Source organism: Streptomyces sp. NPDC107538 (genome assembly GCF_055657445.1).
Genome location: NZ_JBVKAY010000011.1, coordinates 142,143 through 257,485 on the forward strand (window position 1 = coordinate 142,143; position 115,343 = coordinate 257,485).

Annotated in this window: 84 protein-coding genes and 4 pseudogenes (1 of these 88 only partly in view); 34 read left to right on the forward strand and 54 right to left on the reverse strand. The window is 71.8% G+C overall.

Annotation, left to right across the window (positions count from 1 at the left end; translation table 11 throughout):
- Positions 1-915 carry the 3' portion of a phthiocerol/phthiodiolone dimycocerosyl transferase family protein gene (locus ACZ7MG_RS32085; RefSeq protein WP_471381499.1) on the forward strand. It extends 393 nt beyond the left edge of the window, so only the last 915 of its 1,308 coding nucleotides appear in the window; its start codon lies beyond the left edge, outside the window; the stop codon is at positions 913-915.
- 63 nt (positions 916-978) lie between these two features.
- Here the strand turns inward: ACZ7MG_RS32085 and asnB are convergent, their stop codons facing one another.
- The 7 genes and pseudogenes from asnB to ACZ7MG_RS32120 form a co-directional block, all read right to left on the reverse strand.
- Positions 979-2,802 (reverse strand): asparagine synthase (glutamine-hydrolyzing), encoded by a 1,824-nt coding sequence (gene asnB / locus ACZ7MG_RS32090; RefSeq protein WP_471381502.1) that lies wholly within the window; start codon positions 2,800-2,802, stop codon positions 979-981.
- Between the two features lie 57 nt (positions 2,803-2,859).
- Complete coding sequence (locus ACZ7MG_RS32095; RefSeq protein WP_471381505.1) at positions 2,860-3,369, reverse strand: SRPBCC family protein; 510 nt, start codon at positions 3,367-3,369, stop codon at positions 2,860-2,862.
- A 91-nt stretch (positions 3,370-3,460) separates the two neighbouring features.
- Positions 3,461-11,311, reverse strand: a pseudogene (locus ACZ7MG_RS32100) (type I polyketide synthase); the annotation flags it as partial.
- 3 nt (positions 11,312-11,314) lie between these two features.
- Entirely contained in the window at positions 11,315-17,521 is a 6,207-nt protein-coding gene (locus ACZ7MG_RS32105) for a type I polyketide synthase (RefSeq protein ID WP_471381507.1), read from the reverse strand.
- Between the two features lie 74 nt (positions 17,522-17,595).
- A pseudogene (locus ACZ7MG_RS32110) lies at positions 17,596-24,222 on the reverse strand (type I polyketide synthase); the annotation flags it as partial.
- Between the two features lie 114 nt (positions 24,223-24,336).
- Positions 24,337-30,018: a type I polyketide synthase gene (locus tag ACZ7MG_RS32115; protein WP_471381509.1), complete on the reverse strand. Its 5,682-nt coding sequence runs from the start codon at positions 30,016-30,018 to the stop codon at positions 24,337-24,339.
- Positions 30,019-30,168: 150 nt separating this feature from the next.
- The gene (locus ACZ7MG_RS32120; RefSeq protein WP_471381511.1) at positions 30,169-32,832 is read right to left on the reverse strand and encodes an acyltransferase domain-containing protein; all 2,664 of its coding nucleotides are present in this window, start codon (positions 32,830-32,832) and stop codon (positions 30,169-30,171) included.
- Between the two features lie 299 nt (positions 32,833-33,131).
- On the opposite strand from ACZ7MG_RS32120, the gene ACZ7MG_RS32125 reads away from it, so the two are divergent.
- The 3 genes from ACZ7MG_RS32125 (at position 33,132) to ACZ7MG_RS32135 (ending at position 36,569) form a co-directional block, all read left to right on the forward strand.
- Positions 33,132-34,142: an endonuclease/exonuclease/phosphatase family protein gene (locus ACZ7MG_RS32125; RefSeq protein WP_471381512.1), complete on the forward strand. Its 1,011-nt coding sequence runs from the start codon at positions 33,132-33,134 to the stop codon at positions 34,140-34,142.
- A 157-nt stretch (positions 34,143-34,299) separates the two neighbouring features.
- Positions 34,300-34,692 (forward strand): hypothetical protein, encoded by a 393-nt coding sequence (locus ACZ7MG_RS32130; RefSeq protein ID WP_471381513.1) that lies wholly within the window; start codon positions 34,300-34,302, stop codon positions 34,690-34,692.
- Complete coding sequence (locus ACZ7MG_RS32135) at positions 34,689-36,569, forward strand: caspase family protein (RefSeq protein WP_471381515.1); 1,881 nt, start codon at positions 34,689-34,691, stop codon at positions 36,567-36,569. Before ACZ7MG_RS32130 ends, ACZ7MG_RS32135 begins: the two co-directional genes overlap by 4 nt.
- Positions 36,570-36,613: 44 nt before the next feature.
- On the opposite strand, the gene ACZ7MG_RS32140 is transcribed toward ACZ7MG_RS32135, so the two are convergent.
- The 4 genes from ACZ7MG_RS32140 to ACZ7MG_RS32155 all read right to left on the reverse strand — a co-directional run bounded on the left by ACZ7MG_RS32140 (position 36,614) and on the right by ACZ7MG_RS32155 (position 41,074).
- Positions 36,614-37,447, reverse strand: a complete 834-nt coding sequence (locus tag ACZ7MG_RS32140) for a PIG-L family deacetylase (protein WP_471381517.1) — start codon at positions 37,445-37,447, stop codon at positions 36,614-36,616.
- A 297-nt stretch (positions 37,448-37,744) separates the two neighbouring features.
- Positions 37,745-38,962, reverse strand: a complete 1,218-nt coding sequence (locus tag ACZ7MG_RS32145; RefSeq protein ID WP_471381520.1) for an NAD(P)/FAD-dependent oxidoreductase — start codon at positions 38,960-38,962, stop codon at positions 37,745-37,747.
- 118 nt (positions 38,963-39,080) lie between these two features.
- Positions 39,081-40,022, reverse strand: coding sequence for an RNA polymerase sigma-70 factor (locus ACZ7MG_RS32150; RefSeq protein ID WP_471381522.1), 942 nt, complete (start codon positions 40,020-40,022; stop codon positions 39,081-39,083).
- A 104-nt stretch (positions 40,023-40,126) separates the two neighbouring features.
- A complete protein-coding gene (locus ACZ7MG_RS32155; RefSeq protein ID WP_471381524.1) occupies positions 40,127-41,074 on the reverse strand; it encodes a DMT family transporter in 948 nt (315 codons plus the stop codon).
- A gap of 30 nt (positions 41,075-41,104) precedes the next feature.
- On the opposite strand from ACZ7MG_RS32155, the gene pdxR reads away from it, so the two are divergent.
- Together pdxR and ACZ7MG_RS32165 are read left to right on the forward strand one after the other, a co-directional pair.
- Complete coding sequence (gene pdxR, locus ACZ7MG_RS32160) at positions 41,105-42,598, forward strand: MocR-like pyridoxine biosynthesis transcription factor PdxR (RefSeq protein WP_471381526.1); 1,494 nt, start codon at positions 41,105-41,107, stop codon at positions 42,596-42,598.
- 227 nt (positions 42,599-42,825) lie between these two features.
- Entirely contained in the window at positions 42,826-43,287 is a 462-nt protein-coding gene (locus ACZ7MG_RS32165) for a hypothetical protein (protein ID WP_471381529.1), read from the forward strand.
- A 1-nt stretch (position 43,288) separates the two neighbouring features.
- On the opposite strand, the gene ACZ7MG_RS32170 is transcribed toward ACZ7MG_RS32165, so the two are convergent.
- Positions 43,289-44,827, reverse strand: a complete 1,539-nt coding sequence (locus tag ACZ7MG_RS32170; protein WP_471381532.1) for an RICIN domain-containing protein — start codon at positions 44,825-44,827, stop codon at positions 43,289-43,291.
- A 299-nt stretch (positions 44,828-45,126) separates the two neighbouring features.
- The gene (locus ACZ7MG_RS32175) at positions 45,127-45,849 is read right to left on the reverse strand and encodes a FadR/GntR family transcriptional regulator (protein ID WP_471381535.1); all 723 of its coding nucleotides are present in this window, start codon (positions 45,847-45,849) and stop codon (positions 45,127-45,129) included.
- Between the two features lie 162 nt (positions 45,850-46,011).
- On the opposite strand from ACZ7MG_RS32175, the gene ACZ7MG_RS32180 reads away from it, so the two are divergent.
- Positions 46,012-46,689 carry an alpha/beta fold hydrolase gene (locus ACZ7MG_RS32180; protein WP_471381538.1) on the forward strand — a complete coding sequence of 226 codons (678 nt, stop codon included), beginning with the start codon at positions 46,012-46,014 and terminating at the stop codon, positions 46,687-46,689.
- A gap of 22 nt (positions 46,690-46,711) precedes the next feature.
- Here the strand turns inward: ACZ7MG_RS32180 and ACZ7MG_RS32185 are convergent, their stop codons facing one another.
- The 12 genes from ACZ7MG_RS32185 to pqqA form a co-directional block, all read right to left on the reverse strand.
- Positions 46,712-48,823, reverse strand: coding sequence for a PQQ-dependent sugar dehydrogenase (locus ACZ7MG_RS32185; RefSeq protein WP_471381541.1), 2,112 nt, complete (start codon positions 48,821-48,823; stop codon positions 46,712-46,714).
- Positions 48,824-48,854: 31 nt separating this feature from the next.
- On the reverse strand, positions 48,855-49,835 hold the full coding sequence (locus ACZ7MG_RS32190; protein WP_471381543.1) for a LamG-like jellyroll fold domain-containing protein: 981 nt from the start codon (positions 49,833-49,835) through the stop codon (positions 48,855-48,857).
- Between the two features lie 35 nt (positions 49,836-49,870).
- On the reverse strand, positions 49,871-50,653 hold the full coding sequence (locus ACZ7MG_RS32195; RefSeq protein ID WP_471381545.1) for an ABC transporter ATP-binding protein: 783 nt from the start codon (positions 50,651-50,653) through the stop codon (positions 49,871-49,873).
- Positions 50,643-51,410, reverse strand: coding sequence for an ABC transporter ATP-binding protein (locus ACZ7MG_RS32200; protein WP_471381548.1), 768 nt, complete (start codon positions 51,408-51,410; stop codon positions 50,643-50,645). Before ACZ7MG_RS32200 ends, ACZ7MG_RS32195 begins: the two co-directional genes overlap by 11 nt.
- Positions 51,391-52,428, reverse strand: coding sequence for a branched-chain amino acid ABC transporter permease (locus ACZ7MG_RS32205; protein ID WP_471381550.1), 1,038 nt, complete (start codon positions 52,426-52,428; stop codon positions 51,391-51,393). The genes ACZ7MG_RS32200 and ACZ7MG_RS32205 overlap by 20 nt, the downstream gene beginning before the upstream one ends.
- Before the next feature lie 64 nt (positions 52,429-52,492).
- Positions 52,493-53,380: a branched-chain amino acid ABC transporter permease gene (locus tag ACZ7MG_RS32210; protein ID WP_471381551.1), complete on the reverse strand. Its 888-nt coding sequence runs from the start codon at positions 53,378-53,380 to the stop codon at positions 52,493-52,495.
- A 10-nt stretch (positions 53,381-53,390) separates the two neighbouring features.
- On the reverse strand, positions 53,391-54,629 hold the full coding sequence (locus ACZ7MG_RS32215) for an amino acid ABC transporter substrate-binding protein (RefSeq protein WP_471381553.1): 1,239 nt from the start codon (positions 54,627-54,629) through the stop codon (positions 53,391-53,393).
- Positions 54,626-55,780, reverse strand: coding sequence for a pyrroloquinoline quinone biosynthesis protein PqqE (gene pqqE / locus ACZ7MG_RS32220; RefSeq protein WP_471381554.1), 1,155 nt, complete (start codon positions 55,778-55,780; stop codon positions 54,626-54,628). The genes ACZ7MG_RS32215 and pqqE overlap by 4 nt, the downstream gene beginning before the upstream one ends.
- The gene (gene pqqD / locus ACZ7MG_RS32225; protein WP_471381556.1) at positions 55,777-55,998 is read right to left on the reverse strand and encodes a pyrroloquinoline quinone biosynthesis peptide chaperone PqqD; all 222 of its coding nucleotides are present in this window, start codon (positions 55,996-55,998) and stop codon (positions 55,777-55,779) included. Before pqqD ends, pqqE begins: the two co-directional genes overlap by 4 nt.
- A gap of 98 nt (positions 55,999-56,096) precedes the next feature.
- On the reverse strand, positions 56,097-56,822 hold the full coding sequence (gene pqqC, locus ACZ7MG_RS32230; protein ID WP_471381559.1) for a pyrroloquinoline-quinone synthase PqqC: 726 nt from the start codon (positions 56,820-56,822) through the stop codon (positions 56,097-56,099).
- Entirely contained in the window at positions 56,819-57,727 is a 909-nt protein-coding gene (pqqB, locus tag ACZ7MG_RS32235) for a pyrroloquinoline quinone biosynthesis protein PqqB (RefSeq protein WP_471381561.1), read from the reverse strand. Before pqqB ends, pqqC begins: the two co-directional genes overlap by 4 nt.
- Positions 57,728-57,736: 9 nt before the next feature.
- A complete protein-coding gene (gene pqqA / locus ACZ7MG_RS32240; protein WP_471381563.1) occupies positions 57,737-57,850 on the reverse strand; it encodes a pyrroloquinoline quinone precursor peptide PqqA in 114 nt (37 codons plus the stop codon).
- A gap of 293 nt (positions 57,851-58,143) precedes the next feature.
- Here pqqA and ACZ7MG_RS32245 point away from each other — a divergent pair, with 293 nt between their 5' ends.
- Positions 58,144-59,199, forward strand: coding sequence for a PQQ-dependent sugar dehydrogenase (locus ACZ7MG_RS32245; RefSeq protein WP_471381564.1), 1,056 nt, complete (start codon positions 58,144-58,146; stop codon positions 59,197-59,199).
- A gap of 42 nt (positions 59,200-59,241) precedes the next feature.
- On the opposite strand, the gene ACZ7MG_RS32250 is transcribed toward ACZ7MG_RS32245, so the two are convergent.
- Entirely contained in the window at positions 59,242-59,934 is a 693-nt protein-coding gene (locus ACZ7MG_RS32250; RefSeq protein WP_471381567.1) for a TetR/AcrR family transcriptional regulator, read from the reverse strand.
- 53 nt (positions 59,935-59,987) lie between these two features.
- Here ACZ7MG_RS32250 and ACZ7MG_RS32255 point away from each other — a divergent pair, with 53 nt between their 5' ends.
- Positions 59,988-61,118, forward strand: a complete 1,131-nt coding sequence (locus ACZ7MG_RS32255) for an FAD-dependent oxidoreductase (RefSeq protein WP_471381570.1) — start codon at positions 59,988-59,990, stop codon at positions 61,116-61,118.
- 118 nt (positions 61,119-61,236) lie between these two features.
- Here ACZ7MG_RS32255 and ACZ7MG_RS32260 read toward each other — a convergent pair whose 3' ends face one another.
- Positions 61,237-64,890: a LamG-like jellyroll fold domain-containing protein gene (locus tag ACZ7MG_RS32260; RefSeq protein ID WP_471381572.1), complete on the reverse strand. Its 3,654-nt coding sequence runs from the start codon at positions 64,888-64,890 to the stop codon at positions 61,237-61,239.
- 438 nt (positions 64,891-65,328) lie between these two features.
- Between ACZ7MG_RS32260 and ACZ7MG_RS32265 the strand changes: the two genes are divergently transcribed.
- The 5 genes from ACZ7MG_RS32265 (at position 65,329) to ACZ7MG_RS32285 (ending at position 71,397) form a co-directional block, all read left to right on the forward strand.
- Positions 65,329-66,387: a LacI family DNA-binding transcriptional regulator gene (locus tag ACZ7MG_RS32265; RefSeq protein ID WP_471381573.1), complete on the forward strand. Its 1,059-nt coding sequence runs from the start codon at positions 65,329-65,331 to the stop codon at positions 66,385-66,387.
- A 183-nt stretch (positions 66,388-66,570) separates the two neighbouring features.
- Positions 66,571-67,812 carry a sugar ABC transporter substrate-binding protein gene (locus ACZ7MG_RS32270; RefSeq protein ID WP_471381574.1) on the forward strand — a complete coding sequence of 414 codons (1,242 nt, stop codon included), beginning with the start codon at positions 66,571-66,573 and terminating at the stop codon, positions 67,810-67,812.
- A 21-nt stretch (positions 67,813-67,833) separates the two neighbouring features.
- The gene (locus tag ACZ7MG_RS32275; RefSeq protein ID WP_471381576.1) at positions 67,834-68,742 is read left to right on the forward strand and encodes a carbohydrate ABC transporter permease; all 909 of its coding nucleotides are present in this window, start codon (positions 67,834-67,836) and stop codon (positions 68,740-68,742) included.
- Complete coding sequence (locus ACZ7MG_RS32280) at positions 68,739-69,563, forward strand: carbohydrate ABC transporter permease (protein WP_471381578.1); 825 nt, start codon at positions 68,739-68,741, stop codon at positions 69,561-69,563. The genes ACZ7MG_RS32275 and ACZ7MG_RS32280 overlap by 4 nt, the downstream gene beginning before the upstream one ends.
- An 85-nt stretch (positions 69,564-69,648) precedes the next feature.
- A complete protein-coding gene (locus tag ACZ7MG_RS32285; protein WP_471381579.1) occupies positions 69,649-71,397 on the forward strand; it encodes an amylo-alpha-1,6-glucosidase in 1,749 nt (582 codons plus the stop codon).
- Positions 71,398-71,445: 48 nt separating this feature from the next.
- Here the strand turns inward: ACZ7MG_RS32285 and ACZ7MG_RS32290 are convergent, their stop codons facing one another.
- The 4 genes from ACZ7MG_RS32290 to ACZ7MG_RS32305 all read right to left on the reverse strand — a co-directional run bounded on the left by ACZ7MG_RS32290 (position 71,446) and on the right by ACZ7MG_RS32305 (position 75,695).
- Positions 71,446-71,811 (reverse strand): hypothetical protein, encoded by a 366-nt coding sequence (locus ACZ7MG_RS32290; protein ID WP_471381582.1) that lies wholly within the window; start codon positions 71,809-71,811, stop codon positions 71,446-71,448.
- 132 nt (positions 71,812-71,943) lie between these two features.
- The gene (locus ACZ7MG_RS32295) at positions 71,944-72,828 is read right to left on the reverse strand and encodes a geranyl diphosphate 2-C-methyltransferase (protein WP_471381584.1); all 885 of its coding nucleotides are present in this window, start codon (positions 72,826-72,828) and stop codon (positions 71,944-71,946) included.
- A gap of 15 nt (positions 72,829-72,843) precedes the next feature.
- A complete protein-coding gene (locus tag ACZ7MG_RS32300; RefSeq protein WP_471381586.1) occupies positions 72,844-74,169 on the reverse strand; it encodes a family 2 encapsulin nanocompartment cargo protein terpene cyclase in 1,326 nt (441 codons plus the stop codon).
- A 110-nt stretch (positions 74,170-74,279) separates the two neighbouring features.
- A complete protein-coding gene (locus ACZ7MG_RS32305; protein WP_471381588.1) occupies positions 74,280-75,695 on the reverse strand; it encodes a family 2B encapsulin nanocompartment shell protein in 1,416 nt (471 codons plus the stop codon).
- A gap of 277 nt (positions 75,696-75,972) precedes the next feature.
- Here ACZ7MG_RS32305 and ACZ7MG_RS32310 point away from each other — a divergent pair, with 277 nt between their 5' ends.
- Entirely contained in the window at positions 75,973-76,551 is a 579-nt protein-coding gene (locus tag ACZ7MG_RS32310; RefSeq protein WP_471381590.1) for a dienelactone hydrolase family protein, read from the forward strand.
- A 146-nt stretch (positions 76,552-76,697) separates the two neighbouring features.
- Here the strand turns inward: ACZ7MG_RS32310 and ACZ7MG_RS32315 are convergent.
- Positions 76,698-77,077 (reverse strand): annotated as a pseudogene (locus ACZ7MG_RS32315) (cupin domain-containing protein); the annotation flags it as partial.
- Positions 77,078-77,197: 120 nt separating this feature from the next.
- Between ACZ7MG_RS32315 and ACZ7MG_RS32320 the strand changes: the two are divergent.
- From ACZ7MG_RS32320 to ACZ7MG_RS32335, 4 genes are all read left to right on the forward strand, one after another.
- Entirely contained in the window at positions 77,198-78,190 is a 993-nt protein-coding gene (locus ACZ7MG_RS32320; RefSeq protein ID WP_471381593.1) for an immunity 49 family protein, read from the forward strand.
- A 123-nt stretch (positions 78,191-78,313) separates the two neighbouring features.
- A complete protein-coding gene (locus ACZ7MG_RS32325; RefSeq protein ID WP_471381596.1) occupies positions 78,314-78,706 on the forward strand; it encodes a hypothetical protein in 393 nt (130 codons plus the stop codon).
- Positions 78,707-78,841: 135 nt separating this feature from the next.
- The gene (locus ACZ7MG_RS32330; protein WP_471381761.1) at positions 78,842-79,468 is read left to right on the forward strand and encodes a hypothetical protein; all 627 of its coding nucleotides are present in this window, start codon (positions 78,842-78,844) and stop codon (positions 79,466-79,468) included.
- Positions 79,469-79,744: 276 nt separating this feature from the next.
- A complete protein-coding gene (locus tag ACZ7MG_RS32335) occupies positions 79,745-80,389 on the forward strand; it encodes a dihydrofolate reductase family protein (protein WP_471381599.1) in 645 nt (214 codons plus the stop codon).
- Between the two features lie 61 nt (positions 80,390-80,450).
- Here the strand turns inward: ACZ7MG_RS32335 and ACZ7MG_RS32340 are convergent, their stop codons facing one another.
- From ACZ7MG_RS32340 to ACZ7MG_RS32350, 3 genes are all read right to left on the reverse strand, one after another.
- Positions 80,451-80,834 carry a fic family toxin-antitoxin system, toxin component gene (locus tag ACZ7MG_RS32340; protein WP_471381602.1) on the reverse strand — a complete coding sequence of 128 codons (384 nt, stop codon included), beginning with the start codon at positions 80,832-80,834 and terminating at the stop codon, positions 80,451-80,453.
- Positions 80,831-81,127 carry a type II toxin -antitoxin system TacA 1-like antitoxin gene (locus ACZ7MG_RS32345; protein WP_471381604.1) on the reverse strand — a complete coding sequence of 99 codons (297 nt, stop codon included), beginning with the start codon at positions 81,125-81,127 and terminating at the stop codon, positions 80,831-80,833. Before ACZ7MG_RS32345 ends, ACZ7MG_RS32340 begins: the two co-directional genes overlap by 4 nt.
- A gap of 148 nt (positions 81,128-81,275) precedes the next feature.
- The gene (locus ACZ7MG_RS32350; RefSeq protein ID WP_471381605.1) at positions 81,276-82,145 is read right to left on the reverse strand and encodes an AraC family transcriptional regulator; all 870 of its coding nucleotides are present in this window, start codon (positions 82,143-82,145) and stop codon (positions 81,276-81,278) included.
- Between the two features lie 261 nt (positions 82,146-82,406).
- On the opposite strand from ACZ7MG_RS32350, the gene ACZ7MG_RS32355 reads away from it, so the two are divergent.
- The 7 genes from ACZ7MG_RS32355 (at position 82,407) to pntB (ending at position 89,518) form a co-directional block, all read left to right on the forward strand.
- Positions 82,407-84,095 (forward strand): bifunctional 3-(3-hydroxy-phenyl)propionate/3-hydroxycinnamic acid hydroxylase, encoded by a 1,689-nt coding sequence (locus ACZ7MG_RS32355; RefSeq protein WP_471381608.1) that lies wholly within the window; start codon positions 82,407-82,409, stop codon positions 84,093-84,095.
- 82 nt (positions 84,096-84,177) lie between these two features.
- The gene (locus tag ACZ7MG_RS32360) at positions 84,178-84,360 is read left to right on the forward strand and encodes a luciferase domain-containing protein (protein ID WP_471381763.1); all 183 of its coding nucleotides are present in this window, start codon (positions 84,178-84,180) and stop codon (positions 84,358-84,360) included.
- 36 nt (positions 84,361-84,396) lie between these two features.
- Complete coding sequence (locus ACZ7MG_RS32365; RefSeq protein WP_471381611.1) at positions 84,397-84,753, forward strand: hypothetical protein; 357 nt, start codon at positions 84,397-84,399, stop codon at positions 84,751-84,753.
- A 225-nt stretch (positions 84,754-84,978) separates the two neighbouring features.
- Positions 84,979-85,488 carry an allene oxide cyclase barrel-like domain-containing protein gene (locus ACZ7MG_RS32370; RefSeq protein ID WP_471381614.1) on the forward strand — a complete coding sequence of 170 codons (510 nt, stop codon included), beginning with the start codon at positions 84,979-84,981 and terminating at the stop codon, positions 85,486-85,488.
- A 181-nt stretch (positions 85,489-85,669) separates the two neighbouring features.
- Positions 85,670-86,338 (forward strand): hypothetical protein, encoded by a 669-nt coding sequence (locus tag ACZ7MG_RS32375; protein ID WP_471381616.1) that lies wholly within the window; start codon positions 85,670-85,672, stop codon positions 86,336-86,338.
- 183 nt (positions 86,339-86,521) lie between these two features.
- Positions 86,522-88,081: a Re/Si-specific NAD(P)(+) transhydrogenase subunit alpha gene (locus ACZ7MG_RS32380; RefSeq protein WP_471381617.1), complete on the forward strand. Its 1,560-nt coding sequence runs from the start codon at positions 86,522-86,524 to the stop codon at positions 88,079-88,081.
- A 6-nt stretch (positions 88,082-88,087) separates the two neighbouring features.
- On the forward strand, positions 88,088-89,518 hold the full coding sequence (gene pntB / locus ACZ7MG_RS32385) for a Re/Si-specific NAD(P)(+) transhydrogenase subunit beta (RefSeq protein ID WP_471381618.1): 1,431 nt from the start codon (positions 88,088-88,090) through the stop codon (positions 89,516-89,518).
- Between the two features lie 77 nt (positions 89,519-89,595).
- Here pntB and ACZ7MG_RS32390 read toward each other — a convergent pair whose 3' ends face one another.
- The gene (locus tag ACZ7MG_RS32390) at positions 89,596-90,384 is read right to left on the reverse strand and encodes a hypothetical protein (protein WP_471381621.1); all 789 of its coding nucleotides are present in this window, start codon (positions 90,382-90,384) and stop codon (positions 89,596-89,598) included.
- A gap of 345 nt (positions 90,385-90,729) precedes the next feature.
- Between ACZ7MG_RS32390 and ACZ7MG_RS32395 the strand changes: the two genes are divergently transcribed.
- Together ACZ7MG_RS32395 and ACZ7MG_RS32400 are read left to right on the forward strand one after the other, a co-directional pair.
- Complete coding sequence (locus tag ACZ7MG_RS32395) at positions 90,730-91,122, forward strand: VOC family protein (protein WP_471381624.1); 393 nt, start codon at positions 90,730-90,732, stop codon at positions 91,120-91,122.
- Between the two features lie 153 nt (positions 91,123-91,275).
- Complete coding sequence (locus ACZ7MG_RS32400; protein WP_471381626.1) at positions 91,276-91,716, forward strand: VOC family protein; 441 nt, start codon at positions 91,276-91,278, stop codon at positions 91,714-91,716.
- Between the two features lie 304 nt (positions 91,717-92,020).
- Here the strand turns inward: ACZ7MG_RS32400 and ACZ7MG_RS32405 are convergent, their stop codons facing one another.
- From ACZ7MG_RS32405 to ACZ7MG_RS32445, 9 genes are all read right to left on the reverse strand, one after another.
- The gene (locus ACZ7MG_RS32405) at positions 92,021-93,457 is read right to left on the reverse strand and encodes an FG-GAP and VCBS repeat-containing protein (RefSeq protein ID WP_471381629.1); all 1,437 of its coding nucleotides are present in this window, start codon (positions 93,455-93,457) and stop codon (positions 92,021-92,023) included.
- A gap of 104 nt (positions 93,458-93,561) precedes the next feature.
- Positions 93,562-94,455, reverse strand: a complete 894-nt coding sequence (locus tag ACZ7MG_RS32410) for a hypothetical protein (RefSeq protein WP_471381632.1) — start codon at positions 94,453-94,455, stop codon at positions 93,562-93,564.
- Positions 94,456-94,923: 468 nt separating this feature from the next.
- Positions 94,924-95,625 carry a DUF4142 domain-containing protein gene (locus tag ACZ7MG_RS32415; RefSeq protein WP_471381634.1) on the reverse strand — a complete coding sequence of 234 codons (702 nt, stop codon included), beginning with the start codon at positions 95,623-95,625 and terminating at the stop codon, positions 94,924-94,926.
- A 296-nt stretch (positions 95,626-95,921) separates the two neighbouring features.
- On the reverse strand, positions 95,922-96,773 hold the full coding sequence (locus tag ACZ7MG_RS32420) for a MerR family transcriptional regulator (RefSeq protein WP_471381636.1): 852 nt from the start codon (positions 96,771-96,773) through the stop codon (positions 95,922-95,924).
- Between the two features lie 182 nt (positions 96,774-96,955).
- Positions 96,956-97,852 (reverse strand): ABC transporter permease, encoded by an 897-nt coding sequence (locus tag ACZ7MG_RS32425; RefSeq protein ID WP_471381638.1) that lies wholly within the window; start codon positions 97,850-97,852, stop codon positions 96,956-96,958.
- A gap of 28 nt (positions 97,853-97,880) precedes the next feature.
- Positions 97,881-98,849 (reverse strand): ABC transporter ATP-binding protein, encoded by a 969-nt coding sequence (locus ACZ7MG_RS32430; RefSeq protein ID WP_471381641.1) that lies wholly within the window; start codon positions 98,847-98,849, stop codon positions 97,881-97,883.
- The gene (locus ACZ7MG_RS32435) at positions 98,846-99,202 is read right to left on the reverse strand and encodes a transcriptional regulator (protein WP_471381643.1); all 357 of its coding nucleotides are present in this window, start codon (positions 99,200-99,202) and stop codon (positions 98,846-98,848) included. Before ACZ7MG_RS32435 ends, ACZ7MG_RS32430 begins: the two co-directional genes overlap by 4 nt.
- Positions 99,199-99,711: a hypothetical protein gene (locus ACZ7MG_RS32440; RefSeq protein ID WP_471381646.1), complete on the reverse strand. Its 513-nt coding sequence runs from the start codon at positions 99,709-99,711 to the stop codon at positions 99,199-99,201. The genes ACZ7MG_RS32435 and ACZ7MG_RS32440 overlap by 4 nt, the downstream gene beginning before the upstream one ends.
- Before the next feature lie 137 nt (positions 99,712-99,848).
- Entirely contained in the window at positions 99,849-100,304 is a 456-nt protein-coding gene (locus ACZ7MG_RS32445) for a PEP-utilizing enzyme (protein ID WP_471381647.1), read from the reverse strand.
- A 103-nt stretch (positions 100,305-100,407) separates the two neighbouring features.
- Between ACZ7MG_RS32445 and ACZ7MG_RS32450 the strand changes: the two genes are divergently transcribed.
- The gene (locus ACZ7MG_RS32450) at positions 100,408-100,686 is read left to right on the forward strand and encodes a hypothetical protein (protein ID WP_471381650.1); all 279 of its coding nucleotides are present in this window, start codon (positions 100,408-100,410) and stop codon (positions 100,684-100,686) included.
- A gap of 456 nt (positions 100,687-101,142) precedes the next feature.
- On the opposite strand, the gene ACZ7MG_RS32455 is transcribed toward ACZ7MG_RS32450, so the two are convergent.
- A complete protein-coding gene (locus ACZ7MG_RS32455) occupies positions 101,143-101,985 on the reverse strand; it encodes a dienelactone hydrolase family protein (protein WP_471381652.1) in 843 nt (280 codons plus the stop codon).
- A 159-nt stretch (positions 101,986-102,144) separates the two neighbouring features.
- Between ACZ7MG_RS32455 and ACZ7MG_RS32460 the strand changes: the two genes are divergently transcribed.
- A complete protein-coding gene (locus ACZ7MG_RS32460; RefSeq protein ID WP_471381654.1) occupies positions 102,145-103,155 on the forward strand; it encodes a GlxA family transcriptional regulator in 1,011 nt (336 codons plus the stop codon).
- A gap of 145 nt (positions 103,156-103,300) precedes the next feature.
- Here ACZ7MG_RS32460 and ACZ7MG_RS32465 read toward each other — a convergent pair whose 3' ends face one another.
- Positions 103,301-104,068 (reverse strand): SDR family NAD(P)-dependent oxidoreductase, encoded by a 768-nt coding sequence (locus ACZ7MG_RS32465; protein WP_471381656.1) that lies wholly within the window; start codon positions 104,066-104,068, stop codon positions 103,301-103,303.
- A gap of 103 nt (positions 104,069-104,171) precedes the next feature.
- Positions 104,172-105,194: a zinc-dependent alcohol dehydrogenase family protein gene (locus tag ACZ7MG_RS32470; RefSeq protein ID WP_471381658.1), complete on the reverse strand. Its 1,023-nt coding sequence runs from the start codon at positions 105,192-105,194 to the stop codon at positions 104,172-104,174.
- 124 nt (positions 105,195-105,318) lie between these two features.
- On the opposite strand from ACZ7MG_RS32470, the gene ACZ7MG_RS32475 reads away from it, so the two are divergent.
- Together ACZ7MG_RS32475 and ACZ7MG_RS32480 are read left to right on the forward strand one after the other, a co-directional pair.
- Complete coding sequence (locus ACZ7MG_RS32475; RefSeq protein ID WP_471381661.1) at positions 105,319-106,215, forward strand: helix-turn-helix transcriptional regulator; 897 nt, start codon at positions 105,319-105,321, stop codon at positions 106,213-106,215.
- A 617-nt stretch (positions 106,216-106,832) separates the two neighbouring features.
- Complete coding sequence (locus ACZ7MG_RS32480; protein ID WP_471381663.1) at positions 106,833-107,603, forward strand: carbonic anhydrase; 771 nt, start codon at positions 106,833-106,835, stop codon at positions 107,601-107,603.
- Between the two features lie 261 nt (positions 107,604-107,864).
- Here ACZ7MG_RS32480 and ACZ7MG_RS32485 read toward each other — a convergent pair whose 3' ends face one another.
- The 5 genes and pseudogenes from ACZ7MG_RS32485 to ACZ7MG_RS32505 form a co-directional block, all read right to left on the reverse strand.
- On the reverse strand, positions 107,865-108,896 hold the full coding sequence (locus tag ACZ7MG_RS32485) for an aminotransferase class I/II-fold pyridoxal phosphate-dependent enzyme (protein ID WP_471381665.1): 1,032 nt from the start codon (positions 108,894-108,896) through the stop codon (positions 107,865-107,867).
- Positions 108,893-110,281: a radical SAM protein gene (locus tag ACZ7MG_RS32490; protein WP_471381667.1), complete on the reverse strand. Its 1,389-nt coding sequence runs from the start codon at positions 110,279-110,281 to the stop codon at positions 108,893-108,895. Before ACZ7MG_RS32490 ends, ACZ7MG_RS32485 begins: the two co-directional genes overlap by 4 nt.
- Before the next feature lie 83 nt (positions 110,282-110,364).
- Positions 110,365-110,871 carry a MarR family winged helix-turn-helix transcriptional regulator gene (locus tag ACZ7MG_RS32495; protein WP_471381669.1) on the reverse strand — a complete coding sequence of 169 codons (507 nt, stop codon included), beginning with the start codon at positions 110,869-110,871 and terminating at the stop codon, positions 110,365-110,367.
- 29 nt (positions 110,872-110,900) lie between these two features.
- Positions 110,901-111,272 carry a hypothetical protein gene (locus ACZ7MG_RS32500; protein WP_471381672.1) on the reverse strand — a complete coding sequence of 124 codons (372 nt, stop codon included), beginning with the start codon at positions 111,270-111,272 and terminating at the stop codon, positions 110,901-110,903.
- Positions 111,272-112,101: pseudogene (locus ACZ7MG_RS32505) on the reverse strand (ABC transporter ATP-binding protein). Before ACZ7MG_RS32505 ends, ACZ7MG_RS32500 begins: the two are co-directional and overlap by 1 nt.
- Positions 112,102-112,307: 206 nt before the next feature.
- Here ACZ7MG_RS32505 and ACZ7MG_RS32510 point away from each other — a divergent pair.
- Positions 112,308-113,321, forward strand: coding sequence for a hypothetical protein (locus ACZ7MG_RS32510; protein ID WP_471381673.1), 1,014 nt, complete (start codon positions 112,308-112,310; stop codon positions 113,319-113,321).
- Here the strand turns inward: ACZ7MG_RS32510 and ACZ7MG_RS32515 are convergent.
- On the reverse strand, positions 113,274-113,798 hold the full coding sequence (locus tag ACZ7MG_RS32515; RefSeq protein WP_471381675.1) for a P-loop nucleotide/nucleoside kinase family protein: 525 nt from the start codon (positions 113,796-113,798) through the stop codon (positions 113,274-113,276). The two genes, ACZ7MG_RS32510 and ACZ7MG_RS32515, sit on opposite strands and share 48 nt — an antisense overlap.
- Before the next feature lie 162 nt (positions 113,799-113,960).
- Here ACZ7MG_RS32515 and ACZ7MG_RS32520 point away from each other — a divergent pair, with 162 nt between their 5' ends.
- A complete protein-coding gene (locus tag ACZ7MG_RS32520) occupies positions 113,961-114,890 on the forward strand; it encodes a MerR family transcriptional regulator (protein ID WP_471381677.1) in 930 nt (309 codons plus the stop codon).
- Positions 114,891-115,343 lie beyond the last annotated feature (453 nt).

Here is a 115,343-nt window from a genome sequence, read left to right on the forward strand (position 1 = left end):
TACCGGGAGCGCGTCGGCGGAACCCCGGCCCCGCTCCCGCCCGTGGCCGGGTTTCCCGAGCCCCTGAGCACCCTGCTGCCCCCCTCGGACGCGGCGGACACGGCGAAGCACCTGGAACAGCGGCTGGAGCAGATCGGCCGCCACCCCGCCGAACTCGTCCCGTACGACGTGCCGCCGGCGCAGGCCGCACTCGACGGGCCCGACCACAGCGCGCCCGAGGAACCCCACCGCATCGAAGTCCGGCGGCTGCTGCTCGACACGGAACGGACCGCCCGGCTGCGTGAACGGGCCCGCGCGGAAGGCGTGTCCGTGCACAGCCTGATCAGCGCCGCCGTGCTGCTCGCGGCCCGCGGGCGCCTCGACGGCACCGACCCGCGTCCGCTGGGCTGCCTGTCACCGGTCGATCTGCGCTCGCGGCTGTCACCGCCGGTGCCCGCCACCGTCATCGTCGCCGCGGTCACCATGCACCTCCAGGTCCTGCCCGTCGGCGAGGAGACCGACGTACTGGAGCTGGCGCGCGAAGTCGGCGACGGCCTACGGGACTTCCTCGACCGGGGCGCCCACTTCCAGGAGATGCGGATCATGCCGTCGACCCGGCAGCATCCGACGCTCCACCTCGGCACGGTCATCGTCACCAACATGGGACCCGTGCCCGGCCCCCGTCTCCCGGAGGGCACGCGCGTCACCGACGTACGGCTCGCGCCCGCCCGTGAGAACTACTTCCCGCAGGCCGGCCGCAGCCCGGTCATGGCCTGCGTCGCGACGTTCGACGGCCGCCTCGCCATCGAGTTCCCGCACCACACCGCCTGCTTCAGCCGGCCGTTCATGCGCGAGCTGGCCGACGAGGTCCACACGACTCTGCTGGCGCTCGCCAAGTCCGACGAGGAGCCGCACCCCGGCGGCATCGCCGTCTGACCCCGCACGACCCGAGGACCGCCGCCGGGGTTTCGGCCCCGACGGCGGTCCTCTGTCGGCCGGTCAGGACAGCTTGACGGTCGGGCGGTAGAGGTCGAACCAGACGGCCAGGTCGAGGACCCGCTCGATGGCGTCACGCCCGTCCCGCGTCATGGTCTCCGGCTTCCCGCGTACGGCCCCGGTGAGGGTCGCCCGGTCGAAGAACTCCACCGCGCGGTGGTCGTCCGCCAGGAGCTGACCGGCCTGGCGCTGCACCTGCGCGAGATAGCTCAGCTCCTGGGTCAGCGGATAGCTCGCCTTGACCCGGTCCGCCACCGAGGCCGGCAGCGTGTCGCGCACGGCCGCCCGCAGCAGGCTCTTCTCCCGGCCGTCGAACGCCTTCATCGACCACGGCGTGTTGAAGACGTACTGCACCAACCGGTGGTCGCAGATCGGCACCCGCACCTCCAGCCCGACCGCCATGCTGATCCGGTCCTTGCGGTCCAGCAGCGTGCCGAGCCAGTTGGTCACATGGACATAGCAGAACTCCCGCATACGGCGCTCGTGCGCGTCCTCACCGGGCAGGGACGGCACGCGCGCGACCGTGTCGGACCAGCGCTGCGCCCAGAAGCCGGGCAGGTCCAGGGTGTCGTGCGTCAGCTCCCGGTCGTACGTCCTGGCGGGCTGCGCCGCCGTCAGCCACGGGAACATCGCCGTCTGCTGTACGGCGGGGACATGGAACCACGGGTAGCCGCCGAACGTCTCGTCGGCGGACTCACCGGACAGGGCCACCGTCGAGTGCTCGCGGATCGCCTTGAACAGCAGATACAGCGAGTTGTCGCCCTCGCCGAAGCCGAACGGAAGATCCTGGGCCGCGATCACGGCCCGGCGTACGTCGGGGTCGGCCAGCTTCTCGTGGTCCAGCCGGATGTCGCTGTGCAGCGTGCCGACGTGGTCCACGACCTCGCGGGCGAAGGGGGCGTCCGGCGAGGTGCGGAACTCGTCCCCGCGGAAGTCGTCCGCGTCCTCGAAGTCGACCGTGAACGTCCGTGCCCGCCTGCCCTGTTCGCCCAGCTTCCGGGCGGCCAGGGACGTCAGGGCGCTGGAGTCCAGACCGCCGGACAGCAGCAGACACAGCGGCACGTCCGCGACGAGCTGCCGGGCGACGCTGTCCTCCAGCAGTTCACGGACCCGGCGTACGGTCGTCTCCGTGTCGTCGCGGTGCTCGTCCACCTCCAGCCGCCAGTAGACCCGCTCGCGCACCCCGCCCCGGTCGACGATCAGCATGGTGCCCGGCTTGACCTCCCGTATCCCGCGCCACGGGGTCCGGCCCGGTTCCTTGACGTAGCCCATCATTTCCCGGAAGCCGTCCGCGTCCACCACGGCCTCCACGGCGGGGTGGGCGAGGACGGCCTTGGCCTCCGAGCCGAACAGGACGCCGTCCTCGGTCTCGTATACGTGCAGCGGCTTGATGCCCAGCTGGTCGCGCAGCAGGATCAGCCGGTCCTTCCGGCCGTCCCAGATGCCCAGCGCGAACATGCCGAGCAGCCGGTCGGCGACCTCCTCGCCCCACTCCAGATAGCCGCGTAGGACGACCTCGGTGTCACTGGCGGTGCGGAACGCGTGGCCGCGGCGCCGCAGTTCGTCGCGCAGCTCCCGGAAGTTGTACGCCTCACCGCTGTACGTCAGCACCACCGGACCCTCCGGGGTGTCCACCGTCATGGGCTGGACACCGCCCTCCAGGTCGATGACCGACAGCCGGCGGTGCCCCAGCGCGGCGTGCGACGACACCCAGGTGCCCCCGGCGTCCGGGCCCCGGCAGGCCATGGTGGCGGTCATCGCGTCCAGGGTGGGGCGTTCCTTCTCCAGGTCACGCTGGAAGGCGATCCAGCCGACGATCCCACACATGTGCGTCCTCTCCTGCTGATGCTTCGGTCGGTGTCCGTGCGGTGGTGCGCGCGGGGGTCAGCGGCCGGCGGCCACGGCCGCCATGTGGGCGGGCAGGCCGTCGATGTGCGAGCGGGCGGTCGGCTCCAGGACGAGCCGCTTCAGCACGGGCTTCAGGTACGACCACGGGCGGTTCAGCTCACCGGCCCACTGCCAGGTGAGCCGGGAGCCGTCGGGGGTGGCCTCGACGACGTAGTCCTCCACGAGGTGCCGGAACAGGGTGCGGGTGCTCGCGACCACGGTGAACGTCTTGCGGTGTCCCTCGTCCCAGCGGTAGAAGCGCTCCCGCAGGACGAACCCGCCGAGCGTCTCGACCTCCCGGGTCGTGCCGACCCCGAACGGCCGGGGAGAGGTCCAGGTCAGCCGCTTCACGCCCTTCGTCCAGTGCGCCGGACCGCTGTCGTCGGTCAGCGCCGCCCAGGTCTCCTCGGCCGGGTAGGGGATGTCGACGGAACGCGTCATGTAGAGGGACGCGGTGGACAGAAGCGCGTCGTCGGCCGCTTCGACCGGGTACCAGCGGGTGGGCATCGGGGGTGTCCTTCCGGAGTCTGCGAGGGGAGAGAGTGAAGGGGAGCGGGAGGGGTCAGTGGGGTAAGGGCGCGAGGTGGGTGTGGACCGCGTCGAGCGTGGTCGCGGCGTGGGCGGTGAGCATCGTGAAGTGGTCGCCGGGCACGTCCACCTCGACGGGCGCGGGGCTGCCGGACCACCGCGCCCGCCAGCCGGACGCGGGGAACCCGGGCTCCGGCAGCGGCTCCGTCGCGCGGATCTGGAGGGCCGGCACGTCGATGTCGGCCGGGTGCCAGTCCGCGAAGACCCGGGCGATCCCGCCCATCGCGGTCAGCACGGTGTCGTCCAGGAGGGCGGCGGCGCCCTCGGCGGTAGCCCCGGCGGAGGCGGAGGCGTCGACCATCCCGCGGCCGATGTACTGCCCGATGTGCGGCAGTACGGGACTGCCGGGCGTGTAGCTGTCCAGGAGGACCAGGGTGACGGGAGGCCGGCCCCGGCGCACCAGCTCGGCGGCCACGGCGTGGGCGAGCCACCCTCCGGCGGAGTGGCCGAGGAGCGCGAAGGGCCCGCCGTCCACGCACTGTTCGACGTCGTCGGCGTGCAGCCGGAGCAGCGCGTCGAGGTCGGCGGGCAGCGGTTCGCCGGCGATGAAACCGGGCGCGGGCAGCACCCACACGTCCCGCCGACCGCGCGCGCCCGCGGCGAGCCGGGCGTACTGGTGGGCACCGGACCTGCCCGCGAACGAGGGGAAGCACACCAGCGCGGGTCCGTCGCCGCCGCGCGTCAGCCGCACCGGCGCGGGCCGCCGTACCCGCCCGGCCTCGACGTCCGCCGCGTCGAACGTCTCCCGGAAGCGGGCGGTGTCCTGGAGGAAGGCGGTGAACTCGGCGAAGCGGCCGTCCTTCGCGGCCCGCGCGGCCAGCGAGGAGAGGACGCCCGCGCCGGCCGGCTCCGGGCCGGACGCGCCCGTCGTGGGGGTGGGGGACTCCCCGGGTTCCTCGTCCCCCGGCGCGGGGAGCAGCGCGGCGGTGACCAGCAGGGTGTGCAGATGGGCGGCGAACCCGTCGAGCGTGGGGTGTTCGAAGAGGGCCGTGGACGGGAGCCGGGCTCCGGTGGCCGTCTGGAGCTGGGCGCGGATCTCCGCGGCCATCACGGACTCGATGCCCAGCTCGGGAAGGCTGAACGCCGCCTCGACGTCGGCGGTGTCGGTGTGCCCGAGAGCCGTGGCGACCTGCCGGGCGACCAGGGCGCGCAGGACGTCCGTGCGGGCTTCGGCCGTGAGCGGGGCCAGGCGCTCGTGGAGCCGGGCCGCCGCGTCGTCGGCCGGCCGCTCCTCGCCCGCGCCGCCCGTCGTGGAACCCGCCGCCGGGAGTGTGCCGTCCGGCCAGAACCGGCGGCTCTGGAACGCGTACGTGGGAAGGTCGACATGGACGGCGGCCGGGAGGTCCAGGACGGCGGACCAGTCGACCCGCACCCCGCGGACGTGCAGCCGGGCCAGCGCCTCGAACGCGCTCTGCCGCTCCGGGTGGTCGCGCCGCAGCAGCGGCACAGCGTCGACGGGCGGGCCGGGGCGCTCGGCCGCCGCGTCCCGGACCAGCGCCGTCAACACCCCGCCCGCGCCCGGCTCGACCACGGTCGTGACCCCGGTGTCCAGCAGCGCGCCCACGACCTCGCGGGCACCGGTCTCCTCCCGCACCCGGCCCACCCAGTACGCGGCCGTACCCACCTCCCCGGCCGCGCCACCCGACGACAACGCGATACGCGGCGGCCGGAAGCCCAGCGTGTCCACCACCCGCCCGAACTCCTCCAACGGGTCGCCGGTCCGCGCCGGGTGCGCCGCTTTCGTTGGGGGGTCGTCCTGGCCGGGGGTCGCTTGTGCGGACCGGGCGCGCTTGCCGGGGGTCGTGTGCGGGGGCTGGTCGTCTGTGTCGGGGGTCGTGTGCGGGGGCTGGTCGTCCGCGCCGGGGGTCGTGTGCGGGGACCGGTCGTCCGCGCCGGGGGCTGTGTGCGAGGGCTGACCGTCTGCGCCGGAGGTTGTGTGCGAGGGCTGATCGTCTGCGCCGGGGGTCGTCTGCGAGGGCTGGCTGTCCTCGGCGGAGGGCGCCCGCGACGGTCGGTGGGCCTCGTCGGAGGGGGGCCGCGACGAACGGTGGGCCTCGTCGGAGGGGGGCCGCGACGACCGGTCGGCCTCGCCGGAGGCGGCCCGCCGTAGCCGGGCGCGTGCCGCGACCAGGCGGCAGGCGTCCTCGGCCGACAGCACGCCCGCCGCGTACGCGGCCGTCAGCTCGCCGACCGCGTGGCCGCCCAGGATGTCCGGGACCACGTCCCAGGACTGGAGCAGCCAGAACGACGCGGCACCCACGGCGAACAGCGCGGCCTGGGCGTACGCCGCCTCGTCCAGCAGGGCCGCCGCCGGGGTACCGGCCTCGGCGAACAGGACCTCGCGGAGCCCGGGGCGCGGCGCGCCGCTCTCCGAGGACAGCTCGCGGTCCGAGGCCTGGGTCGGCTCAGGCGGGGCCACGTCGCTCGTCGCGGCCGGCCCGTGGCCCGGCGCCTCGCGTGGCTCGGGCCGGGCCGCGTCGCCCTCGGGGCCGAGTTCGCGGTCCAGCAGGGCGCACAGCTCGTCCAACGCCCGGGCGAAGACCGGGTACCGCTCGTACAACTCCCGTCCCATGCCCGGGAACTGGCTGCCCTCGCCGGGGAACAGGAAACCGAGGCGGCCGGTGGCGGGTGTACCGCGCACCAGACCAGGGACCGACCCGCCCGACGCCAGGGCCGCGAGGCCCGCGTCGAGAGCGGAACCGTCGGCGCCGACGACCACCGCGCGGTGCGGCAGGGCGGCACGGGAGAGGGCCAGCGTCCCGGCCACGGCGGTCAGATCCGTCCCGGGCCGCGCGGACAGATGCGCCCGCAGCCGCTCCGCCTGCGCCCGCAGCGCCGCCGCACTGTGCGCCGACAACAGCCACGGCAACGGCCCCGGCACGGCCGCTGGCCCTGCCACGGCCGCTGGCCCTGCCACGGCAGCTGGCCCCGGCACCGACGCTGGCCCCGGCACGGACGCTGGCCCCGGCACGGACGCTGGCCCCGGCACGGACGCCGGCCCCGGCACGGCCGCCGTCGCGAGGGCCCCGGCCACGGGGGGCGCCGCGTCCTCCTCGGCCTGCGGACTCCGAGCCATGGAGCTCGCCATGTCCCCCTGGGCCCGTGGACTTGCGTTCGCAGCCCCTGACGCGTCCCCCTCGGCCCGCGGCCCATCAGCCACGGGCATGGTGACGTCGCCCTCGGTTCGCGGCCCATCGGCCACGGACACCGTGACGTCGCCCTCGGCCTGCGGCTCCTCAGCCACGGCCACCGCGAAGTCCCCCTCGGTCCGCGCCCCCTCGGCCCGCAGCTCCTCACGCCCCGCCCCCGTCACGCCCCCCTCCGCCTCCGCAAGGCATCCCTCCCGCGGCGGCTGTTCCAGGATCACGTGGGCGTTCGTGCCGCTGATGCCGAACGCCGAGACGCCAGCGCGTCGTGGGCGACCGGTGTCCGGCCACGGGACCGCCTCGGACAGCGGTTCCACGGCACCGGCGGACCAGTCCACGTGGGGGGTCGGCTCGCTCAGGTGCAGGGTGCGCGGGAGTGTGCCCCGCTCCATCGCCTTCACCATCTTGATCACACCGGCCACACCGGCGGCGGCCGCCGTGTGCCCGATGTTGGACTTCACCGACCCCACCCACAGGGGTCGTTCGGCGGGCCGGTCCTGCCCGTACGTCTCCAGCAGGGCCTGCGCCTCGATCGGGTCGCCCAGCGTCGTGCCGGTGCCGTGCGCCTCCACGGCGTCCACGTCGGCGGGGGAGAGCCCGGCGTTGGCCAGGGCCTGGCGGATGACCCGCTGCTGGGAGGGGCCGTTGGGCGCGGACATCCCGTTGCTGGCGCCGTCCTGGTTGGTGGCGGTACCGCGTACGACGGCCAGGACACGGTGCCCCTTGCGCCGGGCGTCCGACAGCCGCTCCAGCAGCACCAGCCCGATGCCCTCACCCCAGCTCGTACCGTCGGCGTCGGCCGAGAACGGCTTGCACCGGCCGTCCGCCGACAGCCCGCGCGTCCGGCTGAAGCCGATGAACGCCTCCGGCGTCGCCAGCACGGTCGCACCGCCCGCCAGCGCCATCTCGCACTCGCCCGCCCGCAGCGACTGCGCCGCCAGATGCAGCGCCACCAGCGACGACGAGCACGCCGTGTCCACCGTCACCGCCGGGCCCTCCAGCCCGAAGGTGTACGAGATCCTGCCGGACAGCACGCTGGCCGCGCCGCCCGTCATCAGGAAGGCCTCGACGCCCTGCCGCGCGGACGTCTGGGCCACCAGCGTCGGATAGTCCTGCCCGCTGATGCCCGCGAAGACGCCGGTACGGCTGCCGCGCAGGGTGGTCGGGTCGATACCGGCGTGCTCGAACAGCTCCCAGGACGTCTCCAGCAGCAGTCGCTGCTGCGGGTCCATGGCGAGGGCCTCGCGCGGACTGATGCCGAAGAACGCGGCGTCGAAGCGGTCGACGCCGTCGATGAACCCGGCCTCACGGGTGTACGTGTGCCCGACGCGCTCCGGGTCGGGATCGTAGACCGCCTCCACGTCCCAGCCGCGGTCCTCGGGGAAGAACGAGATCGCGTCGGTGCCGTCCGCGACCAGCCGCCACAGATCCTCCGGCCCCCGTACGCCTCCGGGGAAGCGGCAGGCCATCGCGACGATCGCGATCGGGTCACCGTCCACGCCGTCCACGCCGTTCATGGCGTTCATGCCGCTCACGGACGCGTCGGCCCGTACGACCGGTGCCCGTTCCCGGCCGCCGGAGAGCCGGTCCAGCAGATGCCCGGCGAGGGCCCGGGGTGTCGGGTAGTCGAAGACGACGGACGCGGGCAGCCGGGTGCCGGTCGCGGCGCGCAGCCGGTTGCGCAGCTCCACCGCGGTCATCGAGGCGTAGCCGAGGTCGTCGAAGGTGCGGTCGGGCGCGACGGGGGCCTGGTGGCCGAGCACGGCCGTGGCCTCCTCCACCACCACGTCCAGCAGCAGGTGCCCCCGGTCGGCCTCGCTCAGCCCGGCCAGCCGACGGGCCAGGTCCGTTCCCTCGGCGCCGCCCCCCGCTTCCTGACCGGCGCCCGCGGACGCGAACGCGGGGACGGCGCCCAGGTGCGCGGGGACGGTGTCCGCGGGCCCGGCGTCCACCCAGTAGCGCCTGCGCTGGAACGGATAGGCGGGAAGGTCCAGAACCCGGCCGGGCGGTGTCGTGAACCCGCTCCAGTCGACGGGCAGTCCATGGGCGTGGGCCTGCGCGGCGGAGGTGAGGACACGGGGCCAGCCGCCCTCGTCACGGCGGAGGGTGCCGGTGACGAAGACATCGCGCTCCGCCTCCTCCGCGTTGGCCTCCAGGGCGAGCGTGAGCACCGGGTGGGGGCTGCACTCGACGAACGCCGTGTGGCCCTCGGCGAACGCGGTGCGGACCGCGTCGATCAGCCGGACGGGCCGGCGGAGGTTGGCGTACCAGTAGGCGGCGTCGAGGCCGGCCGTGTCGAGGAGTTCACCGGTGACCGTCGAGTAGAACGGCACGGCGCTCGCACGCGGGGTGACGCCCGACAGGGCCCGTACGAGGTCGTCCTCGACCGGTTCGACGTACGGGGAGTGCGACGCGTAGTCGGCGTCGACGCGGCGGGCGCGGATCTCCTTCTCCTCGCAGAGGGCCACGAGTTCGTCGAGGTCCCGCGGTTCCCCGGCGACGACCGTGGCCGCGGGACCGTTGAGGACGGCGACGGACATCCGCCCCTGCCAGGGCGCGATCAGCTTCTCGGCCCGCTCCGCCGACGCCGCCAGGGAGACCAGCCCGCCCTGCCCGGACACGGCCAGCAGGACCTGGCTGCGCAGCGCGACGATCCTGGCCGCGTCCTGAAGGGTGAGCGCTCCGGCGACGACGGCGGCGGCGATCTCGCCCTGGGAGTGGCCGATGACGGCGGCGGGTTCGATGCCGAGGGAGCGCCACAGGGCGGCGAGGGAGACCATCACCGAGAACAGCGCGGGCTGTACGACGTCGGAGCGGGAGATCCGCTCCCCGCCGCACAGCAACTCGGTCAGCGACCAGTCGACGTACGGGGCGAGGGCGGCCTCGCAGTCGGCGATGGAGCGGGCGAACACCTCCGAGGTCTCCAGGAGTTCGGTGGCCATGCCGATCCACTGGGAGCCCTGGCCGGGGAAGACGAACACCGGGCGCTCGTACGTGCCCTGCCCGGTGACGACCCCGGGAGCGGCGGCACCGGTGGCCAACGCCTCCAGTCCTGCCCGGAGTTCGACCCGGTCGGTGCCGAGGACCACCGCGCGGTGGTCGAGGGCGGCCCGCTGGGTGAGGAGGGCGTGCGCGACCTCGCGTACGTCCGGCAGCTCGTCGAGACGCGCGGCCAGACCCTCGGCCCGGCCGCGCAGCGCGGCGGTGTCGCGCGCGGAGAGGACGAGCGGGACGACCGGCGTGACGGGGGTCCTGCTGGGCGGCTCCGGGGTGTCGTCCGTCGTCTGTTGGGGGGCTTCGGCGGGCGCCTGCTCCAGCACCACATGCGCGTTGGTGCCGCTGACGCCGAAGGAGGAGACGGCGGCGCGGCGGGGCCGGTCCGTCGCGGGCCACTCCCGCCGCTCGGTCAGCAGTTCCACCTTGCCCGCCGACCAGTCCACGTGCGGGGTCGGCGCGTCGACGTGGAGGGTCGCGGGCAGCACGCCATGCCGCAGGGCCATGACCATCTTGATGACACCGCCCACTCCGGCGGCGGCCTGCGTATGCCCGACGTTCGACTTGAACGAGCCCAGCCACAGCGGCTGTTCACGGTCCTGGCCGTATGTCGCGAGCAGCGCCTGCGCCTCGATCGGGTCGCCGAGCGTGGTGCCGGTGCCGTGCGCCTCGACGACGTCCACGTCGGCCGGGGCGAGGCGCGCGTCGGCGAGGGCCTGCCGGATGACGCGCTGCTGGGAAGGCCCGCTGGGCGCGGTCAGGCCGTTGGAGGCGCCGTCCTGGTTGACGGCGGAGCCACAGACGACGGCCAGCACCCGGTGCCCGTTGCGCCGCGCGTCCGACAGCCGCTCCAGGACGAGGACACCGGCGCCCTCGCTGAAGCCCGTACCGTCGGCGGCGGCGGCGAAGGCCTTGCAGCGGCCGTCCGGTGCCACGCCACGTTGGCGGGCCGTCGCGGTGAACATGCCGGGCCCGGCCATCACGGTCGCGCCACCGGCCAGGGCAAGTTTGGTCTCGCCGCGCCGCAGCGACCGAACGGCCACGTGCAGGGCGGCCAGCGACGCCGAGCACGCCGTGTCGACGGTCAACGCCGGGCCCTCGAAACCGAAGAAGTACGACAGCCGCCCCGACAGGACGCTCGCCGCGAGACCGCCGATCAGATAGCCCTCCAGCTCGGGGGCGCGCCGCACGAGCGCCGCGTAGTCCTGCTGGCCCGTGCCCATGAACACACCCGTACGGCTGCCCCGCAGCGTCGTCGGGTCGATACCGGCGTGCTCGAACGCCTCCCACGCGGTCTCCAGCAGCAGCCGCTGCTGCGGATCCATGGCGAGGGCCTCGCGGGGGGCGATGTCGAAGAAGGCCGCGTCGAAGTGGCCGGCCTCGTCGAGGAACCCGCCCTCCCGGTTGTACGTCGTCCCCGGCACATCCGGGTCCGGGTCGTACAGCGCGTCCAGGTCCCAGCCCCGGTCGGCCGGGAACGGGGTCATCGCGTCCCGGCCCTCCAGGACCAACTCCCACAGCCCGTCCGCCGATTCGACCCCGCCCGGGTAGCGGCAGGACATGCCGACGACGGCGATCGGCTCGCCCTCGACGGACTCCAGCTCCGTCAGCCGCGTGCGGGTCTGCCGGAGGTCGGCCGTCACCTTCTTCAGGAAGTAGCGGAGCTTGTCCTCGGTGGTCTCGCCGTTCGCCACGGTGGCGCCGTCCTCTCTGTTCCGCACGGGTCAGGAGATCCCGAGTTCGTTGGTGATGAAGTCGAAGACCTCGTCGTCGTCGGCCGAGTCGAGGTGCAACGCCCCCGCGTCCGCCGGTGGTTCGGCGGGCGCCGCCGGACGCACGTCCCAGTCGGCGACGACCGCGCTCAGCCGCGCCGCTATCCGGGCACGGTCCGGGTGATCGGCGGCGACGGCGGCCAGGGAACGCTCCAGCCGGTCGAGTTCGGCCAGCAGCGGCTCGGCCGAGGGGATGTCGTCCCGCGGCAGCGCGCCGTCCACGTACCGGGCGAGCGCCTGTGCCGTCGGATGGTCGAAGACGACGGTCGCGGGCAGCCGGAGGCCGGTGACGGCGCCCAGGCGGTTGCGCAGCTCCACGGCTGTGAGCGAGTCGAAGCCCAGGTCGTTGAAGGCGCGGCCCGGTGCGACGGCCGAGCTGTCGGTGTGCCCGAGCACCTCGGCGACCGTACGGCGCACCACATCGAGGAGGATCCGCCGCCGCTCCTCCGCGTCGACCCCGACGAGCCGCCGCAGTTCCCCGGAGGCGTCCTGTCGTACCGGCACCTCGGCCCCGGGTGTCGGCGTGGCGGGCGGGCGCACCAGCCCGCGCAGCAGCGCGGGAACGGAGCCACCCGCGCCGTGCGACGCGGCTGTGTCGAGGTGCACCGGGAGCAGGGTGCGGTGCTGCCACTCCCGATGTGCCGTCAGGGCCGTGTCGAGCAGGGCGAGTCCGTCCTCGGCGGACAGCGGGAGGACACCGGAGCGCCGCATACGCCGCACCGCCGTCTCGTCCAGCCGCGCTGCCATGCCCGCGTCCCACGCGCCCCAGGCCAGCGAGAGCGCGGGCAGCCCCAGGGAGGCGCGATGGTGCGCGAGGGCGTCGAGGAAGGCGTTGGCCGCCGCGTAGGAACTCTGGCCCGCCGCGCCGAGCGTGGCCGTGGCCGAGGAGAACAGGACGAAGGCGGCCAGGTCCCTGTCCCGGGTCAGCTCGTGCAGATGCCAGGCCGCGTCGAGCTTCGGGCGCAGTACGGCGTCCACGGTCTCGGGGGTGGCCGCGTCGAGCACACCGTCGTCGACGACACCGGCCGCGTGGATCACGGCCGTGAGCGGGTGCGTGGCGGGAATCCGGTCCAGTACGGACGACAGCGCGTCGCGGTCGGCCGCGTCGCACGCCTCCACGGTCACCTCCGCGCCCAGCGCACCCAGCGCGTCGGCCAGCTCCCGGGCCCCGGCGGCCCGCGGCCCGCCCCGGCTCACCAGAACCAGCCTGCGCACGCCGTGCTCGGTCACGAGACGCCGGGCCACGAGGCCGCCGAGGGCACCCGTGCCGCCGGTGACGAGGACCGTGCCTTCGGAGTCGAGTCCCGGTGCGGGTGCGGGTGCGGGACCGGTCGAGGTCGGTGCAGGGGTGCGCGTGAGTCGGGGCGCGAGCAACATGCCCTTCCGCAGGGCGAGTTGTGGTTCGCCCTGGTCGAGCGCCGCGCGCCACGGGCCGACGTCCCGTGCCGTCGTGCCGTCCACGTCCAACAGGACGAACCGGTCGGGGTGTTCGGCCTGAGCGGCCCGGGTGAGCCCCCACACCAGGGACTGCCGCAGCCCTCGTACGGCGTCGTCGGCGCCGACGGCGACCGCGTCCCGCGTGACCACGAACAGCCGTGTCCCGGCGAGTCGTTGGTCCGCCGCCCAGGCCACGAGCCCGGCCCGCACCGCACGCTCGACGGCCCGGGCGGCGGACGGGACGTCCGCGTCGGCGGGCACCGATGCCGCGCAGTCCCACACCACCGCGCCGGGCACCGGCCGGCCCGCCGCCACGGCCGCCCCCAGCGCCGCCACATCGGCGAACGCCTCGTCGGCCAGTCCGTCCGGCAGCGCGCCGCCGCCCACGGCGACGACGTCCCGCACCGACCGGGTGGTGGAGGAAGAGGAGGAGGACGGCGACTGCCACGCGACCTGGAACAGACGGTCCGTGTGCGGCTGCCGTGAAGCGGCCCGCAGCTGCCCTGCCGAAACCGGCCGCGTCCGCAGCGCCTCCACCGACGCCACCGGCGCCCCGTCCGTGTCGGTCACGAGCACCGCGAGCGCGTTGTCCCCGACCGGCGAGAGCCGCACCCGCAACGCGGCGGCGCGGGTGCGGTGCAGCCGTACGCCCTGCCAGGCGAACGGCAGCCGTACCTGTTCGCCGGTGGCGCCGACCAGGGCCGGGTGCAGGGCCGCGTCCAGCAGCGCGGGATGTACGCCGTACCGGGCAGCCTCCGCCCGGAAGGGTTCCGGCAACTCCACCTCGCCGAACAGCTCCCGGTCCGAACGCCACATGGCACGCAGCCCCCGGAAGGACGGCCCGTAGGTGAAGCCGTCGAGGGCGACGGCGTCGTAGAAGCCGGTGAGGTCCACCGGCTCGGCGCCGGGGGGCGGCCACGTGTCCGTGGGGCCGGCGTCGGTAACAGCCCCGGTGTCGGCAACAGCCCCGGCGTCGGCGGGAGTTCCGGTGTCGGCAGGAGCCCCGGTGCCGGCGGGAGTTCCGGCGTCGGCAACAGCCCCGGCGTCGACAAGAGCACTGGCATCGGCAGTAGCCCCGGTGTCGGCAGTAGCCCTGGTGTCGGCAGGAGTCCCGGCGTTGGCAACAGCCCCGGCGTCGGCAGGAGTCCCGGCGTCGACAGGAGCCCCGGCGTTGGCAAGAGTCCCGGCGTCGACAAGAGTCCCGGCGTCGGCAGAAGCCTCGGTATGGGCCCGAGCCCCGGTATAGGCGGGAGCCCCGGTATCGGCGGGAGCCTCGGCACCGGCGTCCGACAGCACCCCTTCCGCGTGCCGTGTCCAGGGCGGTGCGACGGCCTCGCTCCCAGCGGGCGCGGCGGCCGCGGGCGCGGTGGCCGGCCGGGAGGTCACGGTGAACCGCCGCCGTCCGTCGCCGTCGTCCGGTCCGACGGTGAGCCGGAGGTGCACGGCCTCGTCCTCGCCGAGGATCAGCGGGCTCTCCTGGACCAGTTCCTCCACCGTGCCGCAGCCCGCCGACCGGCCCGCGTGCAGGGCGAGTTCGAGGTACGCGGTGCCCGGGACCACGGTCGAGCCCAGCACCACGTGGTCGGCGAGCCAGCCCTGGGCCCGGGACGACAGCCGGCCGGTGAGGACCAGCCCGCCGCCGTCCGCCGGGGTGAGCAGGGCACCCAGCAACGGGTGCCCGGCCGGGTCCAGCCCCAGATCCCCCGGCTCGACCGGCGCCGCAGAGCCGGAGGGCAGCCAGTAACGCTCGCCCTGGAAGGCGTACGTCGGCAACTCCAACGGCAGCCGCCGCCCGGCACCCGCACCCGTACGGGCACCGGCACCGGCACCGGCACCGGTGGCGTCGAGGAGCGCCCGCCAGTCCACGGGGACACCCCGGACGTGCGCCTCGGCCACGGCGGTGAGGACCGTGCGGGCCTCGGCGCGGTTGCGGCGCAGCAGCGGCAGGGCGAGGACGGCGGAGCGCTCCTCCTCGGGCAGTACGGCGGCGGCGCCCTCGCGGGTCATCGCGGAGAGCACCCCGTCCGGCCCCAGCTCCAGGAAGGTGCGCACCCCCGACTCCAGCAACGTGCGCACACCGTCGTGGAAACGCACCGCCTGACGGACATGTCGCACCCAGTGGTCGGGGGAGCGGATCTCCGCCGCGGTCACCGGGCGGCCGGTGACATTGGAGACGACGGGAATCTGCGGGTCGTTCGGGTTCAGTGACGCCATGGCCGCGCGGAAGGCGTCGAGCATGCCGTCCATACGCGGTGAGTGGAAGGCGTGGCTGACGGCCAGTTCCCTCGTCCGCCGTCCCCGGGCGCGCAGCGCCCCGGCCACCGCGCGCACCACGTCCTCGTCGCCCGACACGACCACGGCGGCCAGGCCGTTGACGGCGGCGACACCGGCCAGGTCGGTGTGGCCCGCGAGTAGTTCGGCGACCTCGTCCTCGGTGGCCTGCACGGCCGCCATCAGCCCGCCGGCCGGGAGTTCCTCCATGAGCCGGCCGCGTGCCGCCACGGCGGTGACCGCGTCCTCCAGCGAGAAGACACCCGCGACATGCGCGGCGGCCAGCTCGCCGACGGAGTGGCCGAGGAGATGACCGGGACGCAGCCCCCAGGACTCGACCAGCCGGTACAGGCTCACCTCGACGGCGAACAGCGCGGCCTGCGTCCACCGCGTACGGTCCAGCAGCGCCGCCCGTTCGGACCCCGCGTCGGCGAAGAGCACCTCGCGCAGCCGCAGGTCTGCCCGCTCGGCGAACAGCGCGCAGATCCGGTCCAGGGACTCGGCGAACACCGGCTGGACGGCGTACAACTCCCGCCCCATGGCGGCCCGTTGCGCACCCTGGCCGGTGAACAGGAACGCCGGATCGGTGCCCCGCGCCGCCGTGCCGGTGACGACCCGGCCGGGCTCGGCCGGACCGGCGCCGCGCAGCGCGTCCAGGCCCGCGAGCAGCTCCTCCCGGCCGGTTCCGATGATCACGGCCCGGTGGGCGAGGCTCGCCCGCTCGACGGCCAGGGGCAGCGCGAGCGCGGCCGGATCGAGGTCCGGGTGGGCGAGGACCGCGTCCCGCAGCCGCTCGGCCTGGGCACCCAGGGCCCGCGGATCGGCGGCGGACAACTGCCAGGGGACGAGCGCCGGGACGTCCACCCGGCTCTCCTCACCACCGGCCGCGCCCCGCCCGCCACCCTCAACGGCGGCGCACTCCCCGCCGTTCTCCTCGCTGCCGCTGCCGCTGCCGCTGCCGCTGCCGCTGCCGCTGCCTTCCCTGTCGGCCTCCTCGCCGACCTCCTCCGCCCCGTATTCCTCGGCCTGTTCCAGAACCACGTGCGCGTTGGTCCCGCTGATGCCGAAGGACGACACCGCCGCGCGGCGCGGCCGGCCGGCCGCGGGCCACTCCCGCCGCTCGGTCAGCAGCCGTACCGTGCCGCTCGACCAGTCGACGTGCGGGGTCGGCTCGTCCACGTGCAGGGTCGCGGGCAGGACGCCGTGCCGCATCGCCAGGACCGTCTTGATGACCCCGGCGACACCGGCCGCGTGCGAGGTGTGCCCGATGTTGGACTTCGCCGAGCCCAGCCACAGCGGCTCCGCCCGGTCCCGGCCGTACGTGGCGAGCAGTGCCTGCGCCTCGATCGGGTCGCCCAGCTGCGTGCCGGTGCCGTGCGCCTCCACCGCGTCCACGTCGGCGGGGGAGAGGCGCGCGTCGGCGAGGGCCGCCCGGATCACCCGCTGCTGGGCGGGGCCGCTGGGCGCGGTCAGGCCGTTGGAGGCACCGTCCTGGTTGACGGCACTGCCCCGCAGCACGGCCAGCACCCGGTGGCCGTGGCGGCGCGCGTCCGACAGCCGCTCCACCATCAGCACCCCGACACCCTCACCCCAGTTGGTGCCGTCCGCGGCGGCGGCGAACGCCTTGACCCGTCCGTCGGACGCGAGCCCGCGCTGCCTGCTGAACTCCACGAACAGGAAGGGGGAGGCCATCACCGACGCCCCGCCGACCAGCGCCAGTTCGCACTCGCCGTCCCGCAGCGACCGCGCCGCCAGATGCAGCGCCACCAGCGACGCCGAGCACGCCGTGTCGACGGTGATCGCCGGACCCTCCAGCCCGAGCGTGTACGCCAGCCGGCCGGAGGCGACGCTGGTCGTGGTGCCGGTCAGCACATAGCCCTCGGTGCCCTCGGACGCGGCCCCCGCCCCGGTGCCGTAGCCGAGCTGTGCCGCGCCGACGAACACGCCCGTACGGCTGCCGCGCAGCGACGTCGGGTCGATACCGGCCCGCTCGACGGTCTCCCACGAGGTCTCCAGGAGCAGCCGCTGCTGCGGGTCCATGGCGAGGGCCTCGCGCGGGCTGATCCCGAAGAAACCGGCGTCGAACCGGCCCGCGTCCCGCAGGAACCCGCCGCCGCGCCCGTAGGTGCGGCCCGGCCGGTCCGGGTCCGGGTCGTACAGCGACTCGACGTCCCAGCCCCGGTCCGACGGGAACGGGGTGATCGCGTCCCGGCCCTCGACGAGCAACTGCCAGAACTCCTCGGGCGAGCAGACTCCGCCCGGGAACCGGCAGCCCATCCCGACGACGGCGATCGGCTCCTGACGGGCCTCCACCAACTCCCGGTTCCGCTCCTGGAGGCGCTTGTTCTCCTTCACGGAGTGGCGCAGCGCCTCCGTCAGCCGCTCGGTCCGCGTGCCCGGCGTGCCCGGCGTACCCGGCGTACCCGGCGTGTCGTGTGTGTCCCGCGTCACGGGGATTCCCTCTCCGCTCATGGTCGTTCCCGCCCTGCCCGGACGAGGCCGGTCCCGCCCCGGCCCGTGCGCGGTCACTGCTCGCCGGCGCCGAGCGCCAGTTCGATGAGATCGTCCGCGTCCAGGCCGTCGATGTCGTCCGGAGCGCGTGATGGGCCCCCGGACGCCTCCTCGGCCGTCCCGGCCAGCTCCCACAGGGCCGCCAGCAGCCCGGACTCCCGCAACCGGGCGAGCGGGATCGTGGCGAGCAGCCGGCGTATGTCGTCGTCGGTGGCGCCCGGGATGCCATCGGCGTCCAGGTCGTCCGTGGCGTGGGCTCGCTCCAGCGGCCCCGGGTCGAGGCCCAGTTCGCGCAGCAGGTGTTCGGCGAGAGCCGTCGCCGTCGGATGGTCGAAGACCAGCGTCGCCGGGAGCCGCAGTCCGGTGGCCGTGGCCAGGCGGTTGCGCAGTTCCACCGCCGTGAGGGAGTCGAAGCCCAGCTCCTTGAACGCCTGGTCGAGGCCGATCACCGTGCTCGTCGCGTGTCCCAGGACCAGCGCCGCCTGATCGCGTACGAGGTCCAGCAGCCTCCGGCCGCGCTCCGTGCCCGGCAGTGCGGCCAGCCGGTCCCGCAGACCCGTCTCACCCGGCGCACCCGGCACCGCACCGGCCGGGCCGCCCGTGGCCGCCACCGCCCTGCGCGCCGGGGCGCCGACCAACGTCCGCAGCAGGGGGTGGACGTCGCCCGACGCGCGGACCGCGCCGATGTCCAGCCGCATCGCCACCACCGGCGCCCGAGGGGAACCGAGCGCCGCGTCGAACAGGTCGAGCCCCTCGGCGTCGGACAGCGCGCCCACGCCGACCCGGCGCAGCCGCGCCAGATCGGTGGCGTCCAGATGGCCGGTCATGCCGCTCGCCCGCCCCCACAGGCCCCACGCCACCGAGACTCCGGGCAGCCCCTGGGCGCGCCGCCGCTCCGCGAGGGCGTCGAGGAAGACGTTGGCCGCCGCGTAGTTGGCCTGGCCCCGGGTGCCGAGCGTGCCCGACGCCGAGGAGAACAGGACGAACGCGGCGAGATCCATGTCCCGGGTCAGCTCGTGCAGATGCCAGGCCGCGTCCACCTTGGGCCGCAGCACCGCGTCGACCCGCTCGGGCGTCAGCCTGCCCACCCGCGCGTCGTCGAGGACACCGGCCGCGTGCACCACCCCGGTCAGCGGATGCTCGGGGGGCACCTCGGCCAGCACGGCCGCGAGCGCCTCGCGATCGGCACTGTCACAGGCGACGACGGTCACCTCCGCGCCCGCCGCGACCAGTTCGGCCCGCAGGGCGTCGGCGCCCTCGGCCGCGAGACCACGACGGCCGAGCAGCAGCAGACGCCGTACGCCGTGCTCGGTGACCAGCCTGTGCGCCACCAGCCCGCCCAGCGCGCCCGTACCACCGGTGATCAGCACCGTCCCGTCCGGGTCGAACGCGGCCGGCGGCATGGTGAGCACCAGCTTGCCGATGTGCCGGGCCCGGCTCATGAAGCGGAACGCGTCCTCGGCGCGCCGGACGTCCCAGGACGCCGTCGGGAGCGGCCGCAGCACCCCGCTGTGGAACAGCGGCATCAGCGCGGCCAGCATCCGGCCGACGTGCTCGGTGTCGGCCGAGACCAGGTCGTACCAGAGGTACGAGACGCCCGGATGGTCGGCCGCGACCCGCTCGGCGTCACGGATGTCGGTCTTGCCCATCTCCAGCAACCGGCCGCCGTCGGGGGTGAGAAGCCGCAGTGAGGCGTCCACGAACTCGCCCGCGAGCGAGTTCAGGACGACGTCGACTCCGCGTCCGCCGGCCGCCGTCCGGATCCGCTCCTCGAAGTCCGGGGTCCGGGAGGACGCGATCCGGTCCTCGGGCACGCCGAGCCCGCGCAGCGTCTCCCACTTGGCGGGGCTCGCCGTCGCGAACACCTCGGCGCCCACCTGCCGGGCCAGTTGCAGCGCGGCCAGCCCCACACCGCCGGTGGCCGCGTGGATCAGCACCGACTCACCGGCCCGCAGGCCCGCCAGCTCGACCAGACCGAGATACGCCGTCAGGAACGCGACCGGCACCGACGCGCCCTCCGCGTACGTCCAGTGCTCCGGCAGCGGCACGAGCAGCCGGTGGTCGACGACCACGACCGGGCCGAAGGAGCCCCGGACCATGCCCATCACCCGGTCCCCGGGAGAGAGGTCCGTGACGTCCGGCGCCACCTCCAGGACCACGCCCGCGGCCTCGCCGCCCATGACGGTCTGGTCGACCACACCGAGGCCCAGCAGCACATCGCGGAAGTTGACACCGGACGCCCGCACCGAGACCCGCACCTGACCCGGGGCCAGCGGCGCCGACGCCTCCGGGTACGGCAGCAGCGCGAGGTTCTCCAACGTGCCCTTGCCCGCCGTGTCCAGCCGCCACGGCGAGCCGTCCACCGGCGGCCGGAGCGTCCGCCCGGCCGACGCCCGCACCAGCCGAGGCGCCGACAACCGCCCCTCGCGCAGGGCGAGTTGCGGCTCGCCGGAGGTGAGGGCCCGGCCCAGCACGGCACGCGAGGACTCCCGCCCGTCCACGTCCACCAGCACGAACCGGCCGGGGTACTCGGACTGCGCCGAGCGCAGCAGACCCCACAGGGGGGCGTGCACCAGATCCCGGGCGCTCTCGCCGTCACCGGCCGCGACCGCGCGCCGGGTGACCACGGCCAGCGTTCCGTCCGCGAACCGCTCGTCCGCCAGCCACCGCTGCACGATGCCGAGCACACGGTGCACCTCGGCACGCGCGGCCCCCGGCGTGTCCGACTCGGGCCGATCTTCCCCCGCGCAGGACAGGACGAGCGTCGCCGCCGGGGCGAGCGTCGCCAGGGAGTCCAGGTCGGCGCATGTCTCGAAGCCCAGATCCAGGCCCAGGCCGTCCGCGCCGAGGACGACCGTCCGGCCGGCCTCCGGCAGGTCCCGCGCGGTGTCCGGGAGAGGGACGTCGGCCCAGTCCACCGTCAGCAGCCGGTCCCGCTCCGGACCGCGGGCGGCAACGAGCTGTTCCTCGGCCACCGACCGGGTCGCCAACGACTCCACCTCGGCGACCGGGGCTCCGTCCTGGTCCGCGACGGCCAGCGCGAACCCGTCCTCGCCCCGGGCCGTGAGGCGGACGCGCAGGGTCGTGGCACCGGTCGCGTACAGCGTGACGCCTGTCCACGAGAACGGCAGCCGGACCGTGTCGACGCCCTCGGCGAGACTGGCGTGCAACGCCGCGTCCAGCAGCGCCGGGTGGATCCCGTAGCCCCCGGCGGCCTTGTGCTGCTCCTGCGGCAGCACGGCCTCGGCGAACAACTCGTCGTCACGCCGCCACAGGGCGCGCAGCCCCTGGAAAACCGGCCCGTATCCGAGCCCGCTCTCCGCGAGGCGCGGATACAGCCCGGCCAGCTCCACCGGCCGCGCCCCGGCCGGAGGCCACTGCGCCAGATCCCAGTCGGGCAGGCCGGTGCCGGGACCGGTGCGGGGACCGGTGCCGGGGGCGACGAAACCGGTCGCGTGACACGTCCAGGGCACATCACCTGCCGCCGCCGCCACCGCCGTCTCCTCCTCCGGCCGCCGTAGGGGGACGGCATCTGGGTGGACGGCTCCCGAGCCGATGGCTTGTGAGTGGACGGCTCCCGAGCCGATGGCCTGTGAGTGGACGGCTTGTGAGTGGACGGCCACCGACCGTCGGCCGCCGTCGTCGGCCGCTCCCACTGAGACCTGAAGCCGCAGGGCTTCACCGTCCTCGGGCAGGATCAGCGGTGCCTGGAGCGTCAGTTCCTCCAGCACCGCGCATCCGACCTGGTCGGCGGCGCGTACGGCGAGGTCCAGCAGCGCCGTTCCCGGCATCAGCGCCGTGCCCCACACGGTGTGGTCGGCGAGCCACGGCTGTGCCTTCGCCGACAGCCTGCCGGTCAGCACCACCTCGTCGTCGGCGCGTGTGAGCGTGGCGCCGAGCAGAGGGTGGCCGGCGGGGTCGAGCCCGGCGGCACGGACGTCGGCGGTGGCGGTGGCGCTCGGCGGGGCGTCCAGCCAGTACCGCTTGCGCTGGAAGGGGTAGGTCGGCAGATCGGGGTCGCGGTCACCGGTGCCCAGGACTCCGGCCCAGTCGACGGGCAGACCGTGGGTGTGGGCGTGGGCGGCGGAGGTGAGGAAGCGCGCCCAGCCGCCCTCGTCGCGGCGCAAGGAGCCGACGGTGAAGGCGGCGGCGTCGGCGTCCTCCAGTACCTCGTCGATCGCGTGGGTGAGGACGGGGTGCGGGCCGCACTCGACGAACGCGGTGTGGCCCGCGGCGACCGCCGTCCGGAGCGCGTCGGTGAGCCGCACGGTCCGCCGGAGATTGGTGTACCAGTACCCGGCGTCGAGCCCGGCCGTGTCGACGGGTTCACCGGTGACCGTCGAATAGAAGGGGACCGTGCCGGTACGGGGGGTGACGCCCGTCAGGAGCCGGGTGAGGTCGTCCTCGATGGCCTCCACGTGCGGGGTGTGGGAGGCGTAGTCGACGTCGATCCGACGGGCGCGGATCCCCTTCTCCTCGCAGTGGGCCAGGAGTGCGTCGAGCGCCGAGGCGTCACCGGCGACGACGGTGGCACGGGGGCTGTTGCGGGCGGCCACGCTGATCCGCTCCCGCCAACGGGCGATCAGACCGGTGGCCTCGTCGTGGGGGAGCGGCAGCGAGACCATGCCCCCCTGTCCGGCGAGCTTGAGGATGGCCCGGCTGCGCAGCGCGGCGACCTTGGCACCGTCCTGAAGGGTGAGCGCTCCGGCGACGACGGCGGCGGCGATCTCGCCCTGGGAGTGGCCGATGACGGCGGCGGGTTCGATGCCGAGGGAGCGCCACAGCGCGGCGAGCGAGACCATCACCGAGAACAACGCGGGCTGTACGACGTCGACCCTGCTCAACGGCTCACCGCTGCCCAGGACTTCGGTGAGCGACCAGTCGACGTGCGGGGCGAGTGCGGCCTCGCAGTCGGCGATGGAGCGGGCGAACACCTCGGAGGTCGAGAGGAGTTCGGTGGCCATGCCGATCCACTGCGAGCCCTGGCCGGGGAAGACGAACACCGGGCGCTCGTACCTGCCCTGTCCGATGACGACACCGGGCGCCTCGGACCCGGCCGCCAGCGCCCGCAGACCGGTGAGGAGTTCGTCCCGGTCCCGGCCGAGGACCACGGCCCGGTGGCCGAACGCGGTACGCCCGGACAGCAGGGCGCGGGCGGTGTCACGTATGTCCCCCTCGCCATCGGCGACATGGGTGGCCAGGCGCGCGGCCTGAGCGTGCAGCGCGGCGGTGTCACGGGCGGAGAACACCAGAGGCACCAGCGGTGTGAGCGGCTCGGCGGGCTCGTCCGTCGCCTGTGGGGCTTCGGCGGGCGCCTGTTCCAGCACCACATGCGCGTTGGTGCCGCTGACGCCGAAGGAGGAGACGGCGGCGCGGCGGGGCCGGTCCGTCGCCGGCCAGTCCCGTTGCTCGGTGAGCAGTTCCACCTTGCCCGCCGACCAGTCCACGTGCGGGGTCGGCGCGTCGACGTGGAGGGTCGCGGGCAGCACGCCATGCCGCATGGCCATGACCATCTTGATGACACCGCCCACTCCGGCGGCGGCCTGCGTATGCCCGACGTTCGACTTGAACGAGCCCAGCCACAGCGGCTGTTCACGGTCCCGGCCGTACGTCGCGAGCAGCGCCTGCGCCTCGATCGGGTCGCCCAGCTTCGTCCCCGTCCCGTGCGCCTCCACCACGTCCACCAGGTCGGGGGAGAGGCGGGCCTCGGCCAGCGCGGCGCGGATGACCCGCTGCTGCGAGGGGCCGTTCGGCGCGGACAGGCTGCTCGTCGCGCCGTCCTGGTTGACGGCGGAGCCGCGGACGACGGCGAGGACCCGGTGCCCGTTCCGTCGCGCGTCCGACAGCCGCTCCACGAGCAGCATGCTGGCGCCCTCGCTCCACGTCGTGCCGTCGGCGGAGGCGGCGAAGGACTTGATGCGCCCGTCGGGTGCCAGCCCGCCCAGCCGGTCGAAGCCCGTGAAGGTGCCCGGCGTGGCCATCACGGTCACCCCGCCCGCCAGCGCCATGGTGCACTCCCCGCGCCGTACCGCCTGCACGGCCAGATGCAGGGCGACCAGCGACGACGAGCACGCGGTGTCGACGGTGGCGGCCGGGCCCTCCAGCCCCAGCGTGTAGGAGATCCGGCCGGAGGCGACGCTGCCCCAGGTGCCGCTGCCCAGGAAACCCGCGGCGTCCTCGTCCCCCTCGTCCAGGCGGGTGGCGTAGTCGTGGTACATCAGCCCCGTGTAGACGCCGACGCGGGTGCCGCGCAGCGTCGTCGGGTCGATACCGGCGCGCTCCAACGCCTCCCACGACACCTCCAGCAGCAGCCGTTGCTGCGGGTCCATGGACACGGCCTCGCGCGGATTGACGCCGAAGAACGCCGGGTCGAAGTCGCCCACCGCGTCCAGGAACCCGCCCTTCCAGGCGGGGGAGGCGTCGGACCGTGCGTCGCCGGCGCCGTGGAACTCCTCGGTGGACCAGCCCCGATCGGCCGGCACCGCGCCGATGGCGTCCTGGCCCTCCGCGACCAGCCGCCACAGCGACTCGGGTGAGTCGACGCCGCCGGGGAACCGGCACGCCATCCCCACGATCGCGACGGGCTCGTGTCCCGCCCCCTCCAGCTCGGCCACCCGACGCCGTGCCTCGCCCAGTTCGGCGGTGGCCCAGCGCAGATGCTCACGGAACTTGTCCACCTGTGACTGCGACGCCCCCTGCGGCGAGGGCGATTGCTGCGACGGTGACGTCGATGACTGCGACACGTGAGCCCGCTCCTAAAGACGCTGGTGGTTCGACGGCACTCCGCTGTCGGCGGAGCGCATCTGCTGGAGAACCTCGAAGAGTTCGTCGTCGGACGCCGAGGCGAGGTCCGTCGGCGCGAGGTCCGTCGAGGCGAGGTCCGCCGATGGTGCTCCCCAGTGGCCCGTGCCGACGCGGTCGTCCGCTCCCGGGCCACCGGGCCAGCGGGACACCAGGCCCCGCAACCGATGGGCGACCACCCCCCTGGCCTCGGCGTCGGCGTGCTCGGCGAACGAGGCGAGGAACGCCTCCAGCCGGTCCACCTCGGCCAGCGCCGACCCGGCGGAGGCGGAGGCCGCGTCGTCCGCGTCGTCCGTCGTGTCGGTCAGCTCGGCGTACAGGTGGTCGGCGAGCGCGGCGGCGGTCGGGTGGTCGAAGATCAGGGTGCTCGGCAGATCGACGCCGGTGGCCTCGTGCAGCTTCTCCTGGAGGTCCAGGCTCGCCAGCGAGTCGACGCCCAGATCGACGAAGCCCCGGTCCGGCTCGATGTCCTCGGCCGTCCCCTCGCCCAGCGCCCGCGCCGCGTGTGCACGGACCAGATCGAGCAGCGCCCGCCTGCGCTCCGCCTCGGACATCGCCCGCACCCGCTCCGCGAAGGAGGAGGCCGCCGGGACCCGGCCGTTCATATCGGTGGCGGCATTGGTGCCGGGGGTGGTGGCGGGTGTGTCCGGCTGCGGCACGGTCCCGGAAGCCGCGTCGGAGCCGTCCACCAGCGAGCGCAGCAGCGGCAGGAGCCGGCCGGAGGCGTGCCGCTGTTCCACCTGGGCCATGTCGAGCCGCAGCGCGACGAGCACCGGCTCCTCGACCGCCCCCGCCGTCAGCCGGGCGGTGTCGAAGAGAGCGAGCGCGTCCCGCGTGGCCAGGGCACGCACACCGTCCCGCCCGATACGAGCCCAGTCCGCCTCCGTCAACTCCCCGGTCAGCGCGCTGCGTTCGGCCCACGGGCCCCAGGCCAGCGACAGGCCGGGCAGCCCCTGGGCGCGCCGGTGGCGGGCGAGGGCGTCGAGGAACACATTGGCCGCCGCGTAGTTCGCCTGCCCGGCGGCGCCGAACGTGCCGGACACCGACGAGAACGTCACGAACTCGGCGAGGTCCAGCCCCCGCGTCAGCTCGTGCAACTGCCAGGCGGCGTCCACCTTCGGCCGCAGCACGGTGCCGAGCCGGTCGTCGGTGAGCGAGGCGAGGACCCCGTCGTCGGTCACACCGGCGACATGTACGACGGCGGTCAGCGGATGCTCCTTCGGTACGCCGTCCAGCACCGCCGCCAGGGCGCCCGCGTCCGCCGCGTCCCAGGCCACCACCGTCACCTCGGCCCCCGCCGCGGTCAGCTCCGCCGCCAACTCGGCCGCCCCCGGCGCCGCTTCACCCCGCCGCCCGGTCAGCACCAGACGCCGGGCCCCCCGGCCCACCAGATGCCGGGCCACCAGCCCGCCCAGGGTGCCGGTCCCTCCGGTGATCAGCACGGTGCCGTCGGGGTCCGGCGTACGGGCCGGCGTCTGTGCGTACGGTGCCGACGCTGCCTCCGCCAGGCGCGGCACCCACAGCCTCCCGTGCCGTACGGCGATCTCCGGCTCCTCCCGGAGGGCGCCCAGCGCCTGCGCGAAGACCTCCGGCTCCGGCGTCTCGCCGTCGGCGAGGGACAGCAGCCCGAACCGGCGCGGGTGCTCGGTGCGTGCGCTGCGGACCAGACCGCGTACGGCGTCGTCGACGAGCCCGGCCTCACCGTCCCGCTCCCGCACCACCGCCACCAGCCGACTCGTGGCCGGTACCGGCAGGGTGAGCCAGGACTGCAGCGCGGCCAGGACACCGGAGGTCGCCGTGTGCACGGCCCCCGGGACATCCGCGAGGTCACCGTCCCCGGTGAGCGGCATCAGGACCACATCCGGCGCGGGCGCCCCGGCCGCGAGCGCCGCACCCAGGTCGACGAGCCCGGCGTACGGGGCATCTACGGCCACCGGCAGTGCGTGTGGCAGCGCGTCCGGCCCCCCGAGCGCGACGACCACCCCGGCGCCGCCCGGCAGGCCCGCCCCGGCGTACGGCACCCACCGGGTGCGCAGCAGCGTGCCGGCACCAGCACCGGCACTCGTATGCGAACCCGCATCCGTGCCCGCGCCCGCGCCCGCGCCAACGCCCGCGTTGACGGCCACACCGGCGGCGCCGTCCCGTCCCCCACCCAGTGCCCTGAGGTGCAGCGCCGCCACCGCCACCACCGGCGCGCCGACCGTGTCGACGACCTCCACGGACACCGAAGTACCGCTGTCGGCACCGGTGTTGGCGGTGGCGGCCGCGCCGTCCACGCCATGAGCCGCCCCGCCCGCCGGCGCGAGCCGTACCCGCAGCACACCCGGACCGGCGACGCCCGGCGCCGTCACCCCCTGCCAGGCGTAGGGCACCAACCGCTGCTCCACCGCCCCGGGAACCGCCGCGTACCAGGCCTGGAGCGCGGCGTCGAGCAGCGCCGGGTGCACTCCGTAGCGCCCGGCGTCCTGCCGTGTCCCCTCCGGCAGGGCGACCTCGGCGAACACCTCGTCGCCGCGCCGCCACACCGCCCGCAGTCCCCGGAACGCGGGCCCGTACACGATGCCGTGGGCCGCCGCCCGCCCGTGGAAGCCGTCGATGTCGACGCGTGTGGCGTCCACGCCGTCGGCGTGCGCGGGCGGCCAGGTGACCAGGTCGGGCCGGGGTGCCGCCGTGTCCGCGTCGGTCGTGTCGAGGGTTCCCGTGGCGTGGCGCGTCCACGGCCCGTCAGGGCCGGGCCGGGAGGACAGGGTGAGGCGTCGGCGTCCCGTGGCGTCGGCGTCGGTCAGCCGGAGCCGGATCGCCCGGCTCGCGCGCGGTTCGGCGGACAGTTCGAGCGGGCTGTGCAGGGTCAGCTCCGTCACCCGGTCGCAGCCGGTGAACTCGCCTGCCCACCGGGCCAGTTCGAGCATCGCCGTGCCCGGCAGCAGCACCATGCCCGCCACGGCGTGGTCGGCCAGCCACGGCTGAGTGGCCGTCGACAGACTGCCGGTGAACAACAGACCGCCGTCCCCGTCCTCCGGGAGTTCCACGGTCGCCCCGAGCAGCGGATGGTCCGCGGGCGCGAGACCGGCCGCGGCGGCGTCGAGGGTACGGGGGCTGTCGTCCAACCAGTGTCGGCGCCGCTGGAAGGCGTACGTCGGCAGATCGGCCGGCGGGCGGCCCGCCAGCAGCAGATCGGGGAAGGCCGCGCTCCAGGCCACGGCCGTGTCACCCACATGCAGCCGGGCCAGCGTGGGCAGCAGGTCGTCCGCCCCGCTCGCCCCACCCACCGGAGAAACCACGACCCGAGCCGCGCGCTCCTCCCGAGCCGCGCGCCCAACCCGGGCCGTGTGGCCCTCCCGGGCCGTGTGGCCCTCCCGGGCCGGGTGCCCCTCCCCGGCTGCGTGGCCCTCCAAAGCCATCTGACCCTCCAGCGCAGCCGTGATCCGAGGCGCGACCGCCGACGCCGCGCCGACCTCCACGAACAGCGCGGCCCCCCGCGCCCGCAACGTACGGACGGCTTCGTCGAGCGGGGTCGAGGACGTCCCCAGCAGCGGGATCCGGCCCTCCTCGGGCTCCACCCCGATGCCGTGCGCGACCGCCTGCGCGCCCTCCTTGAGCGACAGCGCGCCGGACACACAGGCCGCCGCGATCTCACCCACCCCCTCACCGACCACTGCCGAGGGCCGTACGCCGTGCTCCTCCCACACCCCGGCGAGCGCCACCAGCACCGCCCACCGCACGGTCGGTTCGGAGCCCGGGAAGGCACCGCCGCGCAGCGCGTGGTCGCCGACCTTGGCCAGCGCCCGCTGGCAGTGGGCCAGCCGCCGGGAGAACGCCGGCGAGGTCAGCACGAGCCGGGCCGCCCAGTCGATGTCCCGCGCCAGGCCGTGGTCGGAGAGCACCAGCACGGCACGGCTGTCGGCGGTGACCCGGCCGTGGAACAGGCCGGGCGCCGGGCGGCCATCCGCCAGGGCCGTCAGCCCCGCGAGCAGTTCCGTCCGGTCGGAACCGAGGACCACCGCCCGGTGCTCGAACACCGACCGGCCGCGGGCCAGCGCAGCCCCCACTTCCGCCCGCGTCAGCTCCGGACGCTCCGTCACATGGGCCGCCAGCCGCCCGGCCTGCGCCCGCAGCGCGTCGCCGCTCCGCCCGGACAGCACCCACGGCACCCCGGTGGGCCACGTCCGCGTCTGGTCCGCCTCCGCGGGCGGCCCGGATTCGGCGCCCGGCTCGGGCTGTTCCGGCTGCTCCAGGATGAGATGCGCGTTGGTGCCGCTGACGCCGAACGACGAGACGCCCGCCCGGCGCGGCCGTTCCGCGTCCGGCCAGTCCCGGGCCTCGGTCAACAGCTCGACCGCGCCCGCCGACCAGTCCACGTGCGGGCTCGGCGCGTCCACATGCAGGGTGCGCGGCAGCACCCCGTGCTCCATCGCCTTCACCATCTTGATCACACCGGCCACCCCGGCGGCGGCCTGGGGGTGCCCGATGTTGGACTTGAGCGAGCCGAGCCACAGCGGCCGTTCGGCGGGGCGGTCCTGGCCGTAGGCGGCGATCAGCGCCTGCGCCTCGATGGGGTCACCGAGCCTCGTACCGGTGCCGTGCGCCTCCACCGCGTCCACGTCGGCGGGCGCCAACCCCGCCCGCTCCAGGGCCTGTTGGATCACCCGGCGCTGCGCGGGCCCGCTCGGTGCGGTCAACCCGCTGCTCGCACCGTCCTGGTTGACCGCGGACCCCCGGATGACGGCGAGGATCCGCCGACCGCTCCGGCGCGCGTCCGACAGCCGCTCCAGCAGCAGCATCCCGACGCCCTCGCCGAGCGACGTGCCGTCCGCGGCGGCGGCGAACGGCTTGCATCGCGCGTCCGCCGCCAGCCCGCGCTGCCGGCTGAACTGCAGCAGCCACAGCGGCGACCCGATCACCGTCACCCCGCCCGCCAGCGCCAGATCGCACTCGCCCGCCCGCATCGCCTGCGCGGCCTGGTGCAGGGCCACCAGCGACGAGGAACAGGCCGTGTCGACGCTGATCGCCGGTCCTTCGAGACCGAGCGTGTACGCGATCCGGCCGGACGCCACACTGCCGGTGCTGCCGTTGCCGAGGTAACCCTCGAACTCGTTGGGGGAGTTGCGCAGTCGGCCCGCGTAGTCCTGGGAGATGACCCCCGCGAAGACACCGGTACGGCTGCCCCGCAGCGACACCGGGTCGATCCCCGCCCGCTCGACGGCCTCCCAGGAGGTTTCCAACAGCAGCCGCTGCTGCGGGTCGGTCGCCAGCGCCTCCCGGGTGCCCATCCCGAAGAACGCCGGATCGAAGGCCCCCGGGTCGTCGAGGAAGCCCCCCTCCCGGACGTAGACCGTGCCCTGCCGCCCCGGATCAGGGTCGTACAGGCCCGCGTCCCAGCCCCGGTCGGTGGGCAGCGGCGCGATCACGTCCCGGCCCTCCGCCACCACACGCCACAGATCCTCGGGGGACTCGACCCCGCCCGGGAAGCGACAGGCCATCCCGACGATCGCGATCGGCTCGCGGGCCGACTCCTCGACGTCCCGAAGCCGCTGCCGGGTGTGGCGCAGGTCGAGGGTGAGCCGCTTCAACGTGTCGATGACCTTGCCGTCGCCGGTCGCGGCACCGGCCGTCCCGTTCTTCGCACCGCTCGTCATGGGGCGTGGCCTTTCGTGTGCGTGGGGGGGGATTCCGCTCGTTCCGCTACGTCACATCCGTCATGTGCGCCGCGTAAGTCGTGTACGTCGTGAAGTTCGTGTACGTCGTGAAGTTCGTGTACTTCATGCACTTCATGCACTTCGTGTACGTCATGACCCGCGCAGTTCGTTGTCGGCGAGGTCGAGCAACTCCTCCAGGGACACGTCCCCGAACTCGTCCCCGAACTCGTCCTCCTCGCCCGGCGCCAGCCGCTCCAGCAGCTCCCGCAGCCGTGCCGCCACACGCTCCCGCCCGGGAACGCTCCCCGAGCCGTCGTCACCGTCGTGCAGCAGACCGGAGGCGAGCAATTCGCCCTCCAGGGCGTCGAGTCGGTCGAGCACCGCCGATTCCGCGCGGCGCCCGGACCCCCGTTCTCCCCGGGCGGCCAGCAGCTCTCCGACGAGCCGCGCGACGGACGCGGGGGTCGGATGATCGAAGATCAGCGTCGTGGGCAGCCGCAGCCGGGTCGCTTCGACCAGCCGGTTGCGCAGCTCGACGGCCTGCAACGAGTCGAAGCCCGACTGCAGGAAGCCGCCCTCCAGGTCGACCGCGTCCGGGTCGCCGTGCCGCAGCACCGCGGCCACGTGGTGTCGTACGAACTCCTCGACCGCGTACGCCCGTTCGCTCGCCGTGAGTCCGGTGAGGGACAACCCGCCGGGGCCGGGGGCGGTGGGATGCGCGCCCTGGGCCGGTGCGCCCTCGGCCGCTCCCGCCGCCGAGTCCTCTCCTCCCCGGCCCGTTCCCTCGACGCCGAACGGGTACGTCGGCAGGGCGACACGCCGACCGCCACGGCCCCGGAAGAAGGCGGCCCAGTCCACGTCGATCCCGCGCACATGCAGCCGTGCCATTGCCGTCAGCCACTCCGTGACCCCGTCCTGCCCCCGGCGCAGGGTGCCGACGGCCCCGGACGCGGCTGCCCCGGTACCCGCACCGACGTCCTCCAACGTCTCCTGCACCCCACCGAGCAGCACGGGATGCGGGCTGACCTCGAGAAACGTGTCGTGCCCGGCCGCCCACAGGCCACGTACGGCCGTCTCGAACCGGACCTCGGAGGCGAGATTGCGGAGCCAGTACGCGCTGTCCAGACCCGTCGTCTCGAACTCGCCGCCGGTGACGGAGGAGTGGAAGGGCACGGTGGCGGGCGTCGGCGCGATCGCGGCCGTCCCCGAGAGGAACGCGGCGGAGTCGACGGTCACGCCCGGCGTGTGCGCGGCGAGACCGAGGTTCAGCCCCTTGGCCGGTACGCCCTTGGCCGTGAGCGTCTCGACGACCTTGTGCACGGCGGCGCGCTCCCCGCCGAACAGCACGGAGCGCGGACCGTTGCCCCCGGCGAAGTGGACCCGGCCGCGCAGCCGTTCGGCGTCGAGCAGCGGACGGAGTTCGTCGGGCGACAGGGCGGCCGCGGCCAGTTCGCCCTCCCCGGCGGCCTCCGCCTGCATCCGACTCCACAGGACGACCACCCGCGCGGCTTCGTCCAGCGTGAGCGCACCCGCGACATGGGCGGCGGCGATCTCCCCGAGGCTGGCGCCGACGACGGCCGCGGGTTCCACCCCGCAGGACCTCCACAGCGCGGACAACGACACACTCACCGCGAACAGGACCGGCAGGACGACATCCACGTCCTCCAACGTCGGCGCGCCCGGCGCACCGCGCAGGACCTCGTCGAGCGACCACGCGACGAGAGGATCGACAGCCCGCGCGCACTCTGCCATCCGGGACCGGAACACCTCGGAGGCGTCCAGCAGATCGAGCGCCATGCCCCGCCACTGGGAGCCCAGCCCGGGGAACACGTACACCGCGCGGCCACTGCCCTCGGCCCGCGCGCCGGGTTCCGTACGGAACAGCAGTGGGACGGACCCGCCCTCGGTGACGGCCCGCAACCCGCGTACCACGTCCGCCCGTTCGGCGGCGAGGAGCACGACCCGCCGCCCGAGTCCGGTCGTCCGGGTCGTCGCGAGCGACCGTCCCAGATCGGCCGGCGACAGCTCGGGATCGGCTTCGAACCGGGCGAGCAGATCCCGGGCCAGCGCCGCCACGGCGGCATCGCTCAGCCCGGACACCACGATCGGCACAAGTGACGTGCGCGCGGGCGTCTGTTCACCGCCGGTCGCGCGCGGACCGCCGGACCCGAACGCCTCCACCGGCGCGAGCACACACTCACCGGCCCGTACGGCGGTGGACTCCCTCCGCAGAACCACGACCGTCGCCGTACCTGTACCTGTACCTGTACCCGAACCCGTGCCCGAACCCGCCACGGCCACCTCGCACGCACCCTGGCGCAGTTGCTCGGCGGCCGTTTCGATCGCCGCCCCCACCGGCAGTTCCGCCCCGAGGGTCACCCGGGGCCCGCGCCCCCAGCCGAGATCGCCCCCCACAAGCCCCGCCAGTCCCTCCGACCCCCCGCCGGCGTCTTGCTCCTCGGTCTCCGCCGCCACGAGAAACACACCCACATCGGCGTCGCGCAGCGCACCGGGCACGATCCCGGCGTCCTCCAGCGCGGCCCACACCAACTGCAACGCCCCGAGCCGCTCCCGGGAGGCCCCACGCACGGAGTCCCCGAAGAACGCCGCGACCCCGTCGGCCGCCCACGGCACCCGCCTCCCGACCGGCCCGCCCCCGCCCGCCCGGCACACGACCTCAGGCGCCCCCTCGACAGCCGCCAGCCCGACGATCACGATCGACGCGTCCCGGGCGCCGACACCAGAGCCGACACGGGTGTTGACGTCGCGTTCGCTGTCGTCGTCGGGATGGGGCCGAGGCAGTCTGCTGATCACGCCGTAGTCCGCCTTCTCGTCACGGTGCCGTCGCGCGTGGATCGGCGGTTCCCGTCCGCGCCGCCGTCACCGGCTCCCGAACGCCCCGCCACCTCTCGCTTGATCGACGACACCTTTACGGCGCCCGCTTGACCAGACCTAGAGACCGGCTCGAAACCACCGCACCCGCCACCGCACCCGCCACCGCGCCGCCCCCAACCTCCCCCAACCTCCCCATGCCCACCCCCACAGGGCGAACGGGTGAATCGCCCTATTTCATGGGATATTGGTGTGTATTACAGCGAGCCCTGGAGGTACTCGTGACATCGATTCGGATAGCCACGTTCAACCTGGAGAACTTCGACGAGCGCGCCGCGGACGCCGACCCGGACAGGTTCCCGTCGCTGGCCGAACGCATCGCGTTGATGAAACCGCAGATCACGCGGTTGCGGGCGGACATCGCCTGCTTCCAGGAAGTGCACGGTCAGGAACGCCCCGGACAGCCGCGTGACCTGATCGCGCTGAAGGAACTCCTCGCCGGGACCAACCTCGACGGCGCGTCCCTGACCAGCACCAAGCCCGAGAGCGACGCGGTCTTCGACGTACGCAACCTGGTCATCGCCACCCAACTGCCGGTCCTCAAGCACCAACAGCTGAAGAACGACCTGGTCAACAAGCCGCGCTATCAGCGGCTCACCGCCATTCCCCCCGACACCGCCCCGGTCGCGATCGGTATCGAACGGCCCATCCTGCACGCGCAGATCGACATCGACCACGGTGCCCCCGGCCGTCTGCTGCACGTCATCAACGTGCATCTCAAGTCCAAGATCCCCAGCGACATCCCCGGACAGGTGCTCGATCCCGTGAAGGGCATCTGGAACAGCGCCGACAGCTGGGCCGAGGGCAGCTTCCTGTCGTCCATGAAGCGCATGAGCCAGGCCCTGGAAGTCAGGCGCCTCATCGACCAGATCCTCGACGACGATCCGGACGCCCGCGTCGTCGTCGCCGGCGACTTCAACGCCGAACCCGGAGAAGTCCCGGTCCTGGCCATCTGCGGCAACGTGGAGGACACCAACAACGGCGACCTCGCCACCCGGGTCCTGGTCCCCATCGAGCACACCATCCCCGCCGAGGCCCGCTACACCCTCTTCCACCACGGCCGCGGCCAGATGATCGACCACATGCTCGTCACCCGCAACCTCCTCGCCCACTACCGGGGTTCGGAGATCCACAACGAGATCCTGCACGACGACTCCATCGCCTTCGCCACCGACGTCAAGTACCCCGAGTCCGACCACGCCCCCGTCGTCGCCTCCTTCGCGTTCGACTGACCCCGGATGTCCCGACACGGTTGAACCGTGAAGTGCATGCCCCCGCAGTCGACTTGCCGCCCCGAACGGGGCGGCGGAAAATGTAGATGATGACGTGGAGCCCACCGACCGTCCGACTCCGCGCCGCCCCGAGAAGCGCGAGCAAAGGGGCTGACCGGTGGAGAACACCCTGCACATCCTCCTCACCGAAGAGGATTCGGAAGCCGAGCACGTCGCGGACCTGACCCGCTATCTCCGCGATGAACTGCTCGAACTGGACGTGGACGACGTCACGACGCTGACCGGCGGAGAGGCGCCCCCCGGAGCCCGGGCCGTCGACGTGACCCAGATCGGCGCCCTGCTGGTGACCCTCGGCAGCTCGGCGAACGCGCTCGGTCAGGTGGTGACCGTGATCCGGTCCTGGCTGGGCCGCAGGCACGACACCCGTTCGTCCCTGCGCCTGCAGATGGGCGACGACGTCCTGGAGGTGTCCGAGGCGACCGACGAACGGATCACCGAGGCGTTCGAGTTCTTCGTCCAGCGCCATTCCCCGGCTGGAGCCGAGTCATGACGGACTCCCGGCATGCGCTGATCATCGCCAACGACCGGTACACGGACCAGGGTCTCAAGAAACTCAGAGCACCCGCCCAGGACGCCGCTGCCCTCGAACGGGTGCTGCACGACCCGCAGATCGGCGACTTCGAGGTCGAGGTCGTCCACAACGCGCCGGCCGACCTCATGCGCAGACGTATCCAGCGCTTCTTCACCGAGCGCGGCCGTGCCGACACACTCCTGCTGCACTTCTCCTGCCACGGCCTCAAGAGCGAGTCCGGCGAACTGTACTTCGCCGCGAGCGACACCGAGCCCCCACTCCTGGCGGCCACCGCCGTCGCGTCCCAGTTCGTGCGCGGTTGCATGTCCGACACCCGCGCGGGCCGCACCGTCCTGTTCCTCGACTGCTGCTACGGCGGCGCCTTCTCCCGGGGCTCCTCCTCCGTGCGCGCTTCCGGAGACGTCCACGTCCTGGAGTCGTTCGCGAAGGACGAGCCGGTCAGCGGACGGGGCTGGGCCGTCATCACCGCCTCCGACTCCATGGAGTACGCCTTCGAGGGCAACGAGCTCTCCGAGAACTCCGCTCCACGGCCTTCGGTGTTCACGCACGCGGTGGTCGAGGGCCTGGAGACCGGTGACGCCGACCTCGACGCGGACGGGAAGGTCTCGCTCGACGACCTCTACGAGTACGTCTACAGACAGGTACGGGACCAGAACCCCCATCAAACCCCCAAGAAAGCGGCGGAGTTGCAGGGGGAACTGCACCTGGCCCACAGCCGCCGAGGCCGCATCAAGATCGCCGCACTGCCTTCGCCGCCCTCCCTGCAAGCCGCCCTGAACAGCGAGGACTTCCTGACCCGGCAGGGCGCCGTGATGGAGCTGTCCAGACGGCTGCGGAACGAGGAACTGCCCATGGCGGAAGGGGCGCGTCAGCGCCTGGAGGAGGTCGCCCGCAACGACATCCAGCAGATCGCCGACCTGGCGTCCCATGCCTTGCGCGAGATCCGGCTGTCCCCGTCCCCGGCCCATCTGGACTTCGGCCTGGTGCCGAGGGGCTCCCCGCCCCGGAAGCGGTCCGTGACCCTGCACGGTCCACCCCTGGCCCGTCACTGCGTGGCCCAGCCCAAGCACGGCTGGCTGCGGGTCGACCCGACGCGGCGCGGGCTGGAGGTCCACGTCGACACGGCCGCGGAAGGGCAGCTGTCCGGCGACATCGTGCTGAAGGGCGTGGCCGACGAGTCGGTGATCCACGTCGAGGCGGTGGTGGGCCCGGCCCAGGAACACGACACCGACCCGCAATCCCCACCCGGAAGCCCGGACGCCCCCACCGGGCCGACGCACCGCCCGAACAGCGAAAGGGACACCGTGATCGTCGGGGCCCAGCGCATCCCACCCCCTCCGCCTACGCCGCCCCGGACCACTGCAGATCGGACGCCCCCGCCCCGGACGCCCCCGCCCCGCACGACCCCACCCCGGACCACCGAACCCCGTACGCGCACGGATCCGTCGTCCCCCGGCCGCCGCGCCCCCGTCCTCGCCGGTGCCGCCGTCGCCCTCGCCGTCGCGGCGGTGGTCACGCTCGTCCTGGCCATCGAGAGGGGAGTGACGGCCGTCACCCAGCGAGGCAAGGCCGGGCAGAGCGGCCAGATCGAGAAGCACATCCACGACCTCGGAGTGCTCACCCCGCTCACCGTGAGCCTGATCACCGGCGTGTTGGCGCTCCTCACCGTCGCCCTCGCCCGGCGTGAGCTGGGAGCACGGCGCGAGCGCTACACGACGCGGGCGGCGAGCGGGACCAGCACCCTGACCTCGATCGCGAAAGGTCTCGCTCTCCCCGCGCTGTTCCTCGCCGTCGTCATCGACATCGTCTACCTGGTGGGCAGCGGTCATTGGTGAGGCGACCGTACGACGAGCCACGGGTACCGGGACGCCCGCCCGGGTCAGCGCAGTCCGGCGAAGAGATCGTTCTCGGGTACGGCCGCGCCGGTGGTGTCCCGGACGCGGACGAAGGTCTCCACGCCCATCAACTCGCCGAACCTCTCCTTGCCCATCCCGAGGAAGAAGATGTTCTCGCCCTGACTGGCGTGCGCGGCCAGCGCGTCGAACTTCTGACCGCTGAACGCGGTGGTGTCCACCCACGTGGTGATCTCGTCGTCGGGAAGGCCGATCTCGGCCATCGCGGCGGCCTCGGCGGGATCCGGCTCCGGCATCTCCGGCTGCAACTCGCGCATGATCTCGCCGAACCGCCGCATCATCGAGCGGGGCATCGTGGTCCAGTAGACCTTCGGTGTCAGCGTGGTCATCTCCAGCGCCGCCATCGTGATGCGATGGGCCTGGATGTGGTCGGGGTGGCCGTAGAAGCCGTTCTCGTCGTAGGTGACGACCACATCGGGCCGGTACTGCCGCATGAGTTCCGCGAGTCGGGCCGCGCCTTCCTCCACGGGTGTCTGCCAGAAAGATCCGGGGGCGTCGTTGCCGGCCCAGCCGATCATCCCGGAGTCGGCGTAGTCCAGCGTCTCCAGATCACTGATCTTCAGGACGTCACGGCTCGCCTCGAGTTCCTGGCGGCGGATCAGGGCGACCGCCGCCGGATCGTGCCCGGGTTCGCCCGGCTTGACACCGCCCGGTCCGTCACCGCAACCGCCGTCGGTACATGTCACGAGCACCGTGCGGATGCCTTCCGCCGCGTACCGTGCGAGGACCCCTCCGGTCCCGGTCGCCTCGTCGTCGGGGTGAGCGTGCACAGCCATGAGCGTCAGCGGCCGGTCAGCCATGAAAAAGTCCTCCTGCGGGAATACGCCTACGTCTTGCTCCGGGCGCGCGGCACCGGTGTCTCGGTCGATGCAACCACGCCGGCCGGACCGGCTGTTCCCGGAGCGGCCACACGGCTTTACGGAAGGCGGTATCCGGAGCGCCGGATCCGATCCACGACAGCCGGGCCGTGATCCCCAAGGAGTACGTCGAGTACGTCGAGTACGTCCACCAGCAGCCGCGGCGCCGAATGCCCTCCCGCGGCATCCGGCACCGCCCAGCCCGCCCAGCCCGCCCGGCGCGCCGCCCCGCATGGCGTCTCAAGCCGCGGCCTCGACCGCCGACTCCGCCTGCCCCGCCTGGTCCGTCCGTCCCGCCGGCTGGGCCGTGCGGCGGCGCCGGACCGGCATGCCCACGGTCGGGTGGGCGACGGCCCAGGCCGCGCCCTTGCAGATGATCTCCTTGTAGAAGGCGGCGAAGCGGCCGGTGAGGGCCTTGGGGACGGCCCGGTCGTCCGCGGTGACGAACTGGATCAGCCCCTCCTTGCGGCCGAGCGAGATGCACTGCTGGGCGTAGCGGATCGGAACGTCAGGGAGCTTCGCGTCGGTCAGCCGGGCCGCGATGGTGTCGGCGGCCTGCCATGCCGTGAAGACACCGGAGGCGCACGACATCCGCAGCGGCTTGTCGCCGGGGCCCATCGCGAAGGCCGTGTCACCGATGGCGTACACCTCGGGGTGCGAGACCGAGCGCATGGTCGCGTCGACCACGATCTGGCCGGTGCCGGAGACCTCCAGCGTGCTGGCCTCGGCGATGGGGTGGACGGCGAAGCCGGTGGCCCACACGGTGACCGCGGCCGGAACGGGCGCGGTGTCGGTCAGGACGCGGTCGGCCTCGACGGCGCTGACGGAGGTGTGCTCGTGCACGGTGACGCCGAGCCCGGCGAAGACCTTCCGCAGATGGTCCCGGCCCTTGTCGGAGAGCCAGTCGCCGAAGCCGCCGCGGGCCACGAGGGCGACGTCCAGGTCCGGGCGGGCCTCGGCGATCTCGGTCGCGGCCTCCAGGCCTGTGAGCCCGCCGCCGACGACCACCACGGGCTGTCCCGCCTCCAGCCGGGCCAGCCGCTCGCGCAGCCGGAGCGCTCCGGGGCGGCTGGAGATCTCGTCGGCGTGCTCGGCGGTGCCGGGGACGCCCTGGGGGTTCCAGCCGCTGCCGAGGGCGTAGACGAGGGTGTCGTACTCCAGTTCCTGCTCCCCGGCGCCGTGCTTGTCGACGACGGTGACGGTCCTGCGGTCGGCGTCGATGCCCGCGACCTCGGCGAGCTTCACCTCGACGCCGGTGCCCGCGAACATCTCGTCGAAGGGGCGGGGCTTGAGGTCCTGCCCGACCGCGAGCTGGTGCATCCGGACGCGCTCGACGAAGTCGGGCTCGGCGTTGACGAGGGTGATGGCGACATCGGCGCGGTGCAGCCGCTTGGCGAGGCGCCCGGCGGCGGTGGTCCCGGTGTAGCCGGCTCCGAGGACGATGATGCGGTGCTTCATTTCCTGCTCCTGTCTGCGCGGGTCGGACGCTTGCCGTTGTTCGGTGACGCCCCTTGAACCGGGCAGCCCGCGCTTTCCTGACAGGTAGGGAATGTGAAGCAGGTCACATTCCCTCTTGCTAGACGTGGAGCAGGGGCTCCCCGTGCTCGGTGGCCGCCCACACCTCGGTCGCGCGCTCCAGCTTGTCGGGGTTGACCTGGCTGCGGAACGCGACGATGCCGTCCGCGCCGATCTCCAGACAGACGACCCCGATGACCCGGCCGTCGACGACCGCCAGGATCGCGGGGCCGCCGTTGGCCGTCGAGACATGGATCTCGGACGTGCCGCCGACCAGGGCCCGCTTCGCCGGCGTCGGCTTGAACAGACCCCGCATGAACTTCGCGACCGCGAGAGCGCCCTCGAACGCCTTGGCGCGGGCCGGGACCTTCCCGCCGCCGTCGCCGACCGCGATGGCGTCCGAGGTGAGCAGTGCCACCAGCGGTTCGGTCTTCCCGCTGGTGGCCGCCGCGAGGAACTCCTCGACGATCCGCCGGGCCGCCGCCTCGTCGATCTCCGTACGGGCCTTGCCCGCCGCCACGTGCTTCTTCGCGCGGTGGAAGATCTGCTGCCCGGCGGCCTCGCTGATGTCGAGGATCTCGGCGATCTCCCGGTGCGGGTAGTCGAAGGCCTCCCTCAGCACGTACACCGCCCGCTCATTGGGCGTCAGACGCTCCAGCAGGGTGAGCACCGCGTACGAGACGGATTCGCGCTGTTCGGCGGTGTCGGCCGGGCCGAGCATCGGGTCGCCGGCGAGCAGCGGCTCGGGCAGCCACTGGCCCACATAGGTCTCCCGGCGGGCGCGGGCCGAGGTGAGCTGGTTGAGGCACAGGTTGGTGAGGACCTTCGTCAGCCAGGCCTCGGGCACCTCGATGCGGTCGACATCGGTGGCCTGCCAGCGCAGGAACGTCTCCTGCACGGCGTCCTCCGCGTCACTCGCCGAGCCCAGCAGGCGGTAGGCGATCGCCTCCAGCCGGGGCCTCGTCGCCTCGAACCGGTCCACATCGTGCATCGTCAGCGGCATGGTCCGAATCCTAGTGCGACACCGGCACCCGCCGCCCGACGTCGGCGAGGCGAAGGGCGCCCCCGGCCAGGGCTGTTGGGCCCCCGGCCGAGCCGGCTACACGGCTATCGGGAGCGCGTCGGGGCGGGCGGGGGATCCACCGGGGCCGTGCCGTCGAGGTCCGGGACCTCCTCGGTCGGCGAGACGCGTGGCCGCAGGCCGACGACCAGGCCGACGATCACCACGGCGATGCCCAGCCACACCGACGGCCCCGGCACACCGGTGCCCGACAGGGCGCCGGCGACCGCCGCCGAGAGCGGCGCGATACCGGTGAGCAGCCCGGCCCGCCCGGCCCCGACGGAGCGCACCGTCGAGTACCACAGGACGAAGGCGACCGCCGTCACCATCAGCGCCAGATGACCGACCGCAGCCCACTGCGTTCCCGTCAACTCCCGTACGGCGGACGGCCCTTCCCGTACGGCGCCGAGGACGGCCAGCATCACGGCGCCCAGCCACACCGCGTGCAGGGACACCCCCCACGGGCTGTGCCGCCGCAGCACCGGCACCGCGAGCAGTGTGAACGCGGCCTCGCAGGCCAGGGCGAGCGCCGCCCAGGCCACCCCGACGGCATCGGTACGGCCCGTCCCCTGCACCAGCACCGCGCCCGCCATCACGACCGGCGCCGCCAGCAGGACCTGCCGACTGGGCGTGCGCCGCTCCAGCACGGGCCCCACCACCCCGAGCACCAGCGGGACGCACGCCACCGCCACGGCGATGACCGCGGGCTCCGCGTGTGCCACGCCCCGCACCACGGCCACGTTGAACAGCACCAGACCGGTGAGCGCGAGCCCGCCCAGCCACAGCCACTCCCGGCCGCGCGGCCACACCGGCCGATGACCGGCGAGCCGGGCGACGACCACGAGGATCACGGTCGCGACCGCGTACCGGACGGCCTGTGTGGTGAACAGCGGGGCGTCGACGAGGGCGTGCGAGACGGTGACGCTGCTGCCGACCAGAACCATGCCGACCATGCCGGGCACGAGCGGCGCGAACGGAGGGGAGGGGGTGTCCATGGCGTCCACCCTGCCCGCACAATGGACGCCATGGGCAGGTCCACAGCACCCCGCTCCGAGGGGTCCAAAACAGCGTCCGCGACGGGTTCGGACTTCCTCCAGCTGGACATCGGCCAGGCACCGCCCGGCGGACGCACCACCTGGCTCACCGACCGGCTGCGGTCCGCCATCACGGACGGCCGGCTGCCCGTCGGCACCCGGCTGCCCGCCAGCCGCGTACTGGCCGACGAGCTGCGCGTCACCCGGGGCGTGGTCACCGAGGCGTACCGGCGGCTCGCGGAGTCCGGTCAGATCGCCGGTCGCGGCCGACGCGGCACCGTGGTCGTGGCGGTGCCCGCCGGACCCCGTGATCCCACCCGCGACTCGGCGGAGCCCGGGCCCGCGCTCTTCGGCTCGGCCGACCGCGACGGCATCATCGACACCCTGCGCGCCCTGCCCTGCCGCATCGACCTCTCCCCGGGCGTCCCCGACCTCGCCGCCTTCCCCCGCACCGCGTGGCTGCGTGCCGAACGCGCCGTCCTCTCGGGGGTCACGCCGGCCGACTTCGGCTACGGCGATCCCCGGGGCGCCCCCGCATTGCGCCGGGCCGTGGTCGGCTGGCTGGCCCGCAACCGCGGCATTCGCGCGGACGCGGACGAGGTGGTGATCGTCGCCGGGGTGGCGCAGGCCCTCGGCCTGCTCGGGCAGCTCCTGCGGGCGGAGGGGACCCGCCGGATCGCCGTCGAGGACCCCGGATCCCTCGGCGCACGCCAGCAGTTGGAGTACGGCGGCCTCACGACCGTTCCCGTCCCGGTGGACGGCGACGGGCTCGACGTGGGCGCCCTGCGTGCCTCCGGCGCCCGAGCGGTGCTGATGACCCCCGCCCACCAGTTCCCCACCGGTGTGGTCCTCGGCGGGGAACGCCGACGCGAGCTGCTGGGCTGGGCGGCCGAGGGCGGGGTGGTCATCGAGGACGACTACGACGCCGAGCACCGCTACGACCGGCCGCCGGTCCCGGCCCTGCGCTCCCTGCTGCCCGAGGGCGTCTGCCACACCGGCAGCGTCTCCAAACTGCTCGCGCCCGCGCTGCGGGTGGGCTGGCTCCTCGCCCCCGCGCACCGGCACGACGCCCTCGTGACCGCGAAGCGGTACGCCGACCTCGGCAACGGCGTCCTCACCCAGCTCACCCTCGCCCGCCTGATGGACTCCGGCGAACTCGAACGCCATCTGCGCCACGTCCGGCTGCGCCACCGTCGGAGGCGGGACGTGATGCTGCGGGCCATCGAGACCCATCTGCCGGGTGCCCGGGTGCACGGGGCGGCCGCGGGCCTGCACCTGATGATCAGCTTCGGAGACGGGCCGGGCGCCTTCCACGACACCGACCTCGCCGCCGCCGCACTCGCCCGCGGCGTCAAGGCACACCCCCTGTCCTGGCACCGGATGACCCCCGGCCCGCCCGGCCTCGTCCTCGGCTACGCGGCAGGCCCCGCCCACGAGATCGACGAGGGCATCGCCCTGCTCGGCGACGCCCTGCGCGGAGTGTGACGGCACGGGAGGAGACCACCCTCTTCCGCGCGGGTCGCCGCCGCGTCCCAACGCCGTCCCAGGGGCCCGTCGTTCGCGCAGGTCGACCGGGGCGGAACGGTCCCACTGTCCCGGTGGGGCGGCAGCGGTTGTCGCCGGGCCCCGGCGTTCTGGAATCTGTGGACGGCGCCCACGTCATCGACCGACGTGAGCCCCACCCGTCCATGTCACTCACCGAAGGAACCCATGTGAAGAACTCCCGTATGGGCCGCGCGGCCGCGGCCTCGGCCGTGCTGATCGGCAGCGGCGCCCTGGTGTTCGTCCCCGCGTCGGCGGCCTCGGCCACCGAGGACGACTGTGACGGCATCGCCGTCGTCGGCGTCTTCCGCGCCGTCGAGTCCGGAGCGTCGTTCGACTTCCGCGGCCGCCGCGTCGAGTTGCAGAACGAGTCGGCGCTCGACCGCTACAGCCGCGCGGAGATCAAGTCCGGCCGCAAGGCCGGCGACCGGCTGTGGGTCGACCGCAGCTTCCGCTCGTTCCCCGACTTCAAGGGCGTCGTCACCGACCAGCAGGCGAAGAGGGACGGCTGGAAGATGTGCGGCCCCTACACCGGCAGCCGCACCCAGTCCGTCTACAACGCCAACTACGCCGCGCGCGCCTGCGGGGAGTTCGACGGCATCACCAAGTGCGGCAAGTGGTGGGTGGACTGACCTACCCCGCCGCGACCGACTCGACCACCCATCGCTGTTCCGCGTCCCCGTTCCGGGGAGCCGGCACCAGGATGGTGCCGGCCTCGGGCGAGGCGGGGGCGATCACGAGGTTCCTCTCGTCGCGTGTGCGGAGTTCCCCTTCGGGGCTCAGCTCGAAGCGGAGACCGAACGAGACGTCGCCCGAGGAGTCGCAGGACTCCAGATCCAGCACCTCGTCGTCCCCGCCCGCGTCCAGGCACAGTTCGGGTGCGGCGAGATTGCTCAGCAGCCCGTTCTCCAGGTAGGTCCACCGCTGCGTACTGGCGGCCGAGCAGGCGGACAGAGTGATCTCCGCGCCACGCTCGGGCGGCGTCCCAGGGACGTCCATGCACAGGTCCGCGCCCGCATTGCGCAGTCGGCCGCTCTCCGGAGGGACAGGGAGGGCGGCCGCGGCCGTGGGGGCGGAGGGTGACGGCGTGGGCGTGGGCAGCCGCGTCGCCGGACCCGGTGCGGCGTCGTCGGACGACGTACCGGCCACGATGAGCGCCGCCGTGACAGCGGCCGAACCGACGGCTATCACGGCGACTCCGGCGACGAGAACCTTCGTGCCCTTCCGGGCGCCACCGGACCTGCGCTTCTTTCTTCCCGGTCCCTGTGGCGCCCGCGAGGCCTCCGAGCGGCCGGCGTCGACTCCCTTGGCGGCCGTGGTGTCACCGGACGCCGTCCGCGCGGGACGTGCCCGGCACGCGGCCAGGTAGGGGTGCGCGCTCTCGCCGAGGAGCGTTTCCGCCAGCAGTACGCCCGGTTCCGTGGCGCAGAGCCTGAGCTGTTCGGCGGTGTCCTGGCAGTAGGAGCACTGCTCCAGATGCAGTTGCACCTCGGGCAGCGTGGAACCGGCACCGCGTGAGGGCGCGTCGAGGAGACGGCTGTAGTCCCGGCACTCCCTCCCGGCCGAATTCTCGACATGTGTGCGCAGCAGCGCCGACCGCAACTGCTCCCGCGCCCGGTCCGACTCGGAGGGCGGCATGGTGCCTTCGATCCCGAGCAGGGCCGCGGGGACGGCCGCCGATTCGGCTTCCACCTCCAGATGCCACAGCACGTACTGCGTGGTCCGCGGAAGCCGCAGGAAGGCGATGTGGGTCAGGTGCCGGTTCTCGGCGACCGACGGTGCCGGTGGCCTGTCTCCCTGGGCGGTCCCGGCCCGGTCGTACGACACCCTCGAAGCGGTGCCGGTCTGTGCGCGCGCACGGGCGGTGTCCCGTACGGCGACGAGCAGTCGGGGGCGCAGCGCGTCGGTGGACCCGGCTCTCTGGAGGTCCTGCACCACATGGCGGAACGCCGCGGAAGCGAGCACTCGCGCGAGGGCCGGTGAACCGTGGGCGCAGATCTCCGCGTAGTCGGCGACCGCTGACCCGTGTCGCGCGATCAACGCCGCGACCGGGGTGGTGCCCTCGACGGCCCGGGACATTCTCAGCGCGGCGACGAGGGCGTCGTCCGATATCCCGGGAGCGGTCTCGGGGTCGGGTGCCGGGCTGGCGGGAAGCGAGTGGGCGAAAGACACAGGGGCTTTCCTTCTCCCAGGGCGCGCTGGGCAGCCTCATCCCGGGCCGATGCGGGAACAGCGGCAGCGCGGACCTGGCTGTGGCCGTGCGGAGAGAGGTGTCGAGGTGGTGACCGCCTGGGTGATGCCGCGCGACCGCCTTGTGGGGGGAGCGGGCAACGCCACGACCCGTGCGAGCCGATGGGCCGGTTACGGATTGTTCTGAGCTGAACCACCCTGTCATACAGGCCAGATGTCCAACAAGGGGCGTCGGCACGCTCTCACAGGAAGTCGGAGCGGCTCCGTTCCGCTCTCTCGTGTCACTCCTGTGTCGGTGTCGTACCGGGTGGTGCGTCCGCCGCCCGGAGATGGTCCTTCAGCCACTGTTCCGTGGTGCTCACATGCAGGAGCGCGGCGGCCTGGCTGAGGGAGGCGTCGCGGGTGGACAGGGCGGCGAAGATCGCCTCGTGCTCGGCGAGGGTCCGGGCCGCGGCCTGGGCGTCCACCAGGCCGCGCCAGACACGGGCGCGCAGCGTGCGGCCGGAGATGGCCTCCAGCAGGGTGAGCAGCGTTTCGTTGCCCGTGGCCGTGACGACGGCCCGGTGGAAGGCGGCGTCGTGGGCGTTGAGCAGTTCCACGTCGTCGCGGGCCTCGCGCATGGCGTCCAGGTGCTGCTTCACCTCGGCGAGCTGCTCGTCGGAGATCCGGGTGGCGGCGAGCCCGGTGGCGAGCGGTTCCAGGAGCCTGCGTACCTCCATGAGGTCCCGCAGGGCGCCCGCGTCCCCCTGCAGCAGTTCCACCGCTCCGCCGAGTCCCTCGAAGAGCAGGCTCGGCTGCAGGCTGGTCACATAGGTGCCGTCGCCGCGCCTGATGTCCAGGACCCGGGCGACCGAGAGGGCCTTGACCGCTTCGCGGGCGAGGTTGCGCGAGAGCCCCAACTGGGCGGCCAGGTCCGGCTCCGGCGGGAGTTTCGCCCCGGGGGGCAGGGCGCCCGTGCGGATCAGCTCACGGATCTGCTCAATGGCCTTGTCCGTCAAGGACAACGCGCACTCCTTCCGTCACCGTTCGCCGCGGGCGCGTCCGACCTCATCGCCCCCGGCCGTGAAGATCGTCCCAGAGGCCCTCAGCGACGTGCAACGGCTCGGACGACCGGACCGCGCGCCAAGGCCGTCCTCACCGGTTTCCGCCTGGCCTACGATGACGCGGTGAAATTCGTGATGGTGCCGGGCGGTTGGCAGGGCGGATGGGTCTTCGACGCGGTCGCCGCCGACCTCCACCGGGACGGGCACCATGTGGAAGCGGTGACCCTGGCAGGGCTGGAGTCGGACGGCCCCGCCGATGTGGACCGCCCGCCGAACCTCGACACCCATATCGACCAGGTGGCCGAGATCGTCGACCGGAGCGACGGAACGGCCCTCGCGCTGTGCGGGCACAGCTACGGCGGGATGGTGATCGCCGGTGTCGCGGACCGGCTCGGCGACCGCCTCGATCAGCTCGTCTTCATCGACGCCTATGTCCCGGACGACGGGGATTCGTGCTGGTCGTCGACGAGCGAGAGCTTCCGCGAGCTGTTCATGGCGGGCGCCCGCGACGACGGGCGATGGGTCGCGGTCCCCGAGGGGCTCGACCCCCGCGCGCGACCGCATCCCCTGCCGAGCCTCGTGCAGTCCATCAGGCTGAGGGGCGACCTCGGCAGCGCCCCCGCCCGGACGTTCATCAGCGGGGGCGCCTGGGCGGGCAGCCCGTTCCTGACCCTGACCGAACGGTTGCGCGACGACCCGGGCTGGCGGGTCCACGAGATTCCCGTGGGCCACAACATCGCCCGCCGCGACCCGCATGCCCTCGCGGCCGTTCTCGGCGCACTGCCGCACGAAGCCACCTGAACTCACGACGCGACCAGCACTGTCACGGAGACGAAACCCTCACCCCCCGAACCCGTCCCGTGTTGTCGAACGACCCGAAGCCCACCCGGCCGGTGGCGAGCGTGGTGTCGACGGCGGTCATCAGCGGCCGCTTCGAACCGTCGACGTAGACCGCGATCTCGCCCGTGCTCGCGCAGCGCACCACCCGCACCTGGTGCCAGGCGGTGTCGGTGACGGCCGGCGGGGCGCCCGTCGTGCCGTTCCACTGGTCGTCCACGCGCCGGCGGTCGGCGTCGTCGACGACGAAGATCCCGTTGTGCGGGTAGATCGTGTTGTCCTGGGACAGATGGACGTAGGAGAACCTCGTGTCCGACTGGTGGTCGAAGACGAGGATCACGTCCCGGTTGGGCGTGTCGACGGGCGTGTCGATGTGGACCTCCGCGTCGATCCGTACGTCGCGGTACGCCGCCGGGCCCGCCGTCAGGACGGCGTACTCGGAGGGGCGGCGCGGGCCGGGACGCTGGACGCCGGCCTCCGCGAGGACGGCCTCCCGACCCGGGAAGCGCCACTTTGACGCGGTGACGGGGGCCCAGTTCCGGCCGTCCATGACGTGGGTGAGGCGGGACCCGGTGGTGTCGCAGGAGGCGAACGCGCGGGTGCCGGTGACCTTCCAGATCCTGCCGTTGGCCTTGGAGAGCAGATACAGCTCACCGGCGGCGTCCTGGCCGAAGTGCAGGTCCACCCGGGCGCTCTGGGCCAGGTCCCGCATCGTGACGCGCTTGCCGCTCGCGTCGTACAGCATCAGGTCGTACAACCGCGCCAGTTTGCCGCTGCCGCGCCGCATGTCCTTGGTGTCGGCGAAGAGCAGCCGTCCGTCGACGATGTCCCCGAAGACGTACTTGCCGCGCAGGGCGGGCAGGTCGTCGCCCCGGTAGACGAAGCCGCCCACGACGGCGCGGCCGACGTCGGAGGTGCAGTTCCAGTCGGCGGGCGGGTCGTGGTCGTAGGCGACGACCGGGTAGGTGTAGCCGTACTTCGCGTCGTCCTCGGGGAGCGGGAGGATCTGGTCGCACGGGTCGGTGGCCGTCTTGTCGAAGACGAACGGACCCTCGCGTTCGCTCCAGCCGAAGTTGTCGCCCGCGCGCACCTCGTAGACCGACTCGACGGCGTGCTGGCCGATGTTCCCGACGTACATACGGTGGCTGCCCGCGGGGTCCCAGCTGAAGCGGTGCGGGTCGCGCAGGCCGTACGCGTAGATCTCGCCCAGGGCGCCCGGGGTCGCGGTGAACGGGTTGCCGGCCGGGATGCCGTACTTGCCGTTGGCGCTGTTCGTGCCGCGCGGGTCGATGCGCAGGATCTTGCCGTGCGGGAGGGCGAGGCTCTGCGGCTCGGAGCTCCTGGCACCCTGGCCGCCGTCGCCCACGGCCAGGTAGAGCAGCCCGCGATCGCGGTCGTGGCGACCGGCCGTGGGGTTGAAGTCGATCTGCTGGATGCCGTGGACCGGGCTCGCGAAGCCGATGCGCAGGATCTCCCGGCGGGAGCCGGAGAAGGTGTCGGCCGAGGGGTCCGTGGCCGTCCACTCGGTGACGACGCCCTGGTAGACGGTGGCCGCCTGCTGCCGGTAGTCGGGTACGGCGGTGGTCGCGGAGGCCAGTTCGGTGTGCACGGTGTAGAAGCGGCCGTTGCGCTGGAAGCCGGGGTCGAAGGTGACGAAGCCGAAGCCCTGGCCGAGGCCCCGGCTGGCGAAGAACGCGGGGGAGAAGGTGGCGGCGATGTCCAGGTAGAGCCGGGGGGCGCCGCCGTCCCGTACGAGGTAGAGCTTGCCGTTGAGGTCCGGGACGGCCTTCCGGCCCGAGCGGTCGGGGAGTTCGCTGAGGTGGTTGATGCGGGCGTGCCGCATGAGCCGGGGATCGGTGACCGGGCCGGGCGGCGCCTCGGTCTTGGGGAAGGCGGCGTACTCCTCGACGGTCAGCCCGATGCCGGAGGCGGCGGGCCGCTCCGGGATGGGGTCGGTGAGGGGGCCGGCAGCCGCCGCGCGCGCCGTGCCGGGGAGGGCGACGAGGGCCGACAGCAGCAGGGCGAGGACGACCAGGGGGACCAGGGGGAGGGGGGTCGGTGTGTGGGCTCGGCGTCTGAGGGCCGGAGATGCGGCCATATCAAGGTCACTCCTTTGTGAACGTACGTCGTCAGTGGTCGGCCACCAGGCGGTACTGGGCCCGGATCCGGTCGCCGCCCACCGCGCTGTCCAGGAACATCAGGCTGTCCATGCGGCAGTCGCAGGGATTGCGTTCGGCGGTGTTCTGCGGGAAGCTGCCGCCGATCTTGATGCCCCGGGGGTCGGTGGACGAGGCACGGTGCGGGCCCGGCCCCGAGAGGTCCCAGGGGTCGCCGGGAACGGTGTAGAAGCCGTCCAGCCGCTGCCCGTCGCGGTACAGCGCCGTCGCTCCGGTGCCGAAGTCGAAGGTGGCGGCGAGGAAGACCCACTCGCCGACTGGCAGCAGGGTGCGCCAGTCCTCGGAGGCGGCGAAGGTCTGCGAGGCCGCCCCGTCGACGCGCCGGCCGAGGGCCACGAGCCGCAGTTCGCCGTTCACCTCGATGATCTCCAGCAGGCCCCGCACCGCGTGGCCGTCGGAGTCCCCCGACAGCACTCCGGCCAGGCCCACGGCGCCGTAACGGTCGTCCGGGGCGGCCGTGTTGGTGTTGAGGGCCGGGTTCGGGCCGGTCATCTTGAACCAGCCCATCACGGTCATCCCCTCGACCGCGTTGAACGCCCGGAGCGTCGGCACACCGGACGGCCCGTACACCCCCGCCTTCCAGTCGTCGGCGCCCTTCGCGTCCGGGGTGACCTGCCGCACCTGGAGCGAGGCCCGGCTGCCCCGGTGCGCTCCGTCGTACGTCCGCATCCGGGCCCCGCCGCCGACGAGGTCGATGTCGGTACGGGAGAAACCCAGGCCACGTTCGCGCGCCGGGTTCCCGGGGACCGGGTGCTCGAAGTCGTAGTACGCGGCCAGGTGGGGGCGCAGGGAGGGATGCACGAGGCCTGTTCCCGTCCCCGTCCCCGTCCCCGTCCCCGTCCCCGTCCCCGCTCCGGAGGGTGCCGCCGCTGTGGTGGCGAGGGCGGTCAGCAGCGCGGCGACACCCGCGAGCCTGTTCCGTCTGCTGCGCATGAACGGTCTCCTTGGAGTCATGGGAGTCATGGGAGTCATCGGCGCGCGGGCCGACCGCCCAGATACAGTTCGCCGAGCTGCGGGTCGGCGAGCAACTCCCGTGCCGGGCCGGCGATATGGACCCGGCCGAGATCGAGGACACAGCCGGTGTCGGCGGCTTCCAGGGCCCGCCGCGCGTTCTGTTCGACCAGCAGGACGGCGGTCCCCGCGTCCCGCATCCGGACGATCTGCTCGAACACCACCCCGGTCGCCTTGGGATCGAGACCCATCGACGGCTCGTCCAGGAGCACGACCCGGGGCTTGACCATCAGCGACCGCGCGAACTCCACCTGCTTCTGCTGCCCGCCGGAGAGCAGCCCGGCCAGGCTCGTCCACCGCTCGGCCACGACCGGGAACAACTCCCGTACGAAGTCGGCGCGTTCGGCGACGAGGTCCTTGTCCCGCAGGGTGTAACCGCCGAGCAGGACGTTCTCGGCGACCGTCATCTCCCGGAACACGCTGTGCCCTTGGAGGACATGGGCGACCCCTGCGGCGAGCATCCGCTGGGGTCCGTGGCCGGTGACGTCCTCGCCGTCGACGAGGATCCGGCCCGAGCGGGGGGCCAGGAGACCGCTGGCTACCTTCAGGACCGTGGACTTGCCCGCGCCGTTGGGGCCGACGAGGCACACGATCGCCCCGGCCGGCACGCGGACCGTCAGCCCACGCAGGACCAGCGCCGCCCGCCCGTATCCGGCGCGGATGTCGTCGAGTTCGAGAAGGAAGGGAGAAGGGAAGGGAGAGCCGGTGCTGCCGGAGGTGGTGTGCGCGTCAGACGCCAAGGTATGCCCCGAGGACTCGTTCGTCGGACTGGATCAGTGAGGGCGGGCCCTGGGCGATCGGCCGGCCGCGATCGAACACGACGACGTGGTCACTGAGGCTCATGACCATCTCCATGTTGTGCTCGACGATCAGGAACGTCCGTCCCTCGGCGTTGAGTTCGCGCACCAGGTCGCCGATGCGGTCGATGAGTGCCGGGTTGACCCCGCCCGCGGGCTCGTCCAGCAGGATCAGCTCCGGCTCGCTCGTCAGGACGCCCGCCAGCTCCAGCAACTTCTGCTGCCCCCAGGAGAGTTGGCGGGCCTCGGCGCGCTCCAGGTGTTCGATGCCCATCCGGGTCAGCCAGTAACGGGCCCGCTCGGTCTCCGCATGCGTGCCCGAGCGCCCGAGGTGTCCGGTGAGACCGTGCGGCCGGACGGCGGCCAGGAGGTTGTCCAGCACCGTCATCCGGGGGAAGACCCGGCAGAGCTGGAAGGAACGCCCGATGCCGGCGCGGGCGATCCGGTGCGGGGCCCGGCCCGTGAGGTCGCGTCCGCGGTAGGTGACGCGCCCGGCGTCCGGGCGGATCATCCCGGTGACACAGTTGAAGAAGGTCGTCTTGCCCGAACCGTTGGGCCCGATCAGGGCGTTGACCTTGCCGTGGTGGAAGGTCACGGTCGCCGAGTCCAGCGCGGTGACCCCACCGAACGCCTTAATGAGCCCGGTGGTCGCGAGGCTCGGCTCAGCCTCGGGTGCCGTCTCAGGTGCCGCTTCGCTCACTGTCCCTCACCTCCGTCTCGTCGCCCCCGTGGAACTCCTCGCCCCGCTCCCGCAGTTCGGCTGCGGTCACCTCCCGGATGGAGGCGTCGCCGGTGTGGCGGAACCGGCGGAGGAGGGCGCCGGCGGCCGGGATGACGCCGTCCGGCATGAGCGTCACCACGACGCCCAGGAGCAGCCCCGCCACGACCAGATGCAGGGGGGTGTCGCCGTACTCGACCTTGGAGTACTCCAGGGCGTACCCGACGATCAGCGCGCCCAGCAGCGGCCCGTACAACTGGCGGACGCCACCGAGCAGGGCCATCAGCACCATGTACGACCCGCTGAGGATGGAGAACTGGAAGACCGGGTCGAGGTCGCCGAACCACAGGGCGTACAGCCCGCCGGCCAGCGCGGTGAAGGCGGCGGAGACGACGAAGACCACCAGCTTGTACGTGAACGTGGGGATGCCGAGCGACTGGGCCTTGTCCTCGTCCTCGCGGATCGCCTTCAGGCCCATGCCGAACCGTGAGCGGTCGATGGCCCACCAGACCAGCAGGGCCAGCGCGAGCAGTGCCAGGAAGAGGAAGTAGAAGGTCCGGTGGTGCTCGGCTCGCAGCATGCCGGGGAAGGGCCGCGGTACGACCAGTCCCCGGGAGCCACCGGTGAGGGAGGCCCAGCTCTGGAAGACCAGCAGCAGGATGAGGACGAGGGCGATGGAGACGATGACGAAGGAGGCACCGCGTACCCGCAGGGCGGCGTAGCCGACCGGAACGGCGAGCGCCGCCACCAGGACGGCGGCCACGAACAGCGCGGCGAAGGGCGGGAGTTCGCCCTTGGCAACCAGCAGGCCGGTGCCGTAGGCCCCGAGACCGGCGAACGCCCCGTGCCCGAGGGAGACATAGCCCGTGAAACCGCCGACGAAGTTCCAGGACGTGGAGAGGACCGCGTAGTTGAGGATGGCGATGCCCACGGTGATCTCGTAGGGGCTCGGGGCCATGGACGGGAAGGAGAGCGCCACGGCCGCCGCCACGAGCAGCACGCCGAGATGGACGAAAGTGGATCTGGAGACGGACCTGGAGCTGTAGCTGGATCTGGACCCGGGGTCAGAATCTCTGCGCAAGCCGCCCCCCGAAGAATCCCTGCGGCCGGACGGCCAGCGTGGCGAAGAGCGCGACGTAGAAGACGGTCTGCGCCCAGGTGGTGGACAGTTCCAGTTGCAGCAGGCTCTGGAGGACGCCCAGGGTCATGGCGGCGATGGCGGCACCCGGCACACTGCCCAGTCCGCCGACGACGATGATGGCCATCAGCGGGCCGATCCAGTGCCAGTGCAGCGAGGGGTAGATGGTGGTGTCGAGGGCGAGCGCCGTACCGCCGACGGCCGCCGTGGCGAGCCCGAGGCCGAACCCGTACCCGGCGATCCGGTCGGTGTCGATGCCGAGCAGCCGGGCGGCGTCCCGGTGCTGGATGGTGGCGCGCAGGGCCTGGCCGAAGCGGCTGTGCTTCATGAGGAGGTAGAGGCCGAGCAGGGCGAGCGCGGCCAGGCCGAAGGCGATCAGCTTCACCACGGCCACGCGGGCCCCGAGGAACTCGACGCTCGCGGAGCTGTAGCCGAGCCTGACCCGGCGCTGGGTGCCGCTGAACGCGTACCCGAGGAGCCCCTCGATGACCAGCGCCACCGAGAACGTCAGCAGCACGGACATCATGGTGAGCGTCGCCGGGCGCAGCCGGGTCAGGAGCAGCCGTTGCATGGCGACGCCCGCGGCGAAGAACAGGGGCACGGTGACGAACAGGGTGAGCAGCGGGTCGACGCCGGTCTCCCGGTGCGCGAACCAGGCGAGGTAGGCGGCGAGGATCAGGAAGGCGGAGTGGGCGATCATCACGACGCGCATCACGCCGAAGTAGAGGGTGAGGCCCGCCGCCAGGAGGGCGTACAGCCCGCCCAGCAGCACGCCGAGGACCAGGCTCTGGAAGACGAGGCTCGCGGAGGGCATACCGGCCTCCTCACCACGCCGGTTTCGGATAGATCAGGTCGGCTTCCTTCTGCGCGTCGGGCAGCACGATCTGGATCTCGCCGCCGACCCACTGCTGGATCATGTGCGCGCTCTGCGGCCGGCCCTTGCCGTCCCACTTCAACGGCCCGACGACGGTGTCCACTTGATGGCCGCGCAGCCACTCCACCAGCTTGCTCTGGCAGTCCGGGTCCTGGGAGGCGCACCGGGCGGCCTCGACGGCGGCGGCCACCACCTGACCGGTCGTGTAGGCGTTGGCCTCGTCCTCCTCGGGCGCCTTGCCGAACTGCTCGGTGTACTTCTCGACGAACTCCTTGTTGGACGGGTAGTCGGCCTTCTGGGTGTAGCCGGTGGGCGCGAGGATGCCCTCGGTCTTGTTGCCGATGGCCTCGGCGAACTCGGGCTCGGTCGGCGCGGTGGAGAAGGCGGCCAACTTCGGCTGGTAGTCGAGCTGTTGGAGGGCGACGATGAGGTTGACGCCGTCCTGGTACTGGGTGCCGCCCACCACCATGTCGGCCTTCGAGTCGGCGATCTGGGCGGCGATACCGCCGAAATCGGTGGTGTTGGGCGGGTAGACCTCGTCGGCGACGGTCCGCACGCCGCCCTTCTCCAACTTCTCCTTCAGCCCGTAGGCGGTTCCCTGGGCGAAGGGGTCGTCCATGGCGGCGTACGCGGCCGTCTTCGGGCGCTCGCTCTCCGGCATGGCCAGGATGTGGTCGGCCAGCAGGTTGTAGTGGTCGTCGGCGACGGCCGGAGCGGCGTAGAAGAGGTTCTCGAAGCCCTGCTCGAAGACCTCCGGGGCCGCGCCCGCCGGCTCGACGAAGAGCATGCCGTACTCCTCGGCCACCCGCGCGGACGGGACCACGAGCCGGGTGGAGAACGGTCCGAAGAGCAGGTCCACCTCGTCCCTGCCGATCAGCTGTTCGTAGTCGGAGACGACCCGGTCGGCGTTGGACTGGTCGTCGAGGATCTTCAACTCGACCTGGCGGCCCAGCAGTCCGCCACTGTCGTTGACGATCTTCGCCCAGGCCTTGTAGCCCCGTTCGACACCCTTGCCGGGTTCGGAGAAGTCGCCCGTGAGGGGCAGGGAGACGCCGATGACGATGGGGTCGTCGGCCGAGTCCTGGGAACCGGAGCCGGAGCCGCAGGCACCGGCGGCCAGTACCAGGGCGAGGGTGCCGGCGGCGATCCCTCCTCGTCGGCGTCTTTGTCCGCGGTGCGTTCTGTTCATCGCTTGACACCCCTCGTGGCTTCCGTGGCTTCCGTGACTTCCGTGTGGTGGCGATCGAGCCCGCGGTAGACGTAGGACGGCGCGGCGTCGGCGGACGGGGGATCGGTGCGCGGCGGGTCCGACAGGGTGCGTACGAGAGCGTGGTCGGGGGAGAGCGCGCAGGCGGGGTCGGTGCGGGCGGCGTCACCGGTGAGGGCGTGGGCCTGGCAGCGGCAGCCGCCGAAGTCGATCTCGCGGCGGGGACAGCCGTCACAGGGGCCGGTCATCCACTCGGTGCCCCGGTAGCGGTCGAAGGCCGGGGAACTGGTCCAGATCCACTCCAGGGACCGGTCGCGTACGTTCGGTACGCCGTCCGGGCCCAGCATGTCCCGGGACGAGGGGCACGGCAGCACGGCGCCGTCCGGGGCGACCGTCAGCGACACCGCACCCCAGCCGCCCATGCACGGCTTCGGCACGCCGTCGAAGTAGTCCGGTACGACCCACACCAGCTCGACGCCGCCCGCCAGCTGCTCCCGTCGGCGCTCGACCGTCTCCCGGGCGCGCGCCAGCTGGTCGCGGCCGGGCAGCAGCGCGGTGCGGTTGCGCAGGGCCCACCCGTGGAACTGGACGTTGGCCAGCTCGATCCGCTCGGCTCCCCAGGCCACGCCCAGGTCCACGATCGCGTCGACGGCGTCGAGGTTGTCGCGGTGCAGGACGACGTTGAGGCCCAGCGGCAGACCTGCCTCGCGGACGAGAGCGGCGGCCCGTGCCTTCGCCTCGAACGACCGGTGGCCGGCGATCCGGTCGGACGCCACCGGCTCCGCGTGCTGCACCGACAACTGGACGCTGCGCAGCCCGGCGGAGACCAGCGCGGACATCCTCGCCGCGCTCAACCCGACGCCGCTGGTGACCAGTTGGGTGTAGATCCCGGCCGCCTCGGCGGCGGCGACCACGGCTGTGAGATCGCGGCGCAGCAGGGGCTCGCCGCCGGAGAGGTGCGTGTGTACGACGCCGAGGTCCGCCGCCTGCCGGAACACGTCGTCCCATTCCCCGGCGGAGAGTTCGTGTGAACGGCGGGTGAGTTCCAGGGGGTTGGAGCAGTAGGGGCAGTGCAGCGGGCAGGCGTGGGTGAGTTCGGCGAGCAGGGCCCAGGGAGGCGGGGGGCTCGTCATCGTAACCAGCCCTCCTCGTGCACGCGGTCGAGGAACCTGGGGACTTCGTCCGCCACGGGGGCGCCCGGGAAACGGGCGGCCAACTCCTCGACGATCTCGTCCACGTCCCGTCGCCCGTCGCACAGCCGGAGAACATCCGCGGCCCGGCCACTGAGCACGACGACCCGTTCCGGCAGGACCAACAGGTCGGCCCCGCGCACCCGGTCGTGGCGGAGCACGACCGAGCGCGCCAGGGCAGGCCGCCACCCGGTCACAGAAGCAGAAGCAGACGCTGGGGCGGACGCGGCTCCAGACCCATGCGCAGACGCGGACGCCGTCACCGCCGCTCCTTCCGGTCGCCGTGGTCGATCGCGTCGAGCAGCGACCACAGCACGTCGCATTTGAAGGCGAGGGCCGCCACGGCGCGCTCCTGATCGGGCTCGGTGCGGGCCCAGTCCAGGACGAGGCCCAGTGCCTCACCGCTGTCCTTTCGACCCTGGGCCTCGCGCGTACGGAAGTAGGCCAGCCCGTCGGCGTCGATCCACCGGTAGTGCCGTTCGAACGCGGCGATGCGCGTGCGCATGATGCCCGGCGCCGACAGCTCGGTGAGCGACGCCGCGACGGCTTCCAGCGGGGAGCGGAGCCGGCAGAAGTTGACGTATCCGTCCACCGCCAGCCGCACCCCGGGCAGTACGCCCGCACCGGACAGCAGCTCGGACCGGTCCAGCCCCGCGGCCTCGCCCAGCCTCAGCCACCGCTCGATGCCGCCCTCGCCCTCGGCCCGGCCGTCGTGCTCCTCGATCCGCCGCAGCCACATACGGCGCAGCCGCGGGGTGTCCAGCTTGGCCAGGACCAAGGCGTCCTTGACGGGGATGTGCCGCTGGTAGTGGAACCGGTTGAGGATCCAGCGGCGCAGCTCGTCAGGGGTCAACTCGCCTTGGTGCATACGGACGTTGAAGGGATGGACGTCGTGGTAGCGGTCCCGGGCCACGGCCCTGAGCCGTTCCTCGAAGTGCTGTCCCTCGAAGTGCTCTTCCTCGCTGTGCTGTTCCTCGACGGTCAAAGTTGGATCACCATTCCGTCTCCGGCCACCTCGATGCCCCGGTCGGCCAGCCGCTTGTACTGCGGTGCGCTCGGATCGACGAGGGGATTGGTGTTGTTCAGATGGGTGTAGAGACAGCGGGCGCGCAGCGCCGCCAGGCGCTCCGCGGTGCCGCCCGGCCCGTCGATCGGCAGGTGCCCCATCCCGGTCGCCGTACGGGTGGAGATGCCGGTGCGCCGGGGTTCCTCGTCGTCCCAGAACGTGCCGTCGACGATCACGCAGTCGGCCTGCTCGACAGCGGACTGCAGGGCGTCGGGCCAGGCGGCCAGTGCGGGGGCGTAGACGAGCGTCGTCCCGGTGGCGCGGTCGGTGAGAAGCAGGGCCACGACCCAGGTGTCGGCTTCGGGCACGGGTAACTCCGCCGCGTAGCGGGGGCGTTTGGCGGAGACGGGGATCGCGCTGATCGTGAGGGCCGAGTCCTCGGTGAGCGGTACGGGCCGCTCCGGGGACAGTTCGCGCCAGGTGAGGGGGGTGTACGGGCTGAGGACGGCCTCCAGCCGCAGCCCGGTGAGCAGGGCCTCGCGCACGGGCCCGGTGGCGAGCAGCTCCAGTCCGGCGGGACCGGCTTCGCGCAGCCGGGCGATGCCGAGGGTGTGGTCGAGTTCGGCGTCGGTCAGGATCAGCCCGGCGATCGGGGTCCGCCGCGAACCGGGCCCGGGCCGCAGGACCCGGCGGTTCTCGATCTGGTCGCCGATGTCGGGGGTGGCGTTGACGAGGTACCAGCGGTCCTCCGACGCCTGGACGGCGAGAGAGGCGTGGCGGCGGCGCCGCTGCGGATGTGCACGTGCCCCGGAGCAGCCGGGACACGCACAGTCCCACTGGGGTACCCCGCCGCCCGCCGCGGTGCCGAGCACGTGCAGCAGCACGGCGGCGGTCTAACGGTCGCTCAGGAAATATGCGGTGACCTCAAGTGCGGTCTCGACGACCACGAAGTCGGGGGTCTGCCAGCTCGGCGCTTCTTCGTCGATCTGCTGTACGGGTTCGGTCATGTGCCGTACCTGCCTTCCGGTGCGGGGAACCTGTGGTGCAGCATCGCCAGCATCCGGCAGCCCGGTCAATGGGTCGGCGCCAAAGTGATCCGATCTCTGATTGACCGAAAACGTGAACCGCGAGGTCGGCCATTGTCGGGCTTGTTGGCGAAACCGCTGTTGAAGCGGGATTGGGAGAGCGATGCGTCCGGCGAAGGTATGAACCTTTGGCTTTAATCGCACTTGACCTTCGTTCGCAGACCTCCTACCTTCCGGAAGGCTTCATGACACCCCCCACAGCGAGGAGTTCGCCCATGCGCGTATTCCGAACCATCACCACCGCCGCTGCCGTGGCCGCCCTCACCACCGGTCTGCTCGGGGCCGCGGCCGACACCACCTCCGTCCCCTCGGCCATCCGGACAATCTCGTCCGGATGGACCGTGCCCTGGGGTCTGAGCTGGCTGCCCGACGGGTCGGCGGTCATCACCGAACGGGACTCCTTCAAGCTCTTCAAGCTCACCCAGGCGGGCACGAGGACCGAGATCGGCAGGGTGCCCAACGTCGTGACCACCAGCGGCGAGGGCGGCCTCCTCGGCGTCGCGGTCTCACCGACCTGGAACACCGACCACCACATCTACCTGATGCACTCGGCGGCCTCCGACAACCGCATCGTCCGGATGACCTACGACGGCTCCACGCTCAGCGGCTACACGGTCCTCGTCACCGGCATCGCCAAGAACAGGTACCACAACGGCGGGCGCATCAAGTTCGGCCCGGACGGCCACCTCTACGCCACCACGGGCGACGCGCAGAACAGCAATCTGGCCCAGGACAGGAACTCCCTCAACGGGAAGATCCTGCGGATGACGAAGGACGGCAAGGCCGCGCCCGGCAACCCGTTCGGCACGCTCGTCTACTCCCTCGGCCACCGCAACCCCCAGGGCATCACCTGGGACGCCCAAGGCAGGCTCTGGGAAGCCGAGTTCGGCAACAGCAGGTACGACGAGCTGAACCTGATCGAGTCCGGCAAGAACTACGGCTGGCCGGTCTGCGAGGGCAGCTGCTCCACCTCCGGCATGACGAGCCCCAAGCGGCAGTGGACCGTCAGCGAGGCATCCCCGAGCGCGGTCACGTACGCCGACGGAGCCCTCTACCTGGCAGCCCTGCGCGGTGAGCGGCTGTGGCGCATCCCGGTCAGCGGCACCAGCGCCGGCACCCCCACCGCGTACTACACCACCCAGTACGGCCGGCTGCGCACGGTGGAGAAGCTCCCCGGCAAGAACACCCTGTGGCTGTCCACCACCAACGCCGACAACAACGGAGGTGAACCGGACGGCGCGGACAAGGTGTTCCAGGTCGATCTGCAGTAGGGCACGGTAAGCGGCTGGACCGGCGCGGAGCAGCGCCGGGCGTCATGCCGGCGGCAGGGTGAGCCTGGCGGCCACGGCGTCGAGCACCCAGTCCAGGCCGGTCGCGAAGGTCGTCTCGGCGTCCACGTCCGCGGCGTCGTACACGGCCTTGGCCAGGGCGGGGAAGCGGCCCGTGGCCAGCATGCTCGTCACATGCGGGCCGGAGGCGCGCTGCCAGTCGAGCTCGGACAGCCCGGTGGCGCGCTCGGCCCGCAGGTTCGCGATCTCGCGCCGGATCGCGCCGTGGGAGTAGGCGCCGACGGTTTCGACGGCACGCATGACAGTGTCGATGTCGGCGAGGCCGTCGAGCGCGGACAGCGTGGCCTCGGTCACGGCGAGGCCGTTCGGGCCCAGGCTCGGGCGGCCGCCGAGCAGGTCGGCCAGCCACTCGTGACGAAGCGCGGTCCGCCTGGTGCGGTGGGCGAGGAGACTCAGCGCCTCCCGCCAGTCATCGGGCCGCTCCTCGGGGAGGATCTCGGCCTGGACCTCGTCCACCATGAGGTCGAACAGCTCCTCCTTGGTGGAGATGAAGCCGTACAACCGCATCGGACCGGCGTCCAGCTTGGCGGCGACCTTGCGCACCGACACCGCCTCCAGCCCGCCCTCGTCGGCCAGCGCGACGGCGGCGGCGACGATCCGCTGCCGGTCGAGCGGCACGGGGCGGGTCGGCGGCTCCGGTCGGTCCCACACAGTCATGCCCACATCGTACTGTTGCGATGCGGCGTATCGTGTCAATACAGTGTATCGACATGAGACATCGCATCGCCGTGGTCGGCGGCGGTCCCGCCGGCCTGACCCTCGCCCGCGTGCTGCACCGCCACGACCACCCCGTCACCCTCTTCGAGCGTGACCCCGCCCCCGACGCCCGCCCGCCGGGCGGCACCCTCGACCTGCACGAAGGGCTGGGTCAACTCGCCCTGGAGAAAGCCGGGTTGCTGACGGAGTTCCGGGCGCTGTCCCGTCCCGAGGGGCAGGCCATGCGCATCCTGGACACGGACGGGACCGTCCTGCGCGACTGGATGCCCCGCCCGGACGACTTGGCCAATCCCGAGATCGACCGAGGACAACTCCGTGACCTGCTGCTCGGCCCGCTCGCCGTCGGCTGGGGGCGGGGCGTCGCCCAGGTGGTGCCGAGGGCCGGCGGCGGCGCGGCGGTCCACTTCGCGGACGGGCGGCAGGAGACGTTCGACCTCGTCGTCGGCGCGGACGGCGCCTGGTCCCGGGTCCGCCCGGCGGTCTCGTCGGTGACGCCCCACTACACCGGCGTCACCTCGGTCGAGACCTCCCTGGACGACGTCGACACCCGCCACCCCGACCTCGCCCGCTTGATCGGCGACGGTTCCCTGGCCGTGTACGGCGTGAACCGCGCCCTCGTCGCCCAGCGCGGCAGCGGCGGTCACGTCAAGGTGTACGCCCAGTTCCGCGCGCCACTGGACCAGCACCAGCACACGCACACGCACCCGGCCGACGCCGAGGCTGTCCGATCGCGCCTGCTGGCCCTGTTCGACGGCTGGGCCGACCCCGTCCGCGACCTCCTCCGCCACGGCGCCGCCTTCGTCCAACGCCCCCTGTACACCCTGCCCGTCGCCCACACCTGGCCCCACGTCCCCGGGGTGACGCTCCTCGGCGACGCCGCCCATCTGATGCCCCCACTGGGGGCGGGCGCGAACCTCGCGATGCTGGACGGCGCCGAACTCGCCGAGGCCATCGCCGCCGCGCCCGGCCCCGAAGAACTGGACGAGGCCGTCCGCGCCTTCGAGGAACGCATGGGGGCACGGGCCGCCAAGTGGGCGAAGATCACGACAGCGGGTCTGGAACGCCTGGTGAGCCAGGACCCCACCCAGGCCCTCGCCCTCTTCGACGAGGTCCAGCCGTCGTGAACTCCCCCTGGACATCGGCGCAGCGCCCGGGTCCGTCGGCCTGACGGACCCGGGCGCTGCTCGCCGCGTCGGTCACCCGCTCCTCGGGCGGGTCACCTCGACGCCGAGGCCGTTCGTCTCATCGCACCTCCTTGGCGTACGGCGCGAGAGTGATCCGGTCGATCAGCGGCGCGTAGCGGGAGCGGAGCAGCACACCGGGGAAGGTGTCCGAGGCGTATGTGGTGCCGTCGAAGTTCGGGAGTTCCTCGGAGCGGAAGGTGAGCGTGTTCTGTCCCTTCTTCAGCTGGACGGGGACGGTCAGTTCCCAGAAGTTGTTCTGGTGGAAGGTGTGCGGGAAGGTGACCCGCCGGGCCGCGCCGCCGTTGACGGTGAGATCGGCGTGGCGGGCGAGCGGGTCCGGGTTGTAGTGCGTGGCCGGCGACTGCTCGGGGTTGGAGTAGCGGATGCGCAGCGCGTGCGTGCCCGCCTCGTCCGCGGTGACGGTGAACGTGGCCGTGTTGCCGTTGCCCGGTGCCCCGCCGATCCCGGTGATCGCGGTGCCGCCGGTGGCCAGGGAGAGCGGGGTGAGGGCGGCCGAGCCGGACAGCTCGGCGTCCTTCCCCTCGTAGGTGCGGGCCGGGAGCGTGCCCTCGGTCGGGGTGACCGTGAGGCGGTCGACCATGGTGGTGTGCGAAGTCCCGGTCACCGTCACCTTGTTGACGCCGCCGGAGAGGGAGACCGCGATGCTGTTCCCGCCCTCGTCCAGGCTCAGGACGTCCTGTCCGTTGACGGAGACGCGGGCGCCGGAACCCTTCAGGGTGTCGACCCTGAGGGTGGCCTCCCGGTCGGCGGGGGAGTAGACCCAGAACGTGGCGGTCCCCTTCTTCGGGATCCGGGCGGCGCCCGAGCCCGTGGCCGCCTGCCGGGGCGGGTCGTAGGCGGTACGCGCCCCGCCGTCCAGCCAGGCCAGTTCACCCTCGTACACCTGTGTGCGGGCGGAGGCGTCCGGCAGGGACAGGACCAGCCGGTCCACGATGGCGTCGCCCTGGGTGACCCCCTTGCCGTCCGCGCTCTTCGCGGCCAGCGTGATCGTGTGCCTGCCCTTGGTGAGCTTCACCTGCGTGTCGGTGTGGTCCCACACCACCCACTTGTAGCCCAGCGGCAGATGCAACTCCTGCTCGCCGTCCGCCTTGCCGTCCACCCGCAGAAATACGTTGGTGGGTCCCTGGTCCTTCACCTTGCCGAAGGTGTTGAGGGAGTTGGCGAAGACGCTCAGGTCGTAGGTGCCGTCCTCGGGCACGTCCACGGTGAAGTCGAGCGTCATGTCGGAACCGGTGCGCAGACCGCCGACGTCGTAGCCGCCGGAGGTGTAGAACTTCGACACGTCCCGCGGCGAGCCCTCCGGACCGTTCTTCGAGTAGCCGGACCCGGTGTGCGCGGCGTCCTCGGCCTCGTAGGAGTCCTGCCAGCGCACGGGTGCGGTGCCGGTGGCCTTGGCCTTCCCGGCGGGGCTGAGGACGATCTCGTACGCCGAGGACTCCTTGAGCGCGGGCAGGGTGCCGTCGCCGAAGTCGAGGGAGACCGTGCCGTCGGCGCCGACCTTCAGGTTCGTCTCCGTGAGCAGCTTCGGGCCCGAGCTGTCGCCGAGCTGGCCGCTCCACTCGATCTCGCGGACCCACGCGTGGACGCTCTTGCCGAACACCTTCTTCGGCACCCCGGCGAAGGTGATGTGCCCCTCGCCGGCCGACCCGCCGAAGACCAGCCGCGCCTGCTTCTTCTTCTCGTCGAGCGTGCCGACGCCCTGCATGGTGTAGTTCTCACCGGGGAACGGCGGGGTCACGGAGACCGTGTGGCCGCTCATCGAGGCGTACGAATTGAGCAGCCACCACTGGCCGTTGCCTCGGTTGGACTGGACGGCGGAGTCGGAGAGGTTGCCGTCGATGTTCCAGTACGCGATGTCGGCGTCCACCTTGGACTCCTCGATCGCGGACACCCACTGGATCATCTGGCCGGGCACCGAGGTGTGGTAGTTGAACGCGTACTCGTTGATGTTGATGGGCAGTTCGGTGCCCTCACGGTCGGTCCCCTTGAACAGGTCCTTCTCCCAGCCCCGGTACTTGGCGACGCTGTCGCGCACCGCCTCCGGGTGGCTCAGCTCGTGCCAGGTGATCACCTCGGGGAGGGTGCCGGCGGCCAGCGCGTGGGACAGGAAGCCCTTCACCTGGTCGTACAGGACACTGGTGTTGGGGCCCGCGATCCGGGCGTCCGGCATCTTCTCCTTGATCAGCTCGTACGCGGAGTCCCAGGCGGCGAAGAAGTCGTCCGGGTCGTCCAGCCAGCTGACCTTGTTGTAGCTCCACTGCCCGGTGCCGAACATGTTGCCCTCGGGCTCGTTGAACGGCACGAAGACGATGTTGTCCTGGTACTGCTTCGGCAGCCGCAGGACCTGGTCGACCTGTTTGGCGATCTTCGCCTCGTAGAGCTTGAGCTTCTCCGCCGGGGTGTCGCCCGGCCACTCGTAGGGGAAGCCGCGGTGGATGTCGGTCATGTAGATGTACACATCACCGTCGGTGGAGTCGGCCAGCGGCTTCACCACCTCCAGCGCGTCGGCGCCCGGGTGCTGCGGGCCGTCCTGCGCCTTGGTGGAGACGGTGCGCAGGCCCATGCCCTCGATGAGGTTGTTGGTGGGGACGTCCGGCCCGTACACGCCGTAGAGGGTGCCGGAGGCGCCGCCGTGGAACGCGCCGGTGTCCGACGCGAGGTCGACGGTGAGCTGCCCTTCGCGGACCACGGTCACGGTCGCCTTCACGTCCTTCCCGGCCGCCCGTCCGGCCACCGTGAACGTCCCGGGCGCGGCGTACTTCTCGGCCGGTACGGCGTCCCACGTGACGGGCGTGTCGCGGTCGTAGCCGTCGGAGTAGGAGGACCGGACGGCGGCGGGGAGGGAGGGGGCCGTCCCGGTCGTCGTACGGACCTCGAACGATGTCTTCGACAGTTCCCGGAGGGTCGGCACGTCCCCGACCGTACCGGCCACCTGCTCGGGACTGAGCGCCGCGTGCCACACGGTGAAGTCGTCGATCGCGCCCTTGAGCAGCGGGTCCGGCCAGAAAGACTTGCCGATGAAGCCGGCGGACGTGGCCGAGCCGGCCAGCAATTCCCTGGCCTTGACCTTCGTCGCGGCGGAGGAGACCGCCACACCGTCGAGGTAGGTGGTGACCCGTCCGGCGGCGGTGTCGAGGGTGACCGTGACCGTCCGCCAGGCGTCGGCGGGCAGCGCCGCGTAACCGGATACCTGGGACTCCGCGCCCCCGCCGCCGGTGGTCACGGCGGTGCGCAGGACCCCGCCGTTGTGGGACGGCGTGGTGAAGAGGTACTTGGTGGTGTCGGTGCCCAGGTCGAAGATCCGCTGCCAGGACGACCTGTCGTCGCCCCACTTCACCCGGGCGGACACGGTCAGGTCGGTCGCCTCCCCGACGACCTCGCGGGGCAGACGGACGTAGGCGCCGTCGGACGTGGGTGCCCCGCCGGGCAGGGCGAGCGCCTTGCCGCCGCCCGTGCCCACGACGGCCCGGGCGGTGGAGGGGTTGACCAGGCTGGCCGTGAGACCGTTGCCGGAGCTGTCCGTGATCTTCCCGGACGCGAGGTCGTCCTCGTCGAAGGTGTAGTGGACCGTCGGCTGGGGCGTGCCGGCCGCCTGGGCGGGGACGGTCGGTGCGACCAGTACGCCCGCGCCGAGGGCCAGCGCCAGAGCGGCAGGCGCCCGGCGCCGGGCTGATCTGTCGGCGGATGACATGGATGCGTCCTCGATCCTGTGAGTGTCGGGCCTGTGAGTGTCGGGTCCGGTCGGCCCGCCTCGGCCCCGGACGCTCGTCCGCGTGCCGTGGCCCGCGAGGCGGGTTCGACGTGGCACGTGCGGAACGGGCACCGGCCGCCGGAAGCACCGCTTCGTCGAACCGGTTCGCAGGAAGCTAGCACCGGGGATTTCCCGCAGCAATACATCCGGCACAGGCGAATCGGCGAAGCATCCGGACAAGGTCCGGATTGCCTTGCCACGACGGGGAATCCCGTTTCAGGTGTTGACAGTCGCCCTGCTCGGTTCCTACGTTCACTCCATGCGAACCGGTTCGACGACCGGGGGTCGCTACACTCCTCACCCCACCACCTGTGCCGGTCGGACCCGCTGCCTCCACGGGGTGTCGAACCGATTCGAACTTCGAGCAAGGAGTCCTCCGTGAACATCGGTGAGATCGCCCGGCGGGCCGGAGTCTCGCGGAGCACCGTGTCCTACGCGCTGAGCGGCAAACGCCCCGTGTCGGACGACACCCGCCGGAAGATCCAGCAGGTCATCGACGAACTGGACTACCGGCCCAACGCCAGCGCCCGCGCCCTGGCCAACGGGCGGACCAGCACGATCGGCCTGGTCTTCCCCCCGGCCGGGAACCACTACACGGGCATGCAGCTGGACTTCATCGGCAGCGTGGTGGAGGCGGCCGCGGCCCACGACTACGACGTCCTGCTGTCACCAAGCGGCGTCGACAGCGACCGTTCCTTCCAGCGGCTGCTGGGGGAGCGGCGGGTCGACGGCGCGATCCTGATGGAGATCAGACTGGCCGACGACCGGGTCGATCACCTGGCCGAGCTGGACTTCCCGTCCGTCGCCATCGGCCGTACCGCGCACCCCGAGGGAACCTGGTGGGTGGGCCTGGACCACACCGCGCTGACGGCGGCCTGCGTCCGCCACCTCGCCGACCTCGGCCACCGCCGGGTCGCCTTCGTCAACCGGCCCGAGCAACTCCTGCGCGCCGGGTACGAGTCGGCGCACCGGGGACTCGACGGCTTCACCAAGGCCGCGGCCGAGCGCGGACTGACCGTACGGACGTACTGCTGCGGGGACGACGCCGCCTCGGGGCAGGCGTGCCTGGAGCAGATCCTGTACGACGACCCCGCCACCACGGCCCTGGTCACCCTGAACGAGGCGGCCCTCGGCGGTCTCTACCGCGGCCTCGCCCACGCGGGCCGCCATGTACCGCGCGACTTCTCCGTCACCGGGGTCGTGGCCGGCCGGTGGGCGGAGACGGTGACCCCGCAGCTCACCGCGGCCGACGTCCCGGCGGAGGAGATGGGCCGCCACGCCGTCGACCTCCTCATCGAACGGCTCGACCGTCCCACCGCCACACCCCGCCACCACCTCCTCGCCCCGCCGATCTCGCTGCGGGCCAGCACCGGACCGGCCGGCGCCGCCCCCTTCGCCCAGGAGGCCCCGGACTCCGGCGCCCACCCGCACGACTGACCTCCGACCCCGACCCCGACCCCCGACCCGGACCCCGACCGCGGATCACGGGCATCCCGGGCCCTCTTCGCCACCGCACCGGCCCCCCCGAACCCGGCCTGCCCACGTGACGGTTCGGCATGCCCGCACACCTCTCCTCACCCCTCGCACGGCACACCCGTGTCCACAACCAAGGAACCCGCCATGCGCAGAACCACCGGACGCCGTCTCACCGCCGCGGCCCTGACGACCGCCGTCGCCGTCGTCGCCACCGCCTGCTCCTCCGGCGCGAGCGGCACCGACGCCAAGGACGCCGACAGCGGCACGTACACCGTCTGGGACCCCTACCCGCAGTTCGCCAAGGGCTCGGCCTGGGCGAAGCTGCTGGACAAGTGCGGCACCGAGGCGGGCGTGAAGATCAAGCGGACCGGCTTCGACACCAGCGACCTGGCCAACAAGACGCTGCTGGCGGCCCAGCAGGGCAACGCGCCGGACGTCCTCGTCGTCGACAACCCGGTCGTCTCGACCCTGGCCGAGGCGGGCATCCTCACCACGACCGACGACAACAAGCTCGACACCTCGAAGGTGGACCCCAACCTGCTCGCGGCCGGCCAGTCCGGCGGCAAGACCTACGGCACCCCGATCGGCGCCAACACCCTCGCCCTCTACTACAACAAGGAGGTGCTGAAGGAGGCCGGAGTCGACATCGCCTCCGTCAAGGACTGGACGTCGCTGACGGCGGCGCTGGCGAAGGTCAAGAAGGCAGGGAAGAAGGGCATCACCTTCTCCGCGATCGGCACGGAGGAGGGCAGTTTCCAGTTCCTGCCCTGGTTCTGGGGCTCGGGCGCGCAGCTCACCGCGCTCGACTCCGCCGAGGGCGTCTCCGCACTGACCCTGTGGAAGGACTGGCTCGACAAGGGCTACGCCCCCAACTCGGTCATCAACAACACCCAGACCACCAGCTGGCAGGAGTTCGCCACCGGCGACTACGCGTTCAGCGAGAACGGCACCTGGCAGCTGGCCAATGCCGAGAAGGCGGGCTTCGACTACGGGGTGATCCCCGTCCCGGCCGCCACGGGCGGCAACGCGGCGGCCCCGACCGGCGGCGAGTTCGTGACCGTCCCGGTCCAGGACGACACCGGCCGCTACACCACCTCGCGGAAGCTGGTGACCTGTCTGACCAGCACCGACAACCTGTACGACACCGACACCACCCTGTCCTACGTCGCCCCCACCGGCGAGGTCCAGGACAAGCAGGTGGCGGCGAACGCCGAACTGAAGCCGTGGGTCGAGGCGGTCAAGGCGGCCAAGGGACGGACCAGCGACGACCTGGGCACCAAGTACCCCAAGATCTCCGAACAGTTGTGGAAGGCCGTCCAGTCCGCGCTCAGCGGTGCCCAGTCGCCCAAGGACGCGCTGGCCGAGGCGCAGTCCGCCGTCAAGTAGCCGATGGTTCCAGGTCCTCGGATGAAACACGCGACACGACGGCGGGACCACCGGTCCCCGCAGTGGGCGGCCTGGGCGTTCCTCGCCCCGGTCACCCTCTACCTCGTCCTCTTCTACGCCTACCCGCTCTACCGCAACCTCGACCTGAGCCTGCGTCACTACACCGTCCGCTCGTTCGTCCAGGGCGACGCGCCCTTCACCGGCCTCACGAACTACGTCACCGTCTTCGAGGACCCGACGTTCGCCCCGGCACTGCTGCACACCGTGGTCTTCACCGCCGTCTGCCTGTTCCTCCAGTACGCCATCGGTCTGGCCCTCGCCGTCTTCTTCCACCAGCACTTCCGGCTCTCCGCCACCCTGCGGGCCCTGTTCCTGGTGCCGTGGCTGCTGCCGCTGATCGTGTCGGCGTCCACCTGGTCCTGGATGCTCAACAGCGACTCCGGCATCGTCAACACCCTCCTGGGCGTCGTCGGCGTCGACCCGGTGAACTGGCTGACCTCACCCACCTGGTCGCTGACCTCGGTGATCATCGCCAACGTCTGGGTCGGCGTCCCCTTCAACCTGGTCGTGCTCCACAGCGGACTGCAGTCCATCCCCGCCGGCCTGCACGAAGCCGCAGCCCTCGACGGGGCGAACGCCTGGCAGCGGTTCTGGCGCATCACCTTCCCACTGCTGCGCCCGGTGTCCGCGATCACGCTGCTGCTGGGACTGGTCTACACACTCAAGGTCTTCGACATCATCTGGATCATGACCAAGGGCGGTCCCGCGGACGCCTCCACCACCTTCGCCACCTGGTCCTACCAGCTCGGCTTCGGCAGTCTCCTGCCCGAGTTCGGCCCCGGCGCGGCCGTCGGCAACCTGCTCGTCGTCGCCGCCCTGGCCTTCGGCCTGCTCTACGTCCGCGTCCAGCGAAAGCAGGCGCTGTCATGAACCCCCGTACCAGCCCTCCGTGGTGGAAGACAGCCGTGGGCCTGCTGCTGACCGGGATCATGCTCTTCCCGGTCTACTGGATGCTCAACGTGTCCTTCACCCGTGACCAGGACATGCGCAAGAGCCCGCCCGACCTGTTCCCCGTCCACGGCACACTGGAGGGCTATCGCGCCGTCCTCGACCAGCAACTGCCCTACGTCGGCACCAGCCTCGTCATCGGTCTGGGCACCGTGACCCTGACCGTGGCACTGGCCGCGCCCGCCGGGTACGCGCTGGCGAAGCTGCGCCCCCGCGGCGGGGGGCTGATCGCCTTCCTCTTCCTGGTCGCCCAGATGGTCCCCGGCATCATCATGGCGATGGGCTTCTACGCCATCTACCTCCGACTCGGCCTGCTCCAGTCGGTGCCCGGACTGATCGTCGCCGACTCCACCCTGGCCGTCCCCTTCGCCGTCCTCATCTTCACCGCGTTCATGTCCGGCATCCCCGGCGAACTGCTCCAGGCCGCGAAGACCGACGGAGCCGGCGCCCTGCGCACCTTCTGGTCGATCGTCCTGCCGATGAGCCGCAACGCGATCGTCACGGTGTCCCTGTTCGCGTTCCTGTGGTCCTGGTCCGACTTCGTCTTCGCCGCCACCCTCGCGAGCGGCGGAGCCCACGAGCCGATCACCCTCGGCATCTACCACTACATCGGCAACAACAACCAGCAGTGGAACGCCATCATGGCGACCGCCGTCGTGGCCTCGCTGCCCGCCACGGTGATCCTCGTCCTCGCCCAACGCTATGTCGCCGCCGGTGTGACCGCCGGCGCCGTCAAGGACTGAGCCCCCCACAACCACGGCTCGACGACCGGCCCTCACGGCGCGTCGGCCGGCCGTCGCCCCTGCTCCAGAATCGAGTCACGCCAACATGACCGCCGCCCCGTCCGGCCCGGCCTTCTCGGTCCACGACATCCCGTTCAGCACCTACGGATCCTGGTTCGACATCTCGCCCGTGATCGCCGAGAAGACGTACGCCGAGGATCTTCACCTGGTCTCGCACCAGAACGGCATGCACGCCGTCCTGCGCCTGGTCCTCCTGGACGCCCTGTCGGGAGACCGTGCCGAGAGCCGTGTCGAGGCGACGCCGGGCCTGCTCAGCTGGGTGGGCGAGAGCGGGCGCGTCGACCTCGCCTACGAGACGCCGGACACCCTACGGCTGCGGGGGAGCGGGACGGGCTTCGGAGTCCTGGCCGCCGCACCGACCCTGACACCGTTCAGCGGCACCTACTTGTTCCACGACCCGGCGGCGGCCGCCCATGTGTTCACCTCCTACGAGACCGGCCGCCGCTACCGCGTGACCCTGTTGTCCGGAACCCTCGCCGAGGCAGCCGGAGTCCAGGCCCTGGGCAGCGCCGACCGTGGTGTCGCGGTCATGGCGGACGGGGTCTGGGAGATCGCGATCGAGGAACTCGACACCGCCCGGCCGCCGTACGAGTCCTCCGTGGCCTTCGACGACCTCGTGGAGTCCGCCCGGACCGCGTTCGCGGACTTCGCCGACGCGGTGGCCCCCTGGCGCTCGCCGGCGACCCCCGCCGCCGAACTCGCCGCCTACGTGGTCTGGTCGGCGACCGTGGCGGCGAAGGGCCTGGTCACCCGGCCCGGGGTGCTCATGTCCAAGCACTGGATGGACAAGGTCTGGAGCTGGGACCACTGCTTCAACGCCCTGGCCCTGGCCCCGGGTTCACCGGAACTGGCACTGGCCCAGTTCCACCTCCCCTTCGACCACCAGGACGACTCTGGCGCTCTGCCGGACTCGGTCACCCACTCCGAGGTGCTCCACAACTTCGTCAAGCCGCCCATCCACGGCTGGGCCTTCGGCCACCTGCGCCGAAGGCTGCCTACCCCCCTCGACCGGGCCGAACTGGCGCAGACGTACGCCCGGTTGGAGCGCTGGACCGGCTTCTGGCTCACCGCGCGACGGGCCCCGGACGCCGAACTGCCCTACTACCAGCACGGAAACGACAGCGGCTGGGACAACGCCACCACCTTCGACCCCGAGCGCGTGGTCGTCACCGCCGACCTGGCCGCCTTCCTCGTCCTCCAGCTGCGCGAACTCGCCGCTCTGGCCACGGAGTTGGACCGACCGGACGAGGCGAGCCGGTGGACGCGCACGGCCGGAGAGATACAGACCGCGCTCTTCGACCAGCTGTGGACCGGCGACCGGTTCGTCGCCCGCGGCGTCGGCACCGGGGACACCTGGAGCAGCGCCAGCCTCCTCGACCTGCTGCCCATCGTGCTGGGCGAACACCTGCCCGAGGAGACCAGCGCCGCGCTGGCCGACCTCATCAAGGCCCACCTCACTCCGTACGGCCTGGCCACCGAACTGACCACCTCGCCGCACTATCTCGCCGACGGCTACTGGCGCGGCCCCATCTGGGCCCCCGCCACAGTCCTCGTCGAGGACGGCCTGCGCCGCGCCGGACACCACCGGCTGGCCGACGACATCAGTGCCCGCTTCCGCGCCCTGTGCGAGACCCACGGCTTCGCCGAGAACTTCGACGCCCTGACCGGCACGGGACTGCGCGACCGCGCCTACACCTGGACCGCCAGCAGTTATCTCCTCCTCGCCGAAGCCCACGCACACCAGGCACACCACGCACACCGTGACGGTGACTGACTGGCTGGCTGGCTGACCGGCGACCGGTCACCTGTGGAACGTCCGGTGTCACGACAGCAGCATGCGCGTCCACGCCACGGCCTGGAGCGTGCAGGCGAGTGCGAACAGGCCCTGAACGACGGCGGTGACCGGCATCCTCAGACGGGCGTGCACGACGGCATGGGTCACCGCCAGGACCGGAATGCCCCAGACGGCGAGCCACATCAGGACGGGGACATCGCGGGAGCGGCCGGAGTCCGGTGACGGCGCGGTGCCCATGCCGATCATGACGAACAGCATCACGGCGACCACGACGATGACCGCGTCCGCGACCAGGAACACCAGGGCGACCGCGATGTCGATGAGCAGGGAGGGGCGTTTACGGGACGGGGGAGGCGCCGGGCTGTCCTGGTCGTCCTCGGGCGGTGAGGCCATGACCAGACTGCACCACGGAATGACGTATTCAGTACCGCACGGGATCGTTTAGCGGCCCGACTGTGACCAGCCGTCACCGGACCTCGCGGGGCCGGGCCGCCGGTCAGCGGTCCCGGCCCCGCGAGGGCGGGCTCACACGCGGTCGGCCGCGATCAGGACGTACTGGAAGGAGCCGTCCCGGTAGGACTCGATGAACGCCTCCTCGATGCCGGTGACCAGCGAGGACGTCGCCCGCAGTTCCCAGTAGGGCAGGGTCTCCGCGGTGAGGTCCACGATGGTGTGCGGCACGAGCCGGTTGTCGGCCATGGCGCGCAGATACTCACGGCGGGAGTGGATGTTGCACTCGAAGTGGGCGTTGATCTGGGAGACCCACTTCGACGGCTGGCCGTAACGGGGGTTCCAGCAGCCGGTGATGGTCACATAACGGCCGCCCGGCTTCAGGAAACGGGAGTGCTCGGCGAACAGGTCGTGAAGGTCGACGTACATGGTCGACTCGTTGTTCCACGAGGCCGCGATACTGCCCTTGTCGAACGGCGTGTCGAGCATGTTGCACACACGGGAGCGGACGTGGTCCTCGATACGCAGTTCCCGTGCGCGCTTGTTGCCGAAGTCGGCCTGGGTGGCGGACAGGGTGACGCCCTCGACCTTGGAGCCGAAGCGGCGGTGGGCCATGACCATGGAGCCGCCGCGCCCGCAGCCGGCGTCGACGAGGGTGTCGTCCGGGCCGACGGTACCGAGGTGGTCGAGGAGGAACTCCGCCTGCGCCGACTCCAGTCGGTGCAGCTCCGCGATGAGCTTCTTCTCGTACGCGCTGTCCGCCGGGTCGCCGAGCGCGGTGTGGTCCACGGCGCCGATGCCGTAGTGGTGGTGGTAGAGCCCGTCCACGTCACCGAGGCGCAGGTTGACGGGCCGTGCCTCGTTGTTCCAGTAGCGGGCGATGTCCCCCTGGTAAGGCGTCGCCGGAGCCGGGATCTTCGCGGTGGCGGAGGTTTCGGTGGCGGTGGTCTCAGTGGTCATGGAGATATCCGTTCTTTACCAGAAATCGGGCAGGCTGTAGCGGAAGGTATTGGTGCGGTGCCAGTCGTGGTTGCCGTCGACCCAGGCGGCCACGCCCCTGAGGAAGCGCAGCACGGTGGGCAGCGGGCAGGCCTGTGCGAGGTCGGCAGCGGCGGCCTCGAAGGCGTGCTGGAGTTCGTTGTGGACCTCGACGGCCTTCAGATAGGCGTCGCGCTCGGAGAGTTCCTCGCGCTTCGCGATCACCACCGGCAGGTTCAGATGGAGGCCGGGGCTGTCGAGTTCCTTGGTGTACGAGTAGAGGTCGTTGACGATGGTCGTCGCGTTGCCGGCGAGCGCGATGACCCGTTGCATGTCCGGCCGGGCGTGCACGTCCGCGGGCAGTTCGTAACCGCCGACGGCGTCGGTGATCGTGGGACAGGGGCGGAAGTTGTTGAACTGACGCATCGCCAGGTACTCCCACACCTCCGGGACGTGACCGGTCTGCGCCCAGGCGGCCTCGGCGAGGTAGCCCATGTGCAGGCGGGCCATGTCATGCCGGTAGCGGTCCGCCTGGGAGGGTGTGGTCGCCCGGACGAAGTAGTCCATCGCGCTGCGGTACGCCCGGCGCGGGGCGTCCGAGGCGAGGGAGTCCTGCCATGCCGGTGCGTACTCCGCCGTGCTGTGGACGTGGTCGAGCGCGGTGTGTGCGAGGAGGAGGCGTCCGCCGAGACCGACGGGTGACCCGCCGTGGTCCTCGCAGTAGCAGTCGTCCACCGCGTTCTCCGCGACCATCAGCCGGGTGGCGAGCATCAGATGGTCGACCGTGGGGGCGTCGGGGTGGCAGGCGACCATGTAACGGCCGACGGAGAAGCCGTCGAACTGTCCCTCCCACTCCTCCGGATAGAGCTGGACCTCGTCCTCGGCCCAGCGCTTGATCCGGCGGCTCACCTCCTCGACGCGCACGGGGTCGGGCTCCGGGACGGGGTGATGGTAGAGCCCCGGGACGGCCTGTCCCTCGGCGGGCGGAGCGGGCGCTGGGGACGTGGGCTCCGGGAGCGGGGCTCTGTAGAGGTCAGCCAAGGCGAGCGCGGTCGTGCCCAGTCCGATCGATCCGCGCAAGATCTCGTGAAGGGCGGAGCCGGCGGCGGGCGCGTCCGGCGTGTCCGGTACGGCGGTGGTGGGGGCGGGGGTCGGTGGTGGACCGGGCGTCATGACCGGCGGATGCAGTGCTGCCAGAAAGCCGGGGGCGATCGGCGTGACCGGAGGGTCCGGGACCACCGGTGCGGGGACGTCGGGCAGGGCCGTGTGCGGCGTCGGCCGCTGCTCAGGGGGTGAGGACCCGAGGGGCCCGGAATCGGGCATCGCCAGCTCCTTGCTGCGGTGCGGTGGGGTGGGCTGCGGTGGGGTTCAGGGCATGGGTGCTCCGCCGTACGTGCGGCGGGGCGGGCGGGGACCTGCGGCGGATCAGGCCGTCAGCGCGGGGCGGCGGCGATCTGCACGTTCTCCATCACACCGAGGGCGTCGGGCAGGAGGACCGCGGCGGAGTAGTAGGTGCTGACGAGGTAGGAGATGATCGCCTGTTCGTTGATGCCCATGAAGCGCACGGACAGGCCCTCTTCGTACTCGTCCAGCAGTCCGGTCTGCCGCAGCCCGATGACGCCCTGGTTCTTCTCGCCGGTGCGCATCGCGATGATGGAGCTGGTCTGCTCCTTGCTGATCGGGATCTTGGCGCACGGCAGGATGGGGACCCCGCGCCAGGCGGGGACCGACTGCCCGCCGAGGTCGACATGGTCGGGGTAGAGACCGTGGGCGTTGAAGCCGCGCCCGATCGCGGCGATGGTCCTGGGATGGGCGAGGAACATCTTGGTGCCGCGTCGACGGCAGAGCAGATCGTCCATGTCGTCCGGGGTCGGCGGGCCGGAGCGGGGCTGGATGCGCTGCTTGAAGTCGGCATTGTGCAGCAGCCCGAACTCGCGGTTGTTGATCAGTTCGTGCTCCTGACGCTCATGCAAGGCCTCGACGGTGAGCCGGAGCTGCTCCTCGCTCTGGTTCATCGGACCGTTGTAGAGGTCGGCGACCCGGGTGTGGACGCGCAGCACGGTCTGCGCGACGGACAGCTCGTACTCCCGTGGCTCCAGTTCGTAGTCGACGAAGGTGCCCGGCAGGTCGACCTCGCCGACGTGACCGGCCGTCAGGGCGATCTCGGCCTCACCGTGCTTGTTCTGCCGCTGCCGCGCACGGGAGCCGAACCGGTCGAGGTGGGCCTGGAGACGGGGAGCGGAGTCCCGGACGGCGGCGAAGTCGGCGCGGGAGAGGGTGAGGAGGGTACCGGGTGTCTCGGCGGTGACCGAGACCTCGTGGCGGGCGTCGGGGTCCAACAGGGCGTTCTCACCGAAGTGTTCGCCGTCCGAGAGCACCGCGATGCCGATCTCGTCGCCGTACTTGCCCGCGGAGGTCTGGCAGACCCGGCCGTGGGCGATCAGCTGGATCCCGTCCGCGGGGCTGCCGCGCTCGGCGAGGACCTCGCCCGCCGCGAAGTCACGCTGTGTGCAGCGGTCGGCGAGGGCGGCGAGGACGTCCGCGTCCTCGAACCCGCGCAGCAGGGCCAGTTCACCCAGCTCCCGGGGGATCACCCGGACCGTGGCACCCTCCTGGACGAACTCGACGCGCCCGTCGCCGACGGTATGGCGCAATCGCCGGTTGACCCGGTAGGTGCCGCCCTCGGCCTCGACCCAGGGCAGCATCCGCAGCAACCAGCGGGAGGTGATCTCCTGCATCTGCGGGGCGGACTTGGTGGTCGTGGCGAGGTTACGGGCTGCGGCAGTACTCAGGGACTGGCGCGGTGCGTCTGATGTGGTCCGGGCCTCCCGAACACGGTCGACGGACATCGAGGGCTTTCTCCTTGCACGGCGGGTCGTGGGTGATGTGCGAGAAGGATCACGGGAATCCGTCCACCTGCAGAAAGCTAGCCGCCGAACCGGCCGCATCCACCAGGGAGACAAGATGCTTACCTCGAAGCAGTGATAATCGGTGCAACTCGGTTTATCAGTCCGTTATGTGGCATCGCCGCCGGGTGGACCGACTTCCCGGACCCGTGGATGTCAGTGCCGCGCGCCATACTCGTGCCGCGGTGCCGCCCGGGCACCGCGGCACGAGGGGAGCGACATGGCTGAGGTACTGGTCTTCCACCATGGACACGGGCTGACCGCCGGAGTGCGCGAGTTCGCCGAGCGGTTGCGGCGGTCCGGACACACCGTCCACGCCCCGGACCTGTACGAGGGGCAGGTGTTCGACACCCTTGAAGAGGGCATCGGCTACGCCCGAAGCGTCGGCTTCGACAAGATCTCGGCGCGAGCAACGGCCGCCGCGGAAGGGCTGCCCCCAGGGGTCGTCCACGTCGGGTTCTCGCTCGGCGTCATGTCGGCACAGCGGCTGACCCAGACCCGACCCGGCGCGAAGGGCGCGGTGCTGCTCGAAGCATGCGTCCCGGTTTCGGAGTTCGGCGGTGTCTGGCCCCAGGGCGTCCCGGTCCAGATCCACGGCATGGACGCGGATCCCTTCTTCGCCGGGGAGGGCGACGTGGACGCCGCCCGCGCGCTCGTCGAGTCCGCGGCGGACGCCGAGCTGTTCCTCTACCCCGGCGACAGACACCTGTTCACCGACAGCAGCCTGCCGACCTACGACGAACAGGCCGCGCAGCAGGTCAACCGTCGAGTGCTCAGCTTCCTCGGCCGCATCGAGTAGGGACAACGACAACCGGCCCGGCCCCCTGTCCGCCGCACGGCCGCCCGCCCCGGAGCGTGTCGGCTTGCGGAGGACTCGTGAACCCATGTGTGCAAACATCCTCCGGCGGAGCAGTTCTCTCGGCGTCTGCGCGCCCGGAGTTGCGGCTCGAAGTCTTCGACGAAGTAGCTGTCGTGCCGGATGCGGAAGTCCTTCAGCTCCTCGCCACCGCGCCGCGTCATCTCCGCGACGTTTTCGAAGTACTCCTCGCGTGGGGCTCCGGGGGAGAAGAGCATGAGCATGGACATGGGCTCGTCGGTCACGTTCTTGAACGCGTGCAGGCCCCCGACCGGTACGTACAGGAAATCACCCTCGCGGCCCGTCACCCACTTCTCGCCGTCGTAGAGCGCGAGTTCGCCGGAGAGGATGAGTGCGTGGAGCCCCCGGGCGACGAGAGGTCCGGCGGTGTGTCGCCCGGGCGGAACATCGCGTTCACCTCGCCCTCGTTGCCGTGGTAGCGGGGCTCCGGGTACTCCACATGCGACATGATGCGCTCCCCTCGTCAGGTCCTCACCCTTTACCGCTCTGAAAGCAGCGCTCCAGAGCTGTCAGTGCCCGTTGATAACGTGCTTCGTCCAGTCGTGGAATTCATGAAGGGACGGGGTACGTGCGGAATGTGGCATGCCATCAGGTCGGCGAGGAGCGGTTGGCCGAGGCGCTCGACGACATCCACGGGCGGGCCTACACGCGGTGGCACTCGCTGCGGTACGGCAGCATCTCGCCGGCGCTGATCCGGGCCATGGCGGACGAACTGCTCGACCATGTCGCCGCGCGAACGGTGACGGAGCCGGGGCTCGACGCCGCGGCCGGCACGGTCGCCGCCACCGCCGCGGAGTGTGTGCAGGGAGTGCTGAGCATCATGTGCTCCCCGGACGGGGACCAGGAACTCCGGTTCCCCCTCGTCGGGGAGCGGATCAGCACGGACCCGGACGACGACGAGTTCGGGGACGGGCCCATCACCTTCCGGGACGTCGTCCAGGAGGCGCCCACCGCGCGGACCTGGCTCGACATGTTCGAGTTGTGTGTCGTCAGCGGGCTTGTGTGGGACTGGGAGCGGGTCACCGGGCTGCTGCTGCGCGACGACTACGCGCCCGCCATCCGTGACGGCGTGCCTTACAACCGGTACACCTCCGTCTCCGACCCCGCCGACCTCGCCGCCATGGACGCCCTGTGCCTGTATCTCACCGAGGCGGCCGGGCACCTGCCCCGCGACTGGCCCACGGTTCCGCTGCGCAAGCCGGACGCGGGGGAGCGCGCGGAGGCGGCCCGGCGGCTCGACGAGGTCGGCGACGCGCTGAGCGCGGACCAGCGCCTGCTCCGCGTGCTCCTCGACGACGACAGGCACGCCTTCGAGGACGCCCTCGTCGCCCGGCTGGTCGCGTACCGGGAGAGCGTCGAGGCCGACGCCGGTGATCCCGCGCCCCGGTCCCTCCTCCCCCTCGGCACCCTCGCCCTGTCCTGCCTCGCCGTCCAGGTCCATGGGTGGGAACTCGGTGTCCGGTCCGGGTATCTGCCATACGGTCTGCTGGGATCGCCGGACGCGCCGCGCCGGGCGGCGGAGGGGAACCGGAACACCTTGGGCAGCTGGGCCGCCAAGTAGGCCACCCGGGGTGTGGTGGTGGGCCTGGAAGGACGGAAGACCGCGATGCCGGGCCGGGTGCCCTGGCGGACCTCGGGTTCGCCGACCTGAGCGGCGTCACGCGGCACCTTTATGATCTCAACGGTGAAGACCTGGACGGAGCAGCCTGCCAAACCCGACGTCGAGGCCATCGTCCGCCACTACGTCGAACTGCTCCGGGCGGGGAGGATCCCGGAGGCCGAACAACTCGTCGATCACGCACCGGTCCGGCACGTGCTCAAGTCACTCTGGACCGGCTCGCTCGGAGCGGGCTCCGGTGCGGACGACATGAGCGATGGCCTCGCCGACCACGAGTGGGAGCAGGATCTGTCCTGGCTCGGCGAACTCGGTCTCGGTGGCTTCAGCTGGGGGCACACCGGCAGCCATGTCTACGTGGAGGTCACCTACCGCGCGCGGACACTCGACGTGGCACTGGGCTTCTGGGTCAAGCCTGTCGACGCCGGCTGGGTCGTCTCCGGACCGGCCACCCTCTGGTAGGGCACGGCACACGAACGACTCGACGACCCGGTCCACCTGAAGTTCCCCGGCGGCTACGAGGACGCGGCCACCCGGGCCCTGTTCGAGCGGCTCGCGCCCCGTCAGGGACGGCGGTTCCGGCATCATTCCCGTGTGATGGTGATGCGACCCGTTCTGGAGATCGTCGCTGCCGACGGCTTCGCGCTCTGGCCGGTGGGCGAGCACGAGTCCTACGGCTACCTCGTGCTGGACGGGGGGTTGACTCCGGCGCAGGTCGGGACGGCGGTCAAGCGCATCGCCGACTGCAACGACTTCGAGCCGGAGGGCCGACACGGGCCGTACCCGACCGACCCGCTCGGCGCGTACCTGCACGGGCTGCTGACCATGCCCGACCTCTTCGCCGCCGGTGGGTTCCGGGTGACCGACGACACCACCGGCACCGTCTTCGTCGAGCCGGGCTGCTGCAACGGCCTGGAGACATGGCGGGACTGGCTGGAACTGTTCGACGGCACCGGCCGCGCCTGCTTCGGCCACGACCCGTCATCAATGGCCGAACGCGTCGGCGACACTGTCCGGTTGACGCTCGATGCCGACGCGCGGCACGGCAGCCCGGTGATCGAACTGCCGGTGGACGAAGTGCGCGCGCTCGTCACCGGCGCTCAGCGGGACCTGCGGGACTTCCTCGGCCTCGCCGCGGACTGGGCCGAGGCACAACTACCGGCGCACGCCGCCGCCGTCACCGCCGCCCTGGCCCGGGCGTTGGACCTGAGGCTCCCGGAGTGACCAGTTTCCCGACCCACCGGTCGCGCGCGTGGACAACGCCCGGCTCCCCCTCCACCGACGGCGCAGCGCGCTGCTCAGGTGCCTGACCGCATCCTCCTCCGGGGCGCCCGCAGACCGATGGCCGACCCAAACCGACCCCAGACCGCGCAAGCCGCGCCGGCTCCTCCCGACCGATCGCGGGAGGTTCCCCGTCGACTTTGCCCGCGCGGCGATGAGTCCGCCGGTTCCCACAGGTCTACCTTTCGACCGGGACGACCCTCTCATCGGGAGCACACCATGGGCCTCATCCACATCGAACTGTTCGCGACCCTCGACCTCGTCGGGCAGGCGCCCGGCGGCCCCGACGAGGACCCGGCCGGGTTCCCGTTCGGCGGCTGGCAGGCACCCCTGCTGGACGAGGTCGCCGGGGCACAGATCGGTGCCGCGTACGAGGGCACGGACGCCCTCCTGCTCGGCCGGCGGACGTACGACATCTTCGCCGCCTACTGGCCGCACCAGAAGGGCGGCGAGGACGGCGAGATCGCCACCCTGTTCAACCGTGTCCCGAAGTACGTGGCCTCCCGGGGCAGGCCCGACCTCTCGTGGGCGGGGTCCACACAGCTCGGCCCGGATCTGGCCGCGGCGGTACGCGAGATCCGTGACCGGCACGAGCATGTGAAGGTCGTCGGGAGCCTGGACCTGGTGCAGAGCCTCCTGCGCGAGAAGCTCTTCGACCGCCTCGACCTCTGGGTCCACCCGATCGTGCTCGGGGTCGGGAAGAAGGTGTTCGACGGCGGCGAGGTGCCCACGAACCTGACGCTCCTCGAACCACCGGCGGCCGGCCCGAAAGGCGCCGTCTTTCTGCGCTACGGGCTCGCCGACGGCACGCCCGGCACAGGTGACATGAGCGCACCTGATCGCGGCGTCGGGCACGCCGACTGAAGCCGGGCCGCCGCTGACCCGGGAGCTGCTCCGGATGCGAAGAGGTTCCGAGGGAGAGGGGTCAAGTGACGGTCCAGTCGCGCAGTTGGCGCGCGATCCGGGCTACGCCGAGTGTTCCGGAGGCCGCGTCGCGGACGAGGGCGACGGCTGCCTTGGGCGGGTAGTCGAGTGCGCGGGAGTTGAGGATCAGGTAGGCCTCGGTCGCGTGCCAGGCGAAGGCTTCGTTGGAGTGTTCCAGGCACGGCAGCTTCGCCAGGGTCTGCAGGAGCGCGGCGGCCTTGAGGTACAGGGATCCGTAGATGTCGCGCTCCAACGCCCTGGCGTTGACCCGGGCGACAGCGGCGTAGAGCGGTCCGTAGTCGTCGACCTGTGGGTCACCGGCGAGCAGCTCGGCGGCGTGCAGCAGGAACGTGACGTCGAGCGGAACGGGTTCCGGCTGGGTCACGCGGCGTGACCCCGCTCCTGCTGATCAAGTTCCTGCCGTGCCCGCTGCTCGGCCGCCCGCTGCTCCGCGCTGGGATCCACGGTGCCGGGCTCGGCCGCGAAAGCCGCGCCGCTGCGGGCCATGGAGGCACTGAAGCCCTCCAGGAACCGCCGCTCCACCGCGGTAGCGCGGTCGTAGGCCGCCGAGAGGATGTACTCCTGCATGCTGACCCCGGCCTGCTTCGCGGCCGCCGCGATGGCGGCCCGCTGGTCAGGGTCGGGGAAGCGCAGACTCATGGCTTTGGGATCCGACATGGTATCCACGGTACCAGTGATACCGCCTGAGGGCCCAAGCCCACCGACACCGCGGCTGCATCCCGACCGGCACGGGTGCGCCGCGAACGCCGGCGAGGCCGACGAGTCTTCGCCCGGCTCCCGACGGCGGTCGGCTGTCGTGGGTGCGTCACGCCGGTTCGACGGGAAGCCACAGTTCACAGGTCGCGGTGGTGAAATCGTCCGCGCGGTCGAGGATCGCGACGATCGAGGGGCCCGGCCGCAGCCGCCACGGGTTGGAGGGGAACCACTCGGTCGCGGTGGCCGCCCACGTCGTCTGCAGGGCCTGCGGATGCGGTCCGCTGGTACGGAAGACCGCCCACATCCCGGCCGGTACCTCGATGGCGTCGAGTCCGTCCGGGAGCGGCGTGTCCCGGGTGAGGGCGACCCCGTGCAGGTAGGTCAGTTCGCTGCCCTCCCTGGCGTCGGGGTCGAGGTCGTCGCTGACCTGCAGCAGACCCTTGGGTTCGGTGTCGCTGAGGGACTTGAGCCGCACATGCTCCTGCGGCGGCAGCGCGGCGATGTGCTCCTGGATGTGCGGGTTGACGCCCTGATGGATGAGCGGGACCCGGGTGGCGTGTCCGGCCAGCCGGAACGCTGGGCGGTCGACGAGGCGGGTGTCCATGGGGATGCTCCCTTCGACGGTCAGGCGGAACCTGATCTGCGGTTGTGTGCGCAAGGGGCCTCCGTCACGGCGCACATCGCCGGGACCGGCCCCGTGGACCGACCTGAACGCGCGTCCGAACGCCTCGCTCGAGCCGTATCCGTACCGGACGGCGATGCTCAGCAGATCCCGTTCGCCCCGGACGACGTCGGCGGCGGCCACGGTCATGCGCCGCCGTCGCACGTACTCCGACAGCGGCATACCGGCCAGCGACGAGAACATCCGACGCAGGTGGTACTCGGTCGTGCCGAGCGCCCCGGCCAGCCCGTCGACGTCGAGCTCCTCGGACAGGTGCTCCTCGACCAGATCGACGAGTCGGTTGAGTGCCGAGATCATGAGGCCTCCCTTTTCGGCTCCCACTCTGGCAGCGGGCCACCTGGCCGTTCCCGATCGCTGCGGTCCGATCCGATCTGGCCGCACCCACCCGTGGACGGACCCGGAACCGTGACCGGGCAGCGTAGTCGGCCCCCTGCGGGCGGGCGGCCTGCGCGCAGCGGAGAGGGTTAGTTAGACCCTTGACGGTCAAGGTTCTTATTAATAAGGTCCCAGCACATGGCCGCGGGACAGCGGACCCGGCCGGCCGGAAGGGGCGGGCGTATGACCGGCGGCAACAGCGGCCATGTGGACACGGACGCGGACGTGGACGTGGCGGTCGTGGGCCTCGGTCCCGTCGGTGCCACGGCGGCAAACCTCGCGCACGATCTCGGTCTCCGGGTGGTCGCGTTCGATCGGGCCACGGAGGTCGAGCCCCGCCCGCGTGCCATCGGCTTCGACCAGGAAGTGATGCGCGTCTTCGCCGGCTTCGGCCTGGCCGACGCGATCGCGGACCATGTCATGCCCTACCGTCCGTCCGAGTACCACAACGGCGACGGCCGGGTCATCAAACGCATCCACGCGGCACCGCCGCCCCACCCCCTCGGCTGGGAGCCCAACTACGTCTTCCTGCAACCCCAGGTGGAAGGCGTCCTGCGGCAGCGCCTGGCGCGGGCGGACGGCGTCGACGTACGCCTCGGCACCGAGGTGACGGAGGTACGCCTCGACAGTGACGGAGCCGTGGTCGAGGCGGTCGACGCGACCGGACGGCGGCAGGCGCTGCGGGCCCGGTACGTGCTGGCCTGCGACGGCGGCGGCAGCCCTCTGCGCAAGCGCCTGGGACTGCGCATGGACGACCTGGGGTTCGACCAGCCGTGGCTGGTGGTCGACCTGCGTCTGCGTACCGGTGCGGGGGCCGAACTGCCCACGACCAACGTCCAGTTCTGCGAGACCGCACGGCCGAGCACCTTCATCGTCGGACCGGGGAACCACCGCCGGTGGGAGTTCATGATCAACCCCGATGAGCGCCCCGAGGACGTCTCCGACCCGGAGTTCATCCGTGCCCTGCTGTCCCGCTGGCTCGCCCCCGAGGACTACGACCTGTGGCGCGCGGCCACGTACCGGTTCCACGCGCTCGTCCTGGGGCAGTGGCGGGTGCGACGGCTGTTCTTCCTCGGCGACGCGGCGCACATGACCCCGCCGTTCCTCGCCCAGGGCATGTGCCAGGGCATACGCGACGCCTCCAACCTGATGTGGAAACTCGCCCTGCGGCTACGGGGAGGCGCCGCGGACTCCCTGCTCGACACCTACCAGCAGGAGCGCGCGCCGCATGTGCGCCAAGTGACGCTCACGACCAAGGAGTTCGGGCGGCTCATCTGCGAGCGCGATGAGGCCACCGCGGCCAAGCGCGACGCCGATCTACTGGCGGAGCTGGCGGCGGAGCCGGAGGGAACCATCCGTCAGTCCCTGATCCCCGGGCTTCGAACGGGGTTCCTGGCCCCGGAGGGCTTCCCCGCCCGCGGTGACCTCCTGCCACAGCCGACAGTGACCGACGAGCGGGCCCGTACCGGGCTGCTGGACGAGTTCACCGGAAGCACCTTCCGCCTGGTCGTCCGCCACGACGCGGATGCCACGACGGCCGAGTCCGCGCTGCGCGCTCACCGGGCCGACGGGGGCTTTCCCGTACGCCTGGTCCGCCTCGCCCGCCCCACCCACCCCGTCCACCCCGCCCGCCCCGTGCATCCGGGGAACGACGCCGTACCGAGCGGGCGCCACGAGTTCCGCGAGGAACACCCCGTCCTGGACGGCTGGATGCGCGGCAGGTCCTGCGAAGCGGTTCTGGCCCGTCCCGACCACTATGTGTTCGGCGGCGTCCGTTCCACGAGCGACCTCGACAGGCTCCTCGCCTCCGCCCGCCGGCAACTGGAGGGCATCCCCGCGGACGCCACGATGCGACGCGATGCCGGCCGGTGAAGGCCGGTGAAGGTGGTCGCCTGGCCGGACCTCTCCGAGGGTCGGCTTCGAGGACGACCTTTGGAACTCGACCGCGATCCGCCTGGTGCCCGGCTCGCACTGGGTGACCATACGGCTGGAGTGCGACTCCGACATCGATCTGCTCATGACCCTCGTGAGCGCGGCTCTCAAGGCCCACCAGGCGTGGCCGGCCTCGGACCGGGTCTCCCTGACGCGCTGCGACGGTCAGCGCAGCACGGTGCTGGAGCCTTGCTCCCCAGGCTGAGCTGTGGCTGACTGGTACCGGTGCTGAGGGGGAGTCATGGGTAGCTGGGTCGTGGTGGCGCAGTACTCCTACGGTGAGTCGTACAGAACCGAGTTCATCTGGCGTGGGCAGGAGACGAAGGACGAGGCGTTGAAGGCGCTCCGGGCCGCCGTCCACACGTATGTGCCGAGCAAGAGCATCATCGAGAAGTGGCGTCAGGTGTACCGCTCCGCCGACCAGGAGACGTACCTGGTGGTGATCAAGGGCAAGCTGACGCAGTGGGAGTGCACCCTGCGCGTCATGGAGCTGGTCTCGGACTCGACCGACCTGACCGCGGCCGAGCGGGCGCAGCTGAAGCACGGCGCGGGAGACATCGCCGACGGGCCACAGGACCGGATCCCGCCCGGCTTTTGAACGGCGAGTCATCCCCCTCTGGTCAACCGCCGCGCGGCAGCGCGCCGAAGCCGGAGAGCGGGGCGCGGGCCTGACGGCCCGGCATCTGGTGGACCGAGGGCCGCCTCCCCTCCCACGCTCGTCCGATCGGTCGGATCTTCCGATGGTCGCGCTGGGCGAGGCAGGGCCAGGGTTATCAATGGCGTCACCGCACCATCCATGAGCATCAACCTCAGGAGCCACGTGATGCGCCCCATCAGAGCAACCTGTCTTGGCACGGCCGGCGCGCTGGTCACCCTTCTCGCCTGCGCCCCTGTCGCGGGCGCCGCGACCGACACCGAAACGACCCACGCCAAGGGCAGGGACAAGGGCAAGGTCATCACCCTCATCGGCCGGCTCGCCGAGCAGACGCGCTTCCCCGTCAACCCCGGTGGCCGCCCGGCCCAGGGCGATCGGACCGTCTTCCGCTCGGACCTGTTCGACCTGAAGGGCAAGAAGGTCGGCGAGACCGGCGGCACCTGCGACACCACCCGGGTCAGCAACGGGGGAGCGGAGGTCTGCGTCGTGACCTACACCCTCCCGGGCGGCCAGCTCTCCGTGCAGGGCATGGTCTTCGGCATGCTCAACCCGGGCCCTCCCCCTTCGTTCGACAACGGGATCACCGGTGGTACCGGCGTATACGACCGGGCTCGCGGCTCGGTCCACGCCGACACGATCGCTCCGGGCACCAGGCGCTTCACGATCGACCTCGACTGACTACCCCGGCCCGACTGACCGACCGGGCCCGGCCCCCACTTGCTGACATCAGGTGGGGGCCTTTTGCGTGACGCGACTCCCACTCATTGGAGGGGCGGCCTTGCCGGGGCCGCCCCTCTCAAATCGTGTGCGGACGAAAACGGAGACGGCCGGGGAGCGTTGAGCGGCTATCTTCGTCGGCATGTCTGTCGACCTCGTGGGCACGATGCACACCCCCGTACCCCTGGACGGGCTCGTCGCCACGACCCGGGAGACGTTGACGCGGTTGCTCGGTCTGCCCTCGGTCCCCGTCATCGACGTGATCACCGACCGCGGATTCGACCAGGGACGCCTCGTCGACCCGGGCAGACGCCTCGGGCACCGGGAGCTGGGCACCGTGCTGGTCGGCGTGTGCAGCGGCGAGTCCTCGCCGGACGCGGCGCGGAGCGGGGGAGCGGCCCCCGGTGCCTCCCCGAGCGGGCGCGACTTCGCCTTCCGCGTCGCCGGTTCGGGAGACACGGTCGGCCTGATCGAGTGGGACCCCTGCGCGCTGATGGACCAGCCGGCTCGGCAGGGGCACCGTGAACCGGTGGAAGCGGTGTTCAGTCCCGCGCGGACGTGTGTCGGCGTCGTGACCGCGACGGCCCTCGCGCTGGCCGCGGCGAGCCTGGGTGGTGGCGAGTTCGACGCCGAGATCTCCATGCTGGAACCGCCTGAGCCGGACCCCGCGCGCATGATCGAGCTCACGCGGCTGTCCGACCGAGGCGACGACCTCGCCGCACAATGTGAGCGCTTCATGCGTCAGTTCACCCGGCTGAACGGCTGGCCCCGGGATGTGCGGCTGCCGTACCCGGCACGACGCACCTCCTGAGCCGCGAGGACGACGGACGGCTCACCGCCCGTCGTCTGCCGCGTCGTTGCCGCCCGGCGGCAATCTCGGCCCACCGACCGGCGATTGAGCGCACCGGCCCCGTATCCACCCCGTACTCCTGGGGCATGGGTCAACAAGTGGGCACAGCAATGACAGGGAAGAGAGAGGGAAGAGAGGCAGAGGATGGTCCAAGCGGAACCCGAACCCCAGAGCATCGGCGTCCCGGCCGAGTCCACCGCGGGCGAGACGAGGGTCGCGGCGACGCCGGCCACCGTCGGCAGACTCGTCGCACTCGGGTACGACGTGGTGGTCGAACCGGGGGCGGGGGCGTCGTCCCGCTTCTCCGACGCGGCCTACGAGGAGGCCGGCGCCCGGCTCGGCGACCCGTGGGCGGCGCAGATCGTGCTCAAGGTCAACGGCCCCTCCACCGAGGAGATGGGCCGGCTGCGCGACGGGGCGACACTGATCGCGCTGATCAGCCCGGCACTCAACCCGGAACTGGTCGAGGAACTGGCCAGGCGGCCGATCACCGTCCTCGCCATGGACGCCGTGCCGCGTATCTCCCGGGCCCAGTCGCTGGACGTCCTCAGTTCTATGGCGAACATCGCCGGATACCGGGCCGTCGTCGAGGCCGCGCACGCCTTCGGGCGGTTCTTCACCGGCCAGGTGACCGCCGCAGGCAAGGTGCCGCCCGCCAAGGTCCTGGTGGCCGGCGCCGGGGTCGCCGGGCTCGCGGCGATCGGCGCGGCCCGCAGCCTCGGCGCCGTGGTCCGCGCCACCGACCCCCGGCCCGAGGTCGCCGAGCAGGTCCGTTCCCTGGGCGGCGAGTTCCTCTCCGTCTCCGCCGAGCAGGATGTCAGCACCGACGGCTACGCCAAGGCCACCTCGGACGACTACAACCGGCTCGCCGAGCGGCTGTACGCGGAACAGGCCGCCGACGTCGACATCATCATCACCACCGCGCTCATCCCGGGCCGCCCGGCACCGAGGCTCATCACGGCCGCCGACGTCGCCCGTATGAAGCCCGGCAGCGTGATCGTCGACATGGCGGCCGCCCAGGGCGGCAACGTCGAGGGAACGGTGGCCGGCAAGGCCGTCGTCACCGACAACGACGTGACGATCATCGGCTACACCGACCTGCCCGGCCGCCTCCCCGCCCAGGCCTCCCAGCTCTACGGCACCAACCTCGTCAACCTGATGAAGCTGCTCACCCCCGGCAAGGACGGCCGGCTCGTCCTCGACTTCGACGACGTCGTGCAGCGCTCGATGACCGTGGTCCGCGACGGAGAGAAGACCTGGCCCCCGCCCCCGGTACAGGTGTCCGCCGCGCCGGCCCCCGAAGCGGCGCCGGAACCCGCGACCCCGTCCCCCTCCCCAGCGGCGGCGAAGCCCGCACGCCCGGCGCGGTCCGCGTACGCCCTCGTCGGCGCGGGAGCGCTCGCCCTGTTCCTGGTGACCGCGTTCTCGCCGAGCGAACTCATCGGCCACTTCACGGTGTTCGTGCTGGCGATCGTCATCGGCTTCTACGTTATCGGCCAGGTGCATCACGCGCTGCACACCCCGCTGATGTCGGTCACCAACGCCATCTCCGGGATCGTCGTGGTCGGCGCACTGCTGCAGATCGGGCAGGGCAACACCGCCGTCACCGTGCTGTCGTTCGCCGCGATCCTGCTGGCGAGCATCAACATCTTCGGCGGATTCGCCGTCACCCGCCGCATGCTCGGCATGTTCTCGAAGGGCTGATCAGGGATGACCACCGTCACCGCCGCAGAAGCCGCCTACGTCGTCGCCGCGTTGCTGTTCATCCTCAGCCTCGCGGGGCTCTCCCAGCACCGGACCTCCCGCTCGGGAGTCGTCTGGGGCATCGCGGGCATGGTCATCGCCCTGGCCGCCACCGTCGGCCTCGCCTCCCGCAGCATCACCGCCACCGGACTCGTACTGATCGCCGTCGCCACGGCCCTCGGCGCGGGCATCGGACTGTGGCGCGCCCGGGTCGTCGAGATGACCGGCATGCCCGAGCTGATCGCCATCATGCACAGCCTCGTCGGCCTCGCCGCCGCGTTCGTCGGCTGGAACGGCTACCTCGACGTCGACGCCGAACTCACCGGCTCGCTGCTGGGCATCCACCACGCCGAGGTGTTCATCGGCGTGTTCATCGGCGCCGTCACCTTCACCGGCTCCGTCGTCGCGTACCTGAAGCTGTCGGCACGGATCGACTCCCGCCCCCTCACGCTGCCCGGCAAGCACATCCTCAACGTGGGCGCCCTCGTCGCCTTCGTCGCGCTCACCGTCGCCTTCGTGGCCCGCCCCGGCATGGGCCTGCTCATCGCCGTCACCGTCATCGCGCTCGCCCTCGGCGCGCACCTGGTCGCCTCCATCGGCGGCGGGGACATGCCGGTGGTCGTCTCCATGCTCAACAGCTACTCCGGCTGGGCCGCGGCGGCCTCCGGTTTCCTCCTCGCCAACAACCTGCTCATCGTCACCGGCGCACTCGTCGGCTCCTCCGGCGCCTACCTCTCGTACATCATGTGCAAGGCGATGAACCGCTCCTTCCTCTCGGTGATCGCGGGCGGCTTCGGCACCCCGGCGGCCGCCGACGACGGCGAGCAGGGCGAACACCGGGAGATCGACGCCGAGGAGACCGCGGAACTCCTGCGCGACGCCACCTCGGTGATCATCACGCCCGGCTACGGCATGGCGGTCGCCCAGGCCCAGTACCCGGTGGCCGAGCTGGCCCGCAAGCTGCGCGAGCGCGGTGTCGAGGTGCGCTTCGGCATCCACCCCGTCGCCGGCCGGCTGCCCGGCCATATGAACGTGCTGCTCGCCGAGGCCAACGTGCCCTACGACATCGTCCTCGAAATGGACGAGATCAACGACGACTTCCCCGCCACCACGGTCGTCCTCGTCATCGGAGCCAACGACACCGTCAACCCGGCCGCCATCGACAACCCGGCCAGTCCCATCGCCGGCATGCCCGTGCTGCACGTGTGGGAAGCCGCCCACGTCGTGGTCTTCAAGCGGTCCATGGCGGTCGGCTACGCGGGCGTCCAGAACCCGCTGTTCTTCCGCGAGAACACCCACATGCTCTTCGGCGACGCCAAGCAACGGGTGGACGACATCCTGCGCGGCCTCGACGCCCTCGACGCACCGGTACCGGAGATGGCCGGCACGTCACGCTGAACCGCAAGGGGCGACGCGTGGCCCGGACGGTACGCCGTCCGGGCCACGGAGCGGCACCACGGCACCGTCCGGCCGCATCAGTCGTCCCTGCCCGTCGTCCTGCTCGGCAGGCAGACCTGGCGGGCCCAGAGGCCGAGGAGCGCCATCCCGCCGACCCACAGCGGTACCGGGTCGTCGGCGAGCGGCGCCAGCGCGTAACCCAGCGCCGACACCGTGCAGACGGTCAGGGGAACGAACGCCGCGGCCCCCTCCATCCCCGATCGCAGCATCGGCCGGCCGGAGCCCAGGACGCCGGCCCCGCCGGGCACCCAAGGACCGACCGCGACGATCAGTAGTCCCACGGTGCCGCAGACATCGGCCACGTGGGACGACAGCGCCTCGTGGCCCGCCGCACCCACCCGCGACAGACGCAGGGTGTCGCCGACCAGCATGAGGCACACTCCGACGATCGCCACCCAGACAGTGGCCTGTCGGTCGCTCCGTACGAGACGTCGCAGCGCGAGCAGAAAGCCGAGGAACACCACTTCCGAGGTCCACAGGACGCCGAGCATCCCCGTCTCCGGCCGCCAGCCGTCCCCGGTCCTGCCCAGGAGCACCCATCCGGCCATGAACACGGCCCCGGCCATGACGGCCCCGTCGAGTACGCGCCGCAGCCACGCCCGCCACCCGGTACCGGCATCGGCCGCGACCACCAGACCGGCCATCCCCAGCCCGACCGTGACCGTCACCCCGGCGACCACCGCCGGACCGGCCGACCCCGCTGCGTCCGGTGCCGGTTGCGGTTGGCTCGACAGGGCGACGAGGGAGGCCCGATAGGCACCTCCGGCGATCGCGGAACCCGCCACCAGGAGCAGACGGGTTCGCACCCGCCCTCGTGTGCCCCAGGCACGGAGCAACAGGGACAGAGCCAGCACCAAGCAGCCGACGGACGGCCCGAGGGACAACGACAACGTCCTTCACCCTCCCCACGGCTACCAGATCCCGACACAGACCGTACGAAACCCGTACCGGCACCGGGTGACGAAGTCCGCTGATTCACTCGTGTTGCGTAACGGGGGACCGGACCGTGACCTTGTACGGTCGGCCGCCGCTTCGTGCGGGTGAAGGCGCGCGACCATCCGGACGCCGACAGCGTGGCGTGCCGTCACCCGTGGCGTCTGTGGTGTGCCCTGAGGCCTCGTGACGGCTCACGGCTGAAGGAGATGCACATCATGTTCGGACAGACACAGGCGTTCAGCGGCTTCGCGGTCGACGACCTCGGCGCCGCCCACCGTTTCTACGGCGAGACTCTCGGGCTGCGGGCGGAGGAGTCCGGGCAGGGGGACATGCGGATGCTGACCCTCACGCTCGGCAGCGGCGCGCGGGTCTTCGTCTACCCGAAGGAGACGCACACCCCGGCGACGTTCACGCTCCTCAACTTCCCCGTGGACGACATCGAGTCCGCCGTAGACGAACTGGAGCGGCGCGGTGTGCGTTTGGAGCGCTATCCCGAGTTCGACCACGACGACAAGGGCATCGTCCGGGTCGGCGACGGCGGCCCCGCGGCGATCGCATGGTTCACCGACCCGGCCGGGAACGTCCTCTCCGTACTCCAGGAGAACTGACGAGCGGGGCCGGTCGGAGTCGGGACAGAGACTTAGCTGAGTTCGGTGGTCCGCGGATGTCGAGAACGGACCACCGGCTCCGTCCCAGGGACATCAAGGGCCGTCAGCGGTCACGACCGGCCGCGCGAGGCAGAGGGAGAAGGGAGAAACGGCATGGCGATTCAGAGGATGGACAACGTCGGCATCGTCGTCGAGGACCTGGATGCGGCCGTCGCGTTCTTCCAGGAGCTGGGTATGGAGCTGGAGGGCAGGACGGAGGTCCAGGGCCCCGTCGCCGACCAGTGCACCGGACTCGACGGCGTCCACTGCGACATCGCGATGGTCCGCACCCCCGACGGTCACAGCCGGCTCGAACTGGCGAAGTACCGCAGCCCCAAGGCGATCAGTGCCGGTCCGCGCAACCCGCCGCACAACACCCTGGGCACCCACCGCGTCATGTTCGCCGTCGACGACATCGAGGACACCGTGGCCCGCCTGCGCCCTCACGGCGCCGAACTCGTGGGCGAGATGGCCCGGTTCGAGGACAGCTATCTGCTCTGCTACGTCCGCGGCCCCGAGGGCATCATCGTCGGACTGGCCGAACAACTGAGCTGAGAACCAGGCTGAGCGCCCACGTCAGGGATTGCTTGTCGAGCCCTGGCTGTCCCCGATTGCCGAGGGCTGGACAGCGCTTCTGCGCCCGTGCGTACGCCTGCGCCGAGCCGACGACGACGCAGCCACCGACGCCGACACAGCCGCCGCCGAGCGCCGGATCGTGGCCGTTCTCGGCGGGGCCCCGGAGCTTCCGGTGGGACCGGCTGGCAGGAGGGAACCCTGCTCTTCTTCTACTTCGACGGCTCATCCGCTCCGCAGACCTCGCCGCCCACCGCTTCGACCGGGCCCGGCTCACCGTGCAGGGCTAACGGCCCAGGACTTGGCCGTACTTGATGGCCCCGTGGGGCAGTGCGAAGCCGAACGGGGTCAGTGACTTGCCCGGCGGGTACGTCTCCTCGGTGCTGCTCGGGACGAACCAGACGCCACCCGACCTGGGCTCGCCGGCGTTCTCCCCGGGCGCGCTCACCGCGGTGTCCCACAGGCCGTCGCGGTTGTAGTCGCCCACGGTCACCTGGGCGCCGAAGCGGTCGCCTGCCTCGGCCGCGCCGGGCATGTTCGGGGTGCTCTGGCTGCGGGCCAGACCGCCGTGGAGGCCGTGCTCCGTACCGTTCAGGACGACGTACCCGCCCGCTTCCTTCACGGTGCCCACGTCCTCACCGGGCACGCCGATCACCAGTTCCGGGCGGTGGTCGCCGTCGAGGTCGCCGGCGGACAGCGCGGCGCCGAAGTCGTCGCCCTCCTCCGCGGCGCCACCGACCTGCGGGCTGGACTGCGTGACGCACTCGCTCTCGGCGCCGAAGGACGAGGTCTTCGAGCCCTTGAGCAGGAGCACCGCTCCGCCGAGCCGGTCCTCGCAATGCGTCGTCCCGGACTCGGGGTTGGGCTGTACGAGGCCGACCGCGAGGTCGTCGGTGCCGTCCCGGTCGAAGTCGGCGGTGGCGAGCGCACTGCCGCGGTCGGCGTCGGCCCACCACTGGGCGGGCTTGTCCTGGTCGTCCCAGCGCGTGATGAAGGTGCCGGAGTCCTCCAGGCCCTGCCAGGTGGTCGCGAGGTCGTCCCGGCCGTCGCCGTCGAAGTCGCCGGTGACCAGGTCGCGGGTGCTGCCGCCCATGCTGTACCTGCGCACGGTGGTCGTGGTCACCGGGTCGGCGGTGAGCGGGCCCGGCCGGAAGCGGAGCGCGCCGTGCTCCTCGCCGTTCTCCCCGTACGCGAGGTCGGTGTCGCCGTCGCCGTCGTAGTCCCCCGTGGCGACGGTACGGCCGATGCTGCTGTACTCGGACGTTCCCCTGGCCACGGTGGTGCCCGTGACGTTCCACTGCGAGCCGTCCAAAACGGTGATGGTGCCCTCGTCCTTGAGCTGATCCGAGGTGAGCGACTCACCGCTGGCGCCGACGACGAGCTCGAAGACGCCGTCGCCGTTCACGTCGACGGGTGCCACGGAGGAGCCGAAGCGGTCACCGGCCTCGGGTGTGCCGGGAATGCCGGCCTCGGCCTGGCTGATTTCGCCGGTCGACTGGCTCGGGCTCTGCGGGCCGCCGTAGATCACGCTGACGTAGCCGGCTCTGGCCTTCCCGTTCACCGTGGCGTCAGGCATGCCGACCGCGATGTCCGCGTAACCGTCGCCGTTGAAGTCGAACCGCGCGGCCGACGCCGCCGCGGCGCTCCCGGCGAGCGGCAGGGTCAGACCGGCTGCGGTGAGTGCCGCGACGACGGCGGTGGCGGCCAGGGTGCGTGCGCGCACAGTGAACTCCCATGGTCGAAGGAGGAATTGAGGGGTGAAGGCGTACGGAGGCATGAGGGGAACAGGAACAGGAACACATACGTCAATGCCGCGCCAGCCCCTGATCACCGGGCCGACGTCGCGCTGGGGCGTGCGTGGGGCTCCGGAGAGGCGGACGACGGAGGATGGCTGGGGTGCAGGGTGGGCGACAGCGGCGCCAGCGACTCGCACAGCGCGGAAGGGAAGGCGGGCTCCCTGCGCTGTATGTCCCGGCAGCCTCCGGCCGACGTCCTGATGATGGGCTCCCAGCCCGTTTCCTCCGCCCGGTAGAACCAGCGGTCGCCCAGCCGGGCCGAACAGGCAGGATCCGTCGAGTAGTCGCCGCAGGCCGGCCCCGTGCGCCAGGAGAAGTCCAGTACCAGCCACTTCCCGTCGCACTTCTCCGAGTCCCGGATCGTGTGTTCGGGCGCGCCGACAGCCATCAACGCCTGGTAGTAGGAGTCGGCTGTGCAGCCCGTGGCCGGCGGTGTGCACCCCAACTTCCCGCACAGCCGCAGCGCGGGCGGGTCGGCGCCCTCGGCGGTGAAGCGCGTGTAGTTGTCGACGATCACGTCCCGGGCACCCAGCGGCTCGGGCAGCCTCACCGTCGCCGTGGAGGTCTTCTCCTCGGTGCACCGGGAAGCTCTGTCCCCGGACGGCGAGGTGAAGGTGACCTGCACCCGCGCCAGGTCCGTCATCGGGTCGGTGAGCACTGCCTTGAGCTTGCGCACGCACGCGTGGGGGCCGCTGGGCACCTGCGTGTCGACGGACAGCGTGCGGCCGTCCGCGCTGAGACGCACTCCGGTGACCGCGGACGGTTGCATCGTCGTCCACGGGATCGGTTCGGTTCCCGCCGACGAGGGTGAACTTCCCTCGCCCTGACCGGCCACCAGAGTCCCGCACCCGCCGACGGACAACACGGCAACGGCACAGAGCAAGGCGGCAACGACCGCCCGACGCACTCCACCTGATCGTCGCATCCGCCCTCAATCCCCCCGCCACGCGCCGACGTCGCCCAGGTCAATATAGGGCGGTGGCCCGCACGCATGTTCGCGAGGGCGTTGAGGAAGTCGAGGAAGGGGGGTTCTGCCGACGGTCGGCGTGCTGCCGCCGCGTAACCGTGCCGGTGTCACTCCTGGGCGCCAAGTAGCGGCCGACCGTCGGCTCAGCCCCCCACCTCAATCATTGCACAGTGCAATGTTTGCCGCCAGTGGTCCGCCCCGATCGAACCGCCTTTTCTGGAAGCCGCTTTGGGGAGGAGGCTGCGAGAAGCTGTGCGATGGGGAAGCTGTGCGTGGGCCCGGCTCGTGCGGAGGCAGAGCGGTGGGCCCACGCTCATCGCGTCGCGCCGCAGAACGACTGACAACGACGGAGAACAACGGAGAACGACGGAGAACAGCTGAGCACGACTGCTGCCCTGACACCGATGCGGTCGGCAGCGGGGTCCCCTACTTGGGGGAGACGTCCTCTTCGACCTCCTGGAAGGTGGAGGCGTCGACGAGGCCCGTGTCCTCCAGGACCTCCATGTGGTCCAGGACGGTCTGGTTGGCCTGACGGGCGTGGCGGCGGATGAGATCGTTCTGGGTGGCGGCCCGGACCTCACCGATCGTGGCGAAGATCTTGCCGTGCGAGGCGCGAAGGACGTTGGCGAAGAGCTTGTCGAACTCCTCGCCCTGCGCGTTCTCCAGATTCCGGACCCACTGCTGCTGTTCCTCGGTGGCCTCGTTGGGGAGCTCCACACCGAGGATCTCGGCGTCCTCGCGCACGAGCTGGTCCAGCTTGCTGTGCCCGTCGATCAGGTGATCCCCGGCCCGCTTGACCGCCTCGTTGGAGGCGTTGGTCTGGGCGAGCCGGCCGGCCGGGATCTCCCAGAGGCCGGCCTGACGCACCTTCACCAGGAACTCGCGGTCCACATCGGTCACGGTCAGGTCGGCACCGCTCTGGCCCGCCGCCGCCTGTCCGGCGCCGCCGGTGGTCACGTGGCCGCCGGCATGCTGGGCCTGGCCCGCCAGCGTCGGGTTGGCTGAGGCTTCGTCGCTGCCCGCCCTGATCGCGACGACGGCCGCGGCTATCACGGCGAGCACGGCGGCGATGATCGTGATGGTCCGCCTCGACGCCCGCGTGGGTACCGCGTGTCGGTTCGCATACATGTGTTCTCCCGGTCGGGTAGAGAGTGAATCCTCCAGGTCAGTAGGAGTGGACACCTGTTGCGGCTGGCACGGCACGCAGCGAGAAATACGCACGAGCACGCGGAGATGTTCAAGGCGTGGTCAAAAACAGTCGCCCAGGACGCACTTCGTACGTGAGGACGCGGGCGCGGCGCCGGCCGGAGTCCGGGTGTGGCCCGTGGATCGACCGGGGGTCCAAAGGTCTGTTCCGTTGTGCCCGATGATCACGGTGGGCTTGAGTGGCGGCGGGCTGGTTCGTCGGTGCCTGCCGTAGGCAATCAGCCGGCATCCGGGGTGTCCTGGTCGTCCTGGGCGAGGAATTCCGTCGTGAGCTCCATGCATCGCATCCGGGCGGGAGACAAGTCGTACGGCATGGTGGTGACCGCTTCGAAGGCGCTCATGGGTGCGTCTTCTTCGCCCGTCAGGTCGGCGTCGTAGATCTCGAAGAGCTTCTCCTCGGCCGTGTCCAGCCCGTCCGCCTCGATGGCCCGCATCAAGGCCTTGTGGTGGGCACAGTGCTGCGCGGCGAGCTCTTCGACACGCGGGTCATGGGGATCGACGCTGTCGTCGAGGGCGGCGTCGGCCGCGTCGAGGCGGTCCGCCTCGGCCCGCAGGTCGGCATGGGTGGCCAGCACGATGAACACGCTGGCCTGGACAGCGGCGCCCAACGGCCCGAAGACCCGTTCCGTGACCAGCAGGGCATCCAGATCGGAAGGGCGCAGGGCGTCCGGCGGCAGGTGGCTGAGCCGGTCCGTCACCAGGGGGGAGAGCAGACCCAGCGGGCTGCCCACGACCCGCAGGCGCCGGACTGCCGCGCGCTGACGCTTGATCTCGGCCTCCTGAGCGGCCAGGGTCTCCTCCAGCCGCCCCAGGGTCTCCTCGATGTCCCGGGCTTCATCGAAGGCGGCCCGGATGTCGTCCAGGCTGATTCCGGTCTCCGCCATCTTGCGGATCCACATGAGGCGGATCATGTCGTCGTAGCCGTAGCGGCGGCGATTGTCACCGCCGCGCTCGGGCTCCGGCAGCAGACCGATCTGGTGGTAGTGGCGGATGGCGCGTGGGGTGGTCCCGGCGAAGGCGGCGGCATCACCGATCTTGACCTGGCGGGGAGGCGTGACGGAGGGGTACATCGCAGAGCGAGCCTTTCTTGCGGTGGTGCCTCGACGACACCACATGCCGCTACGGCAGGTGCAACCACGCGCACCCCGACACCACCGAGGGCCAGGCCCGATCACCACTGGGGAGATCCAACTGGCCCGCTGACACCTTGACATGATCTGGAGTGGGTGTAGCCCGGTGGTCGCGAGGCCGTCTATGTGGGCAACGCCCCGCTCTGCTCAGCCTTCCGGTGGCGGGCGGAGAGGCGGGAGCCGGACTCGCGGCGGGCGGCGCGGCGCAGGAGAGGGACCGCGAGGAGGAACCCCAGGACGGCCCAGGCGGTCAGGACCAGGGCGACCATGGGCAGTTCCCAGGCCCCCGCCGCCTCGGCGGCCCGTGCCGAGTCCGGGAGCAGCGCCGAACGCAGGCCCTGCGCCATCCACTTGAGCGGGAAGACCGCGGCCACGTGCTGCACCGGCACGGGCAGCGCGGTGATCGGGAACACCGCCCCCGAGGTGATCAGCAGCCCCATCGTCGGCAGCATGATCAACGCCAGCGCTTCGCGGGGGTTGGGCAGTACGGCGCCTATGGCCGCGCCGAGCGGTACGACGGCGAGCAGCCCGAGCGTGGTGACCCACAGCAGCGTCAGCCAGGCGCCCGGCCCGTGCGGCAGTGGTCCGTCCACCAGCAGCGCCCCGGCGGCCAGGAGCAGTGCCAGGGAGCCGACCGCCATGACGACGATCACCAGGCATTTGGCGATGAGGTAGGCCGGTATCCCGCCGGGCGTGGCGCGCAGCCGCAGCAGAGCGCCCTCCTCCCGCTCGGTCACGAGGATCTGGGGGAGGCTGATCAGCCCGACCTGGAACAGCAGATAGGCGGCGAAACCCGCCAGCACCAGATGAGTCATCGGGGTCAGGGTGCCGGGCACATCGTCGTCGATGTAGGCGGCGACGAGCAGCGCGACGACCACGTTGGTCAGATGGCCGGACATCTCCTTGCCGTTGCGCAGGAGGTGCCGCAGCTCGATTCCGCCGCGCTGGAGCCCGGCACGCCAGCTGTTCGTCCTGCTGGTCCCGCTCGTCCCGCTCGTTCCGCTCGTCCTGTCCGTCATTTGTGCCCCCTCGTGCAGCCGGTGCCCCTCATGCGGCCGGTGCCTCCTCGTCCGCGTCCCTGTCCTTGCCGTCGGTCCCGTCCTTGCCGTCGGTCCCGTCCGTGGCGTCGGCCCCGTCCGTGCCGTCGGCCTCCCGGTGCACCATGTGCAGATACGTGTCCTCCAGCGTCGGGCGGCGGACCTCCAGGTCGGGGATCGGGCCGGCCGCGTGCCGGTGGAGTTCCCAGACCAGCCGTGAGGGGTCCTCGGTGCGTTCGCGGCGGGGCGTCCCGTCGTCGGCCGTCCAGCGGACCTCGGCCTGGGCGGCGGCTCGCCGGCCCAGTTCCACGGGTGTGCCACAGGCCCTGATCCGGCCGCCGACCAGCATGGCGATCCGGTGGGCGAGCCGCTCGGCCTCGGCTAGGTCGTGGGTGGTGAGCAGGACGGTGACGCCCTCGTCGCGGGCCAGCCGTTCTACCAGGACGTGGAACTCGTGCCGCGCCTGAGGGTCGAAGCCGGTGGTCGGCTCGTCCAGGAAGAGGAGTTCGGGGCGGCCGACGATGCCGAGCGCGACGTCGAGGCGCCGGCGCTGGCCGCCGGACAGCCGGTCCACCTGTTGGCCGGCCTGGTCGGTGAGGCCGACCAGAGCCAGCAGTTCGGCCGGGTCGCGCGGGTCGGGGTAGTACAGCGCGAAGTGCCTCAGCAGTTCACCGACCCGCCAGCGGCGGTGGTCGCGCCAGGACTGAAGGACCAGCCCGATCCGGGCCCGCCACGCGTCACCGCCCCGCTCCGGGTCCACACCGAGAACGCTCACCTCCCCGCCGGAGCGCCGCCGGAAGCCCTCCAGGATCTCGACGGTGGTGGTCTTGCCCGCGCCGTTGGGCCCGAGCAGCGCGAAGACCTCGCCGCGGTGGATGTCCAGATCGATGCCGCGCAGGACGTCGACAGCGCCGTACGCCATGGTCAGATCGCGTATCTGGATCACGGGCTGGACGTCGGTGCGCTCGAACGTCGTCATCGGCCCGCCTCCGCGTGGGGTTGCTGTTGTGCCGCCCCGGTCCCGGTCCCGGCCGCGGGTCCGGCGCTGTCGACGATGGCCCGGAGCGCCGCCACATGTCCCTCGAAGGCGGTGCGACCGCGGTCCGTCAGCCGTACCTTCGTACGGCGGTTGCGGCCGCCGCCCTCCTTCAGGATCTCCAGGTATCCGGCTTCCTCCAGGGTGTGCAGCTGCTTGGAGAGCGCGGAGTCGCTGAGCGAGAGGCTGTCGCGGACGAACGCGAAGTCCGCCCACTCGGTGGCGGCGAGCAGCGCGACCACCGACAGTCGGGTGGCGGGATGGATCAGCTCGTCGAAGCCGGAGGGGGTGCTCATCGGCCCGCCTCCTCGTCGGCCGCCGGTGCGCCGCCGCTGCGTACCGAGTTGGCCGCCCAGCGGTTGGCGGGACCGAGGGAGAGCAGATATACGGCCACCGAGGCCGTGGCCTGGACGGGGCCGGCGTAGATCGGCGGCAGTGACCCGGTCAGGTGGTCCGCCAGCACGATCGTCCCGCCGACCAGCACCGCCGCCGCACCGAACGCGGCCCACATACGTCCGGGGCAGCGAGTGTGGTGCAGCCGCATCCGGCTCCTGCGGCTGCTCATCACGACCAGCACGCCCAACAGGCCGGCGTAGACGGCCACGAACAGTACGACGCCCCACTGGGGCAGGTCCATGCCCACGCCGGCAAGGAACACCCACATGAGCGCGGCCGTGCCGTAGGTCATGCCGCGCCCGCCGGACACGGTGTGCTCGAACTCGTCGTACACCCGCTCCTGCGGCACCCGGATGCGCTGGAGATCCTTCCATGCCTGTTCGGCATCCACCGGCATGCTCACGGCCATCGCCCTCCCGTCCCCGATTACTTTCCTACCGGGAAAGTTACTCTTGACTTTCCTGGCAGGCAAGTCGGAGGGATTGCCGGTGCGGGGAGCGGCGTCGAGTCGGTATCGCCGGTCCTCTTTCGGGTTGTGGGGGTGTGTCAGGGGTCGCTGCGGGATGCCAGTGCGGCGTGGGCGGCGGTGAGGCGTTGGGAGTCGCTGCGTGGTGAGTGGTGGCCGGCCGGGCCGGTGATGATGTGGGGGCGGCCGAGGACGATCTCGCCGCCGGTGCCGTCGATGGTGATGAGCGTGCCGTCGTCGAGGGGGAGACCGCCGACTGTCGCGGAGCCGGAGCCGGAGCCGGAGCCGGAGCCGGTGTCGGTGTCGGAGCCGGAGCCGGTGTCGGTGTCGAAGGTGAGGTTGGTGACGCCCACGACCGCAGGTGTGCCCAAGGCGCGGGCGACGATCGCGGCGTGGCTGGCCGGTCCGCCTCGCGCGGTGACGATCCCGGTGGCGGCGGCGAGGCCGCGCATGTCGTGCGGGGAGTTCTCCGGGCGCACCAGGATGACCGGGGTGTTCCTGGCCAGGCGCACCGCCCGCTCCGGGGTGGTCGCCACCCGGCCGATCGCGACGCCCGGGCAGGCGCCGACTCCCCGTGCGAGGACGGGGGTCTCCTCGGACGGGGCGATGCGCGGCGTACGGACGTGCTTGAGGTGCTGGGTGGAGATTCTGCGGAGTGCCTCGTGCCGGTCCGGCAGACTGGCCCGTCTCCGTCTCTACGACCTCCTCGGCCGCCTGTGGCGGGTCTTCGCGGCCGGAGAACTGCCGCGGTTGTGCGTCGTGTTCGGCGACGACAGTGCGATCCCCACCGTCCTGGGCGGGGACTCGGTCGACGACGGAACCGAGTTCGCCGTCCGGGTGGCCGACGGCCTGATCGTGGCCCGCGCACAGGGACGCGGCGCCGGCCACACCGTGGCCCGCCACGGCGACACTTGCTGAGCCTGTGATCCCCCTCGTCAGGAGTGGCTCCACCGGTCAGGACCGGTGTTCGCGCAGACCGGTCGTCACTCCTCAGCCGAGGTCTGCTTCCGCCACCTCCACCGCCGGAGTGCGTCGGCCCGGTGGTCGTGTGCAGGCCTGCCAGGGCGTCGGCGACGGCGGGCGTACGGTCCGGGGAGGCGGCCAGCGCCGACAGGGCCGCACCCCGGTGGACGGCATCTGGGTCCTCGGTCAGCAGGAGCAGCGCTCGGGTGGTGTCCGGGAGAGGTCGTCGTCGTGCATGCTCGCCGTACACGCCCTGAGCCGTACCTCGGCGTCCGGGTCGCGCATGAGGGTGAGCAGGGCGGCCCTCGCTGCCGGGGTGTGGGGAGCGTGGTCTCTCCACGTAGTACGGCGCACTGTGCCCGCGCGGCAGAGAATCCCGCACGCCTGGACGAAAGTCGTGAGAGGAGAGGCTCATGGGGTCGATGTCCCGAGCCGTTCGGCGAGGAAGGTGATGATCTCGTTCCGGGCCTGCGTGGTGGGGTGGCCGACCTGGTCGACGAGGTGTGCCGTGACGACGCTGTGGGCGCAGCCGACGACGTCACGGAAGAAGGGCGGAGGGTTCGTGTTCGCGGTCTCGGCAGCGAGTACGCGGCCGTCGAAGGCGTCCCCGAGCAGCGCTCGGTAGGCCGCGAACCGCTGACCGGTGCACCACCTGTCGTTGTCGAAGCGGTAGGCGAGAACCTGCAATCCCTCTCGCGCCACGCGTTCCGCCACGGCGGCCGCGTCTTCGTCGCTGATCTCCAGCCCGCCGGGATCGTCCAGCGGAAGCGAGGGATGGTTGACCACTGGTGCGATGACAGCCGGTTCGAGCGCCATGGTCAAAGCGAAGTTGCCGGTGAAACACAGGCCGACGGCGCCGACGCCAGGCCCGCCGCGCTCGGCGTGCGCCAGGCGGGCGAGGCCGCGCAGCCAGGTGACGACGGGGCTGGTGCCGCCACCGGCGAAGGCCCGGAACTCGGCACTGACACAGGCGCGTCGAACGACGGTCCCGCCTGACTCGGCGAGCGGATAGGCGCCGTCGACACCGAACAGAGAGGGCATGTACACGGAGAAGCCGGCATCACGCACCCACCGCGCGAACCGCGCGACGTCGGGGCTGATGCCCGGCATCTCGGGCATGAGGATGACCGCCGGCCCCGACCCGGCGACGTACACGGTCTTGTCGATGTCATCGACGCTGACGGCTCTCCGTGAGAAGTCGTCCAAGGGGTCGCTCTGGTCGCTCTGGGCGCTCTGTCCTCGCGTGATGGTCATGACCGAGATGATGACGAGCGGGCCGCCCTCGTGAGAAGCGGCGGCATCGCCATGTATCACGGTAATATCGCCACCCGTTCGAAGCCCGGTTCGAGACCTCGTCCGAGACCCCGTCCGAGACCCCGTCCGAGACCCGTCCGAAGGTGCCGGAGAGGCCGTATGAGTCCGCTACGCGTCGGTGTGCTGGCCTACCCCGGTTGCTTCGCGTCGGAGGTGTTCGGCGTCCCTGACCTCCTGACCATGGCAACGCACGTCGCCGCGGCGCGAGGGTCGGTACGGCCGGCCTACGAGGCGTCGGTCATCTCGCCCCGGCGTCGTGTGATCGCGGCCGGCGGCTCGGTCCTCGACGTCTCGGCGGTACGCCCGGTCGACGTCCTGATCGTGCCGGGATTCGAGCTGTCGCCCACGCTCGATCTCGACGCGACACTCGCAGGCCTGGGACCGGAGACGGCGTCGATTCGATCGCAGGCGGCCTCGGGGACCGCTGTCGTATCGATCTGCGTGGGCGCCTTCCTGGTGGCTGAGGCCGGCCTGCTCGACGGGCGCCGAGCGACCACGTCCTGGTTGTTCGCGGATCGGTTCGCCCGCCGGTACGCCGATGTGCGCCTGCGCCCGGAGAGTTTGGTCGTGACCGACCGGGGGGTGACGACCACGGCGGCCTTCAGCGCCATGTACGACTTCGCCCTGCAGTTCATCCGCGAGCACGACGGCCCCCGCGTCGCCCGTAGCACCGCGCGCATCGCGCTTGTCGACGACGCGCGTTCCACGCAGGCTCCCTACGTCGACCCGGGGCTCATACCCACGGTGGGCAGGGAGTTCTCGCTCAACGTCAAGCGGTGGCTCGACCAGAACCTCAAGTCGCGCTACGACCTGCCCACCCTCGCCCAGGAGTTCCACGTCAGCACGAGAACCATGCTCCGCCGCTTCGGCGACGAGGCCGGCGAGACGCCACTCGCGTACCTGCACACGGCACGGGTACGTCGAGCCAGACACCTGCTGGAGACGACCGACAGGACGGTCGCGAGCATCGCCGCCGACGTCGGGTACGGCGACCCCGGGTCGTTCAGCGGCATCTTCGCCAGGCACACGGGCCGACGGCCGAGGGAGTACCGCGCGATGTTCCGTCGCCGCCACGACCACGACGGGTCGACCCGACGCGCGGAGACTTGAAGCCCGCCCGGCCGCAGACCGGGGCGTCGGCCCGGAAGGCGACGCCGTGCTCACCATCGCGGAGACGGAACACCTGACTGCTCCCTGGGTGGCGGGCTTCTGGCAGACGCGCCGTACCGCCTGGCCGTGAGCCGGTGAACGGATTTCAGTGGGCGGTGAAGCCACCGTCGACGGGGAGAGCGGTGGCGGTGACGAAGCCGGCTCCGGGGCTGCACAGCCACAGGACGGCCGCAGCGACCTCGTCCGCCGTACCCAGGCGGCCGATGGGCTGTTCCTTGAGGATCCCGGCCATGGCCTCGGCCTGGTTCTCGACCATGTCGGCGACCATCGGGGTGTCGATGACGCCGGGGCACACGGCGTTGACACGGATGCCCCGGGGCGCGTACTCGACGGCGGCGCTACGCGTCAGGCCGATCACGCCGTGCTTGGAGGCGTGGTAGGCGGCGCGTTCGGGCAGTCCGACGAGCCCGCCCAGGGACGAGCAGTTGACGATGGCGCCGCTGCCCTGCTCGCGCATCTGCCGCAGTTCGTGCTTCATCGCCGCCCAGACGCCGCGCAGGTTGACGGCGTTGACCCGGTCGAAGGAGTCGGCCGTCTCGTCGGCCGCGTCGGTCGGCGGTACCTGGATACCGGCGTTGTTGAACGCCATGTCCAGACGGCCGTACTCCGTCACCGCGCGCCGCACCGCCGCTTCCACCTGCTGTTCGTCGGTGACATCGCAGACGACACCGGTCGCCCGCCCGCCGCGGCCGGTGATCTCCTCGGCCGCCGTGTGGACGGCGTCGGGGTCGAGGTCTGCCAGGACCACGGCGGCGCCGGAGTCGGCGAAGGCGCGGGCGGCGGCCAGGCCCATGCCGGAGGCGGCGCCGGTGACGAAGGCCACCTGGCCGGAGAAGTCGTAGGTGGGGTTCATGGGTGGTTCTCCAGTCGAGTCGGACAAGTTGAGGGCGGGGGAGAGTGGGCGAGGACGAGGGCGGGGGAGGGCGGGTGGGGGAGGGTGGGGTGAGGGCGAGGGGTCAGGGCTTGAGCAGGGTCTTGATGGCGCGGCGCTCGTCCATCGCCTTGAATCCCTCTGCGGCCTCGTCGAGTGGGAGGGTGAGGTCGAAGACCTTGCCCGGGTCGATCTCGCGGTCCCAGATGAGCTGGATCAGCTCGGGCAGGAACCGGCGCACCGGGGCGGGGCCGCCGTGCAGGTGAACCTCGGCGAAGAACAGTTCCTCGCCGGGAAGCTGCACCCCATGGGCCACGCCCACGTAGCCCACGTGTCCGCCGGGTCGGGTGGAGCGGATGGCCTGCATCATCGACTCCTGGGTGCCGACGGCCTCGATCACGCTGTGGGCGCCGTATCCGCCGGTCAGTTCCTTGATCCTGGCCACGCCTGCCTCGCCGCGCTCCTCGACGATGTCGGTCGCGCCGAACTCGCGGGCGAGCTTCTGCCGCGACGCGTGCCGCGACATGGCGATGATCCGCTCCGCGCCCAGCTGCCTCGCGGCCAGAATCGCGAGCAGGCCCACGGCTCCGTCACCGACCACCGCCACGGTCTTGCCCGGCCCGGCCTCGGCGGCCACCGCACCGAACCAGCCCGTCCCGAGTACGTCGGAGGCGGCCAGGAGGGAGGGGATGAGGTCGTCGTCCGGCATGCCGGGGGTGGCGACGAGGGTGCCGTCGGCCAGCGGCACCCGCAGGTACTCCGACTGCGCCCCGCCGGCCCCGACGAACTCGGCATGGGCGCAGCGCGACTGGTAGCCCGCCTCACAGATCTCACAGGTGTTGTCCGAGGCGAAGAACGACCCGACGACGAAGTCGCCGACCTTGATGTTCTTCACCTCGTCGCCGATCTCGGTGACCACGCCGACGTATTCGTGGCCCGCCGGGGTGGGCTGGGTCACCTCGTTGACGCCACGGTAATCCCACAGGTCAGACCCGCACACGCACGTCGCGGACACACGGATGACCGCATCCGTCGGTGCGACGATCGTGGGGTTCTCGCGCTCTTCCACCCGGACGTCGCCCGGGGCGTACAGGACAGCTCCACGCACTTGGCGGACCTCCCTTTCAGACAGCTTCTCTGGGTTGGCCATCCACCGTCCCTCGCCTCATGGATGCCTGCCAGGCACTCTCAGGGACCCCCACATCAGGAACCCGCGTCCTAGCCTGGGAGCCATGGAGTTTCAGCAGGAGATCCGGGATTTCCTCATGAGCCGCAGGGCGCGGATCACGCCCGAGCAGGCCGGGCTGCCCTTCGTCGGAGGCAACCGCCGGGTCAAAGGACTGCGGCGCGAGGAAGTCGCGATGCTCGCCGGTCTCAGCGTCGAGTACTACACCCGCATCGAGCGCGGCCGGCTCGGCGGCGCGTCCGAGAGCGTCCTCGACGCGGTCGCCCGTGCACTGAAACTCGACGACGACGAGCGCGCCCACCTGTACGACCTGGCACGTAACGTCGCGCCCGGCGCACGCCGCCCACGCCCCCAGCGCACCTCGCCCATCACCGCGTCCGTGCAGCAGGTCCTCGCGTCCATGAGCGTGCCCGCCGTCGTCCAGAACGGCCGCCTCGATCTCCTCGCGGCCAACGACCTGGGGCGTGCCCTGTACGCCGACCTGTTCACGATGGCCCGGCAGCCGCCGAACATCGCCAGATACGTGTTCCTCGACCCTCGTGCGGAGGCCTACTACACCGACCTCGACGAGGCGAAGGACCAGGTGGTAGCGATACTCCGCGCGACCGCCGGGCGCGACCCGCTGGACAAGCAGCTGACCGAACTCATCGGCGAACTCTCCGTCCGCAGCACCGATTTCAGCACCCGCTGGGCCAAGCACAACGTGCGCCGCCACTCACGCGGACGCAAGACCGTCCACCACCCGGCCGTCGGCACGATGACCCTCGCCTACGACGACTTCGCCCTGCCCGGCGACCCACACGTCTCCATCACCACCTACACCGCGGACCCCGGCACCCCCAGCGCCGACGGCCTCACCCTCCTGGCGGCCTGGGCCGATACCCGGAAGCAGCCGCGGACGACCGATGACGACGTACGTCGCACGCACCCCCGTCACCCTTAGGGCGAGCCCCTAAACCGCGAATGCACATCTCCCGTGAGGACCTCGCACGCGTACGTGTCACCGGCCGGCCCGGATCCCCTGGGGGAGACCACCAACGATCCCGGACAAGCCCCGCGAGGAACCGGCGGCGGAGGGCGGGGTCTCCTTCACCGCCAACGCCTCGCCGGAGCCGGTCACGAAGGGGAGGACCCTCACCGTGACCGGGGCGGATCACCTGGGCGAACTGGGACACCCACGCGTACCAGGGCTACGCGGGCCGCACGCTGAGCCTGCAGTTCAAGGCGGCGGGCACCTCCTCGTCCACGACGGTCGCGAAGGCGAAGTCGAGCGGAACGGGGGCGCTCAAAGCCACAGTCGTCACGCGCGCGGACCGGCTCGTGGCCCCGCCGGGTTGTTCCCCATGGTTCCGGAAACGGGTGTTCCTGCTACCTGGCGTGATTTGGACGGGAACTTCCCCTGCGCTGCACGAGCGCTGGACGAGCCCTAACCGGCCTCCCGTGAGAGTGGAATCACCAACTCCACCTGGGAGGACGGGAGCAGGGAGCCGGTTGCGGCGTACCCCATGCTTCCCCCGACTCCCCGGGCGGACTCCGCTCAGGATCGTAAGGGGCAGACTCATGGGTAACGCTGTGCGGCCACAGCGCAGGGCCATTCTCACCGGAGGAATCGCGGCGGCCTCCGCGGCCGTGCTCACCGCCTGTTCGTCGAAGACCGGCGGTGCGGACACGGCGAAGGCGGCGAACATCGGGGCGGCGTCACCGGCCCCGAAGGCCGCTGCCCGGCCCGACTCCGCCGGGACGGCGTACGCCAGGCTGCTGGACGGCAACAAGCGCTGGGTGAGCGGAAAACTGCAGCACCCCGACCAGGACCCCGCCCGGCGTGCGGCCGTCGCGCCCGAGCAGAAGCCCTACGGCGTGATCGTCTCCTGCATCGACTCCCGCGTGCCGCCGGAGCTCGTCTTCGACACCGGCATAGGCGACCTGTTCGTGATACGCACCGGCGGACAGGTCGTCCAGCCGGTGGTCGTCGGCTCCGTCGAGTACGGCCCCCTCACCGCGGGATCCCCGCTCATCGTCGTGCTCGGACATCAGAACTGCGGGGCCATCAAGGCGGCGTACAAGGCGATCAAGGACGGTGAGAACCTGCCGGGCAACCTGCAGTCGATCGTCGAGGCCCTGCGCCCGGCCTACCAGGACATCGCCAAGACCAGGCACACCGACCCCGTCGACGCGATGATCCGCGCCCACGCCAACCGGACCGCCGCCGATCTGCGGTCCAACACCGCCCTCGCCCCTCTGGTGAAGAAGGGTGACCTGAGCGTGGTCAGCGCCTACTACTCGCTCGACACCGGCCGCGTCGAGACCCTCACGGGAGCCCCTGCCGCCTGACCCGGCGACCGCTGCCCAGCCGCGAGCCTCGCCGCCCCCGTCACCGGAGGACTGGGGGCGGCCGGCCCGTCACAGGAGGACAGGGGCGGCCGGCCCCGCAAACAGATCGGGCGCCCTCATCCCGGACGAGGGCACGGCGTACCTGCTCCCGGCGCTCGAAAAGCCGGCCCCCTCGACCCCGACGTGAGCGAGGCGGGCGGCGCGTGGGGTGAAGACCGCCCGGACGGAGCGTCAGGACAGGCCGCAGCCCTCAAGGGCGGTCTATGCCCGGAAACCTTGGCTTTCCGGGTCGTGAAGGTTGCCGAAGGCGTCGGCGAGGCTGGTCAGGACGGAGCCGGGCCAGTCGCTCTCCCCGAACACGCTGATCGGCGCGGCGAGGATGCCGTACTCGCGGTGGAGCGTCCCCGCTGGGATGTCGACCGGGAAGAAGTAGTTGCCGGGACACGCCCGGCTCGTCGGCGGGATCGCCCTGAGCACGTCGTCCGGCAGTGCCTCGAACAGCCGCTCAGCCCGTGCGGTGAGTTCGTCGACGACCTGCCGGGGTACGTCGCTGTGCTCGGTCAGCAGACGGTCGGCGAGCCGCAGCTGCGCCGAGGTCGGTGGATCCGCCCGGAACGCTTCGGCCAGTTCGGTGTCCGCCGGACCCAGCAGGGCCACGCCGAAAGTGCGTGGCCACAACCACCCCTTGGTGACCGAATGCAGCAGGACCGCCCCACCGGTGTCCAGCAGTCGCCGGGTGCCGGCGGCGAACGGGGCCCCGAGGTCGTAGACGCTGTCGATCAGCAGCCGGCGGTGCGGTGATTCCCGCAGCCACGACAGCACCGCGGTGCACTCGGCGTCGGAGAGGTAACGGCCGAGCGGTTTGCTGGGGTTGGCGAGCAGCAGGTATTCGGGCCGGTGGCCGGCCGGCGAGGTCGGCAGGACCGGCGCCGGGAGCGTCGGGTAGGAGGTGGGCTCCAGGCCCGCGGCGCGGGCCAGTTCGAAGTAGACCGGGTACACGTCGCTGGGCAGCCACAACCGCGCCCGCATGGCACGCAGCCCGTGGAACACCGTCCCGAGCCCGTGCCGGACGCCTCGGCAGACCATGGCACGGCCGGACCAGTCCTCCGGCAGCTCGAAGCGCCGCAACCAGGCGCGGGCGAGATTGCATCGGTGCACCGTACGGAGGTCGGTCGGCGGTTGCGGTCGTATCGGGGCGAGCGCCCGGTACACGTTGGTCTCGGCGGCGTCCAGCAGCGACGAGGAAGCGCTGAGCTGCCGCTGCCGGTATTCCTGGAACTCGCCGAACCTCATGCCGGTGCGCCTTCCGTCACGCTTTCCGTCGAGTCTTCTGTGGTGTCCTCCGTCGCGTTTTCCGGCACGATCTCGCTGGCCCGGTCCTCCAGCGAGGCGTAGCAGCGTCCGTCGGCCATGACGTTCCAGCTGCGTGCGATCCCGTTGGTGCGTTCCCAGAACAGGCTGGGCTCGGTGTAGGCGGCGATCCGCATCGGCTGTCCGTCCCAGTTGCCGTGGTAGACCGGCGCGCCCCAGGGCAGACGGCTCGCCAGTGCGAAGCCGTGCCGCTCGGCGAAGTCGGTGACGACGGACAGCGAGACCTGGTGCTCTCGGCTCCATCGGTTGGCGGTGCGGTCGAAGTACAGCGACTCGGTGCTGGTGGATACGTAGAGCTCTTTGAAGCAGACTTCGGCGACTCCGAGACTCGCGGCCCACGAGAGGTAGTCGGCGACGTCGGCCGCGTCGGCGACGCCGCCGTGCTGGAGCACGCAGATCAGCCTCATCCGCAGCCCCGGCCAGCGGTCACGATCCCTGCGCCAGGTGTCGACGACGGAACGCACCGGCGTGCGCAGCATCATCAGCCGTTCATTGGCGTCGTCGTCCTGATGGTGCCGGGAGACCGCGAGGACGCTCAGGCCCGCGGCGCCCAGGGCCGCGAGGCGGTCCGCCCGGTCGGTGTGCTCGCCTTTCGCCAGGGTGTGCGCGTTGGTGATCAGGACGACCTTCGGGAAGGCCGCCGAGCAGGCGGACACCAGGCGCAGCTGCTGTTCGAACGGTATGAGCGTGGGCTCCCCGCCGCCGGTGATCACCGCGCGCTCGGCCCCTGCCGCCCGGGCGCGCTCCAGCCAGTGCGCGACCGCGTCCCAGGGGACTCGTGCCGGCGCCTGGTCGCTGGAGATCGAGGCCGAGGAGAAGCAGAAGGAACACCGGGCCTGGCAGGCGGAGGCGACCGGCAGGAGCGACACCGAGCGGGGGCGCGCGTCGGCGTAGGGATGCTGTGCCGGTTCGTGCAGGTGCAGGGAGGCCGCCATGGCATCCTCGACGGTCGTCGGGCGGAGAGTGAACTCGTCGCCTGCTCGGTCGAGTTCGTGGACCGCTGCCAGCCGGATGCGGGCCTCGTGCAGTTCCATGCCGAGGCCGGTCGACATGTTGGGCACCAACTCGTCGGGGTTCACCAGGGTTTCCAGCACCAGCAGCCGGTCGCCCGGAATGGCCAGACGGTCCAGCAGGCGTCGCGCCTTGCCGATACCGATTCCCAACTCCGCACGGGTCAACAGGTGGAAGCGGTCGGCATAGGTACTCTCCGCAATGCCCGCCTTGCCGTAGGCGTTCGCGTACTTGTCGAAGCCTCTGGCGAAGTTCGACAGCACGATGACGTGGAAGCGCTGGTCGCTGTGGTTCATCCCGTCATCATGCATGAGCGGGCCCCGGACGACCTGGACCGCTCAACTCGACGTGGCACCAATCCGTTGACGCGTCGGCGCCGTCAGCTCTGAGGCCGCCGGGCACGCGTCACCGCGCTGCCTCGCAGGCCGGGGACGGTGGCGAACAGCTCCCGCAGCGCGGCGGTCGCCGCCTGGACGACCTCCGTGGGGACGCCCTCGAAGAGCGCGTCGTGGGCCGCCGAGCTCACCAGGACCGAACGCTCGGCGAGTGCCACGCCGTCCCGTGTGAGGCGCAGCCAGGTACTGCGGGCGTCGTCCGGGTCGTCCTCCCGCTCGACGAGGTCGCGGGCCACGAGGCGGTGGGTGATGTTGGTGGTGCCGCCGGTGGAGAGCATCAGCGCCCGGGCGAGCTGGTTCGGCTTCATACGGTACGGCGCTCCCGCGCGACGCAACGCCACCAGGACGTCGAACTCGGCCGGGGTCAGCCCGAGTTCCGTCAGTTCACGCCGCATCACGCCGTTCAGTGCGCTGGACATGAACATGATCCGCTTGGTCAGTTCCGAGGAGGCGTGCTCGACCTCGGGCAGCTCGGTGCGCCACGAGTCCATCCATGCGTCCACGGGATCCGGTGGTGTCGTCACGCCTTCACGAGGCCCTTGGACCACAGCACCGGAAGCCGTTTCGGTACGGCCGCCAGCGTGGAGTGGATCATGCCCGTACTGTACTCACCGGCCGAGACCAGGACGCCGAGCACTCCGACCGCGAGGCCCGCGAAGGTCATCCCGGTCAGCGCGAGGGCGACCGGGCTGTCGCCGAGGGGCGGCCCGCCGCCGGGGCCGACGGTCTCGGGACTGTAGGGCGCCGACGCGAGGGCCCCGATGGCCACCAGCACGACCACGGGCAGGCCGAGGGTCACCCAACTCGTCCGTACGGACGAGAACTTGCTCCATTCCGAGTGCAGCACACGCGGGAAGGTGACCTTGTACGAAGAGGCGGTCGTCGTACTCATCAGGCGGCCCTCCCGGGGGCCGTGGCGCTCTGGTACTCCACGGCGTCGCTGGTCAGTTCCATGAACGCCTCCTCCAAGGACACGGCCTGCGGGGTGAGTTCGTAGAGCGGGATACCGTGCCGCGCGGCCAGGGCGCCGATCCGGCGGGAGCCCACGCCCTCGACCACGAACTCCTCCCGGGCGGCTGAGGTGAGGGTGGCGTCCGGACCCGTCAACACACTCCGCAACCGCTCCGGTTCGGTGGTGGCGACCTTCACGCCTCGCCCGCCGGCCCGCTCGATGAACTCGTCCACCGTGGTGTCGGCGAGCAGCCGACCCCGGCCGATGACGACGAGTTGCTCGGCGATCAGCGCGGTCTCGCTCATCAGATGCGAGGAGAGCATGACCGTACGGCCTTCCGCGGCGAGTCCGGCCAGCAGCTTGCGCACCCACAACACCCCTTCCGGATCAAGCCCGTTGACCGTGGGCCACGCTCGTGAGGCCCGCCCGTTCGATGACCTCGTCGACGCGGCGGCGCGGGATGCCGTGGGTGTGGGCGAGGGCCATCAGATGGGCGAAGGCGGTACGGCCCGGGTGGACCGAACGGGCCTCCAGCAGCGAGCCGATCTCCCGCAGGGGAGCGGCGTGCCGGGCGTACCGCCTGCCGTTCACGGTGACCGTCCCGCTGGTTGGCCGGTCCAGCCCGATGATCATGCGCATGGTCGTCGACTTGTTCGGCCCCGTTGGGCCCGAGAAAGCCGGTCACCCGCCCCGGCCGCACGGTGAACGTCAGCCGGTCGACGGCCGTCTTGTCGCCGTAGCGCTTGGTGAGTTGCTGTACGTCGATCATGGGTGCCGGTCCTCCGAGGCGCCGATCGCTCCACACGCACCGGCGACATCCGCCTTCGCGCCACGACCACCACGGGCCGCGCCACCAAGCTAGGCGCGGATCAGCCGCGCCACCTGGGGCCGTGGGCGACTTCGCCGCGCACGGGAGTGGCACCGCGGTACCAGTCGCCGACCCGCACTCGACTGTCGGGGCGCTAACGTCTGCGCATGCCTGCATCACAACGCCCCCTCCGGGTCATCACGCGACTGGTCGACGAACGCATCTGCGCTTACGACCTGGCCACCGAGGAGACGGGCGTGCTGTCACCCGCCATGGCCTGGCCGCCGTCTTCCGGGGACGACGTCATCGACCACACCGTTGACGTCGATCTTCAACGCGCCTACTACACGACCTTGAACGCGGTCGTATGCGTGACGACGGACGGGGCCGAGGTCTGGCGGTCAGGGCTTGAACCGGAGTCGGTTCAGCCACACGGACACCGTCCCGGGTGTGTGCTGTCGTCGGATGGCCGCGTGGTGTGGGTCTACCGCCCCGACGCCATGGCCGACCGTGACCGCCCCGACCAGTGGGTTGCCCTGGACGCCGCCTCCGGAGGGGGCATCGCGCAGGCGGATCTGCAGACCGTCGGGCACGGCGGGGTGCAACTGCCGCACGGAACGAGCGGGCACGTCCTTCTCGACGTGGGAGAAGGACAGGACGGCTCGGTCATCTTCCGCGCCTCGCTGACCGAGGCCGGGATGGACCTGTTCCGCTACCCCTGGGACGACCGATGCCTCATCGACCTGTCGCCCGACGGCCGCCACTTCATGACCGTCGACCACGCGCAGGCCGACATGGCCGTCCACACCTATCCCGAGGGTGAGGTGGCGTTCACCGTCTCGATCGACACGCTCGGACACGACCCGGACGAGGCGTACGTGGAATGGTGCGGCGGCTACCTGAGCCCGGACACCCTCCTTGTCACCGTCGCCGGCGAAACCGAGGACGAGCAGGAGTGGTTCCGCCACTATCGGGTCGATGCGAGCTCCGGCCAGGTCCAAGGCGAGTTCGACGGGCGCGGGGAGAACACCTACGACATGCGCCCCCTCGGGGACGGCACCTGGCTCACCACGGCCCCATCCGGCCACCCGATTCGCTGGACCGACCGAGCGAGAGAGCATCTCCGCGGACGGTCACGCGAGCGACGGCCACCGATCGGTGGCCCACTCCTGCCACCCTGACCACCCAGGAGGCGGACCTCCAACCTCGTGGCCCTCGAGTTCCGCGACATCGGGTTCCTCGAACAGCGCCCTCCAGCGCACGAGGTCGGTCTCGCTCATCGCGAAGGTCTGATCCGGGGTGGTCGACTGGCGATGGGCGACCCGAGCACGTTGGGTCTCATGGTCCACCGGCACATACACAAGCTGACAGGACGCGCCCACAGACATCACCAACCAGCGGATCGCGGATCTCTCGTCACGTGACCAGCATCCGAAGTCCAGGACCACACTGGTTCCCAGCCTGAGCGCCTCCAGAGCCAGCCAGAGCAGCCGTCCTTCGAGCACCTCGCGCTTCCCCTCGGGCTGCGGGTCGCCGAACAGCGGGATCATCCACTCATCCGGAGTCAGCCGCAGAGCGCTGTGCTCCTCGGCCAGTTGCCGGGCTCTCGTGGTCTTTCCGGCCCCTGGCAGACCGACCGTCAGGAACAGCGTCGTCACCCCCAGATCCTGTCACGAGGGCCAAGCGGAGGCTGATGGGGTACGCCGGTGGCGTGGGCCACCGGTTCGCAGAGTCCTTGGCCCCGCGGGGAGGTCCTGGCCCCGCAGGGAGGCCTTGGCCCCGGTTGAGTCTCCTGTGGGGGGAGACGGCAGGCTGTGGGCATGGATCGTGACGCGCTCTATTCCATCGGTGAGTTGTCCCGCAGGACCGGCCTGACGGTGAAGACCATCCGGTTCTACTCCGACACCGGCATCGTCCCGCCAACCGGCCGGAGTCCCGCGGGCTACCGGCTGTACGGCGTGGACGCAGCCGCACGCCTGGACCTGGTCCGCACCCTGCGCGATCTCGGGCTGGATCTGGCGACCGTGCGCAAGGTGCTGGACCAGGAGGCATCCCTACCGGAAGTCGCGGAAGTACACGCCCATGCTCTGGACGTACAGATCCAGGCTCTTCGCCTGCGCCGGGCAGTACTGCGAGCAGTCGCCAGGCGCGGCCCCACCCCCATGGAGATGGACCTCATGCACCGACTCGCCGCGCTGTGCCGGACCGAACGACACCAGCTGGTATCCGACTTCATCGACGACACGTTCAGGGACCTCGACGACAACCCGGAGTTCGTCACCCTGATGCGATCCGCCGTTCCCGAACTCCCCGATGATCCCGCGCCCGAACAGACCGAGGCCTGGGTGGCACTCGCCGAACTCTGTCAGAACGCGGACTTCCGTCTCACGTTACGTCGCACGGCCGCGGACCAGGCGCGAGAGCCTTCCGAGCGGGACGTCAGCGCGCTGCACGACACTCTCGACCACGCGATGCGTGAACGCTTCGACGAAGCCGTGTCCGCCGGCGTCCTGCCGACCTTCGCCGAAGACGCACCCCGCGCCGACTCACTGGGCGGCCTCTACGGCTACGCGTTCGAGCACGCGGGCGACGGCGATCTGCGCCGCTGGCTCCTCGCCCGCCTGCAGACAACCACCGACCCGCACACCGAGCGCTACTGGCAGCTCGTGGCGACGATCAATGGATGGCCCGCATCACCGGCACTCGCTCCCGTCTACACCTGGTTCGCCACCGCCCTGTGCCATGGGTGATGACGACGATCAGAAAGGCCTGACGCGATGAGGACGCGCGTCCTGCGATTCGGCTTGTACGCGGACGAGCAGGGGGTGGCATGGGTGCGCAGACTCGTCGAGGAGGCTGTGGGATCCCGGAGCGCCCGGATCGTCGATGAGACCGTCGTCCGCACTTTTCCCGGCAGTGAGCTGTCGACCGCCGACGTGTACGACCACCTGGTGGAACAGTGGGCTGTGGAACATCCTGCCCGGAGCAGCGGCGCACGGGAACCCGTAGAACTGTGCGTCCGGTTGCGGTGCTCCCTGCGGACGTGGCGGGCGATCCGCAGGACAGTGATCAGGACCCTGTGCCCGGAGGGCACGGCGCCGCACACCTGCCGTGTGCCATGGGCGGCTGCCTGACGGCGCGGCCCCGCACGTACCTCCACGGGCGTTCACGGGCGTTGAGTGAGTGTCAGGTCCATCATGCCT

What these genes read in the sequence shown, in the direction of transcription:
- ACZ7MG_RS32210 (WP_471381551.1), bottom strand. Translation starts at nt 53,380, where the DNA reads ATGCCCTCCGCGAGCCTCGTCTTCCAGAGCCTGGTCCTCGGCGTGCTG.
- ACZ7MG_RS32150 (WP_471381522.1), bottom strand. Translation starts at nt 40,022, where the DNA reads ATGCCGCTGACGATGCACGATGTGGACCGGTTCGAGGCGACGAGGCCC.
- ACZ7MG_RS32115 (WP_471381509.1), bottom strand. Translation starts at nt 30,018, where the DNA reads ATGACGAGCGGTGCGAAGAACGGGACGGCCGGTGCCGCGACCGGCGAC.
- ACZ7MG_RS32490 (WP_471381667.1), bottom strand. Translation starts at nt 110,281, where the DNA reads ATGAACCACAGCGACCAGCGCTTCCACGTCATCGTGCTGTCGAACTTC.
- ACZ7MG_RS32365 (WP_471381611.1), top strand. Translation starts at nt 84,397, where the DNA reads ATGGGTAGCTGGGTCGTGGTGGCGCAGTACTCCTACGGTGAGTCGTAC.
- ACZ7MG_RS32260 (WP_471381572.1), bottom strand. Translation starts at nt 64,890, where the DNA reads ATGTCATCCGCCGACAGATCAGCCCGGCGCCGGGCGCCTGCCGCTCTG.
- ACZ7MG_RS32455 (WP_471381652.1), bottom strand. Translation starts at nt 101,985, where the DNA reads ATGACCATCACGCGAGGACAGAGCGCCCAGAGCGACCAGAGCGACCCC.
- ACZ7MG_RS32475 (WP_471381661.1), top strand. Translation starts at nt 105,319, where the DNA reads ATGGAGTTTCAGCAGGAGATCCGGGATTTCCTCATGAGCCGCAGGGCG.
- ACZ7MG_RS32310 (WP_471381590.1), top strand. Translation starts at nt 75,973, where the DNA reads ATGGCTGAGGTACTGGTCTTCCACCATGGACACGGGCTGACCGCCGGA.
- ACZ7MG_RS32500 (WP_471381672.1), bottom strand. Translation starts at nt 111,272, where the DNA reads ATGAGTACGACGACCGCCTCTTCGTACAAGGTCACCTTCCCGCGTGTG.
- ACZ7MG_RS32380 (WP_471381617.1), top strand. Translation starts at nt 86,522, where the DNA reads ATGGTCCAAGCGGAACCCGAACCCCAGAGCATCGGCGTCCCGGCCGAG.
- ACZ7MG_RS32290 (WP_471381582.1), bottom strand. Translation starts at nt 71,811, where the DNA reads ATGGCCTCACCGCCCGAGGACGACCAGGACAGCCCGGCGCCTCCCCCG.
- ACZ7MG_RS32400 (WP_471381626.1), top strand. Translation starts at nt 91,276, where the DNA reads ATGGCGATTCAGAGGATGGACAACGTCGGCATCGTCGTCGAGGACCTG.
- ACZ7MG_RS32215 (WP_471381553.1), bottom strand. Translation starts at nt 54,629, where the DNA reads ATGAACAGAACGCACCGCGGACAAAGACGCCGACGAGGAGGGATCGCC.
- ACZ7MG_RS32285 (WP_471381579.1), top strand. Translation starts at nt 69,649, where the DNA reads ATGACCGCCGCCCCGTCCGGCCCGGCCTTCTCGGTCCACGACATCCCG.
- ACZ7MG_RS32435 (WP_471381643.1), bottom strand. Translation starts at nt 99,202, where the DNA reads ATGAGCACCCCCTCCGGCTTCGACGAGCTGATCCATCCCGCCACCCGA.
- ACZ7MG_RS32135 (WP_471381515.1), top strand. Translation starts at nt 34,689, where the DNA reads ATGACGGACTCCCGGCATGCGCTGATCATCGCCAACGACCGGTACACG.
- ACZ7MG_RS32495 (WP_471381669.1), bottom strand. Translation starts at nt 110,871, where the DNA reads ATGGACTCGTGGCGCACCGAGCTGCCCGAGGTCGAGCACGCCTCCTCG.
- ACZ7MG_RS32460 (WP_471381654.1), top strand. Translation starts at nt 102,145, where the DNA reads ATGAGTCCGCTACGCGTCGGTGTGCTGGCCTACCCCGGTTGCTTCGCG.
- pdxR (WP_471381526.1), top strand. Translation starts at nt 41,105, where the DNA reads ATGGGCAGGTCCACAGCACCCCGCTCCGAGGGGTCCAAAACAGCGTCC.
- ACZ7MG_RS32185 (WP_471381541.1), bottom strand. Translation starts at nt 48,823, where the DNA reads ATGGCCGCATCTCCGGCCCTCAGACGCCGAGCCCACACACCGACCCCC.
- ACZ7MG_RS32300 (WP_471381586.1), bottom strand. Translation starts at nt 74,169, where the DNA reads ATGCCCGATTCCGGGCCCCTCGGGTCCTCACCCCCTGAGCAGCGGCCG.
- ACZ7MG_RS32190 (WP_471381543.1), bottom strand. Translation starts at nt 49,835, where the DNA reads ATGCGCAGCAGACGGAACAGGCTCGCGGGTGTCGCCGCGCTGCTGACC.
- ACZ7MG_RS32145 (WP_471381520.1), bottom strand. Translation starts at nt 38,962, where the DNA reads ATGAAGCACCGCATCATCGTCCTCGGAGCCGGCTACACCGGGACCACC.
- ACZ7MG_RS32520 (WP_471381677.1), top strand. Translation starts at nt 113,961, where the DNA reads ATGGATCGTGACGCGCTCTATTCCATCGGTGAGTTGTCCCGCAGGACC.
- ACZ7MG_RS32295 (WP_471381584.1), bottom strand. Translation starts at nt 72,828, where the DNA reads ATGACCACTGAGACCACCGCCACCGAAACCTCCGCCACCGCGAAGATC.
- ACZ7MG_RS32350 (WP_471381605.1), bottom strand. Translation starts at nt 82,145, where the DNA reads ATGATCTCGGCACTCAACCGACTCGTCGATCTGGTCGAGGAGCACCTG.
- ACZ7MG_RS32335 (WP_471381599.1), top strand. Translation starts at nt 79,745, where the DNA reads ATGGGCCTCATCCACATCGAACTGTTCGCGACCCTCGACCTCGTCGGG.
- ACZ7MG_RS32420 (WP_471381636.1), bottom strand. Translation starts at nt 96,773, where the DNA reads ATGTACCCCTCCGTCACGCCTCCCCGCCAGGTCAAGATCGGTGATGCC.
- ACZ7MG_RS32255 (WP_471381570.1), top strand. Translation starts at nt 59,988, where the DNA reads ATGAGACATCGCATCGCCGTGGTCGGCGGCGGTCCCGCCGGCCTGACC.
- pqqA (WP_471381563.1), bottom strand. Translation starts at nt 57,850, where the DNA reads ATGACCGAACCCGTACAGCAGATCGACGAAGAAGCGCCGAGCTGGCAG.
- ACZ7MG_RS32480 (WP_471381663.1), top strand. Translation starts at nt 106,833, where the DNA reads ATGGGTAACGCTGTGCGGCCACAGCGCAGGGCCATTCTCACCGGAGGA.
- pqqE (WP_471381554.1), bottom strand. Translation starts at nt 55,780, where the DNA reads ATGACGAGCCCCCCGCCTCCCTGGGCCCTGCTCGCCGAACTCACCCAC.
- ACZ7MG_RS32410 (WP_471381632.1), bottom strand. Translation starts at nt 94,455, where the DNA reads ATGCGACGATCAGGTGGAGTGCGTCGGGCGGTCGTTGCCGCCTTGCTC.
- pntB (WP_471381618.1), top strand. Translation starts at nt 88,088, where the DNA reads ATGACCACCGTCACCGCCGCAGAAGCCGCCTACGTCGTCGCCGCGTTG.
- ACZ7MG_RS32140 (WP_471381517.1), bottom strand. Translation starts at nt 37,447, where the DNA reads ATGGCTGACCGGCCGCTGACGCTCATGGCTGTGCACGCTCACCCCGAC.
- ACZ7MG_RS32440 (WP_471381646.1), bottom strand. Translation starts at nt 99,711, where the DNA reads ATGGCCGTGAGCATGCCGGTGGATGCCGAACAGGCATGGAAGGATCTC.
- ACZ7MG_RS32305 (WP_471381588.1), bottom strand. Translation starts at nt 75,695, where the DNA reads ATGTCCGTCGACCGTGTTCGGGAGGCCCGGACCACATCAGACGCACCG.
- ACZ7MG_RS32245 (WP_471381564.1), top strand. Translation starts at nt 58,144, where the DNA reads ATGCGCGTATTCCGAACCATCACCACCGCCGCTGCCGTGGCCGCCCTC.
- ACZ7MG_RS32375 (WP_471381616.1), top strand. Translation starts at nt 85,670, where the DNA reads ATGTCTGTCGACCTCGTGGGCACGATGCACACCCCCGTACCCCTGGAC.
- ACZ7MG_RS32355 (WP_471381608.1), top strand. Translation starts at nt 82,407, where the DNA reads ATGACCGGCGGCAACAGCGGCCATGTGGACACGGACGCGGACGTGGAC.
- ACZ7MG_RS32510 (WP_471381673.1), top strand. Translation starts at nt 112,308, where the DNA reads ATGCCTGCATCACAACGCCCCCTCCGGGTCATCACGCGACTGGTCGAC.
- ACZ7MG_RS32370 (WP_471381614.1), top strand. Translation starts at nt 84,979, where the DNA reads ATGCGCCCCATCAGAGCAACCTGTCTTGGCACGGCCGGCGCGCTGGTC.
- ACZ7MG_RS32425 (WP_471381638.1), bottom strand. Translation starts at nt 97,852, where the DNA reads ATGACGGACAGGACGAGCGGAACGAGCGGGACGAGCGGGACCAGCAGG.
- ACZ7MG_RS32280 (WP_471381578.1), top strand. Translation starts at nt 68,739, where the DNA reads ATGAACCCCCGTACCAGCCCTCCGTGGTGGAAGACAGCCGTGGGCCTG.
- ACZ7MG_RS32345 (WP_471381604.1), bottom strand. Translation starts at nt 81,127, where the DNA reads ATGTCGGATCCCAAAGCCATGAGTCTGCGCTTCCCCGACCCTGACCAG.
- ACZ7MG_RS32270 (WP_471381574.1), top strand. Translation starts at nt 66,571, where the DNA reads ATGCGCAGAACCACCGGACGCCGTCTCACCGCCGCGGCCCTGACGACC.
- ACZ7MG_RS32395 (WP_471381624.1), top strand. Translation starts at nt 90,730, where the DNA reads ATGTTCGGACAGACACAGGCGTTCAGCGGCTTCGCGGTCGACGACCTC.
- ACZ7MG_RS32275 (WP_471381576.1), top strand. Translation starts at nt 67,834, where the DNA reads ATGAAACACGCGACACGACGGCGGGACCACCGGTCCCCGCAGTGGGCG.
- ACZ7MG_RS32330 (WP_471381761.1), top strand. Translation starts at nt 78,842, where the DNA reads ATGGTGATGCGACCCGTTCTGGAGATCGTCGCTGCCGACGGCTTCGCG.
- ACZ7MG_RS32250 (WP_471381567.1), bottom strand. Translation starts at nt 59,934, where the DNA reads ATGACTGTGTGGGACCGACCGGAGCCGCCGACCCGCCCCGTGCCGCTC.
- ACZ7MG_RS32430 (WP_471381641.1), bottom strand. Translation starts at nt 98,849, where the DNA reads ATGACGACGTTCGAGCGCACCGACGTCCAGCCCGTGATCCAGATACGC.
- asnB (WP_471381502.1), bottom strand. Translation starts at nt 2,802, where the DNA reads ATGTGTGGGATCGTCGGCTGGATCGCCTTCCAGCGTGACCTGGAGAAG.
- ACZ7MG_RS32095 (WP_471381505.1), bottom strand. Translation starts at nt 3,369, where the DNA reads ATGCCCACCCGCTGGTACCCGGTCGAAGCGGCCGACGACGCGCTTCTG.
- ACZ7MG_RS32465 (WP_471381656.1), bottom strand. Translation starts at nt 104,068, where the DNA reads ATGAACCCCACCTACGACTTCTCCGGCCAGGTGGCCTTCGTCACCGGC.
- ACZ7MG_RS32155 (WP_471381524.1), bottom strand. Translation starts at nt 41,074, where the DNA reads ATGGACACCCCCTCCCCTCCGTTCGCGCCGCTCGTGCCCGGCATGGTC.
- ACZ7MG_RS32485 (WP_471381665.1), bottom strand. Translation starts at nt 108,896, where the DNA reads ATGAGGTTCGGCGAGTTCCAGGAATACCGGCAGCGGCAGCTCAGCGCT.
- ACZ7MG_RS32415 (WP_471381634.1), bottom strand. Translation starts at nt 95,625, where the DNA reads ATGTATGCGAACCGACACGCGGTACCCACGCGGGCGTCGAGGCGGACC.